92 protein-coding genes, 1 tRNA gene and 1 other RNA gene (2 of these 94 running past the window's edge) are annotated in these 115343 nt (G+C 70.9%); 29 read left to right on the top strand and 65 right to left on the bottom strand.

Annotated features, from left to right (window positions below; all coding sequences use genetic code 11):
* A protein-coding gene (gene rph, locus OG959_RS24615) for a ribonuclease PH (protein ID WP_326661777.1) crosses the window boundary here: on the bottom strand, positions 1 to 598 show its 5' portion. Its footprint begins 140 nt before the window's first position; only the first 598 of its 738 coding nucleotides appear in the window; its start codon is at positions 596 to 598; the stop codon falls past the left edge of the window.
* Between the two features lie 127 nt (positions 599 to 725).
* Between rph and OG959_RS24610 the strand changes: the two genes are divergently transcribed.
* Positions 726 to 2432, top strand: a complete 1707-nt coding sequence (locus tag OG959_RS24610; protein ID WP_326661775.1) for a GAF domain-containing SpoIIE family protein phosphatase — start codon at positions 726 to 728, stop codon at positions 2430 to 2432.
* Positions 2433 to 2534: 102 nt separating this feature from the next.
* On the opposite strand, the gene OG959_RS24605 is transcribed toward OG959_RS24610, so the two are convergent.
* Complete coding sequence (locus OG959_RS24605; protein ID WP_018517946.1) at positions 2535 to 2768, bottom strand: glucose PTS transporter subunit EIIB; 234 nt, start codon at positions 2766 to 2768, stop codon at positions 2535 to 2537.
* 222 nt (positions 2769 to 2990) lie between these two features.
* Between OG959_RS24605 and OG959_RS24600 the strand changes: the two genes are divergently transcribed.
* Both OG959_RS24600 and OG959_RS24595 read left to right on the top strand, forming a co-directional pair.
* On the top strand, positions 2991 to 4301 hold the full coding sequence (locus OG959_RS24600; RefSeq protein ID WP_326661767.1) for a PTS transporter subunit EIIC: 1311 nt from the start codon (positions 2991 to 2993) through the stop codon (positions 4299 to 4301).
* A gap of 266 nt (positions 4302 to 4567) precedes the next feature.
* Positions 4568 to 5818, top strand: a complete 1251-nt coding sequence (locus OG959_RS24595) for a PTS transporter subunit EIIC (RefSeq protein ID WP_326661765.1) — start codon at positions 4568 to 4570, stop codon at positions 5816 to 5818.
* Positions 5819 to 5901: 83 nt separating this feature from the next.
* Here OG959_RS24595 and OG959_RS24590 read toward each other — a convergent pair whose 3' ends face one another.
* From OG959_RS24590 to clpS, 8 genes are all read right to left on the bottom strand, one after another.
* The gene (locus OG959_RS24590) at positions 5902 to 6654 is read right to left on the bottom strand and encodes an MBL fold metallo-hydrolase (RefSeq protein WP_326661763.1); all 753 of its coding nucleotides are present in this window, start codon (positions 6652 to 6654) and stop codon (positions 5902 to 5904) included.
* Positions 6655 to 7097: 443 nt separating this feature from the next.
* Positions 7098 to 8048, bottom strand: coding sequence for a PLP-dependent cysteine synthase family protein (locus OG959_RS24585; RefSeq protein ID WP_326661761.1), 951 nt, complete (start codon positions 8046 to 8048; stop codon positions 7098 to 7100).
* Positions 8048 to 8326 (bottom strand): MoaD/ThiS family protein, encoded by a 279-nt coding sequence (locus OG959_RS24580; RefSeq protein WP_326661759.1) that lies wholly within the window; start codon positions 8324 to 8326, stop codon positions 8048 to 8050. The genes OG959_RS24585 and OG959_RS24580 overlap by 1 nt, the downstream gene beginning before the upstream one ends.
* A 125-nt stretch (positions 8327 to 8451) precedes the next feature.
* Positions 8452 to 8577, bottom strand: coding sequence for a putative leader peptide (locus OG959_RS24575; protein ID WP_261991849.1), 126 nt, complete (start codon positions 8575 to 8577; stop codon positions 8452 to 8454).
* A gap of 133 nt (positions 8578 to 8710) precedes the next feature.
* The gene (locus OG959_RS24570) at positions 8711 to 9142 is read right to left on the bottom strand and encodes a M67 family metallopeptidase (protein WP_326661757.1); all 432 of its coding nucleotides are present in this window, start codon (positions 9140 to 9142) and stop codon (positions 8711 to 8713) included.
* Positions 9143 to 9233: 91 nt separating this feature from the next.
* Positions 9234 to 10670, bottom strand: coding sequence for an amino acid permease (locus OG959_RS24565; protein ID WP_326661755.1), 1437 nt, complete (start codon positions 10668 to 10670; stop codon positions 9234 to 9236).
* 310 nt (positions 10671 to 10980) lie between these two features.
* Positions 10981 to 11565: a DUF2017 domain-containing protein gene (locus OG959_RS24560; protein WP_326661753.1), complete on the bottom strand. Its 585-nt coding sequence runs from the start codon at positions 11563 to 11565 to the stop codon at positions 10981 to 10983.
* Positions 11566 to 11616: 51 nt separating this feature from the next.
* The gene (gene clpS, locus OG959_RS24555) at positions 11617 to 11922 is read right to left on the bottom strand and encodes an ATP-dependent Clp protease adapter ClpS (protein WP_018555894.1); all 306 of its coding nucleotides are present in this window, start codon (positions 11920 to 11922) and stop codon (positions 11617 to 11619) included.
* Positions 11923 to 12033: 111 nt separating this feature from the next.
* On the opposite strand from clpS, the gene OG959_RS24550 reads away from it, so the two are divergent.
* Together OG959_RS24550 and OG959_RS24545 are read left to right on the top strand one after the other, a co-directional pair.
* Positions 12034 to 13362 (top strand): nicotinate phosphoribosyltransferase, encoded by a 1329-nt coding sequence (locus tag OG959_RS24550; protein ID WP_326661752.1) that lies wholly within the window; start codon positions 12034 to 12036, stop codon positions 13360 to 13362.
* Between the two features lie 229 nt (positions 13363 to 13591).
* Positions 13592 to 14179: an isochorismatase family protein gene (locus tag OG959_RS24545; protein WP_326661750.1), complete on the top strand. Its 588-nt coding sequence runs from the start codon at positions 13592 to 13594 to the stop codon at positions 14177 to 14179.
* 13 nt (positions 14180 to 14192) lie between these two features.
* Here OG959_RS24545 and OG959_RS24540 read toward each other — a convergent pair whose 3' ends face one another.
* Together OG959_RS24540 and OG959_RS24535 are read right to left on the bottom strand one after the other, a co-directional pair.
* Positions 14193 to 14525, bottom strand: coding sequence for a hypothetical protein (locus OG959_RS24540; RefSeq protein WP_326661748.1), 333 nt, complete (start codon positions 14523 to 14525; stop codon positions 14193 to 14195).
* Positions 14526 to 14651: 126 nt separating this feature from the next.
* The gene (locus tag OG959_RS24535) at positions 14652 to 17048 is read right to left on the bottom strand and encodes an immune inhibitor A domain-containing protein (protein ID WP_326661746.1); all 2397 of its coding nucleotides are present in this window, start codon (positions 17046 to 17048) and stop codon (positions 14652 to 14654) included.
* A 370-nt stretch (positions 17049 to 17418) separates the two neighbouring features.
* Here OG959_RS24535 and OG959_RS24530 point away from each other — a divergent pair, with 370 nt between their 5' ends.
* The gene (locus OG959_RS24530; protein WP_326661744.1) at positions 17419 to 17760 is read left to right on the top strand and encodes a hypothetical protein; all 342 of its coding nucleotides are present in this window, start codon (positions 17419 to 17421) and stop codon (positions 17758 to 17760) included.
* A gap of 42 nt (positions 17761 to 17802) precedes the next feature.
* Here OG959_RS24530 and OG959_RS24525 read toward each other — a convergent pair whose 3' ends face one another.
* Positions 17803 to 18471 (bottom strand): RDD family protein, encoded by a 669-nt coding sequence (locus tag OG959_RS24525; protein WP_326661742.1) that lies wholly within the window; start codon positions 18469 to 18471, stop codon positions 17803 to 17805.
* Positions 18472 to 18610: 139 nt separating this feature from the next.
* A complete protein-coding gene (locus OG959_RS24520) occupies positions 18611 to 20146 on the bottom strand; it encodes an RDD family protein (RefSeq protein ID WP_326661739.1) in 1536 nt (511 codons plus the stop codon).
* A 245-nt stretch (positions 20147 to 20391) separates the two neighbouring features.
* Between OG959_RS24520 and OG959_RS24515 the strand changes: the two genes are divergently transcribed.
* Positions 20392 to 20868: an SsgA family sporulation/cell division regulator gene (locus tag OG959_RS24515; protein ID WP_326661738.1), complete on the top strand. Its 477-nt coding sequence runs from the start codon at positions 20392 to 20394 to the stop codon at positions 20866 to 20868.
* Between the two features lie 25 nt (positions 20869 to 20893).
* On the opposite strand, the gene OG959_RS24510 is transcribed toward OG959_RS24515, so the two are convergent.
* A complete protein-coding gene (locus OG959_RS24510; RefSeq protein WP_326661736.1) occupies positions 20894 to 22261 on the bottom strand; it encodes an FAD-binding oxidoreductase in 1368 nt (455 codons plus the stop codon).
* A 97-nt stretch (positions 22262 to 22358) separates the two neighbouring features.
* On the opposite strand from OG959_RS24510, the gene OG959_RS24505 reads away from it, so the two are divergent.
* The gene (locus OG959_RS24505) at positions 22359 to 24098 is read left to right on the top strand and encodes a tetratricopeptide repeat protein (protein ID WP_326661734.1); all 1740 of its coding nucleotides are present in this window, start codon (positions 22359 to 22361) and stop codon (positions 24096 to 24098) included.
* A gap of 73 nt (positions 24099 to 24171) precedes the next feature.
* Here OG959_RS24505 and hppD read toward each other — a convergent pair whose 3' ends face one another.
* Positions 24172 to 25317 carry a 4-hydroxyphenylpyruvate dioxygenase gene (gene hppD, locus OG959_RS24500; protein WP_326661732.1) on the bottom strand — a complete coding sequence of 382 codons (1146 nt, stop codon included), beginning with the start codon at positions 25315 to 25317 and terminating at the stop codon, positions 24172 to 24174.
* 133 nt (positions 25318 to 25450) lie between these two features.
* Between hppD and OG959_RS24495 the strand changes: the two genes are divergently transcribed.
* Genes OG959_RS24495 through OG959_RS24475 form a run of 5 tightly spaced genes read left to right on the top strand, consistent with a single transcriptional unit; the run spans position 25451 to position 29700 of the window.
* On the top strand, positions 25451 to 25924 hold the full coding sequence (locus tag OG959_RS24495; RefSeq protein WP_026241547.1) for an Lrp/AsnC family transcriptional regulator: 474 nt from the start codon (positions 25451 to 25453) through the stop codon (positions 25922 to 25924).
* A gap of 15 nt (positions 25925 to 25939) precedes the next feature.
* Complete coding sequence (locus tag OG959_RS24490) at positions 25940 to 26587, top strand: ABC transporter permease (protein ID WP_326661727.1); 648 nt, start codon at positions 25940 to 25942, stop codon at positions 26585 to 26587.
* On the top strand, positions 26580 to 27842 hold the full coding sequence (locus OG959_RS24485; protein ID WP_326661725.1) for an ABC transporter ATP-binding protein: 1263 nt from the start codon (positions 26580 to 26582) through the stop codon (positions 27840 to 27842). Before OG959_RS24490 ends, OG959_RS24485 begins: the two co-directional genes overlap by 8 nt.
* The gene (locus OG959_RS24480) at positions 27839 to 28723 is read left to right on the top strand and encodes an ABC transporter permease (protein WP_326661723.1); all 885 of its coding nucleotides are present in this window, start codon (positions 27839 to 27841) and stop codon (positions 28721 to 28723) included. The genes OG959_RS24485 and OG959_RS24480 overlap by 4 nt, the downstream gene beginning before the upstream one ends.
* A complete protein-coding gene (locus OG959_RS24475; protein WP_326661721.1) occupies positions 28720 to 29700 on the top strand; it encodes a glycine betaine ABC transporter substrate-binding protein in 981 nt (326 codons plus the stop codon). The genes OG959_RS24480 and OG959_RS24475 overlap by 4 nt, the downstream gene beginning before the upstream one ends.
* A gap of 45 nt (positions 29701 to 29745) precedes the next feature.
* Here the strand turns inward: OG959_RS24475 and OG959_RS24470 are convergent, their stop codons facing one another.
* The 4 genes from OG959_RS24470 to OG959_RS24455 form a co-directional block, all read right to left on the bottom strand.
* Positions 29746 to 30534 (bottom strand): YlbL family protein, encoded by a 789-nt coding sequence (locus OG959_RS24470; RefSeq protein ID WP_326661720.1) that lies wholly within the window; start codon positions 30532 to 30534, stop codon positions 29746 to 29748.
* A gap of 446 nt (positions 30535 to 30980) precedes the next feature.
* On the bottom strand, positions 30981 to 31622 hold the full coding sequence (locus OG959_RS24465) for an IclR family transcriptional regulator (protein ID WP_219571262.1): 642 nt from the start codon (positions 31620 to 31622) through the stop codon (positions 30981 to 30983).
* Positions 31623 to 31958: 336 nt separating this feature from the next.
* Complete coding sequence (locus tag OG959_RS24460) at positions 31959 to 33971, bottom strand: hypothetical protein (protein ID WP_326661717.1); 2013 nt, start codon at positions 33969 to 33971, stop codon at positions 31959 to 31961.
* A 117-nt stretch (positions 33972 to 34088) separates the two neighbouring features.
* Positions 34089 to 35720, bottom strand: a complete 1632-nt coding sequence (locus tag OG959_RS24455) for a WxL domain-containing protein (RefSeq protein WP_326661716.1) — start codon at positions 35718 to 35720, stop codon at positions 34089 to 34091.
* 292 nt (positions 35721 to 36012) lie between these two features.
* On the opposite strand from OG959_RS24455, the gene OG959_RS24450 reads away from it, so the two are divergent.
* Entirely contained in the window at positions 36013 to 36564 is a 552-nt protein-coding gene (locus tag OG959_RS24450; RefSeq protein ID WP_326661715.1) for a hypothetical protein, read from the top strand.
* Between the two features lie 81 nt (positions 36565 to 36645).
* Here OG959_RS24450 and OG959_RS24445 read toward each other — a convergent pair whose 3' ends face one another.
* The 4 genes from OG959_RS24445 to OG959_RS24430 form a co-directional block, all read right to left on the bottom strand.
* A complete protein-coding gene (locus OG959_RS24445) occupies positions 36646 to 38427 on the bottom strand; it encodes a DEAD/DEAH box helicase (RefSeq protein WP_326661714.1) in 1782 nt (593 codons plus the stop codon).
* A 151-nt stretch (positions 38428 to 38578) separates the two neighbouring features.
* The gene (locus OG959_RS24440; protein WP_326661711.1) at positions 38579 to 38962 is read right to left on the bottom strand and encodes a type II toxin-antitoxin system death-on-curing family toxin; all 384 of its coding nucleotides are present in this window, start codon (positions 38960 to 38962) and stop codon (positions 38579 to 38581) included.
* Entirely contained in the window at positions 38963 to 39160 is a 198-nt protein-coding gene (locus tag OG959_RS24435; protein WP_371604846.1) for an Arc family DNA-binding protein, read from the bottom strand. It abuts the gene before it with no gap.
* A 41-nt stretch (positions 39161 to 39201) separates the two neighbouring features.
* The gene (locus OG959_RS24430; protein WP_326661707.1) at positions 39202 to 40683 is read right to left on the bottom strand and encodes an MFS transporter; all 1482 of its coding nucleotides are present in this window, start codon (positions 40681 to 40683) and stop codon (positions 39202 to 39204) included.
* 198 nt (positions 40684 to 40881) lie between these two features.
* Between OG959_RS24430 and OG959_RS24425 the strand changes: the two genes are divergently transcribed.
* A tRNA-Cys gene (locus OG959_RS24425) sits at positions 40882 to 40956 on the top strand.
* A 55-nt stretch (positions 40957 to 41011) separates the two neighbouring features.
* Here the strand turns inward: OG959_RS24425 and OG959_RS24420 are convergent.
* The 11 genes from OG959_RS24420 to OG959_RS24370 form a co-directional block, all read right to left on the bottom strand.
* Positions 41012 to 42385, bottom strand: a complete 1374-nt coding sequence (locus tag OG959_RS24420) for a diaminopimelate decarboxylase (RefSeq protein WP_326661705.1) — start codon at positions 42383 to 42385, stop codon at positions 41012 to 41014.
* Positions 42386 to 42593: 208 nt separating this feature from the next.
* Positions 42594 to 44240, bottom strand: a complete 1647-nt coding sequence (locus tag OG959_RS24415) for a PucR family transcriptional regulator (RefSeq protein ID WP_326661703.1) — start codon at positions 44238 to 44240, stop codon at positions 42594 to 42596.
* A gap of 68 nt (positions 44241 to 44308) precedes the next feature.
* Entirely contained in the window at positions 44309 to 46654 is a 2346-nt protein-coding gene (locus OG959_RS24410; RefSeq protein ID WP_326661701.1) for a xanthine dehydrogenase family protein molybdopterin-binding subunit, read from the bottom strand.
* Positions 46651 to 48246 carry a 2Fe-2S iron-sulfur cluster-binding protein gene (locus OG959_RS24405; protein ID WP_326661699.1) on the bottom strand — a complete coding sequence of 532 codons (1596 nt, stop codon included), beginning with the start codon at positions 48244 to 48246 and terminating at the stop codon, positions 46651 to 46653. Before OG959_RS24405 ends, OG959_RS24410 begins: the two co-directional genes overlap by 4 nt.
* Complete coding sequence (locus OG959_RS24400; protein WP_326661697.1) at positions 48243 to 49139, bottom strand: FAD binding domain-containing protein; 897 nt, start codon at positions 49137 to 49139, stop codon at positions 48243 to 48245. The genes OG959_RS24405 and OG959_RS24400 overlap by 4 nt, the downstream gene beginning before the upstream one ends.
* A 322-nt stretch (positions 49140 to 49461) precedes the next feature.
* Positions 49462 to 51093, bottom strand: a complete 1632-nt coding sequence (locus OG959_RS24395; RefSeq protein ID WP_326661695.1) for a beta-N-acetylhexosaminidase — start codon at positions 51091 to 51093, stop codon at positions 49462 to 49464.
* Positions 51094 to 51097: 4 nt separating this feature from the next.
* Entirely contained in the window at positions 51098 to 51946 is an 849-nt protein-coding gene (locus tag OG959_RS24390) for a carbohydrate ABC transporter permease (RefSeq protein ID WP_326661693.1), read from the bottom strand.
* Positions 51943 to 52917 carry a carbohydrate ABC transporter permease gene (locus tag OG959_RS24385; protein WP_326661691.1) on the bottom strand — a complete coding sequence of 325 codons (975 nt, stop codon included), beginning with the start codon at positions 52915 to 52917 and terminating at the stop codon, positions 51943 to 51945. Before OG959_RS24385 ends, OG959_RS24390 begins: the two co-directional genes overlap by 4 nt.
* Before the next feature lie 2 nt (positions 52918 to 52919).
* Positions 52920 to 54227, bottom strand: a complete 1308-nt coding sequence (locus tag OG959_RS24380; protein ID WP_326661689.1) for an extracellular solute-binding protein — start codon at positions 54225 to 54227, stop codon at positions 52920 to 52922.
* Positions 54228 to 54478: 251 nt separating this feature from the next.
* Positions 54479 to 54772 carry a DUF3039 domain-containing protein gene (locus OG959_RS24375; RefSeq protein ID WP_148018922.1) on the bottom strand — a complete coding sequence of 98 codons (294 nt, stop codon included), beginning with the start codon at positions 54770 to 54772 and terminating at the stop codon, positions 54479 to 54481.
* 29 nt (positions 54773 to 54801) lie between these two features.
* Positions 54802 to 55362 carry a YqgE/AlgH family protein gene (locus OG959_RS24370; protein ID WP_148018923.1) on the bottom strand — a complete coding sequence of 187 codons (561 nt, stop codon included), beginning with the start codon at positions 55360 to 55362 and terminating at the stop codon, positions 54802 to 54804.
* A gap of 275 nt (positions 55363 to 55637) precedes the next feature.
* Here OG959_RS24370 and murA point away from each other — a divergent pair, with 275 nt between their 5' ends.
* Entirely contained in the window at positions 55638 to 56978 is a 1341-nt protein-coding gene (gene murA / locus OG959_RS24365) for a UDP-N-acetylglucosamine 1-carboxyvinyltransferase (protein WP_148018924.1), read from the top strand.
* 133 nt (positions 56979 to 57111) lie between these two features.
* Here murA and OG959_RS24360 read toward each other — a convergent pair whose 3' ends face one another.
* From OG959_RS24360 to OG959_RS24335, 6 genes are all read right to left on the bottom strand, one after another.
* Positions 57112 to 57393, bottom strand: a complete 282-nt coding sequence (locus OG959_RS24360; RefSeq protein WP_003968811.1) for an HU family DNA-binding protein — start codon at positions 57391 to 57393, stop codon at positions 57112 to 57114.
* A 341-nt stretch (positions 57394 to 57734) separates the two neighbouring features.
* A complete protein-coding gene (locus OG959_RS24355) occupies positions 57735 to 59168 on the bottom strand; it encodes an NAD-dependent malic enzyme (RefSeq protein ID WP_326661686.1) in 1434 nt (477 codons plus the stop codon).
* Positions 59169 to 59585: 417 nt separating this feature from the next.
* Positions 59586 to 61967 (bottom strand): HelD family protein, encoded by a 2382-nt coding sequence (locus tag OG959_RS24350; protein ID WP_326661685.1) that lies wholly within the window; start codon positions 61965 to 61967, stop codon positions 59586 to 59588.
* Positions 61968 to 62096: 129 nt separating this feature from the next.
* Positions 62097 to 62984, bottom strand: coding sequence for an anti-sigma factor family protein (locus tag OG959_RS24345; protein WP_326661683.1), 888 nt, complete (start codon positions 62982 to 62984; stop codon positions 62097 to 62099).
* Positions 62981 to 63568: a sigma-70 family RNA polymerase sigma factor gene (locus tag OG959_RS24340; protein ID WP_266779397.1), complete on the bottom strand. Its 588-nt coding sequence runs from the start codon at positions 63566 to 63568 to the stop codon at positions 62981 to 62983. The genes OG959_RS24345 and OG959_RS24340 overlap by 4 nt, the downstream gene beginning before the upstream one ends.
* A gap of 99 nt (positions 63569 to 63667) precedes the next feature.
* Positions 63668 to 64291, bottom strand: coding sequence for a CGNR zinc finger domain-containing protein (locus OG959_RS24335; RefSeq protein WP_326666583.1), 624 nt, complete (start codon positions 64289 to 64291; stop codon positions 63668 to 63670).
* Positions 64292 to 64404: 113 nt separating this feature from the next.
* On the opposite strand from OG959_RS24335, the gene OG959_RS24330 reads away from it, so the two are divergent.
* Positions 64405 to 64947, top strand: coding sequence for a GNAT family N-acetyltransferase (locus OG959_RS24330; RefSeq protein ID WP_326661679.1), 543 nt, complete (start codon positions 64405 to 64407; stop codon positions 64945 to 64947).
* Positions 64948 to 64957: 10 nt separating this feature from the next.
* On the opposite strand, the gene OG959_RS24325 is transcribed toward OG959_RS24330, so the two are convergent.
* A complete protein-coding gene (locus OG959_RS24325; RefSeq protein ID WP_326661677.1) occupies positions 64958 to 65545 on the bottom strand; it encodes a GNAT family N-acetyltransferase in 588 nt (195 codons plus the stop codon).
* A gap of 139 nt (positions 65546 to 65684) precedes the next feature.
* On the opposite strand from OG959_RS24325, the gene OG959_RS24320 reads away from it, so the two are divergent.
* Positions 65685 to 66254: an anthrone oxygenase family protein gene (locus OG959_RS24320; RefSeq protein ID WP_326661675.1), complete on the top strand. Its 570-nt coding sequence runs from the start codon at positions 65685 to 65687 to the stop codon at positions 66252 to 66254.
* Here the strand turns inward: OG959_RS24320 and OG959_RS24315 are convergent.
* From OG959_RS24315 to ftsE, 10 genes are all read right to left on the bottom strand, one after another.
* Positions 66203 to 67345 (bottom strand): uroporphyrinogen-III synthase, encoded by a 1143-nt coding sequence (locus tag OG959_RS24315; RefSeq protein ID WP_326661673.1) that lies wholly within the window; start codon positions 67343 to 67345, stop codon positions 66203 to 66205. The two genes, OG959_RS24320 and OG959_RS24315, sit on opposite strands and share 52 nt — an antisense overlap.
* A gap of 140 nt (positions 67346 to 67485) precedes the next feature.
* Entirely contained in the window at positions 67486 to 68817 is a 1332-nt protein-coding gene (locus OG959_RS24310) for a nitrate/nitrite transporter (protein ID WP_326661671.1), read from the bottom strand.
* A 131-nt stretch (positions 68818 to 68948) separates the two neighbouring features.
* Positions 68949 to 70313: an acyltransferase family protein gene (locus tag OG959_RS24305; RefSeq protein WP_326661669.1), complete on the bottom strand. Its 1365-nt coding sequence runs from the start codon at positions 70311 to 70313 to the stop codon at positions 68949 to 68951.
* Positions 70310 to 72436 carry a glycosyltransferase gene (locus tag OG959_RS24300; RefSeq protein ID WP_442805755.1) on the bottom strand — a complete coding sequence of 709 codons (2127 nt, stop codon included), beginning with the start codon at positions 72434 to 72436 and terminating at the stop codon, positions 70310 to 70312. Before OG959_RS24300 ends, OG959_RS24305 begins: the two co-directional genes overlap by 4 nt.
* Positions 72437 to 72502: 66 nt before the next feature.
* Complete coding sequence (locus OG959_RS24295; RefSeq protein ID WP_326661665.1) at positions 72503 to 73201, bottom strand: hypothetical protein; 699 nt, start codon at positions 73199 to 73201, stop codon at positions 72503 to 72505.
* A gap of 357 nt (positions 73202 to 73558) precedes the next feature.
* Positions 73559 to 73946, bottom strand: a transfer-messenger RNA (tmRNA) gene (gene ssrA, locus OG959_RS24290).
* A 120-nt stretch (positions 73947 to 74066) separates the two neighbouring features.
* Entirely contained in the window at positions 74067 to 74555 is a 489-nt protein-coding gene (smpB, locus tag OG959_RS24285; RefSeq protein ID WP_219569826.1) for an SsrA-binding protein SmpB, read from the bottom strand.
* An 18-nt stretch (positions 74556 to 74573) separates the two neighbouring features.
* Positions 74574 to 75761 (bottom strand): S41 family peptidase, encoded by a 1188-nt coding sequence (locus OG959_RS24280; RefSeq protein ID WP_326661663.1) that lies wholly within the window; start codon positions 75759 to 75761, stop codon positions 74574 to 74576.
* 68 nt (positions 75762 to 75829) lie between these two features.
* On the bottom strand, positions 75830 to 76747 hold the full coding sequence (ftsX, locus tag OG959_RS24275) for a permease-like cell division protein FtsX (protein WP_326661661.1): 918 nt from the start codon (positions 76745 to 76747) through the stop codon (positions 75830 to 75832).
* Between the two features lie 23 nt (positions 76748 to 76770).
* A complete protein-coding gene (gene ftsE, locus OG959_RS24270; protein ID WP_024489199.1) occupies positions 76771 to 77460 on the bottom strand; it encodes a cell division ATP-binding protein FtsE in 690 nt (229 codons plus the stop codon).
* Between the two features lie 269 nt (positions 77461 to 77729).
* Here ftsE and OG959_RS24265 point away from each other — a divergent pair, with 269 nt between their 5' ends.
* Positions 77730 to 77933 carry a hypothetical protein gene (locus OG959_RS24265; protein WP_136330037.1) on the top strand — a complete coding sequence of 68 codons (204 nt, stop codon included), beginning with the start codon at positions 77730 to 77732 and terminating at the stop codon, positions 77931 to 77933.
* 151 nt (positions 77934 to 78084) lie between these two features.
* On the opposite strand, the gene OG959_RS24260 is transcribed toward OG959_RS24265, so the two are convergent.
* A complete protein-coding gene (locus OG959_RS24260; RefSeq protein WP_326661659.1) occupies positions 78085 to 78960 on the bottom strand; it encodes an LPXTG cell wall anchor domain-containing protein in 876 nt (291 codons plus the stop codon).
* A gap of 412 nt (positions 78961 to 79372) precedes the next feature.
* On the opposite strand from OG959_RS24260, the gene OG959_RS24255 reads away from it, so the two are divergent.
* The gene (locus OG959_RS24255; protein ID WP_326661658.1) at positions 79373 to 80722 is read left to right on the top strand and encodes a histidine-type phosphatase; all 1350 of its coding nucleotides are present in this window, start codon (positions 79373 to 79375) and stop codon (positions 80720 to 80722) included.
* Positions 80723 to 80801: 79 nt separating this feature from the next.
* On the opposite strand, the gene prfB is transcribed toward OG959_RS24255, so the two are convergent.
* From prfB to OG959_RS24240, 3 genes are all read right to left on the bottom strand, one after another.
* Complete coding sequence (prfB, locus tag OG959_RS24250; RefSeq protein WP_148018941.1) at positions 80802 to 81908, bottom strand: peptide chain release factor 2; 1107 nt, start codon at positions 81906 to 81908, stop codon at positions 80802 to 80804.
* Positions 81909 to 81989: 81 nt separating this feature from the next.
* Complete coding sequence (locus OG959_RS24245; RefSeq protein ID WP_326661656.1) at positions 81990 to 83240, bottom strand: serine/threonine-protein kinase; 1251 nt, start codon at positions 83238 to 83240, stop codon at positions 81990 to 81992.
* A 178-nt stretch (positions 83241 to 83418) separates the two neighbouring features.
* A complete protein-coding gene (locus OG959_RS24240) occupies positions 83419 to 85095 on the bottom strand; it encodes a serine/threonine-protein kinase (RefSeq protein WP_326661654.1) in 1677 nt (558 codons plus the stop codon).
* Positions 85096 to 85699: 604 nt separating this feature from the next.
* On the opposite strand from OG959_RS24240, the gene OG959_RS24235 reads away from it, so the two are divergent.
* The 5 genes from OG959_RS24235 to OG959_RS24215 all read left to right on the top strand — a co-directional run bounded on the left by OG959_RS24235 (position 85700) and on the right by OG959_RS24215 (position 95791).
* Positions 85700 to 89440, top strand: coding sequence for an FtsK/SpoIIIE domain-containing protein (locus tag OG959_RS24235; RefSeq protein ID WP_326661653.1), 3741 nt, complete (start codon positions 85700 to 85702; stop codon positions 89438 to 89440).
* Between the two features lie 228 nt (positions 89441 to 89668).
* Positions 89669 to 91039, top strand: coding sequence for an ABC transporter substrate-binding protein (locus OG959_RS24230; protein ID WP_326661651.1), 1371 nt, complete (start codon positions 89669 to 89671; stop codon positions 91037 to 91039).
* Positions 91040 to 91043: 4 nt separating this feature from the next.
* Positions 91044 to 92483: a carbohydrate ABC transporter permease gene (locus OG959_RS24225; protein WP_326661649.1), complete on the top strand. Its 1440-nt coding sequence runs from the start codon at positions 91044 to 91046 to the stop codon at positions 92481 to 92483.
* Positions 92480 to 93406, top strand: coding sequence for a carbohydrate ABC transporter permease (locus OG959_RS24220; RefSeq protein WP_326661647.1), 927 nt, complete (start codon positions 92480 to 92482; stop codon positions 93404 to 93406). The genes OG959_RS24225 and OG959_RS24220 overlap by 4 nt, the downstream gene beginning before the upstream one ends.
* Before the next feature lie 228 nt (positions 93407 to 93634).
* On the top strand, positions 93635 to 95791 hold the full coding sequence (locus OG959_RS24215) for a bifunctional glycosyltransferase/CDP-glycerol:glycerophosphate glycerophosphotransferase (protein ID WP_326661645.1): 2157 nt from the start codon (positions 93635 to 93637) through the stop codon (positions 95789 to 95791).
* 55 nt (positions 95792 to 95846) lie between these two features.
* Here the strand turns inward: OG959_RS24215 and OG959_RS24210 are convergent, their stop codons facing one another.
* The 5 genes from OG959_RS24210 to OG959_RS24190 form a co-directional block, all read right to left on the bottom strand.
* Positions 95847 to 96221, bottom strand: a complete 375-nt coding sequence (locus OG959_RS24210) for a hypothetical protein (protein ID WP_236064105.1) — start codon at positions 96219 to 96221, stop codon at positions 95847 to 95849.
* Between the two features lie 70 nt (positions 96222 to 96291).
* A complete protein-coding gene (locus tag OG959_RS24205) occupies positions 96292 to 97806 on the bottom strand; it encodes a bifunctional glycosyltransferase/class I SAM-dependent methyltransferase (protein ID WP_326661640.1) in 1515 nt (504 codons plus the stop codon).
* Between the two features lie 78 nt (positions 97807 to 97884).
* Entirely contained in the window at positions 97885 to 99126 is a 1242-nt protein-coding gene (locus OG959_RS24200; RefSeq protein WP_326661638.1) for a glycosyltransferase family 39 protein, read from the bottom strand.
* 232 nt (positions 99127 to 99358) lie between these two features.
* Positions 99359 to 102913 carry a CDP-glycerol glycerophosphotransferase family protein gene (locus tag OG959_RS24195; RefSeq protein ID WP_442805615.1) on the bottom strand — a complete coding sequence of 1185 codons (3555 nt, stop codon included), beginning with the start codon at positions 102911 to 102913 and terminating at the stop codon, positions 99359 to 99361.
* Between the two features lie 139 nt (positions 102914 to 103052).
* Positions 103053 to 103658, bottom strand: a complete 606-nt coding sequence (locus tag OG959_RS24190; protein ID WP_326661634.1) for a TetR/AcrR family transcriptional regulator — start codon at positions 103656 to 103658, stop codon at positions 103053 to 103055.
* A 137-nt stretch (positions 103659 to 103795) separates the two neighbouring features.
* Here OG959_RS24190 and OG959_RS24185 point away from each other — a divergent pair, with 137 nt between their 5' ends.
* Positions 103796 to 104758, top strand: coding sequence for an ABC transporter permease (locus OG959_RS24185; RefSeq protein ID WP_326661632.1), 963 nt, complete (start codon positions 103796 to 103798; stop codon positions 104756 to 104758).
* Complete coding sequence (locus OG959_RS24180; RefSeq protein ID WP_326661630.1) at positions 104751 to 105530, top strand: ABC transporter ATP-binding protein; 780 nt, start codon at positions 104751 to 104753, stop codon at positions 105528 to 105530. The genes OG959_RS24185 and OG959_RS24180 overlap by 8 nt, the downstream gene beginning before the upstream one ends.
* Before the next feature lie 314 nt (positions 105531 to 105844).
* On the opposite strand, the gene OG959_RS24175 is transcribed toward OG959_RS24180, so the two are convergent.
* A complete protein-coding gene (locus OG959_RS24175; RefSeq protein WP_326661628.1) occupies positions 105845 to 110878 on the bottom strand; it encodes an NAD-glutamate dehydrogenase in 5034 nt (1677 codons plus the stop codon).
* Positions 110879 to 111275: 397 nt separating this feature from the next.
* Here OG959_RS24175 and OG959_RS24170 point away from each other — a divergent pair, with 397 nt between their 5' ends.
* Entirely contained in the window at positions 111276 to 111842 is a 567-nt protein-coding gene (locus tag OG959_RS24170) for a DJ-1/PfpI family protein (protein ID WP_326661626.1), read from the top strand.
* 18 nt (positions 111843 to 111860) lie between these two features.
* Here OG959_RS24170 and OG959_RS24165 read toward each other — a convergent pair whose 3' ends face one another.
* Together OG959_RS24165 and OG959_RS24160 are read right to left on the bottom strand one after the other, a co-directional pair.
* Positions 111861 to 112532, bottom strand: coding sequence for an HAD family hydrolase (locus tag OG959_RS24165; RefSeq protein WP_326661624.1), 672 nt, complete (start codon positions 112530 to 112532; stop codon positions 111861 to 111863).
* A gap of 70 nt (positions 112533 to 112602) precedes the next feature.
* The gene (locus tag OG959_RS24160; RefSeq protein WP_326661623.1) at positions 112603 to 113109 is read right to left on the bottom strand and encodes a DUF6912 family protein; all 507 of its coding nucleotides are present in this window, start codon (positions 113107 to 113109) and stop codon (positions 112603 to 112605) included.
* Between the two features lie 290 nt (positions 113110 to 113399).
* Here OG959_RS24160 and OG959_RS24155 point away from each other — a divergent pair, with 290 nt between their 5' ends.
* Positions 113400 to 113819, top strand: coding sequence for an Rv3235 family protein (locus tag OG959_RS24155; RefSeq protein WP_326661621.1), 420 nt, complete (start codon positions 113400 to 113402; stop codon positions 113817 to 113819).
* A gap of 366 nt (positions 113820 to 114185) precedes the next feature.
* On the opposite strand, the gene secA is transcribed toward OG959_RS24155, so the two are convergent.
* Positions 114186 to 115343 carry the 3' portion of a preprotein translocase subunit SecA gene (secA, locus tag OG959_RS24150; protein ID WP_219571505.1) on the bottom strand. Its footprint extends 1656 nt past the window's final position, so 1158 of the gene's 2814 nt are visible here — the last part of the coding sequence; its start codon lies beyond the right edge, outside the window; the stop codon is at positions 114186 to 114188.

Here is a 115343-nt window from a genome sequence, read left to right as displayed (position 1 = left end):
AGCGGCCGTCGCCGGTGCAGACGACGTTCATGTCGGTCTCGGCGCGGACGTCTTCCTCGTAGCAGAGGTCGAGGAGGGGGGTGCCGTCGACGATGCCGACGCTGATCGCGGAGACGGTGCCGGTGAGCGGCTTGCGGCCGTGCTTGATGATCTTCTTGCCCTGGGCCCAGGTGATGGCGTCGGCGAGGGCGACGTAGGCGCCGGTGATGGCGGCGGTGCGGGTGCCGCCGTCGGCCTGGAGGACGTCGCAGTCGAGGACGACGGTGTTCTCGCCGAGGGCCTTGTAGTCGATGACGGCGCGCAGCGAGCGGCCGATGAGGCGGCTGATCTCGTGGGTGCGGCCGCCGATCTTGCCGCGTACGGATTCGCGGTCGCCGCGGGTGTTGGTGGAGCGGGGCAGCATGGAGTATTCGGCGGTGACCCAGCCTTCGCCGCTGCCCTTGCGCCAGCGCGGGACGCCTTCGGTGACGGAGGCGGTGCAGAAGACTTTGGTGTCGCCGAAGGAGATGAGTACGGATCCTTCGGCGTGCTTGCTCCATCCGCGTTCGATGGTGACGGGGCGGAGCTGGTCGGGGGTGCGGCCGTCGATACGAGACATGGCGAAAGCCTATCCGGCGGGTGGCGGGACCTTTGGCCCGCTGTCCGGGGACGTTCAGCCTTTCCGCCTTTACTGTGAGATTGCTTAAGCTTTTAGTATCTAAGTCTCTCCTCACAGGAAGTTCCTGATGCCCCTCCCTTCGAGTCAGACAATCCGGCCGCAGCTTGCGGCACCGCGTCTGCCGCTGGCGGACCACCTCGCGTCCGTCCAGGTTCTGGAGGGTGCGCCGCATGGGATCGTCATCGCTTCCGCCGAGCGGGGAGCGACGACGGTGTTCGCGAACGGGCGGCTGGCGGAGCTGTTCGGGGCGCCGGTGCCCCCGGAGCCGGGCGGGCTGGCCCGGGCCGCGACGTCCTTCAGTGACCGCAACGGCGAGCCGTTGCGGTTCGCCGAGTCGCCGCTCGGGGTGGCGCTGGGTCTGCGTCGTCCGGCGCGGGCCGAGGTGCGGTACATGCCGGAGGGCGCGCGGGCGCTGTGGCTGGACATCAGCGCCGTTCCGCTGGACTCCGGGCCGGGTGAGCTGCCGCTGGCGGTCGCGTTCGTCCATGACGTCTCGCAGCAGCGGCGGTCGGCCGATGACCTGGACGAGGTGAACCGCAGGCTGGCGGAGCAGTTGGAGGACGCGACCTGGGTGCACGGTCTGGCGGAGCGGCTGACGGATCACGACAGTGTGGACGGGACGCTGCATCAGGTGCTGGGTGAGGGTGCGCGGCTGCTGCGGGCGGACATGGGGGTGGCGCGGCTGCGGGACGAGGACGGTGCGCTGATGCGGACGCGTGCGTTGTACGGGATGCCGGCGGATGTGCGGTCGGTGCGTGAGGCGGTGGAGGCGTTGCCGCCGGGGCGGTTCCTGGTCGATGAGGCGGAGGCGGCGGGTGGTGCGCTGATCGTGGAGGACGTGGAGACCGATCCGTCGTGTTCGCCGCGGATGCGTGAGCTGGGGCGTGCGGCGGGGTTCCGCCGGGTGTACGCGCTGGCGCTCAGTACGACGTCGGGCCGGCGGCTGGGTGTGGTGGCGTGGGCGTGGCGGGAGCCGGGGCGGCCGACGCTGCGGCAGCGGCAGTTGGTGGGGACGTACTGCCGGTTCGCGGGGCAGATGGTCGAGAACAATCTGTTGTACGAGCGTGAGCGCCGGATCGCGGGGACGCTTCAGCAGTCGATGCTGGCGCAGGAGCTGCCGGAGATCGCGGGGGTGCAGGTCGCGGCGTGCAGTCTGCCGGGGGCGCGGGGGATGCAGGCCGGGGGTGACTGGTACGACGTGATGGCGCTGCCGGGCGGGAAGGCGGGGCTGGCGCTGGGTGACGTGATGGGCAAGGGGTTGCGGGCGGCGACGGCGATGGGGCAGTTGCGGACGGCGTTGCGCAGTTATGCGTTGGTGGAGGGTGAGGATCCGGTGGCGGTGCTGTCGGATCTGAACGCGTTGAGTCAGGACATGGCGCTGACGGATCTGGCGACGGTGTTGTACATGACGGTGGATCCGCGGGAGCGGCGGGCGGTGGTGGCGTCGGCCGGTCATTGTCCGCCGTTGCTGGTGGACCATTCGGGGGCGCGGTTCCTGCGTGCGGGGCAGGGGGTGCCGCTGGGCGTGGTGGATGAGTGGGATGCGGAGGCGGACGAGTTCGAGCTGCCGGCGGGGGCGTTGCTGGTGCTGTACACGGATGGTCTGGTGGAGCGGCGCGGGGAGGAGTTGGGGGTGGGGCTGGAGCGTCTGCGTGCGGCGGCGCTGGCGGCGCCTTCGGATGTGGGTGATCTGTGCGCGTACCTGGTGGAGGCGTGCCTGGACGACGGTGAGACGTCGGATGATGTGGCGATCCTGGCGGTGCGGGTGCGCTGAGGGCGGGCGCCCGTGGGGTGCCGGGGTACGCCGCAGGCCCCGTCCGGGTGGGCGGGGCCTGCGGTGTGCCGGGTGGTTGGCCCGGTCGGGTTCAGCGGTGGGTCACATCATGTCTTCGATGTCGGCGGCGATGGGGTCGGCGTCGGTGCCGATGACGACCTGGATCGCGGTGCCCATCTTGACGACGCCGTGGGCTCCGGCGGCCTTGAGCGCGGCTTCGTCGACCTTGCTCGGGTCGATGACCTCGGTGCGGAGGCGGGTGATGCAGCCTTCGACCTCTTCGATGTTCTCGATTCCGCCGAGCCCGGCGACGATCTTCTCAGCCTTGCTGGCCATGGCCTTCTCCCTGGTTCTTCACGTACATGCGACGGCCCACCCTGGGTCCGTTTCGTCACGGTAACGCACGGTTGGCCCAACTTCGCGAGCGAGTAGCCGATCCATCACCAAAGATGACGATCACCGGCGCCCTGTCTTCCGGGCGGGCTCCGCACCGTACCGCAACTGGTCTACACCAGTCTGCAACACCCGCCAAACGTGGCCTGTTCCGGGAGGACGCCGATGAGCTCAAGCAGCGCAGCGATCCCACAGAAAAAGTGGTGGAACGGCCTCTTCCAGGGCCTGCAGAAGATGGGGCGCAGCCTGCAGCTCCCGATCGCCGTCCTGCCGGCGGCAGGCATCCTGAACCGGCTCGGCCAGCCGGATGTGTTCGGCGACGAAGGTCTCGGCTGGAACAACATCGCCAAGGTGTTCGCGGCGGCCGGTGGTGCGCTGCTGGACTCGGGACTGGGCCTGCCGTTGCTGTTCTGCGTGGGTGTCGCGATCGGCATGGCGAAGAAGGCCGACGGTTCGACGGCGCTGGCCGCGGTGACGGGTTTCCTCGTCTACTACGCGGTGCTGCACGCGTTCCCGGTGGACTGCCCCGGGGGGGCGACGTTCACGTCGGGCGGCACCTGGTTCGGTACGTGCGTCACGGACGACGCGCAGGTGACGGCGGCCGAGTACCAGAACCCGGGGGTGTTCGGCGGCATCGTGATGGGCCTGATGTCGGCCTGGTTCTGGCAGCGGTACCACCGGGTGAAGCTGGTGGACTGGCTGGGCTTCTTCAACGGCCGCCGGCTCGTCCCGATCATCATGGCGTTCGTGGGGCTGCTCTTCGCGGCGCTGTGCGCCTGGTTGTGGCAGCCGGTGGGTGACGCGCTGACCAGCTTCTCGGAGTGGCTGGTGGATCTGAACTGGCTGGGCTCCGGCATCTTCGGCATCGCGAACCGCGCCCTGCTCGTCTTCGGGCTGCACCAGTTCCTGAACACGTTCGTCTGGTTCCAGTTCGGTGACTTCACGAAGCCGGACGGCACGGTCGTGCACGGTGACATCAACCGGTTCCTGGCCGGTGACCCGACGGCCGGTCAGTTCACGACGGGCTTCTTCCCGATCATGATGTTCGCGCTGCCCGCGGCGGCCCTGGCGATCTACCACTGCGCCAAGCCGCATCGCCGCAAGGCGGTGGGCGGCCTGATGGTCTCGGTCGGGCTGACGTCGTTCGTGACGGGAATCACGGAGCCGATCGAGTACTCGTTCCTGTTCGTCGCGCCGGTGCTGTACGCGATCCACGCGGTGCTCACCGGTGTGTCGATGGCGGTGACCTGGGCGCTCGGGGCGAAGGACGGCTTCAGCTTCTCGGCCGGCCTCATCGACTACGTCATCAACTGGAGTCTGGCGACGAAACCCTGGCTGATCATTCCGATCGGGCTGGCGTTCGCCGTTGTGTACTACGTGATCTTCCGGTTCGCGATCACCAGGTTCAACCTCCAGACGCCGGGCCGCGAGCCCGACGAGGTGGAGGAGGAGATCGAGAAGGACCTCACGAAGTAACCCCTCCGACCAGGGCTTATACCCTGGACGGCGAAGGCCCTCGGACTTCCGGTCCGGGGGCCTTCGGCATGTCACTGTGCGTACGTGATGGCTACTGCGAAGTAGTCGGAAATTGCAGGTTCCTTATCTAACCCTCACCGTGCTACAACTGGTCTACACCACTCAGTGGTCCAGACCACGCGCCGCGCAGCGGCGCGTTTCTCGAGTCGTCGCCCACCCCCAGAACACCCTGTCCCTGGCGGCGCCTTGCCTACTGGAGGAAGTTGATGAGTACGGCCACCGCTACGGCGGCCCCCGCGAAGAAGCGGGGCTCCGGCGTGTTCCAGGGCCTGCAGAAGGTGGGGCGCAGCCTCCAGCTGCCGATCGCCGTGCTGCCGGCCGCGGGCATTCTGCTCCGTCTCGGCCAGCCCGACGTCTTCGGTGACGACGGTCTCGGCTGGCACAAGGTCGCCTCCGTGTTCGCCACCGCGGGCGGCGCGGTCTTCGACAACCTCCCGATGCTGTTCTGCATCGGTGTCGCCATCGGGTTCGCCAAGAAGTCGGACGGCTCCACCGCCCTGGCCGCGCTCGTCGGCTTCCTGGTCTACAGCAACGTGCTCAAGGCCTTCCCGGTCACCGAAGCGGTGATCCAGAAGGGCGCGGACACCGCGGCGACGTACAACAACCCCGGTGTCCTCGGCGGCATCCTGATGGGTCTCGTCTCAGCGGTCCTGTGGCAGAAGTTCCACCGCAAGAAGCTGGTCGACTGGCTCGGCTTCTTCAACGGCCGCCGGCTCGTCCCGATCATCATGGCCTTCGTCGGTGTGATCTTCGGTGTGTTCTTCGGCCTGGTCTGGGAGCCCATCGGTGAGGGCATATCCAACTTCGGCGAGTGGATGACGGGCCTCGGTTCCTTCGGTGCCGGACTCTTCGGCCTGATCAACCGCGCTCTGCTGCCCGTCGGCATGCACCAGTTCGTCAACACGGTCTCGTGGTTCCAGCTGGGTGACTTCACCGACGCCACGGGCGCGGTCGTGCACGGCGACCTGAACCGCTTCTTCGCCGGTGACCCGGCCTCGGGTCAGTTCATGTCGGGCTTCTTCCCGATCATGATGTTCGGCCTCCCGGCCGCCGCCATCGCCATCGCCCACGCCGCTCGCCCCGAGCGCCGCAAGGCCGTGATGGGCATGATGATCTCCCTCGCGCTGACCTCGTTCGTCACCGGTGTGACCGAGCCGATCGAGTTCTCGTTCATGTTCATCGCGCCGGTCCTCTACGCGATCCACGCGGTGCTGACCGCCCTGTCGATGGCCATTACCTGGGCACTGGGCGTGCACGCCGGATTCACCTTCTCCGCGGGCTTCATCGACTACGCGCTGAACTGGAACCTGGCGACCAAGCCGTGGCTGATCATCCCGATCGGCCTGGTCTTCGGAGTGGTCTACTACGTGCTCTTCCGCTTCGCGATCACGAAGTTCAACCTCACCACCCCGGGCCGCGAGCCCGAGGAGGAGGTCGAGGACCTGACCAAGGCGTAAGCCGGGTCCGTCCCACGACAGCTCGAAGCCCTCACCTTCCCGGCGGAAGGTGAGGGCTTCGTCGTGCGTGGGGCGCCTGCGCGCTAGATCTCGTAGACCGCGCCCGGGACCGCGAGCTCCGTCGGGCCGTCGAAGACCTCGCGGGCGTCGGCGAGGTTGCGGTCGGCGTCGGTCCACGGGGGGATGTGGGTGAGGACCAGGCGGCCCACCTGTGCCCGGGCGGCGAGCTCGCCCGCCTCGCGGCCGTTGAGGTGGAGGTCCGGGATGTCCTCCTTGCCGTGCACGAACGACGCCTCGCAGAGGAAGAGGTCGGCGCCCTCCGCGAGCTCGTCCAGGGCCTCGCACGTGCCGGTGTCGCCGGAGTACGTGAGCGAGCTGCCGCCGTGCTCGATGCGGATGCCGAACGTGTCGACGGGGTGGCAGAGCTTCTCCGTACGGACCGAGAAGGGGCCGATGTCGAAGGAGCCGGGCTTCAGCGTGTGGAAGTCGAAGACCTCGCTCATCGCGTGGTCGGACGGGGTGTCGGCGTGCGCGGTGGTGAGCCGCTGCTCCGTGCCGTCGGGGCCGTAGACCGGGATGCGGGCCGGGCGTCCGCCGTCGGGCGGGTAGTACCGGACGACGAAGTACGCGCACATGTCGATGCAGTGGTCGGCATGGAGGTGGCTGAGGAAAATGGCGTCGAGGTCGTAGAGACCGACGTGGCGCTGCAGCTCGCCGAGGGCGCCGTTGCCCATGTCGAGTAGCAGCCTGAAGCCGTCGGCCTCTACGAGGTAGCTCGAGCATGCCGATCCCGCGGACGGGAACGAGCCGGAGCAGCCGACGACGGTGAGCTTCATGGAGCGTGAACCTCCGAGACGTGGGAACGGGGAGGGTTCGTGCGGTTCGTTGAGCGGTTTGTTGAGCGTAAGGCGCGAAAGAGGTGGTCGCTCCTTCGGAGTGTGCCGTTGTGGGGGAACTCACCTGTGCTGTCACCGGTTCGATGGAAGCGGGGCGCCCCCGGGGGCGCGGGTGGGGGGTGTGGTGTGACGGGGGGTGGGGTGCGCCTGCGGCGGGCCTGTTCCCCTCCCCGCCCCTTCCCGTAACCGGGGCTCCGCCCCGGACCCCGCACCTCAAACGCCGGCGGGGCTGGGTTTCACGACGGCGGGAGGCAAATTCAAGCCCCTCCGGCGATTGAGGAGCGGGGGTGCGGGGCGGAGCCCCCGAAACGGCGGACGCCGGGGGCCCGGACCGGTGTGGTCCTGGCCCCCGGCGTCGTCCGGGGTGCGTACAGCGCGTGGGACTACGCCCAGAGCTGGCCCTGCAGCGTTTCGATGGCCGCTTCCGTCGTGGGCGCGGTGTAGACGCCCGTCGACAGGTACTTCCAGCCGCCGTCCGCGACGACGAAGACGATGTCGGCGCTCTCCCCCGCCTTGACCGCCTTGTTGCCGACACCGATCGCGGCGTGGAGCGCGGCGCCGGTGGAGACGCCCGCGAAGATGCCCTCCTGCTGAAGGAGTTCGCGGGTGCGGGTGACCGCGTCGGCGGAGCCGACCGAGAAGCGGGTGGTGAGCACCGAGGCGTCGTAGAGCTCGGGGACGAAGCCCTCGTCGAGGTTGCGCAGGCCGTAGACGAGGTCGTCGTAGCGCGGTTCGGCGGCGACGATCTTGATGCCCTTGACGTGTTCGCGCAGGTAGCGGCCGACGCCCATGAGGGTGCCGGTGGTGCCGAGGCCGGCCACGAAGTGGGTGATGGAGGGGAGGTCCGTGAGGATCTCGGGGCCGGTGGTGGCGTAGTGGGCGCCGGCGTTGTCGGGGTTGCCGTACTGGTACAGCATCACCCAGTCCGGGTGCTCCGCCGACAGTTCCTTGGCGACGCGGACGGCGGTGTTGGAGCCGCCCGCCGCCGGGGAGGAGATGATCTCGGCGCCCCACATGGCCAGCAGGTCGCGCCGCTCCTGGGAGGTGTTCTCCGGCATCACGCAGACGATGCGGTAGCCCTTGAGCTTGGCCGCCATGGCCAGCGAGATGCCGGTGTTGCCGCTGGTGGGTTCGAGGATGGTGCAGCCGGGGGTGAGCCGGCCGTCCTTCTCGGCCTGCTCGACCATGTGGAGCGCGGGGCGGTCCTTGATCGAGCCGGTGGGGTTGCGGTCCTCCAGCTTGGCCCAGATGCGGACGTCGTCCGACGGTGACAGCCGCGGCAGGCGGACGAGCGGGGTGTTGCCCACTGCGGCGAGCGGGCTGTCATAGCGCATCAGTTCATGCCGCCGGCGACGGCCGGGAGGATGGTGATGTTGTCGCCGTCGCTGAGCTTGGTGGAGATGCCGTCCAGGAAGCGGACGTCCTCGTCGTTGAGGTAGACGTTCACGAAGCGGCGGAGCTGCTCGCCGTCGACGATGCGCTCCCGGATGCCGGTGTGGCGGGTCTCCAGGTCCGTGAAGAGGTCGGCGAGGGTGTCCCCGTTGCCTTCGACGGCCTTGGCGCCGTCGGTGTAGGTGCGGAGGATGGTCGGGATGCGGACCTCGATGGCCATGGCGTGGGCTCCTGTCGAAGCTGAGTGGTGGCGGTGGGCGTGGGGCGCGCGGCTCTGCCCCCGCGCAGGGGTCGGTACGTGAAGAGTGGCGTCCGGTGGGGCGGCGCGCCGGGCCTCGGTGCGGCTCAGGCCTCGCGGCCGGCGGTCCGGTGGTTCGTACAGATCGCGCTGGCGAGTCGGCACAGGTCGACGTGCAGGCGCGCCACGAGCAGCGTGCCCGGCGTCTTGTCGCTCACGTCATGGGGAACCATGCGCTCATCGTATCGATTCCCGGTCCGGGATCCGGAATGTGATCTCACCTGGTGGATGGTCGGCGTTCGACAGATGGACAGGGCCGGGCGGGCGGCCCTGTCCGGGCGCTGTGGGCGGGGGCCGGTGTCGAGGTCAGGAGGCGGCGTACGCCTCGACGACCTGCACGTCCTCCTCGGTGATCTCGCCGTCCACGATGCGGTACGAGCGGAACTGGAAGGGCCCGGCCTCGTCGGCGTCGGCGGTGGAGACGAGGACGTAGTGGGCGCCGGGCTCGTTGGCGTACGTGACGTCGGTGCGGGAGGGGTAGGCCTCGGTCGCGGTGTGCGAGTGGTAGACGATCACGGGTTCCTCGTCGCGGTCGTCCATGTCGCGGTAGAGCTTGAGGAGGTCGGCCGAGTCGAATTCGTAGAACGTGGGCGAGCGGGCCGCGTTGAGCATGGGGATGAAGCGTTCGGGGCGGCCGGTTCCGGCGGGCCCGGCGACCACGCCGCACGCCTCGTCGGGGTGGTCGGCGCGGGAGTGCGCGACGATCTGGTCGTACAGCGCCTGGGTGATGGTCAGCATGGCGCCCAGGATAGGACGACGGGCCCCCGCGTACCGAGGAGTGGTACGCGGGGGCCCGCATCGTGGACTCGACCTCTGCGGGGCCTGGGGTTCAGCGGCCGGCGAAGGCCTTGTTCTCGGGGTTGCGGGCCTTGAGGACCAGGTAGGAGACGCCCAGGATCAGGGCCCACAGCGGGGCGCAGTAGAGCGAGATCCTGGTGTCCTTGTCGATGCCCATCATGACGATGACGACGCCGATGAAGGCGAGGGCGAAGACACTGGTGTACGGGGCTCCGGGGGCCCGGAAGGTGGACTGCGGGAGGTCGCCCCGGTCGGCGAGGCGGCGGTAGCGGATCTGGCTGATCAGGATCATGATCCAGGCCCACATGCCGGAGATGGTGGCGAAGGAGACGACGTAGGTGAAGGCGTCACCGGGCCACTGGTAGTTGATCCAGACGCCGACGAGCATCAGGGCGGCGGAGAACGTGGTGCCGACCAGCGGGGTGCCGCTCCTGGTCAGCTTGGTGAAGAACTTCGGTCCCTGCCCGTTGAGCGCGAGGTCGCGCAGCATGCGGCCGGTGGAGTACATCCCGGAGTTGCAGGAGGAGAGCGCGGCGGTCAGGACGACGAAGTTGACGATGCCCGCGCCGACGCCGAGGCCCATCTTCTTGAAGGCTTCGACGAACGGGGAGACGTCCGGCGAGAACTCGGTCCAGGGCACGACCGAGAGGATCATGATGAGGGCGCCGACGTAGAAGACGGCGATGCGCCACGGCACGGTGTTGATCGCCTTGGGCAGGACGGTCTTCGGGTCCTTCGACTCGCCCGCGGTGACGCCGACGAGTTCGACGGCGAGGAAGGCGAACATCACGATCTGCAGCGTCATCAGGGTGCCCTTGATGCCGTGCGGGAAGAATCCGCCGTCGGACCAGAGATGGCTGACGGACGCGGTGTCGCCGGCGTCGGAGAAGCCGAGGGTGAGAATTCCGGCGCAGATGAGGATCATGCCGACGATGGCGGTGACCTTGACCATCGAGAACCAGAATTCGAGTTCACCGAACAGCTTTACGGAGATCAGGTTCACGCCGTACAGGATGATCGTGAAGATCAGCGCGGACACCCATTGAGGAATGTCGAACCAGAACGTCATGTACTGGGCTGCCGCGGTGACTTCGGTGATTCCGGTGACGACCCAGAACAGCCAGTAGGTCCAGCCGGTGACGAATCCCGCGAAGGGGCCGATGAATTCGCGGGCGTACTCCGAGAAGGAGCCCGAGACCGGGCGGTACATGAGGAGTTCGCCCAGGGCCCGCATGATGAAGAAGATCACCAGGCCTGCGATGGCGTACGCCAGGATGAGGCTGGGTCCGGCCTTGGCGATGGCTTTGCCCGCGCCGAGGAAGAGGCCGGTGCCGATGGCCCCGCCGATCGCGATCATCTGGATCTGGCGGGCGCCGAGTGCCCGCTGATAGCCCTCGGCGGACGTGGTGGCATCCGCGGCTGCGGCGTGCGGGCCCTGTCCCTTGTCGTCGACCTGCGCCGATGTCATGTGCTGCGCCTTTCTCCACGCTGATCCGAGCCTTGCGACTGCGGATCAGGTCCTGATCCCCCCGGATATGGATGGAGTGCTGCCGGTGGTTGCCGGACTCGTCGCGCCTACCCGGGAACAGGGGTGGCGTCCCCGAGTGGTCGTGAAGATTTATCACGGGCACATCGGTGATCCACCGGACATTATGTGGCGCACACCACAGGAAAAAGCGGACAACGGTGTCCAGGCGCTGCAAAAAAGACCGATCAGGTGACGCGATCGTTATTTGGATTTGAGCGTCCGTTGAGCGAACATCCGAGAGTCCGGTCCCTTACGGCATCAGCGTTTCGACCAGCGTTTCCTGGAGCGCGCCCAGCCAGAGATAGGCCATGACCATGGGCTTGCGCGGATCGCTGTCCGGCAGCCGGTAGAGGGAGCCGTCCTCGCCGCCGTCCTCGTCGGAGACCTCCAGGCGGGTGCCGATGGTGAGGCGGAGGTCGTTGAGGGAGCCCAGCCAGCTGCGGCACTCGTCGGCGGTGAGCGTGAGTACGGCCGCGCTGTCCCCGGCGGGCGTGAGCGCGTCCAGGGTGCGGACGACGACGAGGGCGTCGTCGCGCTTGCGGGTGCGCAGGTCGTTCTCGGTGAAGCGGCGGAACTCGGCGGACGCGGCGCGCAGTTCGGTGTCGTCGTCGCCGTAGGCCTCGGGGAAGAGGCGGGCCAGGGCCGGGTCGGAGGGCGGTTCGCTGGGGCCCTCGGCGAAGAGGGCGGCGAGCGGGTCCTCGCCCTCGGCGGGTTCGTCGCCGGGTCCGATGAGTTCGAGCAGCTGGACGGCGAGGGAGCGCAGGATCGCGATCTCCACCTCGTCGAGCGCGACGGCCGCGCCGCCGCCGGGGGTGGCCTCGAAGTGGCCGGCCATGGGTTGACTCCGATGGTGGTCGGGCGGGCGGGGCGGGGGTGAATCAGGGGGTCAGTTGCGGTCCTGGGTGAGGGTGGCCCACAGTCCGTAGCCGTGCATGGCCTGGACGTCGCGTTCCATCTCTTCGCGGCTGCCGCTGGAGACGACGGCGCGGCCCTTCTGGTGGACGTCCAGCATCAGTTTGTGGGCCTTGTCCTTGGAGTAGCCGAAGTAGGCCTGGAAGACATAGGTCACGTAGCTCATGAGGTTGACCGGGTCGTTGTGGACCAGCGTCACCCAGGGGACGTCGGGCTCGGGGACAACGAGGTTCTCCTCGGCCGATTCGGGACGTTCGATCTCTACGGGGGCGACGCTCACCTACCCCATGCTGCCACTCGGGAGGGTCCATCGCACAAACGGGGCCGGTGGCGCGGCGGGCGCGACACCCCCATCTCGTCACTTTGACGAAATAGGGGTAGCATCCCCGGCATGAACTCAGCGGACCTTGGGCGACGGGTCGGTGTGCCGTCGACCGCACTCTTCACCGACCAGTACGAGCTCACGATGGTGCAGGCCGCACTGAAGGCCGGCACCGCCGGGCGGCGCTCGGTCTTCGAGGCGTTCACCCGCCGGCTGCCCGAGGGGCGGCGCTACGGCGTCGTCGCGGGCATCGGGCGGGTCCTGGACGCGGTGGAGAACTTCCACTTCGACGACGAGATGCTCGCCTTCCTGCGCGACCAGAACGTGGTCGACGGGCCCACCCTCGACTATCTGTCCGACTACCGCTTCAGCGGCGACATCTGGGGCTACCCGGAGGGCGAGGTGTACTTCCCGGGCTCGCCGGTCCTGCGGGTCGAGGGCTCCTTCGCCGAGTGCGTGCTGCTGGAGACGGTGATCCTGTCGATCCTCAACCACGACTCGGCGATCGCCGCGGCGGCCTCGCGGATGTCGGCGGCGGCGGGCGGGCGCGGGCTCATCGAGATGGGTGCCCGGCGCACGCACGAGCTGTCGGCGGTGGCCTCGGCCCGTGCCGCGTACATCGGCGGCTTCGACACCACGTCCGACCTGGCCGCGGGCTTCCGCTACAACATCCCGACCGTGGGCACGAGCGCCCACGCGTTCACCCTGCTGCACGACTCCGAGCGCGACGCGTTCCGGGCACAGGTCGACTCGCTGGGCCGGGACACGACGCTGCTGGTCGACACGTACGACGTCACCGCGGCGGTCCGTACGGCGGTCGAGGTGGCCGGGACGGAGCTGGGGGCGGTCCGGATCGACTCGGGCGACCTGCTGCTCGTCGCGCACCGGGTGCGCCAGCAGCTGGACGAGCTGGGCGCGACGGGCACGAAGATCGTGGTGACGTCGGACCTGGACGAGTACGCCATCGCCTCGCTGGCCGCGGCACCGGTGGACGCGTACGGGGTGGGCACGCAGCTGGTGACCGGCAGCGGGCACCCCACCTGCTCGATGGTCTACAAGCTGGTCGCCCGCGCCTCCTCGGGGGACCCGGCGGACGAGCTGCGGCCGGTGGCGAAGAAGTCGATGGGCGCGAAGTCCTCGAAGGGCGGTCGCAAGTGGGCGGCCCGCCGGCTGGACGAGGACGGGGTGGCCGAGGCCGAGGTGATCGGCACGGGCCCGGTCCCGGCGGAGCTGGCCGGCCGGCAGCTGCTGGTGGAGCTGGTCAGGGATGGCGAGGTCGTGGCGCGCGAGCCGCTGGAGGCGGCCCGGGAGCGGCACATCGCCGCGCGGGCGGGGTTGCCGATGTCGGCGATGCAGTTGTCGCGGGGGGAGCCGGTACTGCCTACGGAGTACGTGTGAGGGTGCGGCTCGGTTCGGTGCGGGGTGCCGGGGGCGCCCGGCTATCGCTTTGTCCTCAATCTCCCCCATAGCCTGAAAGGCATGGGGGGACCCCCTCGACGGGCTTCATTTTGCCCGGACGGGCTTGATTTGCGCGAGCGCCCCCTCCCTAACGCAAGCCTGATTCCCTAGGCTCGGCACCACCCCCGTAGCCGCCCCCTCCCTCCTCCCCCACCGAAGGACACCCGTCATGCACCGCGCCTTGATCGTCGTGGACGTCCAGAACGACTTCTGCGAAGGCGGGAGCCTCGCGGTCGCCGGGGGCGCCGATGTCGCCGCCGCCATCACCGATCTGATCGGTGAGGCCCAGCCGGGATACCGGCACGTGGTGGCCACCCGTGACCACCACGTCGACCCGGGTGACCACTTCTCCTCCGCGCCCGACTTCGAGCACTCCTGGCCCGCGCACTGCGTCGCCGGTACGGAAGGGGTGGGCTTCCACCCCAATTTCGCCCCCGCGGTCGCCTCCGGGGCGATCGACACCGTCTTCGACAAGGGTGCGTACGCCGCCGCGTACAGCGGCTTCGAGGGTCAGGACGAGAACGGGACGGGGCTGGCCGCGTGGCTGCGGGAGCGCGGGGTCACCGAGGTCGACGTGGTCGGTATCGCGACCGACCACTGCGTCCGGGCCACCGCGCTCGACGCCGTCCGCGAGGGCTTCGCCACGCACGTGCTGCTGGAGCTGACCGCGGGCGTGGCCGAGGCGACGACGGACCGGGCGCTGGCCGAGCTGCGGGACGCCGGTGTGGTGCTCTCCGGCAAGCCGACGGTCGGCTGAGGGCTCAGCGGGCTCAGTTCTGCCGGGCCGGCAGGGCGGGCCTCAGGAGGGCGCGTATCGGGTGCCAGAGCTCCTGGGCCCGCTCGGGTCTCGCGCGCCACAGGAGGCCGTCGGGGTGGTGCAGGACGGCGGTGATCTCGTCCGGCGTGGGCGGCTCCGCGTTGCCGCGGAGGTAGACCGCGCGCAGGCCCAGATTGCGCAGCCGGGTCAGGGCCCGGGCCCGGTTCGCCGCGTGTACCAGGACGCGTACCGGAGTGTCCGGTCCCACGCCCTCCGCCGGGCTCGGCAGCGTGATCGCGACGACCACACTGCCGTTCGGCAATTTGCTGAATCCTCCGCCTGCCATGCTCCGCGCTCCCCCGTGAGACGTCGTGTGTCAATAAGAAACTGAACAAGAGGCACCTAAACACGATCGGCCGTCGCCCGCTAGAGGGCGACGGCCGATCATGCTTTGACCTGCAGTTTTACCGAATTACTTGTGCGAGGGACCCACCTTGACGGTGACCGTCGAGCCGCTGAGCGGCTCGCTGACGATCGAGATCCGGGTGTTGGTGTCAGTTACCTGCACGCTTCCGGTCTTGTTCTCCTTGTACCAGTAGGTGCCCTTGTGGTCGTCGAAGACCGGAACGCCGAGCTGCGGCTTGATCTTCGTGGCCACGTCACCGTTGTGCAGCGTGAAGCCGTCGGTGGGGTACCAGCTGAACGGAGCGTCGAAGGGCTGGATCTTGTTGCGGATGACCGTGCCGTCCGACCACTTCAGCGGCTTGGCGTGCGCGTCGATCGGCAGGATCAGGCCCTGACCCGGGTGGGTCGAGACGTTGTTGTCCTTCTGCGAGCCGTCCCACAGCCAGATGAGCAGGCCGTTCTGGTACGGGTAGTGCTCGACCCAGTCCGGACGGGTGTTGGCGAACCCGAAGTTGTACGGGCCGACCTTGAGGGTCTGGTCGTACGAGACGTACTGGCGGTTCTCCGCGATGTAGCGCTGCGGGTAGTCCTTGGTGAAGGACGAGCCCACCCGCGAGAAGCCCTTGACGGTCCAGCCGTTGTCGTCGCCCTCGGCGTTGTCCGTGAAGAGCGCGGCGCCGTCGGCGTTGACCGCGATGGTGTCGGCCGCGAAACCGACGCCGCCCGCGCCACCGTCGGTGGTGTAGCGGAAGCGGATGTCGATCTTCTTGCCCGCGTAGGCGTCCAGCGAGTACGAGAGCTTCTTGTACGCACCGGAGACGTCGGTCAGCGCCGGCTTGTCACTGGCGTCGCGCGGGATGGCCTTGCCGTCGGCGGTGCCGTCGATCGCGGTCCAGCTGGTGCCACCGTTCTCCGACACCTCGGTGTAGAGGTAGTCGTAGTCGGCCTCGATGTCCCACCAGCCCGAAAGGTCCAGGGACGCCTTGGACTTGCCGGTCAGGTCGACCGGACGGGACAGGGTGTTGTTGAGGTTGTCACCCATGTCGCTCCACCACTGCTTGGCGCCCTCGGCGGGCGTCGTGACAGCGGTGGTGACGGCCTTGTCGGGCAGCTCGACGACGAGTGCCTGCTTGTTGCTGGTGTTGTACTCGGACACACCCAGCTTGTGGGTGGACTTCGTCGCGGCCTTGGCCACGTCGTAGTCCAGCCAGCCGAGCTGGAGCTTGTCCCAGGCGGTCATGTCGCCGGGCAGGTCACCGATGCTGTTCTTGCCGGTGCCGAGCCAGGAACCGGCCGACATCAGCGACCAGAAACCGACCGAGTTCTCGGCGGTGTTGGTCGTGTCGTACAGGTCCGGCAGACCGAGGTCGTGGCCGTACTCGTGGGCGAAGACGCCCAGGCCGCCGTTCTCGGGCTGTGCGGTGTAGTCGCCGACCCAGATGCCGGTGTCACCGATCTGGGTGCCGCCGGCCTTGTTCTCGGCCGGGCCGGTCGCGCCGGCGTTGGTGCCGTAGGCGTACCAGCGGTGCGCCCAGATGGCGTTGGTGCCCTCGACGCCGCCGCCCGCGGACTCGTCCTCGCCGGCGTGCACGATCTGGAAGTGATCGATGTAGCCGTCGGGCTCGTTGAAGTTGCCGTCACCGTCGAAGTCGTAACGGTCCCACTGGTCGTACTGGGCGAGATCCGCCTTGATCTGCTCGGGCGTACGGCCCTTGACCTTCTGGTCGGCGGCCCAGGCGTTGACGCCGTCCTTGATCATGTCCCAGGCGTTGGCGCAGTTGGTCGAACCGCAGTAGTTCGAGCCGTAGCGTGCCTCGTTGTACGGGACCTTGACCCAGTCGGAGACCTCGCCCTCGACCGAGTAGCGTCCGGAGGACGTCTTCTCGTAGTACGTCTTGAGCGAGTTCTTCCCGGCACCCTCACCGAAGTACAGGTCCTGGAAGTGGGCCTGGTTGTAATCGGCCTGCCAGGCGGTGCTGTTGTCCTTCTTGGGGTCCGGCTTGGCTATCTTGTTGTGCGCCGGGCCGGGCGTGCCGCCGTACTTCGGGACGGCGGGCTTGGGGCCGGCACCGTCCGGGTCGAACATGGTCGTGTTGTCGACCTGGTCGCCGAACTCCACCAGAACGGTGAAGATCTTGTCGGTCTTCTCGCGGCCGAGCTCGACGTACTTGTTGTCGTCGAGCTTGACGACCTTCGAACCGCTGCGCTCCGACACCTTCTTGTCGCCGGATATGACCTGTTCGAGAGCGGCCTGACGCTGGGCGTCCTGCTGCTTGCTGAACGGGCCTTCCAGGTCGTGCGCGTTGCCCTTGGCCGACCCCGGGTCCCGGCGGTCTACGGCCGTGGCGCTACTTGACGCCTGGTCATCTGCCTGAGCGGTGGCGAAGGCGGATGCGGTGGCGGCGGTTGCGGCCATGGCCACGACAACCGCCCCGGTGCGAAGCGCCCGTCTTTTAATGATCACGTGATGCAGTCCTCCCCGACGCCCGCGGCAGCGGCCTTGGAGGTGTGAAGGGGCCGCGCGCGGAAACGCGTCACAAGTGACGACATTCGACCGGAGTTACGGAAGAAAAGACAGACCTTGACTTGAACAGGCCAAGTGCACTATGCAGGAGTCCATTTCCGCTATCCGGACGATCGCTCCGCGCCGGACCGGCGCGCGAAAGCCCCCCAGGGGCGTGCGGCATGACTCCATGCGCCCCCCGTGCACCGGTACCGTGGGTTAGGTGACGCTTACTACCCGTTCCGCTCGGGCATTCACCGTCGTAGAGTCACTTGACAGCGAAACCGTGTCGAGAGACTGCCCATCCGACGTCCCGAGGACGGATACCGCCATGCCGCGTCCCACTGCTGCACAGCTCTCCTACGGTTCGGTGACCGTCGTCTTCTCCACCCTCGCCATGCTGCTGCTGTCCCGGACCGAATCGGGCATCGGCATCGCCGTCATCGGCACGGCCGCGCTCGCGCTCGGTCTGCTGGTGGCCGTCACCGTTCCGCTTCCGGCGCGCAGGAACACAGCGAAAGCGGCGAGGACGGGTGCCACGGTGTCCGTACACCGTGGCACCGTCCCCGCCGCTGCCGAACCCGAGGGCCGCACCCCCGACCCCGTACAGAGCAGGATCCCGGCCGCACGCGCCGCATCGGAGCGGGTGGGCGAGCACTCGCTGAGGCGCTGACCGTCACCGCCGGGAGGGTGCCGACGCCCTCCCGGCCGTCCGTCAGTTGGTGACCACCACCACGGTCTTGGCCGCCTTGTCCTGGAGCCCCTGCTTGTACGGCTTGTCCGTGAACATCAGCACGATGTTGATCAGCCACCACAGGCACGGGCAGCACAGCAGCGCCGGCAGCCACAGCACCACGGCCCGCAGGAACGCGCTGCCGGTGTCCGGCACCCTGCCGTCGTTGAGCATCGCGACCCGCAGCTTCAGCAGCCGCTTGCCCAGGGTGCGGCCGTCCTTGTGCGTGAAGTACGTGTCGTACGCGACGTAGACCACCAGGGCGATCAGCGACCAGAGCAGCTGATGGCCGCTGTAGGTCTGGGCGAAGACATCGCTGACGTCGTCGTCGTTGCCGTTGTCCGACATCTCGACCGCGCCGCCCCAGGGCAGCGAGATCAGGTAGAGCGGGATCGAGATGATCAGGAAGTCGATCAGCCGGGCAAGGATGCGCTTGCCGGGTTCGGCGAGGGGCGGCATGCCCGCCAGCGGATCCGCTCCGCCGTACTGACCGCCGCCGTAAGGACCCGGACCGTGTGGGGGCGGGGGCGGGGGCGGCGGCGCGCTGCCGTAGGGCGAGCCCGAGGACGGCGGCGGCTGGGACCCGGGCGGCTTCTTGGAGAACGGGTCGTCCTCGGGCGGCTGACCGGACGTCGGCTGATCGTTGCTCATGCGGGCAGTGCACCCCGCCCCACGGGCGCCCGCAACGGCTCAGGTGCGTTCGGGGGAACGCAATCCGTCCGACGGCCCCTCACCCGAAGGGCCGTCAGCCGTGCGGGTCGCTCCCGCCCCGGGGACGCGGGCCCGCTTCTCAGCCCGCGACGAAGGTGCGGGCCGCCTTGTCGTGCCAGCACTGGCGCCACGGCCGGTCGATCAGGCACCAGAGCACGTTGGCCACGCCGATCACCAGGAGACCCAGCACCCCGTAGACCAGCCAGCGGCGCAGGGCGGCGCCGAAGCCGGGGGCGTCGTGGGACTCGATGTCGCGCACGTCGAGACCGCAGAGCTTCTTGCCGAGCGTACGGCCCCACTTCGCGGTCGGCAGCGCCTCCAGGAGGATGCCCAGCACCAGGAAGGCGCCGAGGACCGCGCCGGCCAGGGAGGCCGTGGTGGAGTCCACCAGCCAGACGGTGACCGTCTCGCCCGACAGCCTGGCCGCGTCGATCTTCTCGTTGACGTGGTCCGCGGCCCGGGACACGAGCGGTACGGCGACGGCGCCGACGAGGGCGCCGAGGACCACCGTGTCGATGAGCCGGGCGGCGAACCGCTTGCCGAGCGCCGCCGGGCGGGCCGCCGTCCGGGCCGCGGCGAGCTGCTGGAAGTGGTCGTCAACCGGGGGCTTCCACGGCACGACGGGCTGGTCGGGCTGCGGTGCCTGCGGGGACTGCTGCGGGAACGCGGCCCGTTGCTGCGGTGCGGGCGCCTGCGGCTGCGGCCGGGGGGCGGGTTCGGGCCGGGCCAGTTGGTGGACCTGCTGCGCCCAGGAGGCGGAGCCTCCCCCGGGGCCGGGCGTGAGTGGGCTGTTGAGCTCCGCGGGGGCCGGGGCGGGCTCGGCGGGCCGCGGGGCGGGCGCGGGGGGCTGTACGGCGGGTGTGGAGGGCTGGACGGCGGACTGCGGGGCGGAGGGTGCGGTGCCGGGGGTGACCGCACGGATCGTCATCGTGCCGTCGGCGGGCGGCTGCTGTGCGTCGCGCGGGGCGGGCGGCCTGCCGCCGGATCCCAGGGCGCGCATCGTGACGGTGCCGTCGGAGGGCGCTTCCGGCGTGTCGCCGCTCGTGGCGCCGGGCCGGCCCGGGCGGCCGATCCGGATGGCGACGGTGTGCTCGGGGGTCCGGCCGCCGCCGTCCCGCATGCCCGGCAGCGCGCCGCCGGTGGGGTCCGCGGGTGCGGGGCTGCGGGGGTCGGCGGGGGCCCGGTCCGCCGGAGCGGTCTCCGGGGAACCGGCCGCGGGCGTCCGCGGACCGGCTTCGGCCCTGCCGCCCTGCGGCTCGGGCTGTCCGCCCCAGGAGACCCGCCGGTCGCGCTCGCCGCCGAAGCCGGTCTGCCGGGAGGCGTCGGCCTGCCAGGCGGTGGCGGGTTCGGGGCGGTTCCCCTCGTACGACTCCTCGTCGAAGAAGACCGGGCCGGTCTCGTCCACCGCGGCGGGTCCGGGGGCGGGGGTGTGCGGTGCGCCCTCCTCCCCGGCGGGTGCGGCGGGCATGGGTTCGCCCTGCTGGGGGGCGGGCCGGCTGGTGCCGGGCACCCAGGAAGCGCCGTTCCAGTACCGGACGTATCCGGGAATGGACGGGTCGGGGTAGTACCCCTCGCGGGGTCGGTCGTCACCGGGTGCCGGGGTTGGGGCGCTCATCACCGTGGTCCCGTATCTCTTCGAGGCCTGGGACCGGCCGGCGATGGGGGAACGACCGGTCCTCATACAAGGGTCCACATCTATCAGACAGCCGCCTGTCACCGGGCCGGTCCCGGTGTTTGGACCACTTTCCGGTCTCTCCGAAATATTTTTCCCGAAGTCGCGTAATGAATGGCGGGGAGGGCGCTCTCTCCCTGTGCGGGCGGTCGTGCGACCGGCCCACAGGCATCGAAAGGACGCACCTCATGAACACCACCGTGGAACGAGAGCTGGAGCTCAAGCTCGTCCTGTCGCCCGAGCGCAGCATCCCCGTGCCCGCCCGGCTGACGTATCTCACCGAGGACCCCTACGCCGTGCACATCACCTTCCACGTCGGCTCCGACGCCCCCGTGCACTGGACGTTCGCCCGCGATCTGCTGGTCGAGGGGGTGTTCCGGCCGTGCGGGCACGGGGACGTGCGGATCTGGCCCACCAAGGTCGACGGGCGCAGCGTCATCTGTGTGGCGCTGACCTCGCCGGACGGCAACGCGCTGCTGGAGGTGCCGTCGGCCGCGGTGGCCACCTGGGTGGAGCGGACGCTGCACGCCGTCGCGCCGGGTACGGAGTCCGAGCGGCTCGGCATCGACGAGGCGCTGGCCGAGCTGCTCGCGCCGCTGCCGGCCGACGACCTGTGGATGAGTGACCCGTGGCCGTCGGACGAGTCGCAGGACGGGGAGAGTTGAGAGGGCGGTGGTCTGCCCGGGGGCGTCAGAAGACCTTGCCCGGGTTGAGGAGGCCCAGCGGGTCGAAAGCCTGCTTGATGCCCCGGTGCAGTTCCACGCTCACCTCGCCGAGTTCCCGGGCGAGCCACTCCTTCTTGAGTACGCCCACGCCGTGTTCGCCGGTGATCGTGCCGCCGAGGGCGAGGCCGAGCGCCATGATCTCGTCGAAGGACTCGCGGGCCCGCCGGGACTCGTCGGCGTCGGTGTGGTCGAAGCAGACGACGGGGTGGGTGTTGCCGTCGCCCGCGTGCGCGCAGACGCCGATGGTGAGGTCGTACTTCTCGGCGACGGCCGCGGTGCCTTCGAGCATGGCGCCGAGCTGGGAGCGCGGTACGCACACGTCGTCGATCATGGTCGCCGACTTGACGGTCTCCAGCGCGGTGAGCGACATGCGCCGGGCCTGGAGCAGCATTTCGGACTCGGCGGCGTCCTCGGCCGGGACGACTTCGGTGGCTCCGGCGGCGGTGCACAGCGCGGCGACGGCGGCGAGGTCGGCGGAGGGGTCCGGGGTGTCGAAGGCGGCGAGCAGGAGGGCCTCGGTGGAGTCGGGGAGGCCCATGTTCGCCATCTTGTTGACCGCCCGGACTGTTGTACGGTCCATCAGTTCGAGGAGTGACGGTGTGTGACCGCGTTCCATGATGCGGCAGATGGCGTCGCAGGCGCTCGCCGCACTGGGGAACTCGGCGGCCAGGACGAGCTGCTGGGGCGGTTGCGGTTTGAGCGCGAGCACGGCCTTGACAACGATGCCGAGGCTGCCTTCGGAGCCGACGAAGAGCCGGGTGAGGTCGTATCCGGCGACGCCCTTGGCGGTGCGTCGGCCGGTGGTGAGCAGGCGTCCGTCGGCGAGGACGACGTCGAGGCCCAGGACGTATTCGGCGGTGACCCCGTACTTCACGCAGCACAGGCCGCCGGAGGCGGTGCCGATGTTGCCGCCGATGGTGCACATCTCCCAGCTGGAGGGGTCCGGCGGGTAGTACAGCCCGTGCTCGTTGACCGCGCGGGACAGGACGGCGTTGATGACGCCCGGCTCCACCACCGCGATGCGGTCGACGGGGCTGATCTCCAGGATCCGGTCCATCTTCACCAGGGAGAGCACGATGCAGCCGTCCGAGGCGTTGGCCGCGCCGGACAGGCCCGTGCGGGCCCCCTGGGGGACGACCGGGACGCGCAGCGCGGTGGCGGTGCGCATGATGTGCTGGACCTGCTCGACGGTACGGGGGAGCGTGACGACGGCCGGTGTGCCCGCCTCGCAGAAGCTCGCCATGTCGTTGGCGTAGGAGGCGGTGATGTCCGGGTCGGTGATCAGGGCCTCGGCCGGAAGGCCCGCGCGCAGTAGTTCGAGAAGATCGTCCATGATCCAAGACTGACACCCGGGCCCATTGGTGTGAACCCGTCGGCGGCAGCGTTCGCAAGGCATGGTGTGATCTTCGTACTGACGCAGAGTGATCGGCATGGACGACACGTCACGGCAGACCCCGACGGCCCCCGGGCCGGACCATGACCTTGGGACTCCCCCCATCGCGCCCTACGCGTCCCCGCCGGACCCCGCGTCCCTGGCCGAGCCGCCGCCCGCCTCGTTGCGCACGACGCTGCGCAGGGCCGCGTTCGGTGCGGTGGCGGGGGCGGTACTGGTGACGGGTGCGGTGGTAGCGGTGCCCGATGACGACCAGGACGCGGCGCCGCCGCTGCCGGGCCCGGTCTCGCGGGCGATGAGCGCGACGGCCGCGGGCTCCCCGGCCTCGCTCTCCGATCTGACGGCGCTCATCGTGGACCGGCAGAAGTGGGTCGGCACGCATCCCTCGGACGCGCGGTCGTGGTCGGTGCTCGGGTCGGCGTACGTGGACCGGGGGCGGCGGGCCTCGGACGCGGCGTACTACACCCGGGCCGAGCAGGCGCTGAAACGGTCGCTGAACGTGCAGCCGGGTGAGCGCGGCAACGAGGCTGCCTGGGTCGGTCTCGCCTCGCTCGCCAACGCCCGGCACGACTACGTGACGGCGAAGAAGTGGGGCGAGACCGTACGGGCACGGCAGCCCAAGCAGTGGGCCGTGTACCCGGAGCTGATCGACGCGTACAACGGCCTCGGCGACTACACGTCGGCGACGAAGGCGGTGGAGAAGTACGCGGCGCTGCGGTCCGGTGTCCCGTCGCTGGGTCTGACGGCGGAGATGTACCGGGACCGGGGCTGGCGCGAGGACGCGCTGGCCACCGCGCAGGACGCCGCGAACCGGGCGAGGACACCGGCGGAGAAGGCGGCCTGTCTGGCCCGGCTGGGCGAGCTGGCGTGGGAACGGGGTGAGCCGGAGGAGGCGGTGGCCCAGTACGGGGCCGCGCTGCGCACCGATCCCGCCCATCACGCGTCCCTCGCCGGCCGGGCCCGTGCGCTGGCGGCCCTGGGCCGCACGGACGAGGCGCAGCGCGACTACCAGGCCGCGCTGAAGAAGTCGCCGCGGCCGGCCTATCTGCTGGAGCTGGGCGAGCTGTACGAGTCGCTCGGCCTGGACGGCGACTCGGCCGACCAGTACACGAAGCTGCGCGCGGCCCTGGCCCGCGGCACGGCGCGGGGCGTGGACGAGTCGCTGCTCCTGGGCCGCTTCGAGGCCGCCCACGGGGACGCGGCCGCGGCGGTGGAGCTGCTGCGGGCGGAGTGGGACCGCGGCCACCACAGCGCGGCGGTAGCCGATGCGCTGGGCTGGGCGCTGCACCGCTCGGGCGATCCGGACGCGGCGCTGGAGTACGCGGAGCAGGCGGTCGACTCGGGCGGTCAGAACGCGTCGTACGCGTACCACCTGGGCATGGTCCAGCGGGCGTTGCGGGACTTCGGTCCGGCCCGCCGCCATCTGGAGGAGGCGCTGCGCACCAACCCGCAGTTCTCGCCGCTGGACGCGCCCCGGGCGCAGGAGGCGCTGGACACGCTGGGGCTGCCTCCGGCGGGCGGTCCGCAGGACATGCAGCCGGCCGCGCCGCCGGCGCCCGAGCCGGCGCCCGAGCCGTCACCGGCCACGGATCCGGAGCCCGCTCCGGCGGCGCCCGAGGCACCGGCCGGGGAGGCCGCGCAGGGTCCGGATGAGGCTCCGGCTCCGGCGGCCGGCCCGCCCGGGAAGAAGGCCGCGCCGAGCACGCCCAAGGCCGGGGGCGGCGGTGCGCGCACCCCGGCGAAGCCGTCGGCCCCGCAGTCGCCTGCGGCCCGCTGACGCCCCGTACCGGCAGAGCGGGACGGGGGCGGGCCGGTGATCCGGCCCGCCCCCGTCCCGTGTCCCCCGTGGCTCAGAGGTTGCCGCGCTTCTCCTGCTCGCGCTCGATCGCCTCGAACAGGGCCTTGAAGTTGCCCTTGCCGAAGCCCATCGAGCCGTGGCGCTCGATCATCTCGAAGAAGACGGTCGGCCGGTCCTGGACCGGCTTGGTGAAGATCTGCAGCAGATAGCCGTCCTCGTCGCGGTCGACGAGGATCTTCAGCTCGCGCAGGGTCTCCACGGGCACCCGGGTCTCGCCCGCCCACTCGCCGAGGGTGTCGTAGTACGAGTCCGGGGTGTCGAGGAACTGGACGCCGGCCGCGCGCATCGCCTTCACGGAGGCGACGATGTCGTTCGTGGCGAGCGCGATGTGCTGGACGCCGGCGCCGCCGTAGAACTCCAGGTACTCGTCGATCTGGGACTTCTTCTTGGCGACGGCCGGCTCGTTGATCGGGAACTTGACCTTGAGCGTGCCGTCGGCGACGACCTTGGACATGAGCGCGGAGTACTCGGTGGCGATGTCGTCGCCCACGAACTCCTTCATGTTGGTGAAGCCCATAACCTGGTTGTAGAAGCCGACCCACTCGTTCATCCGGCCGAGCTCGACGTTTCCGACGCAGTGGTCGACGGCCTGGAAGAAGCGCTTGGCCGGGGGCTCGACGATCGGGTCGGCGGCGGCGAAGCCCGGGAGGTAGGGGCCTTCGTAGCCGGTGCGCTCGACGAGGGTGTGGCGGGTCTTGCCGTACGTGGCGATGGCGGCCAGGACGACCGTGCCGTGCTCGTCCTTCACCTCGTGCGGCTCGGTGAGGCCGAGGGCGCCGTGCTCGACCGCGTAGGCGTACGCGGCGCGGGCGTCGGGGACCTCGATGGCCAGGTCGACGACGCCGTCGCCGTGCTCGGCCACGTGGTCGGCGAGGAAGCGGCCGTGGTCCGTGGACGCCTTGATGACGGAGGTGAAGACGAAGCGGGCGGAGCCGTTGGTCAGGACGTAACTGGCGGTCTCGCGGCTGCCGTTCTCCGGTCCGGAGTAGGCGACCAGCTTCATGCCGAAAGCCGTCGAGTAGTAGTGCGCGGCCTGCTTGGCGTTGCCGACGGCGAAGACGACCGCGTCCATTCCCTTGACCGGGAAGGGATCGGCCTGCCGGGCAGTGTCCGGGGTGCTGTGCATCGTCTCAGTCATGTCCGAAGGTTCTCGCCGCTTCGCAAGGTGCGCAACAGTTCGTGAATTCGCTGGGCAATCTGTCCACCACCTGGCCATGATGGGCGGGCGATCTGTACATGATGACCATCACAGGACCCCTCGGAGGCCGGCTGTGGCAATCGATCATCTGGACGGGCGGCTGATCGTGCTGCTGGCCCGCGAACCCCGGATAGGCGTCCTGGAGGCGTCGCGCCGGCTCGGCGTGGCGCGCGGCACGGTGCAGGCGCGGCTGGACCGCCTTCAGTCGAATGGCGTCATCCGCGGCTTCGGCCCGGACGTCGACCCGGCGGCGCTCGGCTATCCGGTGACGGCGTTCGCGACGCTGGAGATCAAGCAGGGCCAAGGCGCCGACGTCCGGGCTCACTTGGGCGGAGTACCGGAGGTTCTGGAGCTGCACACCACCACCGGGCACGGTGACATGTTCTGCCGGCTCGTGGCCCGTTCCAACGCCGATCTCCAGCGGGTGATCGACCGGGTTGTCGGATTTGATGGCATTGTCCGGGCCTCCACGGCCATCGTCATGGAGAACCCCGTACCCCTGCGCATCATCCCGCTCGTCGAACAGGCGGCGCAGGACACCGACTGAGCCGAGGAGTGACGTGTGAGCTTCTGGGAGTACCTCGGAAACCGGCACCAGCAGTTGCTCACCGACGCGTTCCAGCACGCCAGTGCCGTCTTCCAGTGCATGGTCATCGCCACCGTCCTCGGCGTCCTGATCGGAGTGGTCAGCTATCGCAGCGGCTGGGGCTCCTCGGTGGCGATCACCTCGACGGCGACCGTCCTGACCATTCCGTCCCTCGCCGCGATCGGTCTGCTGATCCCCCTGGTCGGACTCGGGGTGGCGCCGACGGTGATCACCCTGACGCTGTACGGGCTGCTGCCCATCGTCCGTAACTCCATCGTCGGACTGCGCGGCGTCGACCCTTCGCTCGTTGACGCGGCGAAGGGCATCGGGATGTCGCGGATCGCCCGGCTCCGCAAGGTGGAACTTCCGCTCGCCTGGCCGCCGATCCTCACCGGCATCCGGGTCTCCACCCAGATGCTGATGGGGATCGCCGCCATCGCCGCGTACGCCTCCGGGCCCGGCCTCGGCAACGAGATCTTCCGCGGAATCGCCTCGCTGGGCAGTGCCAACGCCATCAACTCGGTGCTCGCGGGCACGCTCGGCATCGTCGTCCTCGCCCTGCTCTTCGACGCCGCGTACGTGCTGCTGGGGCGGCTCACCATCCCGAGGGGGATCCGTGTCTGAGACCGTCGAGGCGACCGAGCCGGAGCCGGCCGTCAACGCCACCTCCGGCGCGACCATCCAGCTGGAGGACCTGAGCAAGATCTATCCGGGCAACCCCAGTCCGGCCGTGGACAACGTGTCGATGGACATCAAGGCGGGCGAGACCGTCATCTTCGTGGGCCCGTCCGGCTGCGGGAAGTCGACCACCCTGAAGATGATCAACCGGCTGATCGAGCCGACCTCCGGCCGGATCAGGATCGGCGACGAGGACGTCACCGACATCGATCCGGTGAAGCTGCGCCGGAAGATCGGGTACGCGATCCAGTCGTCCGGGCTCTTCCCGCACATGACGGTCGCCGAGAACATCGCCCTCGTACCGAAGATGGTGGGCTGGTCGAAGTCGAAGGTGAAGGACCGGGTCGAGGAGATGCTCGACCTGGTCGGGCTCGACCCGCGCGAGTTCCACGGCCGCTATCCACGCGCGCTCTCCGGTGGTCAGCAGCAACGCGTGGGCGTGGCAAGGGCGCTGGCCGCCGACCCGCCGGTGCTGCTGATGGACGAACCGTTCGGCGCGGTGGACCCGATCACCCGCGACCACCTCCAGGACGAGCTGATCCGGCTCCAGCACGAACTCCACAAGACGATCGTCTTCGTCACGCACGACTTCGACGAGGCGATCAAGCTGGGCGACCGGATCGCCGTGCTGCGCGAGCACTCGCACATCGCTCAGTTCGACACCCCGGAGGCCATCCTCACCAACCCGACGGACGACTTCGTCTCCGGATTCGTCGGGGCGGGCGCGGCGCTGAAGCGGCTCAACCTCACGCGCGTGCGGGATGTGGAGATCGCCGAGTTCCCGACGGTGACGGTCGACGACCCGCTCCAGTCGATCTTCAACAAGCTGCGCAGCGGCCCGCACAACGAGCTGCTGATGCTGGACCGCAGGAACCGCCCGTACAAGTGGCTGCGGCGCGGCGACCTGATGCGGGCCCGCGGTTCGCTGGCGCGCGCCGGGCAGCTGGTGCACGACACGGTGACCAGGGACGCGACGCTGCACGACGCGCTGGAGGCGGTGCTGACCGACAGCGGCGGGCGGGTCGCGGTGACGGGGCGGCGCGGTGAGTTCATCGGCGTCGTCGACATGCACACCCTGATGAACTCCGTGCACGAGCTCCTGGAGGCCGACCGGCTGACCGCCATCGAGCACCAGCACGACCTGGAGGAGCTGCGTACTCACCAGACCGTCCAGGAGCTGGAGGGCGGTGCGGGCGCATGACTCCCTCCTCCAGGTCCGGCCCCGGCTCCTCGCGGAAGGCCCCCGCGGCCGACCGCGACCGCCCGCCGGGCGAACACGACGTCAACGGTGTCGCCTTCCACGACGAGGAGGAGGAACCGTCCCCGCCACCGGCCGGACCGCCGCGCCGCCTCACCTGGCGCAAGCTGGTGGTCGTGCCGGCCGCGCTCGCGGTGGTGCTGGTCATCACGTACGTGTGGATCACGAACGTGGAGCTCGACTCGATCGCGGAGAACTCCCTGGCCGGTGACACGGTCCAGCTGCGGTGGTGGCAGCACGTCAGGCTGACGGCCATCTCGACGTTCTGGGTGCTGATCATCGCCATTCCGCTGGGCATCGCGCTGACCCGGCGCGGTCTGAGCAAGGCCGCACCGCTGGTCACCGCGCTCGCCAACATCGGGCAGGCGACCCCGGCGATCGGTCTGCTGGCACTGCTGGTGATCTGGCTGGGCATCGGCCCGTCGACCGCCATCACCGGCATGGTGATCTACGCGGTCCTGCCGGTGCTCTCCAACACGGTGGCCGGCCTGAAGGCGATCGAACCGACGCTGGTGGAGGCCTCGCGCGGCATCGGCATGTCCGCGATGGGCACGCTCAGGAAGGTCGAACTCCCTCTCGCCGTCCCGCTGATCCTGGCCGGTGTACGGACCGCGCTGGTGCTGAACGTGGGCACGGCGACCCTGGCGACGTTCGGCGGCGGCGGCGGGCTCGGTGACCTGATCACGTCCGGCATCCAGACCCAGCGCATGCCGGTGCTGGTGCTCGGCTCCGTACTGACGGTGGTGCTGGCCCTGCTGGTGGACTGGCTGGCGTCCCTGGTCGAGGTGGCGCTGACGCCGCGCGGACTCGAGGTGGAGCGATGAGGACGCGACGCGTGCGTACGGCCCTGGCGGGCGCGGCCGCCCTGGCCCTGGTGATGGCGGGCTGCGGGCTGAAGAGCGGCTCCCCGATGGTGGACGACGTGGTGCCCGGGTCGGCCGGGCTGGGGCAGCCGCTGGACGGCGCCTCGCTGACCGTCACCTCGAAGAACTTCAGCGAGAACATCATCCTGGGCCAGATGATCGGGCTGATCTTCAAGGCCGCGGGGGCGGAGGTCCTGGACCGGACGAACCTGCCGGGCTCCATCAGCGCCCGCGAGGCGATCGTGCAGGGCGACGCCGACGCGATGTACGAGTACACGGGCACCGGCTGGATCACGTACCTGGGCCACGCCAAGCCGATCACCGACCCGCTGGAGCAGTGGAAGGCGGTACGCGCCGAGGACCGGAGGAACGGGGTGACGTGGCTGCCGCAGTCCACCCTGAACAACACCTACGCACTCGCCATCAGCAAGAAGAACAACGCGAAGTACCACCTGAAGACGCTCTCCGACGTCGCCGCGCTGGCGAAGAAGAACCCCTCGGCGGTGACGATCTGCGTGGAGAACGAGTTCGCCTCCCGCAATGACGGACTGCCCGGGATGGAGAAGGCGTACGGGATGTCGATCCCGGCCGCCAACATCAAGAAGATGGACGCGGGCATCGTCTACACCCAGGTGTCGAAGTCCAACTCCTGCCTGCTGGGAGAGGTGTTCACCACGGACGGGCGCATCAAGGCGATGAACCTGGACGTGCTGACGGACAACAAGCACTTCTTCCCGAACTACAACGCGGCGCCCGTCATCCACACCGCGACCTTCGACAAGTACCCGGTGATCGCGGCCCTGTTGGACCCGCTCAGCGCCCGGCTGACGACGGAGGTCGCACAGGTGCTGAACGCCAAGGTGGACGTGGAGGGCGAGGACCCGCACGAGGTGGCGAAGGAATGGCTGATCGAGGAGGGGTTCATCAAGGCGGGGTGACGGGCCGGGATCCGGGAAGGACCGTCCCGGGGCCGGCGGCGGAGGTCAGCAGCTCGGGATCTTCCCTCCGTGATCCAGCGCCCGCAGCGAGTCCACCGCGCCCTTGAGGGTCGTGACCGGGATGAGCCGGAGCCCCTTCGGCAGTTCGGACTTCGCCTCCTTGCACTCGGCCTTCGGTACGAGGAAGACGGTCGCCCCGTCCCGTCGGGCCGCCTGCGTCTTGAGCGAGACACCGCCGACCGCGCCGACGTCGCCGTCCGCCTCGATGGTGCCCGTACCGGCGATGTTGCGGCCGCCGGTGAGATCGCCGCCGGAGCCGTCGCCGTCGAGCTTGTCGACGATGCCGAGCGCGAAGAACAGTCCGGCGCTGGGGCCGCCCACGTCGGCCAGGTGCAGGGTCACGTCGACCGAGCCGGGCTTCTTGCCGAGATAGTTCAGGGCGGCGTCGACCGCGGAGTCCTGCGACTGGACCATGTCGTCGAGGTTGTGCTTCTCGATCTCCTTCTCGGAGCCGCCCGACGGGTAGACGGAGTCGCGCGGCATGACCGCCCGGTCCGTGCGGAACCAGCTGTCGATCACGTCACCGACCCCGACATCGGCTTCGGGCCCGGTCGCCACGATCGTCGTCATCCGCAGCTGGCCCTCGGTGGGCCGGGTCGGGGTGCCCTCGATACTGATCACGGGCGTGCCGTGGTCGTCGCCGAGCACGTTCGCCGTCGTCCCCGGCTGCGCCAGCGTGAACGGCAGCGGCGCGAAGGCGGCGACGCCGAAGAGGGCGAGGACCGGGAGGGCGCACAGGGCGAGGGTGCGGGGGCGCGAGTGGCGTGTGAACACCCACCCAATCTAACGGGCCGCGCCGTGCGCCCGGCCGCGGGCACATCGGGACCGGGCTGCCGCACAGGAGCCGGTCTCCCGCACCGGGCCCGCCCGGCCAGGCCAGCCCGCCCGGCGCTTGAGGGCACCTTCCAGCCCGCCGGGCTCTTGAGGCACCTTCCAGCCCGCCCGGCCAACCCAGCCCGCCCGGCGATTGAGGGCGGAACCGTCGCGCCGGGGGCCGGGCACTCCCGGGGAGCAGGGCCCCACCCTCTGACCGGTTCCGTCCTCAAGCGCCGGACGGGCTGGGTATGCCCGCCCGCTGAGGGCGGAACCCGTACACCGAGAGCCCGGCACTCGCAGGAAGCAACGCCCCACCCCGACCGGTTCCGGCCCCCAACGCCGGACGGGCCGGGTCCGCCCGCCCGGCCCATCGAGCCAGGGAACGGGCGCACCGCAGCCCCGCGCTAGCGAAGCGCGTCCGCGACCTCGCGCGCCGCGTCCACCACCCGCGGCCCCACCCGTTCCGGAACCGCGTCCGCGAGCATCACCACGCCGACGCTGCCCTCGACCCCCGTCACCCCCATCAGCGCGGCCGCGGCCCCGCTCGCCCCCGCTTCGAGCTCTCCCTGGGTGAGCGTGAACGCCGTCTCGCCCACCGGCTTCGCCCGGGCGGCGAGGATCGCCCGGCCCGCGGCACCCCGGTCGAGCGGGTGGCGGAAGCCGGCCCGGTAGGCCACGTGGTAGTCCGTCCAGGTCGGTTCGACGACCGCGACGGCGAGCGCGTCCGTGCCGTCGACCAGTGTGAGGTGCGCGGTGGCCCCGATGTCCTCCGCCAGCGAGCGCAGCGCGGGCAGCGCGGCCTCCCGGACGAGCGGATGGACCTGGCGGCCCAGGCGCAGCACGCCCAGCCCGACGCGCGCCCGGCCGCCCAGGTCCCTGCGTATCAGCGTGTGCTGTTCCAGTGTGGCGAGCAGACGGTAGACCACGGTGCGGTTCACGCCGAGTTTGTTGGACAACTCGGTGACCGTCAGGCCGTGGTCGGTGTCGGCGAGCAGTTTGAGGACACGCAGTCCTCGGTCGAGCGTCTGGGAGGTCTCCGCGGTCACGACGCCCTCTCCTCTTTGGTGAGCGGCGGCGGCTGTTCCCACGGGTTGTGCGCCACCGGTCCCAGCGGCGACGCACGGAGAGGCCGCCGGCCTGGCCAAGGCACCGGCTGCGCTCCGCGGCGGCACTGCCACGGGGCGTTCACATTTTTGGGACAGTAGCGAGCCAGTCCGCTCAGCGGAAGACCTCGTCCAGAATCCGGGCGTTCAAGAAGACGTGCTTGTGCCGGAAACACATAAGTGCCGGTCAGCGGGGCGTCGGCCGAACGGCGCGCATCTACGCGCGTCCAGGTCGACCGACTCCCTCGCGACGCTCCGTACACCGGACGTGAACCGGCGTTAACTCACCGTGAACAATTGCTGGACAGTTTTTCCGTTCACGAGCACCTCGCAGGCCCTGATCGCCTTCGTCGCCGGGTCCCGGACGGTGAAGTTGAGCGCGAACGTGCCGTCGAGTCCGATGACCCGGGTGACGTAGGAGTCGGCGGTCTGCCTGCCGTCCGCGGTGCGTCCGGTGACGGAGACCGTGGCGACGGGCGCGAAGCCACGGCCGGTCACCTGGACCACCGTGCCGGGCGGCCCCTCGGGCGGCGAGAGCGCGAAGGAGGCGCCGCCCGGGACCGTGCCGTCCTGGACGGTGAAGGCGGCGGTTTCCGTACGCGGGTTGACGAGGACCTCGCGGACGCGGAGGGCGACGGTGTCGGCCGCGTTGACGGTGAAGGTCTGCGAGAACGCGCCGTCGAGGCCGACCACCTTGGTGCGCACGGCGTCGGAGGTCTTCGAACCGTCCGCCCGCAGCCCGGTGATGGACACGGTCGCCACCTTCGCGAAGCCCTGGCCGAGGACGGTGACCGCGGTGCCCCTGGGGCCGGACGCCGGGGTGAGGACGACGAAGGTCGGGGCGACGGTCAGCTGGGTGAGGGCCTGTTGTCCGCCTGCGGTGACCTGGAGTGCGTAGACGCCCCGGGCGGTGGATCCGGCGGCCGTGACCGTACCGGCGAGGGTGCCGTCCGCGGCGATCCGCAGGGTGGAGCCGCTGATGCCGGCGGCGTTGCAGCCGGTGCCGTCGGCGGCGCACAGGGCGGCGGCGGGGGTGACGCCGGAGGGCCAGCCGTCACCGGAGACGGCGATCGAACCGCCCGGTTTGACCTTGGCGGTGCCCGCGGAGAGTGTCGCGGTGGCCTCGGTGACGGTGAACGGCGTGGTCAGTACGGTCGCCGGGTCGTTGGCCTCGTCCACCTGAATCGAGGCGATCGCCGGGTCCGAGACGGTGAAGTCGACGGAGAACGTGCCGTCGGGCCGGCTCTTCACGTAGACGGCCGTGTCGTCGAGCGTCGCGCCGCTCGCGTCGAGGCCGACGGTGTTGATCCACCGGTCCTGGTAGTAGTCGCTGCCGGTGACGGCGATGACGCTGCCGACGGGTCCGCTGCCGCGGGACAGGGCGATCGCCCGGGGTCCGTCGGGGACGAAGGCCCGGACGGTCAGGGGCGCGGTCGCCTCCTTCGCACCGTCGCCGACCTTCACGAGATACGAGCCGTCCGGCACCGTGCCGGCCGCGGCGAGCACGGCGCCTCCGGTCAGCTGCCCGGAGGCGTTGATCGCGAGGGAGCTGCTCGCGAACTTCCCGGCGTCGCAGCCGCCGCCGTCCGTCGCGCAGAGCGAGGCCACGGGGGTGGCGCCCGCGGTCCAGCGGCTGCCCGACAGGGCGACGGAGGTGGACGGCCTGACCGCTGTGGTGGGGGCGATGAGGGTGGCCGCCTGGCCGGCGCTGCCCTCGGCCGTCACCGTGCCGATGGAGCCGCCGCCCGCGGTGATCTCACAGGTGGTCGTGTAGTTGGAGCCGAGCACCTTCGTGCGGGTGATGTTGCGCAGCGGGGTGAAGGTGATCGGGCCGCTCGCGTTGGCGGGGATGAGGAAGTCCCCTTCGTACGGCGGGATCTCGATCGGCTGCCCGGACGGGACGTCGAGGCTGACCTCGGGTCCGGTGACGGTGACCGTGCCGGTGGCGCCGCCGGACATGGCGAGGTCGACGCTCGGGGTGGTGGGCACGTCGTTGAGACCGATTCCGCTGGTGGCGGGGGACGGGCCGAGCGTCACCTTGGCGTGCACCTTGCCGCCCGGGTCGACGACGTCGGGGGTCAGTTCGATGCCGAACTGCTGCGGCCCGGTCGCCTCGCCCTGGCCGGCCGGCAGGGTGCAGTGGACGGTCGGGGTGATCGTGCCGGCGTGGGCGAGGGGTGCGAGCGCGACGGTTCCGCCGGTCCAGGCGAGTACGGCTCCGGCGCCGAGGGCGACGGCGCGGCGCCATGCCGAGCTGCCCGGTCTTCCGGTGGGTCTGCGATGCGCGAACATGCGGCTCCTCCAAAGGAAACGGAATGCGACTGATCCGAATGCGGAATGGACGACGCCCGCCTGCTCCATTTCCGTACGGAACAGACGGGCGTCCTCGGTGCTTTCTCTCGTGCCTCTTTACAGCAGGGTCAGCGTGAGAGTGGCGCTGTAATCTCCGGGCCGGGTGAATTCGGGAACCGTGAGGGCGAGCCCCGCCTCGGCGTCGAACTTCCCGCCGGTGAACGGACGTGATCCGTCCGGATTCATCCGGCAGAGGCTCGCCGCCTCGCTCCCGAGCACGGTGGGCGATCCGGCGACCGGCGCCCCCGCGCTCCCGTCCTGTGCCGTACAGGCCGGCGCCCACCGCACCGCTCCGGCCGGGATGGTGCTCCCGTCGGCGCTCGTGAAGCCGGTGAGGGTGGCGGTCAGGGACCAGCCGCTGTTGACGCCGCGGGCGTCCTGCACCTCCACCCGGTTGAGGTGGGCCCGCTGCACACCGCTGTCCGCGCCCAGGACCGTCTCACCGAAGTCGACGGTGTCACCGTCCTGGGTCATGGACAGCGTCCCCGCCCTGACCTGGGTGGACAGCTGCTGCTCGGCCGTGCTGCCGCCCCCGCCGCCACCGGTGGTGACGGTGAACGGGGCGGTGCGTACGGTCGCCGGGTCGTTGCCCTCGTCGGCCTGGACGGCGGCGACGGCGTCGGAGATGACGGTGAACTCGACGGCGAAGGTGCCGTCCGTGCCGCTCTTGACGTAGACCGCGCTGTCGTCGAGCGTGCTGCCCGCGGCGTCGAGGCCGATGACGTTGATCCAGCGGTCCGGGTTGTAGTTCCGGCCGCTGACGGTGATCACGCTGCCGACCGGGCCGCTGTCCGCCGACAGGCCTATCTCCCGGTTGCCGGCGGCGACGGCCTGGACGGTGAGGGGGGCGGTGGCCTCCTTCGTCCCGTCGTTGACCTTCACCTCGTAGCTGCCGTCGGGTACCGCTCCGGCCTCGCCGAGGGTCGCGGTGCCGGTGAGCGTGCCGTAGGAGTCGATCCTGAGGGCGTGGGAGACGAACTTCAGCGGGTCGCAGCCCCCACCGCCCACCGCGCACAGCGACGGTACGGGGGAGGCGTCCGGGGTCCATCCCGAACCGCCCAGCTTCACGGCGGTGTGCGGGCGCACCGGGTCGGCGGGCGCGGTCAGGGTGGCGGGCTCCACCGCGGAGCCCTCCGCGGTGACCGTACCGATGGAACCGCCGCCGTCGACGATGTCGCAGGGTGTCTCGAAGACCGATCCGAACACCTTCGTCTGCGTCAGCGTGCGGATCGGAGCCAGCGAGATCTCGCCCGACGCGTCCGCCGGAACCAGGAAGTCACCTTCGAACGGGGGGAACTCCATGGGCGTGTCGACCGGGACGTTCATGCTGAACTCGGCGCCCCGCACCGTGACGGTGCCCGTGGCCCCGCCGGACATCGCCAGGTCGAGGCTGATGGTGGTCGGCACGTCCTCCAGGGCGATTTGGCTGGTGGCCGGGGACGGGCCCAGTGTCACCTTCGCGTGCACCTTGCCGCCCGGTTCGACGACGGCCGGCGACAGCTCGACGGTCATCGCCTGCGGCCCGGTCGCCTCACCCTGCCCCGCGGGCAGGACGCAGTGCACGTTCGGGGTCACGGTTCCGGCCGCGGCTGCGGCCGCTGCCGCCGGAACGTCCGGCGGGGACGGTGCGGCCGTCGCCCCGACGCAGCCCAGTGACAGTACGAAGCAGGCCGCGAGCAGACCGGTCACACCGGGTCTTCGTCGTCGGATCACCTGACACCCTTTCATGGACCATTGATTGCGCACATTGAGGAGGTCACGTGCAGAGAAGTCAAGAGAGAGCCAATTGATCCTTTCAGAAATGCCCTAAAGGGATTTTGGAAGACGTTCCTCACATACCTGTTGACTTCTTCGAAGATCACCGTTTCACTGCTGCCGACATGCCGGGCCCGGCACGCAGATCCGCACGTTCAGCGAAATGCACCGAGTGCAGCGAGACGGCGGATCCACGGAATTCAAACCGGAAGGAGTTCCACCCGTCATGTCGATCTCTTCCACCCGCACGTCGCACCGAAGACGCCTGCCGCTGGTCCTGGCTGCGGCGTGTTCGGCCGGCGCCCTGCTCGCCCTGTCGTCCCCGACCGCGTCCGCGGTGGCCCCGCTCACCGCGACGGCCACCTTCAACTGCGGGTCGTGGGGCAACGGTCTCGCCACCCTGACCGCCGCCGACAACGGCACGACCAAGTCCATCAAGCTCACGTCCTCGGCGATCACGATGCCGGCCGGCTCGAGCGCCGACCCGAACAGCATCACGACGACGCTCAAGGTCTCCAAGACCTCGGGCGGAGTCACCAGCCAGGTCCAGTTCTCCGCCAAGGCCAACCCGGGCATGAGCTATCCGAACCCGATCACCCTGGGGCCGCTGAAACTCAGCTCCGGCACCCTGGCGGCCGGTGACAGCACCAATTCCGTGGTGCTGTCGGCTCCCGCGACCGCCACCAACTGGTCACTGCAGATCGTGACCTCGTCCCCGACGTCCGCCACCGTGTACTGCGTGGCGACGTCCGTACAGTCCGCTCCCTTCGTCTGGTAGCGGCCCCGGCATGACGCCGGCCCGGGGCGGGGAACCGCTGTTCCCCGCCCCGGGCCGGTGCGTCGGCGTGCCGCCGCGGACTCACGTCATGCGGGTGGCCCACTCCTGGACCTTCTTGATCCGCTGCTCGATCTGCCCGGCCGTGGCCTCCGCGCTCGGCGGCCCGCCGCACACCCGGCGCAGCTCGGTGTGGATGACCCCGTGCGGCTTGCCGCTCTGGTGCGTGTAGGCCGACACCATGGTGTTCAGCTGCTTGCGCAGCCCCAGCAGCTGCTTGTGCGTGACCACCGGCCGGTCCTCGGCCGGCTTCTCCAGCAGGTCGGCCTCCGAGGCCGGCTTCTGCCGGCTGTGCGCGATCTGCCGGGTCTGCCGCTTCTGGAGCAGCAGCTGCACCTGGTCGGGTTCGAGCAGCCCGGGGATGCCGAGGTAGTCCTGCTCCTCCTCGCTGCCCGGGTGCGCCTGCATGCCGAACTCGGCACCGTCGTAAAGCACCCGGTCGAAGACCGCGTCGGACTCCAGCGCCTCGAAGGGCAGCTGCTCCTCGGTCTCCTCGTCCTCCAGCTTCTCGGCGTCGGAGAGGAGCTTGTCCTCCTCGGCGAACGGGTTCTCCTCGTCACTGCCCTTCTTGGGCTTGTCGAGGACGTGGTCCCGTTCGACCTCCATCTCGTTGGCGAAGTCGAGGAGCATCGGGATCGTCGGCACGAAGACGGATGCGGTCTCGCCGCGCCTGCGGGAGCGCACGAAACGGCCGACGGCCTGGGCGAAGAAGAGGGGCGTCGAGATGGTGGTGGCGTACACGCCGACGGCCAGGCGCGGCACGTCGACGCCCTCCGACACCATGCGGACGGCGACCATCCAGCGCGATCCGTCCTCGGTGAACGCGTCGATCTTCTTCGACGCGGCCTTCTCGTCGGAGAGGACGACGGTGGGCTTCTCGCCGGTCACCTTCTTGAGGATCTTGGCGTACTCGCGCGCCGACTCCTGGTCGGTCGCGATGACGAGCCCGCCCGCGTCCGGGATGCCCTTGCGGACCTCGGTGAGCCGCTTGTCGGCGGCGCTGAGGACGTTGGGGATCCAGTCGCCGGTGGGCGAGAGCGCGGTGCGCCAGGCCTGCCCGATGGCGTCCTTGGTCATCGGCTCGCCGAGCCGGGCGGCGATCTCGTCACCGGCCTTGGTGCGCCAGCGCATGTTGCCGCTGTAGCTGAGGAAGATGACGGGGCGGACGACGCCGTCGGCGAGCGCGTTGCCGTAGCCGTAGGTGTAGTCGGCCGAGGAACGCCGGATCCCGTCGTTGCCCTCCTCGTACGCGACGAAGGGGATCGGGTTGGTGTCCGAGCGGAACGGCGTGCCGGTGAGGGCGAGCCGGCGGGTCGCCGGGTCGAACGCCTCCTGGCAGGCCTCACCCCAGGACTTCGAGTCACCGGCGTGGTGGATCTCGTCGAGGATCACCAGGGTCTTGCGCTGCTCGCACCGGTTGCGGTGCAGCATCGGGCGGACTCCGACGCCCGCGTACGTGACCGCGACCCCGTGGTACTCCTTGCTCACGGGGCCGGCGCTGTACTCGGGGTCGAGCTTGATCCCTATCCGGGCGGCCGCTTCCGCCCACTGCTTCTTCAGGTGCTCGGTGGGCGCGACGACGGTGATCTGCTGCACGACGTGGTGGTGGAGCAGCCATGAGGCGAGGGTCAGCGCGAAGGTGGTCTTTCCGGCGCCGGGGGTCGCGACGGCGAGGAAGTCGCGCGGCTGCTCCTGGATGTACCTCTCGAGGGCGCCCTGCTGCCAGGCTCGCAGCTTGCCGGCCGTGCCCCAGGGGGCGCGGCCGGGAAAGGCGGGTGAGAGGTGGTGGGAGGCGGTAGTAGTCACGGTCTCCGGTTCGGGTCTCTCGGGTACGTGTGGTGCTGTCCGCACGGACCGGGACGGGCCCGTACGCGATACGACAACCGGGCCACCTTACCGGTGACCCGGCCGTGCCCACGTATGAACGACACCCGCGCGCGACCCCGCGAGACCGGGGTCACATGGCGTCGCGCAGTGCCCGCAAGCGGTCGGCGATCCGGTCCACGTCTTCGAGACTGCCCATCGCCACCTCGATGACGAGCTTGTACGCCTCGTCCTGGTCGACGTCGAGCATTTCGGTCCCGTTGAAGTCGAGAAACACGACTGTGGACATCCAGGCCATGCGCTTGTTGCCGTCCACAAGAGGGTGATTCACCGCGAGCGACTGCAACAGCGCCGCAGCCTTCTGGAAGAGATCCGTGTAGGCCTCGACGCCGAACATGGCCGACTGGGGGCGGTGCGCCGCCGAGCTTAGGAGGCCCAGGTCGCGCACGGCGACCTGCTGCCCTTCGCAGGCCAGTTCCGCCAGGTCCAGAACTTCCTGGACTGTCAGATACTTCACCTACTCCCCCAGCCGCCGCAGCAGGTCGGCGTGACCCCTCGCATACTTGGCCCCGAGTCGCTTCACCGACTCCCGATCCGCTTCAACCTCCAGATACCGGTCGATCGCCTGAAGCACTATGGCGTGCATGCTCCGGCCCTCTTCCTCGGCCCGGAGCTTCAGCGCCTCCTGCTGGTCTTCGCGCATACGCAGATTCATCGCCATACCGAAACGGTACCACTAGTGGGGTCATCTCGGTACTACTTCGCGCTCCGCACCCGCGTAGCCACCCAAGCCCCCACCAGCGCCACCCCCGCCATCGGCAGGAACACCACCGCGAACGCCCCCGGGTGCGAGCCGGACGCGCCCGCGTCCACCGCCTCGTGCACCGCGCCCACCGCTCCCCCGCCGAGGGCCGCGAACGCCGCGCCGCCCGCGGCCAGCAGCAGGACGTTGGAGAGGCCGTCGGAAATCTGGAGCGCCGCGGAGTTCGCCCCCGCCTCCTCCGGCGCCGACAGCTTCAGCAGCAGCACGCTCGTCGATGCGATCACCATGCCCATGCCGAAGCAGCCGAAGGCCCAGGCCACGGCGACCGTCCAGACCGGCACCCCGTCGATCAGCACGGCGGGCGCCGCCGCTATCGCCGCCGCGACGAGCACCATGCTGCCCACCATCAGCCGGTCGCGGTGCGGTTCCATGCGGGGCCGGGACTGTACGTAGGAGCCGAGCGCCCACGTACCGCCGCCGGCGGCGAGGGAGAGTCCGGCCATCGTCGGGGACATCCCGCGCTGGGTGACAAGCATCAGCGGGACGAACGACTCGGCGGCGATGAACGACCCGGCCGCCACCCCGCGCAGCAGCACCACCGCGGGCAGTCCGCGTGCGGCGCGGGCGGTGCCCGGGGGCAGCAGGCCGCGGATCGCCGGGACGAGCAGGGCGGCACCGGCGGCGGCCGGCAGCAGGGAGAACCAGTTCCGCTCCTGCCCGGCGTACTGGAGCAGACCGGCGCCCAGCGAGATGCCCAGCGCGAGCGCGATGCGCCGGCGGTCGTACGGCTCCACGGGCGCCGCCGGGTCCGCCGGACCGGACGCCGTCCGCCGGATCGCGGGCAGCGCGAGCGCCAGCGGGAAGACGACCAGGACCGGGATGCCGACGAAGACCCAGCGCCAGCCCAGGTGCTCGGTCACGCTTCCGGAGGCCAGCGGCCCGACGACGGACGGGATCACCCAGCTCGCGGCGAACGCGGCCAGGATCGACGGCCGCAGGTGCTCCGGGTAGGCCCGGCTGATCACCACGTACAGCGCGACGATCACCAGCCCGCCGCCGAGACCCTGCACGGCCCGGCCCGCGATGAACATCCACATGGTGCCCGCGGTCCCGGACAGCAGGAGCCCCGCCCCGAAGGCGCTGATCCCGGCGGCGAGCGGTGCGAGCGGCCCGCGCCGGTCGGCCCACTGGCCGGACAGCACCATGGCGAAGAGGCTGGTGGTGAAGTACGCCGAGAACGCGAACGCGTACAGCGGGATGCCGTGCAGCTCACGGGCCGCGACCGGCATCGCGGTCCCGACCGCCGTCGCCTCGAACGCGATCAGGAAGACGACGGAGACGATGCCGATGCTGAGTGCCCGGTAGGTCCGTCCGAGGACGCCTTCGGGCGCCGTGGCGACCGCTGTCCCCGGTATGTCGTCGGTGTCTTCGATGCGGGGCGAGACATCGGCGTCACGCGGTTCCAGGGCGGTCATGAGCCCAAGAGTAAGGGGCGAAATCCGGCATGGGACCTGTCGTGGGTCGCTCACGTTCTCGGCCGTTGGTCGTAGGACCGGGACAGGCCGGACCGCCGGCCATCGTGAACGCCGTATGGCGGTCGCGTTGCACGGCGGCACGCGCCCTTGTACGCCACACGGGCCGGGGCCTACGGTCGGGATGTCGCAACAACGCACGACCGTGTGCCCGAGAGGCTCAGGGGCTCGACTGCAACTCGAGTTACACCGGTTCGAATCCGGTCACGGTCTCCACACCGGTCCGCCCGCCCCCACTGCACGGGGGCGGGCGGTCCGTCGTTCAGCCGGGTCAGCGGCCGGACACCGCGTTCGGCTCCCGGTCTCCCTCGTACAGCGCCACGAGGGCGTCCGCGTGGGAGAGGCCGCTCTCCTCGACGACTTCGCGGATGCTCTGGGCCTCGCGGACCACGGCGAGGCGGATCCGCCCGGACCGGTCCGTGCGGTATCCGTACACGGCCGGTCTGGGCAGGGAGTTGTACGAGAAGTGCGAGGAGAAGTAGTACGCGCCGGTGTCGTACAGCGCCACCACGTCACCGGGCTCGATGGCCGGGAGTTCGCGGGCGGTCGCGGTCAGGTCCCCGGCGAAGCAGCACGGTCCCGCGATGTCCACGACCTGGAGCGGGCCGTCCTTGGGGCGGCCTGCGGCGTCGAACACGCCGACGCGCAGGGGCCAGGCGTCCGGCATGAACACGGTGCGGGTGGCCACCTGGGCGCCGGCGTGGGTGACGGCGATCCGCCGGCCGCCGGCGGACTTGGTGTACTCGACGAGTGAGCCGATGGTGCCGCTCTTCGCCAGCAGCGAGCGGCCGAACTCGGTGACCAGGGTGTAGCGGCCGTCGAAGAGCCCGGGAGCCGCGTTGCGCAGTTCGGCGACGTAGTCGGAGTAGGTGGGGCGGTCGTCCTCGGTGTCGAAGTTGACGGGCAGGCCGCCGCCGATGTCCAGGCCGGTGATCCGGGCGTGCCCCAGCTGGTCGTTGATCCGCTCCGCGAGGTCGTACGCGGCGCTGACGCCCTGGGCGATGAGCGGCAGCGGGCAGCCCTGGGAGCCGACGTGTGCGTGCAGGCGGTTGAGCCAGGGGCGCCGGGTGAAGGCGTCGATCACGGCGTCCACGGCGCCCGGGTCGCGCAGCGCGACGCCGAACTTGGAGGTCGCGGTGGCGGTGCTCATCGCCCCGATGGCGCCGGCGCCGACCTGGGGGTTCACCCGCAGTCCGATGGGTCCGGCGGGCTCGCGGCCGGCCAGCAGCCGGTCGACGCGCTCCAGCTCCTGGAAGTTGTCCAGGTTGACAGCGATGCCGTGCTCCAGCGCGAACTCCAGCTCCTCGACCGTCTTCGCGGGGCTGTCGAAGACCAGCCGGTCGGGGGTGAAGCCGGCGGCGAGGGCCTGCTCCAGCTCGCCGGGCGAGGCGACCTCGCAGCCCATGCCGGCATCGGCGAGCAGCCGGAGTACCGGTACCAGTCCGCACGCCTTGGCCGCGAAGGTGTGCTGGACCGTGGCCGGTCCCTCGAACGCCTCGTTCAGTGCGTCCACCGCGGCCAGCACCCCGTCGACGTCGAGGAGGCCGACCAGGGGCGCGCCGGGGCCGAGCAGGCCGTCCTCGATGGCACGGGCCAGCGCCGCCTCGCGGGCGGTCTTGCGCCGATGGGCCGAACCGGATGTCACCTGAACCAACTCCTACGTGATGGCGTGATGGCGTGATGCCGTGACGGGTCGCTCGTGCGCCGCGCCCGTCCGGCCGCGTGCCGTTGTGCCCAGCTTCGGTGCGCGGAGCCCGGCATGTCTTCGTCGGGCACGACCATGCCTGACCGGTCGGCATGTCGCGTATGACAACCAAACGATCATGGGTGCGGGAGCTGTCCCCGAAACCGCCTCAGCCGGTACGCCTGTCCAGGCGCAGTCCCACGTCCGCCAGGAGCCGCACGGCCGGATCGGCCAGGTCGACGCCGAACAGGTCCCTGGCCCGGCGCAGCCGGTACCGCAGCGTGTTGGGGTGCACGTTGAGGCGCCGTGCCGCGGCCGCCGTGTCGCCGAAGGCGTCGAGGTGCGCGGCGACCGATTCGCCGTACCGCGAGCCGTGCGCCCGGTCGTGCGCGGTCATCGCGTGCACCGGTCCCTCCATCGCCCCCCACAGCGGCTCCACCCGGTCCAGCAGCCGCAGCACCGCCGCCTCCGCCGCCACCTCCGCGTACGACGCCACCGCCGACCCGGTCCCGCCTGCGGGCAGGCGTGCGGCCCGCTCCCTCAGCACCCGTACGACCAGCTCCGCCGCGTCACGGGAGCCGGGCAGGTCCGACAGGTCCGCCACCACGGGTCCTGCACCGGCGAAGACCACGCCGCGCGGCACGCCGCGGGCCGTCGCCAGCAGGGTGCGCGCGGGATCCGTCTCGCCGTCCACGGCGGGCACCAGGGCGTAGAGCCGCTGCCCCGACCGCGCGGTCACACACCCGGGGCGGTAGGCGGCGGCCTGCAACGCGAGCACGTCGAGGACCCGCTGCCCCACGTCGCCCGGCGCGGGCTCCGGGCCGTCGTACGCCTCCGCCACCATCACGGCGTACGGCCGGCCCCGTACGATCCCGATGTCGTGCGCCGCCTGCGCGCTGCCCGCCAGGAGTGCGTGCACCGCGCCCTCGCGCGCCCAGGCCGCGGCCCGGCCCCAGGTCCGGTGGTGCGACAGGTGCGGGACGGCGGCGCGGCCCGCCGTCCGCAGCGCGGCGACCGCGTCCTCGGCCAGCGGCCGCCCGTCCGTGGCGGCCCAGATCGAGCCGAGGACCTCGGATCCGTGCCGCACCGCGACGGCCAGCCGCTCGGCGTAGCGGTCGTCGGCGGGGAGCCGCACCACGTCGTCGGTGTTCCACAGGGCCTGGAAGAAGCCGCTCTCCCGCAGTTCGACGACCCGCCAGCGGGGCACTTCCTGGCCCAGGATCGTGAGCCTGCGCATCGGGTCGGGCTCGTGGTCCATGCGTGAGTACGCCAGCACCCGGGACTGCGGGTCCTCGATCGTGATCGCGCCGCCGACGAGGTCCGCCACGGTGTTGGCCAGGCCCGACAGGTCTCCCAGCCGCAGACCGTCCACCCCGGCCGTGCCCGCGGACCGGTCGGGGACGCTGTGCACCAGTGCCGTCCGCAACCGGCCGAGCACCTCGGTCCAGCCCTGTTCCGGCCGCCGGGCCAGCAAGGCCGTACGCCCCCGCTCCGCCGTCTCCAGCAGAGCCGTCCCGGGCCCCCGGGTGCCGCGCCGCATCACCACGGCCGCGGCCCCGGCGCGGTCCGCGGCGCGCAGCACGTCGGCGGCCTCGGGCGAGGCGACCTCCACGCCGACGGCCAGCAGGACCATGCCGGTGGCCGCCCACGTCTCCTCGTCCCGCTCCTCGCCCGGGTCGTGCAGCACCACGTCGCAGACGCGCACACCGGTGCCGTGCGGTGCCACGACGACATCGAGCGTCCCGGCGTCGATCAGTGCGAGGAGCTGCGCCAGAGTGGGGCCGCTTTCGGACCGGTCGGCTTCAAGGGGGTGCATCCGCACATAGTGACCCGGACCGGCCCGGCGCGGCCATGCCCTGGGTCACTGCCGCGCCGGGGCCGGGATCAGGACTTGGGGGCGGCCACAGCCGCCTGCGGTCTGATCGGGAGGCGGTTGACGGGGCGGCCGGTGGCCGAGCGGACCGCCGCGGCCACCGCGGCCGGCGAGGTCACGACCGGGACCGCCGATGCGGGCTTGGCGCCGAAGGGGGCCACCACGTCGCGCTCCTCGACGAGCTTGACGATGCGGATGTCCGGAGCGTCCAGGGCCGTCGGCAGGGCGTAGCCCGTCAGGTCGGGGTGGCGGACGAGACCGCGGGCGCTGCGGAGGTTCTCCGTCAGAGCGGCCCCTATGCCCTGCGTGACGCCCGCCTCGATCCGGGTCGCCAGCTGGGACGGGTTGAGGACCCGGCCGACGTCCTGGGCGACCGCCATCTCCACGACACGGACCGAACCGAGCTCGATGTCGACGTCCACGACCGCGCGGATCGCGCAGAACGCGAGGCCGACGAAGGCGTCGCCCTGGCCGGACTCGTCGAGCGGTTCGGTGGGGTGGGGACGGCACTGGGCGGTGGCCCAGAGCTCCTTGCCGTCCATCGCCTCCGTGACGGTCGTGGAGAGCACGCCGTCGTACGAGGTGATCTTGCCGTCGGCGATCTGGAGCAGCTCGGTGGACATGCCGAACTTGTGGGCCAGCGGCTGGAGCAGCTGGGTGCGGACCATCTTCGCCGCACGTTCGACCGCCCCGGCGGAGACCCAGGTGTGGCGGCCGTGCGTCGCCGGACCGGCCGGGGGCTGGTCGGTGTCGACGGACGCGACGTGCACCTCTTCGATGCCGAGCGTCTCCTGTACGACCTGACGGGCCAGCGTGGTGAAGCCCTGCCCGGTCTCGACGGCGGCGCAGATGACGGTGGCGACGCCGTCGTGGACCCGGACGGTGGCCGTGGAGACCTCGTCGGTGCCCTCGGCGCCGAGCATGTGGACCATGCCCAGCGCGTATCCGACCCCGCGCCGCACGGCTCCGGGTTCGCCCGCGCCCTCGGGGCCGCCGGGCAGCAGCCAGTCGTCCTCCGGGGAGTCCTTGGGCAGCGAGGGCAGCGGGAAGTCCCGTACGGAACGCAGGAGCTCCGCGACCGGGGCGGGGCAGGTGACCGTCTGCCCGGTGGGCAGGATGTCGCCGGTGGACAGCACGTTGCGCATCCGCAGCTCGGCCGGTTCGATGCCGAGCTTGGCCGCGAGCTTGTCCATCTGGCCCTCGTACGCGGCACAGACCTGCATCGCGCCCTCGCCGCGGACATGGCCGGAGGGCGGGTTGTTCGTCCGGACGGCCCAGCCCTCGATGAAGGCGTGCGGCACGACGTACGGACCGCAGGCGAAGGCGACCGCGGCGGCCAGGGACTCCGACGAGGCGTCCGCGTAGGCGCCTGCGTCCAGGAGGATCTGGGCCTCGACCTTGACCAGGCGGCCCTCGGCGTCCGCGTGGTGGCGGTAGCGGAGCAGCGTGGGGTGGCGGTGGGCGTGGCCGAGGAAGGACTCCTCGCGGGTGGCGGCCAGCTTGACCGGGCAGCCGGTGCGCAGGGCGAGGAGGCCGAGGGGGAGCTGGAAGCCGGGGTCCTCGCGGTCGCCGGTGGCGCCGGGCACTCCGGTGACGACGACCTTCACCCGGTCGGGTTCCAGGCCGAAGCAGGCTGCGGCGAGGTCCCGGTCGGTGTGTGGGTCGGTGGAGGCGGTGTAGATCTCCACACCGCCGTCGGGGCGGGGCACGGCGAGTCCGGCCTCGGCGCCGATGGGTGCGGGGTCCTGCCGGCCGATGCGGTACAGGCCCTCGACGACGACCTCGCCGGTGATCTCGGGGTCGCCGTAGCGCAGCGGGATGTGGCGGATCAGGTTGCCGTCGGGGTGCAGCGGCTCGGCGGCGAAGGCCTTCTCCGGGTCGGTGACCGGTTCCAGCACCTCGTACTCGACGGTGATCGCGGCGGCGGCCAGCCGGGCGGTGTCCGGGTGGTCGGCGGCGACGGCGGCGATCGGTTCGCCGTGGTGGCGGACCAGGTCGGACGCGAAGACGGGGCGGTCGACGACGCGGCGGCCGTAGGCGCCGTCGCCGGGGACGTCCTCGTGGGTGACGACCGCGCGCACACCGGGCATCTCGGAGGCGGCCGAGGTGTCGATGGACAGGATGCGGGCGTGCGGGTGCGGGGAGCGGAGCACGGCCGCCCAGAGCAGTCCCTCGGCCCACAGGTCGGCGGCGTACGGGAACGTGCCCTCGGTCTTGGCGCGGGCGTCGGCGGGCGGCAGGGAGGCGCCGAGGCCGAGCAGCGGCTGCTCGGTTCCGGGGCCGCCCGGGCCGTCCAGTGACGGGATGCTGATCGCCGTGTGGGTGGCGCCCGCCGCGGTGGCCGCGTCGTTGCTCACGCCATGCCTCCGTCCTGCAGATGGGCCTGCACACTACCCGCGCCCGGCGCCGCCTGGTGCGGGATGCGGGCCTCGTCCGCCTCGGCGGATTCCCGCGCGGGCGCCGCGGCCGCCTCGGAGGCGGCCTCCCGGCCCGCGATGACCTCGTTCACGGCGTCGAGCACGCCGCGGTAGCCGGAGCAGCGGCAGAGGTTGCCGCAGAGCGCCTGGCGGGTTTCCAGCTCGCTGGGGGCGTGGTTGCCCTCCAGCAGGTCGTGGACGGTCATGGCCATGCCGGGGATGCAGAAGCCGCACTGGACGGCGCCGCACTCGGCCAGGGCGCGCTGGACGTCGGACGGCTCACCGTCGACGGCCAGGCCCTCGACCGTACGGACCTCGCTGCCCGCGGCCGTGGCCGCGGGGACCAGGCAGGAGGCGACGAGCCGGCCGTCCACCTGGACGTTGCAGGCACCGCACTCGCCCTGCGAGCAGCCGTCCTTGGCACCGGCGAGGCCGAGGCGCTCGCGCAGCACGTAGAGCAGCGACTCGCCGATCCAGGCGTCGGTGACGGGCCGGTCGGCACCGTTCACATGCAGCACGTAGGAGGTGGCGGGGTGCTCGCTGGGCAGGTCGAGCGCGGGGGCGGGCGGGGCATCCACGACCGCGTCGTCCGGAGCCGCGTCGTCGGGCAGGGCCTCGTCCGGGGCCGCCGCTCCGGGCTGCTCCGGGCCGGCCGCCTGTCGCGCGTCCTCGGGCCCGGCCGCCGCGTCCGGCGCGTCCGCGTCCGGCGCGTCCGGGGAACCGGCCTCGGCGCCGTCGGCGGCCGGGTCCGTGCCGGTCTCGTCCGCCGGGTCGTCGGCCGGCGCTTCGGCGGCGGGCTCCGGCGGCGGGCCGAGGTCCGTCCCCAGCGCCGGGGTGTCCCCGGCACCGGGGTGCGGCTCCTGCGTCGCCCACGGCGCGGACGCACCGCCCGGCAGCGTGGCCGGCGGGGTGCGGTCCGCGTACCAGCCGGCGGCCAGCGCAGAGGCCGAGAACTCGCCGGACTCCTCCGGGAGCTCACCGTCGGCGACCGGGATCGTCCACTGTCCGGTGTGACCGGCGGCCTCGGCGGGGCCGCCGGACTCGGTGAAGTTCCACTGGCCGGTGGCGGCCGCGGTCCCGGGGTACTGGTCCGGGTACGCCTGGTCCGGGTACTCCTGAGCCCCCTGCGGGCCGGGCTGCGGGTATCCGTACGGCGTCTGCTGCTGGTTCGGGTCCGGCCAGTGCACCGCGGCGGGCGCGGGCTCCGCACCGGGCTCCTGACCGTCCGGCAGGCCGTGCCGGTCGTGCTGGTCCTGCGGGTCCGGCCCCTGCTGGTTCTGCTGGTCCTGCTGGTCCTGCTGGTTCGGTGTCTGGACGACCCAGCTGCCGGTGGCCGCCGGGTCGAGGCCGGCCGCGGGGGTCAGCGGCAGGATCATCGGCGGTACGTACCCCTGACCGGGCGCGGCCAGCGGCACGTTCGCCAGGTCCTCGGGCGGCAGATGGACGAAGGCGGTCGCCTCTGCGTCGTACTCACCGCCCTGCGGGGTCGGTTCCCAGCCCCCGCGCCGGTCGTCGTGGTCCTCGTTGCTCATGACAGTGCCCTCCCCAGCGCTCGTCGGGCCAGCGCGGCGACGGTGCGCCGCAGGTGCAGTACGGCGGGGGGCAGCGGTGGCGCCTCTCCCCCATCGGCAGGTGGTGCCTGGTCCGGGATGCAGGCCGCGGCGACGTACTCGCCGAAGGCGGCCAGCGCGTCGGGGGCCAGGCCGCGTTCGGCGTCCCAGTCGATCAGTGAGGCGATCCAGCGCTCGGCCTCCAGCGGCCGCAGCGGCATCGGGGCGATGGCGCCGACCGCGCAGCGCACTCCCCGCCGGGCCGGGTCGAGCACGATCGCGACGGAGGCGGTGGCACGGCCGGGGCCGGTCCGTCCGGTCGCCTTGAGGAAGACCTGCGGGGCGTGCAGCAGCGGGACGCGGACGAAGCCGATCAGCTCGGCGGGCTCCAGCATCTCGCGGCCCGCCAGCAGGTGCGAGACCGGGATCTCACGGCGTGCGCCGCCGGGGCCGGCGATGACGAGCTCGGCCTCCAGGGCGGCGAGCACCGGCAGGGCGTCGCCGGTCGGCGCGGCGGTCGCGATGTTGCCGCCCAGCGTTCCAGCGTTGCGGATCTGCGGCGGGCCGGCCGCGCGCGCGGACGCGGCGAGCGCGGGGATGAGGGCGGCGAAGTCGGGCCGTCCCATGCGTGCGTGGGTGAGACCGGCGCCCAGCAGGGCGTGGCCGTCCTGGTAGTGCCAGCCGCGGAGCTCGCTGATCCTGCCGAGGCCGACCAGCGCGGAGGGGCGCAGGAGCCCCTTGTTGACGGCCGCCATCAGGTCCGTGCCGCCTGCGACGGGGACTGCGGCGGGCATGGCGCCGAGTGCCGCCACGGCCTCGTCCAGCGAGGCAGGCAGCGTGACGGACTGCGTCGCCTGCGGTGCGTGCGTGGTCAACCCAGCTGCCCCTTCCCGGTGTCCCGGCGTCCGGCCTGTTTCGCCGTACGGTACGTGCTCAGAGCCCGGACGTGGCAACTCTGGCACATCTTCGGACCGGTCCGACGCGAGGGTCCACGAAGGGCATATCCGTCCCCCGTCAAGGGAATGGTCCCTTTTCGTACCTCTTCGACCCAGAGCCTGAATTGCCACTGTTCCACGCGCTTGTACGACTTGTCCGCTCCGGCGGGCGACGGCTCCACCGAGGAGATCTCCCGCCGCGAACGGCGCCGCCATCACGGTCCCAGGGACCGTGATGGCGGCAACCGGACAGCGTCCGGACTCACACGTTCGGGGGTGTTCCCTCGATCGGGCGTCCGAGGATCCCGGGGCGCCGCTGCCACGGCAACGGGCCTTCCTGCGGCCGGTAGTCGACACCGAGCGCGTCAAGTCGCGCGTAGTGCGTGGCCATACGGCGCTCGAAGTCCGCGAAGTCCCGGTCCGCGGGGGCGGGCAGGGCCGACCAGGCGACCTCGGCGAAGGCCGCGAGGCGGGGGAAGACCTGGTAGTCGACACGGGCCCGGTTCTGCATGACCTCGGTCCACACGTTGGCCTGGGTGCCGAGCACGTGCCGGGCCGCCTCCTCGGAGAGGGCCGGCGGTACGGGTTCGAAGCGGTAGACGTCCTCCAGCGTGCGGACGTACCCGATCGGCATCGGCTCGTCGGGGCCGCCGTGCTGACGGTGGTCCAGGTACACCTGCTGCTCCGGGCACATCACCACGTCGTGCCCGGCCTCGGCGGCCGCGATACCGCCCGCGTACCCGCGCCACGAGGAGACGGCCGCGCCTTCGGCGAGACCGCCCTCCAGGATCTCGTCCCAGCCGATGAGCCGCCGGCCGCGCGCGGTGAGCCAGCCGTCGAAGTGCCGGATGAACCAGGACTGCAACTCGTCCTCGTCGGCCAGCCCGAGTTCCCTGATGCGGGCCTGGGCGGCCGGCGACTGCCTCCACTGGTCCTTCGGGCACTCGTCGCCGCCGACGTGGACGAACGGCGAGATGTCCGCCGGGAAGAGCTCCAGCAGTTCCTCGAAGACGCCCTCGAAGAAGCGCAGGGTGTGGTCGGAGGGCGCGAGCACGTTCGGGTTGACGCCCCAGTTGTCCCATACGGTCAGGGCTGCGGTGTCGACGACGTCGGTGTTGCCCAGCTCCGGATAGGCGCTGATGGCGGCCTGCGAGTGGCCCGGGATGTCGATCTCGGGGACGACCCGGATATGCCGCTCGGCGGCGTACGCCACGATCTCGCGGATGTCGTCCTGGGTGTAGTAACCACCGTGCGGGGTCTCGTCCCAGAGCTCGGACGCCCGGTGGCCGTACTTCGTACGCGCACGCCACGCGCCCACCTCGGTCAGGCGCGGGTAGCGCTTGATCTCGACGCGCCAGCCCTGGTCGTCGGTGAGGTGGAAGTGGAAGACGTTCAGCTTGTGGGCGGCGAGGAGGTCGAGGTAGCGCAGGACGTCGTCCTTCGGCAGGAAGTGCCGTGCCACGTCGAGCATCAGGCCGCGCCAGCCGAAGCGGGGCCGGTCCTCGACGTCCGTGAACCCGAACGCGGCCGTGCCGCCGCCGGCGGGCGCCCGGCGGAAGGCCTCGGGACCCAGCAGCTGACGCAGCGTCTGGGCACCCCAGAAGACCCCGGCGGGACCGCCGCCCGTGATCTCGACGCTCTCGTCGGGCGTGGTCGTCAGCCGGTAGCCCTCGGCCGCCAACGACGGGTCGACGCGCAACCGGATGGCGCGCGCCGCCCCCTCGCCGCCCGGCGCGAGCGGCAGGCCGAAGGCCGCGCCGAGCGTGGTGCGCAGCCAGCGCTCGGTGGATTCGGTGCCGGGAGCCGCCGTGACGGTGGTGGACGCATCCAGCACGAATCCGCACCGGCCCTGGTCACCGGCGCGCACGGGGGCCGGGATCAGATCCATGTTCATGACGTCAGTCCTTAACCGCTCCGCCCAGTCCCGAGACCAGGCGTCGCTGTACGAGTACGAAGAAGACCAGCACGGGGACGGTCATCACCGTCGAGGCTGCCATGATCCCGCCCCAGTCGTTCTCATCGGGTTTGAAGAAGACCAGCAGCGCCATCGGGAGCGTCGACTGGGAGGTGTCGCTGATGAGGAAGGACTTCGCGAAGAGGAAGTCGTTCCAGGTGGAGATGAACGAGAAGACGCTGGTCGCCACGAGCCCGGGGAAGACCAGCGGGAAGAGGATCTGCCACAGGAAGCGGGTACGGCTCGCCCCGTCGAGGTACGCGGCCTCCTCCAGGGCCTCGGGGACGGCCTTGACGAAGCCGCGCAGCATCCAGATCGCGAACGGCAGCGAGAAGGCGAGGTGGGGCAGGATCAGCGAGCCGAGCGTGTTCAGCTGGCCGAAGTCCCGCATCAGGAAGAACAACGGGATCGTCAGCGCCTCGACCGGCACCATCTGCGCGACCAGGAACATGATCAGCAGCGTGGTGCGGAAGCGGAATCTGAACCGGGTCACCGCCGTCGCCGCCAGGAAGGCGACCAGCGCGGAGACGACGACGACCGTCCCGGCGACGAGCAGGCTGTTGAGGAAGTAACGCCCGAAGTCCTGCTGCTGGAAGACCCGGCGGAAGGAGTCCAGGGACGGTGACAGGGTCCACGGCCGCGGATGCGCGGACTGGATCTCGCCCGCCGGCTTGAGGGCGGAGAGCACCATCCAGTACAGCGGGAAGGCGACGGCGGCGGCGATCAGCAGGGCCGCGGCCTCGGCGGCGAGCCGGCCCGGCCGGCGGACGCGCAACAGGGACGGCAGGCTCACAGTTCCTCCCCCTGGCGCCGCATCAGGCGCAGATACACGAGCGTGACGGCCAGCAGGATCACCAGCATCACGACGCCGATCGCCGAGCCGAGGCTGTACTGCGAGGACGCGAACGCCTTCTGGTACGCGTACACGTTGAGCACCAGGTTCTGGCCGGCGATGCCGCCGCCGCCCGTCATGACGTAGATCTGGGTGAAGACCTTGAAGTCCCAGATGACCGACTGGATGGTGACGACGACCAGGATCGGCCGCAGCATCGGCGCCATGACCGACCGCCAGATCCGCCACTGCGAGGCACCGTCCAGCGCGGCCGCCTCCAGCACCTCGGTGGGGATCGCCCTGATGCCCGCGTACACGGTCACCATCACGAACGGGAACGAGCACCACAGGACTTCGAGGAGCACCAGCGCGAAGGCGCTGTAGCGCCCGTACGTCCAGGAGAAGTCGCCGAGCCCGAGCACCCGGTTGACCGGTCCGAAGTCGGCGTCGAAGAGGAAGACCCAGACGGTCGATCCGGTGATCGCGGGGGTCGCCCAGGCGCCGAGCGCGGCCATCATCAGCGCGAGCCTGGGCACGGCCCGCACCCGGGTCAGCAGGACGGCCAGCGCGCATCCGGTGAACAGGGTGGCCAGCACGCAGGCCGCGGCGAAGACGACGGTGGCCAGGAGCACCTGCCAGAACTGGCTGTCCCGGAACAGCGCGGCGTAGTTGCCGAAGCCCTGGAAGGTGGCGGGTTCGCCACCGCTGACCTGGGCCTGGGTGTACTCCAGGAAGGAGATCAGGCCCAGTTGGTAGATCGGGTAGACCAGCAGCCCGCCGAGCAGGACGAGTGCGGGCAGCAGATAGAGCCAGGGGGCCCAGCCCGGCCGCCCGGCGGGTGAGGCCGGGCGGCGGCGCCGGGGCGGGCGGAGAGGGGGACCGTCCGTGCCGGGTGCGGTGGGCGCTTCGTACGCCGTGCTGTTCGCCGTCATCGTCAGCCCGCGTCGGCGAACGCCGCGTCCATCTTCTTCGCCGCGTCGTCCGAGGCCTTCGCCACGTCCTTACGACCGCTGACGATCTCCTGGAACATCGTCGGCAGGATCAACGAGGAGTCGATCTGCCCCCAGGCCGGGGAGGCGGGGACGAACTTGGTGCCCGCGCCCAGCGTGGTGACGAACGGTTCGACGAACGGCTCCCGCTTCGCCGCGTCGGCCCGCACGTCCGTGTACGTCGGCAGGAAGCCCATCGCGTCGAACATCTTGGCCTGGGTCTCCTTGCCGGTGAGCGCCTTCATCAGGTCGACGGCCAGGGTGCGGTGCCCGGTGCTCTTCAGCACACCGATGTTGTTCCCGCCCGCGAACGCCGGGGCGACGGAGCCCTCGGCCAAGCCCGGCAGCGGGACGACGGCGTACTTGCCCTTGACCGTGCCGGCCTCGACGGCGGTGTGGCTGAAGTCGCCGCCGACGGCCATGGCGGCCTTGCCGGCGGCGAAGGCGGTGACGGTCGCGTTGCCGCCCATCGCGGCGCACTTGGCGGCCGGGCAGTTGGTTTCGCCGAAGAGCGAGGTGTAGGCCTCGATGCCCTTGCGGGCCTTGTCGCTGTTGATGGCCGCCTTGTACGCCGACCCGCTCCCGTCGGCCAGTTCGCCGCCGTTGGCCCAGATGAACGGCATCGCGCCGTAGGTGTAGGCGCCGCCGACGGCGAGCCCGTACAGGTCCGGCTTCTTCCGGTGGATCTTCTTCGCCGTGGATATCAGCTCGGCCTGGGACTTGGGGGCCTTGATCCCCAGCTCCGCGAAGACGTCGGTGCGGTAGTACAGCGCCCGTACGCCGACGAAGAGCGGGGCTCCGTAGACCTTGCCGTCGACCGTCACGGACTCCTTGGCCGTCGGGTCGGTGTCCGCGGCGTCGTCCCAGGCGGCGAACTCCGCGCTCACATCGGCCAGTCCGCCGTCCTTGACGTAGCCGGCGGTGTCCGTGTTGCCGTACTCGATGAGGTCGGGGGCGCTCTTCGGGTCGTTGAACGCGGCCTTGACGCGCTGGGCGCGGGTCTCGACCGGGATGTACTCGATCTCGACCTTCGCGTCCTTGTGTGTCTTCCCGAAGGCGGCGACGGCGGCGTCGACGACCTTCTCCTTGGGCTTGTTGCCGACCTCCTGGAACAGCCAGACGCGCAGCGTGCCGGTCCTCTCGTCCTTCTTGGCGCCGGTGTCCGAGGTCTGCGGCGCGCCGCAGGCGGTGGCGGTCAGGCCGGCCAGCACGAGGGCCGCGGCCGGGGCGGCAATGCGGGCAGAAAGCTTCATCCGGGAACCCCTACCGGTAGGCGTTGCACCATGCGCAACGCACGTTTCGTTCTGCACAACTGGCAGGAGAGTAGGTCCGGACCAGGGCGCCGACAAGTGGTCTCCACCACTCTGTGACCCGTGGACGCAGCCCGTGCAACGCCGGCGGTCCCGTACGAGGAGGAGCCGCGGCCTCACACGAAGAAGAGCCCCCGGGGCACGCGACTGCGTGCCCCGGGGGCTCCTCCGGGCTGTTCGTGGTGGCGCCGGGACTACTTCTTGTCCTTGCCGCCCTTGCCCTTGTCCTTGTCGCCGCCGGCGCCCATGGACTCGTAGATCTCCTTGCACATGGGGCAGACCGGGTACTTCTTGGGGTCGCGCCCCGGTACCCAGACCTTGCCGCACAGTGCGACCACGGGGGTGCCCTCCAGGGCACTCGCCATGATCTTGTCCTTCTGAACGTAATGGGCGTAGCGCTCGTGGTCGCCGTCGCCGTTCGACACCTGTGGTGTCGGCTCCACGAGGGTTCCGGTGCCTGACCCGCGCTCGGGCTCAAGAGTGCTCATAACCGCCAAGCGTACTGAAAGCCCGGGCATCAGTTCAGCGAAGGGTCGTCCGGATACGTGGCGATCATGGCCAGTTCGCTGCGCTGACGGCGCAGGACCGCCCGCCAGAGACTTTCCGGACGGGGTGAGGAGACGTCGCCGGGTTCCGACTCGACGACGTACCAGGCACCCTCGGACAGCTCCGCCTCCAGCTGGCCGGGGCCCCAGCCCGCGTAACCGGCGAAGATCCGCAGCGAGCCGAGGGCCGCGGCCAGCAGCTCCGGAGGCGTCTCCAGGTCCACCAGGCCGATCGCCCCGTACACCCGGCGCCAGCCCAGAGGGCCCTCGTCGCCCGGGATCACCGCCACACCGAGCGCCGAGTCCAGCGAGACGGGGCCGCCCTGGAAGACGACATCGGGTTCTCCGGTCAGCTCCGCCCAGGACGCGAGGATGTCACCGACGCCGACCGGGGTCGGGCGGTTCAGGACCACGCCGAGCGAGCCCTCCTCGTCGTGGTCGAGGAGCAGCACCACCGCGCGGTCGAAATTCGGGTCCGCCAGGGCGGGTGTGGCCACGAGCAGCCGCCCTGTGAGCGAGGACACCTCGGTCATGGCAGAAATGATCCCGCATCTTCGTCGTTCGCGGGGGCCAAGTGACCCGGTCGTCGCCCTGGGTGCCCGAGCGCAGCTCAGGGCGCACGGATGCACGAGGAGCGCACGGCGGGAGAGGCGATCCGGACGGTAACCCTCCGCAAGATCGGGGGAGCACAGCGTGTTGTGGCGGATTCATGACGTTCGTACACCGCCCGTTCTCTTACGGAAGGGGGGTGCCTGGCCATTACCCTTTCGATTGGCCCCCTGCCCGACCACTCCGGAACGCGAGATTCATGACCGGCACAGACGATGTCCTGCTTGTCCACGGCGGAACCCCGCTGGAGGGCGAGATCCGCGTCCGAGGCGCCAAGAACCTGGTGCCGAAGGCAATGGTCGCCGCGCTGCTCGGCAGCGGGCCCAGCCGGCTGCGCAACGTGCCCGACATCCGCGATGTGCGGGTGGTGCGCGGGCTGCTGCAGCTGCACGGTGTGACGGTCCGTCCGGGTGACGAACCGGGCGAGCTGATCCTCGACCCCACTCATGTCGAGAGTGCGAACGTCGCCGACATCGACGCCCACGCGGGCTCGTCGCGCATTCCGATCCTCTTCTGCGGCCCGCTGCTGCACCGGCTGGGCCACGCGTTCATCCCGGGGCTCGGCGGCTGCGACATCGGCGGCCGGCCGATCGACTTCCACTTCGACGTGCTGCGCCAGTTCGGCGCGACGATCGAGAAGCGGGCGGACGGCCAGTACCTGGAGGCCCCGCAGCGGCTGCGCGGCACCAAGATCCGGCTGCCGTACCCGTCGGTCGGCTCCACCGAGCAGGTGCTGCTGACCGCGGTGCTCGCCGAGGGCGTCACCGAGCTGTCCAACGCGGCCGTGGAGCCGGAGATCGAGGACCTCATCTGCGTACTGCAGAAGATGGGCGCGATCATCTCCATGGACACCGACCGGACCATCCGGATCACCGGTGTCGACCGCCTCGACGGCTACACGCACCGTGCGCTCCCGGACCGTCTGGAGGCCGCCTCCTGGGCGTCCGCCGCGCTGGCGACCGAGGGCAACATCTACGTCCGCGGCGCCCAGCAGCGCTCGATGATGACGTTCCTGAACACCTTCCGCCGGGTCGGCGGGGCCTTCGAGATCGACGACGAGGGCATCCGCTTCTGGCACCCGGGCGGCGCGCTGAACGCCATCGCGCTGGAGACGGACGTGCACCCCGGCTTCCAGACCGACTGGCAGCAGCCGCTGGTCGTGGCGCTGACGCAGGCCGCGGGCCTGTCGATCGTCCACGAGACGGTGTACGAGTCCCGGCTCGGCTTCACCTCGGCGCTGAACCAGATGGGCGCGCACATCCAGCTCTACCGCGAGTGCCTGGGCGGCTCCGACTGCCGCTTCGGCCAGCGCAACTTCCTGCACTCCGCGGTCGTGTCCGGGCCGACGAAGCTGCAGGGCGCGGATCTGGTCATCCCGGACCTGCGCGGCGGTTTCTCGTACCTGATCGCCGCCCTGGCGGCCCAGGGGACGTCCCGGGTGCACGGGATCGACCTGATCAACCGCGGCTACGAGAACTTCATGGACAAGCTGGAGAAGCTCGGCGCGAAGGTGGAGCTGCCGGGCGGCTCGCTGGTCTGACGTGAGGGGTTTCCCGGGGGGCCGACGGCCCCCCGGGAAACCCCTGCGGGCCCCGTAACGGCGTTCTGAGGCCCGTACGCCGAAGGGCGGCCACCCTGGTCGGGGTGACCGCCCTTCGGCGTGCTCAGGGGTGTTACTTACCCTTGGCGGCTTCCTTGAGCTTCGAGCCCGCGGAGACCTTCACGCTGTAGCCGGCCGGGATGTTGATCGGGTCGCCGGTCTGCGGGTTACGAGCGGTGCGAGCGGCACGGTGGGTGCGCTCGAAGGTCAGGAAACCGGGGATGGTGACCTTCTCGTCGCCCTTGGCGACGATCTCACCGACGGTCTCGGCGAGCGCGGCCAGCACGGCGTCGGCGTCCTTGCGAGTCACCTCGGCGCGGTCGGCCAGGGCGGCCACCAGCTCACTGCGGTTCATGTTGTTACTCCCGTGTTCTTCTTGCCTGTGAGGCGTGAGATCGAAGCCGATGCTGCCAGGGCCCTCGGACAGTCCCCGGACCCGGGTCCGTTTTTAGACGTTCGCGCCCCGTGGGGTCTCCCCCGGACGAAGTCCTTGGGAAAGCATCCTGCCCCCACCTGCGGCGGGAAAGCCAATCCGGCACCCTCCGGAGTCACACGAAAAGCACCACTGCCTCGTCGTGGTGACGTTCCGTCGACTCCCCAAAAGCGGTCCGCACCTGATGCGGGGCTCCGCGGGACGCGTCGCCCGCCCACCCTAAAGGGGCGTTTGGGGCGCCGCGACCCGCGACGCGCCGGACATCAGACGGACGTGGGGCCCGTCACAGCCGAGCCGGCGGCCTTCGCGGCGTCCCGGACCGCTCCCGCGACCGCTCCGGCGACCTTGTCGTTGAAGACCGACGGGATGATGTAGTTCGCGTTCACCTCGTCCTCGGCGACGACATCGGCGAGGGCGCGCGCGGCGGCGAGCATCATCTCCGTGTTGACGGTGCGGGACTGAGCGTCCAGCAGGCCGCGGAAGACGCCCGGGAAGACCAGGACGTTGTTGATCTGGTTGGGGAAGTCGGAGCGGCCGGTGGCCACGACGGCCGCCGTCCGGCGCGCGATCGCCGGGTCGACCTCGGGGTCCGGGTTCGCAAGCGCGAACACGATCGCACCCTCGGCCATGGCCGCGACGTCGTCGCCGTCCAGGACGTTCGGGGCGGAGACCCCGATGAAGACGTCGGCGCCCACGACGGCCTGCTTGAGGGTGCCGGTGACGGACTCCGGGTTGGTGTTGTCGGCGATCCAGCGCAGCGGCGAGTCGGCGTGGGCGGAGACCAGGTCCTCGCGGCCGGCGTGCACCACACCGTGGATGTCGGCGACGACGGCGTGCTTGACGCCCGCGGCGATGAGCAGCTTCAGAATGGCCGTACCGGCCGCTCCGGCACCGGACATGACGACCCGTACGTCCCCGATCGCCTTGCCCACCACGCGCAGGGCGTTGGTCAGGGAGGCCAGGACGACGATGGCGGTGCCGTGCTGGTCGTCGTGGAAGACGGGGATGTCGAGCGCCTCCCGCAGCCGGGCCTCGATCTCGAAGCAGCGCGGGGCGGAGATGTCCTCCAGGTTGATGCCCGCGAAGCCGGGGGCGATCGCCTTGACGATCTCGACGATGGCATCGGTGTCCTGGGTGTCCAGGCAGATCGGCCAGGCGTCGATGCCGGCGAAGCGCTTGAAGAGGGCCGCCTTGCCCTCCATGACGGGGAGGGCGGCCATCGGGCCGATGTTGCCGAGACCGAGCACCGCGGAGCCGTCCGTCACGACTGCGACGGAGTTGCGCTTGATGGTGAGGCGCCGGGCGTCCTCGGGGTTCTCGGCGATCGCCATGCAGACCCGGGCCACACCGGGGGTGTAGATCATCGAGAGGTCGTCACGGTTGCGGATGGGATGCTTCGAGGCCATCTCGATCTTGCCGCCGAGGTGCATCAGGAACGTACGGTCGGAGACCTTGCCGAGGATGACGCCCTCGATGTCCCGCAGACCTTCGACGATCTCGTCCGCGTGCGACGTGGAGGAAGCGGCGATCGTGACGTCGATCCGCAGCTTGTCGTGGCCGGAAGCGGTCACGTCGAGGCCGGTGACCGAACCGCCGGAGGACTCCACGGCCGTGGTGAGCTGGGAGACCGCTGTGCCGCTCGCGGGCACCTCCAGCCTGACCGTCATCGAGTACGAGACGCTGGGCGCCGTTGCCATGGCCGAGTCCTTCGCTTTCCTTAGCTTCATTGCTATGCGTGGCCGGAACCACCTCTCTCCGGACACGCCTTCCGATATTCGCACCTACCGACGGGTAGCCGGTAATGACTGCCGCACTTCGGAAAGTGTTTTCCACCATACGAGATATGAGGGGGTCAACGGAACCCCCGTCGGACCTGAATCCGGGCCGTAAACAGAAACAGACCCGCGCCACCGGAGGGTGGCGCGGGTCTGTCTTCTTCAGTTGAGCGGCACCGACCCGCCATGCTCGCCTCGCGGCAAGTGGTCGCTCGTAGCGACGAAGGTTGGGCCCGGGGGCTTGGATCGAGCCGGTGCCGACTCCAGGCTAACAAAGACCCCGGAGAAGTGATTCCCCCAGCGCGGGTTGACCGAAAAAAGGCTCCCGCGCCGGGTCCGTCAGTCCCTGAGCAGGTCCGGCACCCCGTCCTCGTCCGGCAGGTCCCGCTCCCCCGAGACGACCGTGAGCTGCTGGGTCGCCCGTGTCAGCGCCACGTACAGCACCCGCAGCCCCGCCGGGGACTCGTCCGCGATCTCCGCTGGCGAGACGACCACCGTGGCGTCGTACTCCAGGCCCTTCGCCTCCAGGCTGCCGAGCGCCACGACGCGCTCGCCCAGCTCCGCGAGCCAGCCACGGGCCTGCGCCCGCCGGTTCATCGCGACGACGACACCCACCGTGCCGTCCACCTCGCCGAGCAGCCGCCGCGCCTCCTCGCGCACGGTCCCGGCAAGATCGCCGTCCCGTACGGTCTCGAAGCGCGGCTTCACGCCCGTGGAGCGGACCGCCGCCGGGGACTCCATGCCCGGCATGGCGAGCGCCAGGACCTTGGCGGCGAGCTCGGCGATCTCCGCCGGGTTGCGGTAGTTGACGGTCAGCGTGAAGTTCCGGCGCGGGCGGCTGCCCAGCGCCTCGTCACGGGCCGCCGCCGCCTCGTCCGGATCGGACCAGGAGGACTGCGCCGGGTCGCCGACGATCGTCCAGGTGGCGTGCCGGCCGCGGCGGCCGACCATCCGCCACTGCATCGGCGTGAGGTCCTGCGCCTCGTCGACGATGACGTGCGCGTACTCCGTGCGCTCCGCCGCGAGCCGCTCGGCCCGCTCCCACTGGGTCTCCTCGCGCTGCGGCATCAGCTCCTCGAGACCGGTGAGCTGGTCCAGCGGATCGAACTCGCGCTTGCGCTTGGGCCGGTGCGGCGCCCCGAGCAGCGTCTGCAACTCGTCGAGGATCGCCACGTCGTGGACCGAGAGCGGACCGCGGCCCTCCGCGTCCAGCCGCTTCAGGGAGCGCGCGAGCCGGCGCACCTCGCCCTGGTTGAGGGTGCGGCGCGCCCACCGGGCGAGCCTCTTCTCGTCGGCCATGGACGCGAGCACCCCGCGCGGGGTGAGCTCGGGCCACCAGGCGTTCAGGAACTCGATGAACGGCGTCTCGGTGGAGACGTCCTCGTCGAACGACGAACGCAGTTCGGCCGCCAGTTCCTGATCGGTGTAGCGGCCCCGGCCCGACGACCTGTTCCACAGCGCGTCGAGCAGCAGCTTGCGGGCGCGCGGGCGCAGCAGGTTGACCGGCGCGGTGCCGCTGAGCACGTTGTTGCGGATCCGCCGGAGCTCGTCCTCGTGCAGTTCGACCCGGGCGCCGAAGGCGACCACCCTGAGCCGGGTGGGGGTGGCGGCCTCCTGGGGAGCCTCCTCCGCCTCGCCGAAGGTCAGCTGGCCGTCCTGCGACGGGGCAGGGCGTGACACGGGCTGTTCCAGTGCCCCGCGGGCCGCCTTGCGCAGCACGTGGAGCATCCGGGAGGAGCCCTTGATGCGCGCCACGGCCGGTTCGTCGTAGGTGGTGGCGCCCTCGGTGCCGGCCGCCTCGTCGGAGAGCGAGCCGACCGCGCGGATCGCGACCTGGCCCTCCTCGCCGAGCGAGGGCAGCACGCCCTCGGTGTACGCGACGAGCAGCGGCGTCGGCGAGACGACGAGGATGCCGCCCGCGTAGCGCCGCCGGTCCTGGTAGAGCAGGTACGCGGCCCGGTGCAGGGCGACCGCGGTCTTGCCGGTACCGGGGCCTCCGGAGACCTCGGTGACCGAGGCGGCGGGCGCCCTGATCACCAGGTCCTGCTCGGCCTGGATGGAGGAGACGATGTCCCGCATGGTGTGGCTGCGGGCCTGCCCGAGCGCCGCCATCAGCGCGCCGTCCCCGATGACGGGCAGCGTGTCGCCGCCCAGGTACGCGGTCAGCTCGGGCCGCATCAGGTCGTCCTCGACCCCGAGGACCCGGCGGCCCTTGGAGCGGATCACCCGGCGGCGTACGACCCGGCCCGGTTCCTTCGGCGTCGAGCGGTAGAACGGTGCGGCCGCCGGGGCGCGCCAGTCGATGACCAGCGGCGCGTAGTCGGAGTCGAGGACCCCGATCCGGCCGATGTGCAGCGTCTCGGCGATGTCGGCGGTGCTGTCCTCCCGTACGGCGTCGTCGGCCGGTTCGACGGAGGTGAACGCGCCGTCCGGGCCGCGCTCGCCGTCCTTGCCGAGCAGCAGGTCGATCCTTCCGAAGAGGAAGTCCTCGAACTCGCTGTTCAGCCGGTTGAGATGGATTCCGGCACGGAACACCTGGGCGTCACGTTCGGCGAGCGCTCCCGGTGTACCCACCTGGCCGCGCTTGACGGCGTCATTCATGAGAAATTCCGCCTCGTGGATCTTCTCCTCGAGGCGGTGGTAAACACGGTCGAGATGTTCCTGCTCGACACCGATTTCCCGGTCCCGCAACGAATCGACAGCGGCATCCTGCGCGGCCACCGAGGCCCCCTTCTGACGTGCATTGGGCAGCCGTCAACCCTATGCGAAGGGGGGCCGTCGCGCACCTGCCGAAGGCATCGATCTCGCGCGCCGGGATATCGATTGCGTGTCGGTGGCCCCGTGGACCTGTCAGACGCCGACGCTCACCAGCCGTTCGCCGTCGAACGTACGGACGTCGAAGTGGTCGATGTCGGCCCGGTCCATGGCCGCCCCGCCGTGCACGTAGAGCGGATATCTGGCGGTGGGGTGGCTGGAGTCCGTGATGCCGTATCCCCACTTCGGTACGGACCAGGAGGTGACGACCTCCTCCTCGCCGGTCTTCGAGACGGCGACCAGCCGGCACTTCTGCGGGCCCTTCACGTTCTTCAGCTCCAGCACGGTGTGGGTGCCCCAGGCCTTCGGCTCCATGCCGACCGTGGCGTCGACCGCGGTGACGGGGTCGGTGGCCTGTGCCTTCTCCTTCATGTGGTGGAAGAAGGCGTCCTCGGCGGGGCTGGTGGGGTGCGGGTCGGCCGCCTCCACGCTGCTGGTGCCGCCGCCGGTGGCCGTCACCGCGACCACCGGGCCGCCGATGATCAGCGCCGCTGCCGCAGCCACCAGGTACCTTCCGCGCCGCGTGCGCCGGGCGCGCCGGACGGCGACCTCGTCGACCAGGGTGTCGAGGACCCGGGGCGCGGGCGGGGTGGGGACGTGCGGGACCGGGCGCGCGCCGGGCACGGGGGCCGGGGACTCCGCGAGCAGCGCGAGCATGGGCTCCAGGCCGGCGAACTCGTCGAGGTGGGCGGCACAGCGGGCGCAACGGGCCAGATGCGCCTCGAAGGCGGCGGACTCGGCGTCGTCGAGGATGCCGAGGACGTAGGCGCCCGCCGCGTCGTGTCCTGCCTCGTCCACGGGGCCGCCGGCGGGGGCGAAGGGCCCGGCGGGCCGGGAGGGGCCGGAAGGGTCCGCGAGGGGCCCTGTGGGGCCGGAGGGACCGGCCGGCCGGGGCCCGAAGGGCTCCCATTCCTGGTCGCTCATGCCGTGATCCCCCTCTCTTCGAGTGCGAGCTTCATCGAGCGCAGTGCGTAGAAGACCCGGGACCGCACCGTGCCACTGGGGATGCCGAGCACCTCGGCCGCCTCGTTGACCGTGCGGCCCTTGAAGTAGGTCTCGACCAATGCTTCCCGGTGGGCCGGGGTCAAATCGTCGAGCGCGTCGGAGAGCGTCATCAGCCACAGCGCCTTGTCGATCTCGTCCTCCGCGGGAATGACCTCCAGTGGTGACGGGTCGACCTCGTGCGGCCGGGCCTGCCGGCTGCGGTGGCCATCGATGACGATGCGCCGGGCGACCGTCACCAGCCAGGGCCGGACGGAACCGGTGGCCCTGTTGAGCGAACCGGCGTTCTTCCAGGCACGGATGAGCGTTTCCTGCACCACGTCCTCGGCGCGCTGGCGGTCGCCGGCGACGAGGCGGAGTACGTACGCGAGCAGCGGTCCGGCATGTTCGCGGTAGAGCGCCCGCATCAGCTCCTCGTCGGGGACGGCGGAGGGTGACGGGGGCGGCCCACTGCGATGCCGGGCCCTGTGCGGACGGTCATCGGCCACGGCCGCATCCTTGCGCACCCGAACCTCCCGGTCGAGACCCTGTCGAGCTCCTTGGCCATCGATACGGGGATGCGGGGCGAACCATTCAACGCGCGTCCAAGATTCTTTCGGCCGGCCTTAAGGACCCGTGGCTTCCCGGTCCGCGGAGAGAGCGGCCGGCCCGGTGTGGCGCCTGCGGTGCCGGGCGACCCGTTCGCGGTTGCCGCAGACCTCGCTGGAGCACCAGCGGCGGCGCCGGCCGCGGGAGGTGTCCAGGTAGACGCGGCGGCAGTGGTCGCCCTCGCAGCGGCGCAGTCCGGCCAGGGCGGCCGGATCGGTGAGGAGTTCCACCGCGTCCCGCGCCACGGCGGCCAGCAGCGCTTCGCAGCCGGGGGCTGCGCTCAGGCCGCGTACCAGGGCGCCGTTCCCGGCGCGCACGGCGCACAGGCCGGGCGGTGCGCCGGCTGCGAGCGCGTTGACGCGCTCCAGCGCGCCGTCGGCTCCCCGCCCGCCGAGCTGCGCGGTCAGCAGCCGGTCGACGGCGCTCCTCAGCTGCCGGAACCGCACGAGCCAGTGGCCGTCCACGCCGTCGAGCCGGGTGCCCGGGGGTACGGCCCCGGCGGCCACCAGCCAGTCGGCGAGCCCCTCGGTCCGGTCCAGCGGGTCGGCGGTGCCCGGGCTCGCGGCGCCCGTAGCGACCAGGTCGAGGCAGAGCCGTCCGGAGTCGAACCGCCAGTCGTACGAGCCCTTGCGCGTCGCCATGCGCATGCCCCCGCCTCGGGTCCGGTCGCCGTCCCCACCAGAGTGCCCCGCTCGGCTCCCGCCCGTAACCCCTGGCGCGTCGGCCGCGACAACTCCCCTCATACGATGGGCCGATGAGCGACCAGCTGCGCAGCGCCCGTCTCCGGTCCGGTTCCCTGGTGCTCCGCCCGTGGCTGCCGGGCGACCTCCCGGCGCTGCTCGACGCGTACCGCGACCCGGCGATACAGGCGGGGTCGCGCGCCCCGGTGGAGGACGAGGCTGCGGCGGAGCGCTGGCTGCGGGCCCAGGAGGAGGGCCGGGAGTCCGGGCTGCGCCACAGCTTCGCCGTGGTGGACACGGCGCTCGGGACCGGTCCGGTCGGCAACGTCGTCCTCGTGTGCCCCGCGCAGGGCTCGGGCCGGGCCGAGGTCGGCTACTGGACGGCGGCGCCCGCCCGCGGCCGCGGCATCGCCCCGCAGGCCCTCGAAGCGCTGACGGACTGGGCGTTCACGGTGTTCGCCGCCGACGGACTCGTCACGCTGGAACTGCTGCACCAGGTGGACAACGGGGCGTCGTGCCGGGTGGCGGAGAAGGCCGGGTACGGCTTCGCGGAGACGCTGCCCGCACATCTGCGGTGGCCGCGGGAGGGCCACCGCCACGAGCGGCGGGCGGCCTGACCCGGCAGCCTCAGCAGGCTCCGGACCCCGCCGGCACCCCGGTCACCGGGCCGTCGTGCAGGACGCGCTGGAAGAGCCGGTGCTCGCGCCACTCGCCGTCGATGTGGAGATAGCCCGGGGCCAGGCCGATCTGCTCGAAGCCGCACTTGGCGAGCACGCGCTGCGACGCCTCGTTGTACGGCAGCGTGGCGGCCTCGATCCGGTGCAACCGCAGCTCGTCCCGGGCCAGTTCGCAGATCAGCCGCACCGCGGCGGTGGCCAGCCCGCGCCCCGCGAAGTCCACGTCCACCCAGTAGCCGAGGGCGGCGCTGCGGAACGGCCCGAGCACCACGCCGTTGAGCGTGAACGTGCCGATCGCCCGGTCCTGCGCGTCGCAGAGCACCCAGGGCATCGCGCGCCCCGCGGCACGGTCCGCCAGCGCACCGGCCAGCCGCTCGCGCTGCCCCTGCTCGGTGTAGAAGGCGTCGGGACGCACGGGCTCCCAGGGCCGCATGTACGTGCGGCTGCGGCTCAGCGATTCGGCGAGAGGGCCCGCGTCGGCAAGGACCACGGGCCGGAGCCCCGCCTCGGCGTCGATCCTGTGTGCTTCCTCGGTCATCCCCGCACCGTATCCCGGCACTTCGCGGCGCCCGCGCGGAGCCCGGACCCCGTCGGCGGTCCGCCCCGCTGGACGCCCGCGAAGGCAACTGCGCGTCTGAACCATGGAGCGGGCCGGACCGCGCCACTTGACTGGATTCATGACAACCAGCGGGCCCGACCGGCCGACCACCGCCCTCCACCACCTCGTCCTCGGTGCCGCCGCCGTCGCCACCGGCCTGATGGCGGGCACCTTCTACGTCTTCTCGTGCGCGGTCATGCCCGCGCTCGGCCGCAGCGACGACCGGACCTTCGTCGAGGTGATGCAGAACATCAACGACGTCATCGAGAACCCGGTCTTCTTCGCCGGCTTCCTCGGCGCGCTGTTCCTCACCGCGGCCGCCGCCTGGCAGCAGCGCCGTTCCCCCGTTCCGCGCCGGTGGATCCTCGCCGCGCTCGTGGTGTACGCCGTCGCCTTCCTGCTCACCTCGGGCGTCAACGTCCCGCTCAACAACGAGCTCGCGCGGGCCGGGAACCCGGCGCGCATGGCCGACCCGGCCGCCGTGCGCGACCGGTTCGAGGACACGTGGGTCGCCTGGAACGCCGTACGGGCGGTCCTGTGCACCGCCGCCCTCGCGCTCCTGCTGCGGGCCTCGTACCTGATGGCGCGCCGACGCCCTCAGGAGTCCGCGTACTTGGCGTCGGACGCCGGGTCCAGGGCCAGCCGGTAGCCGCGCTTGACGACCGTCTGGATCAGCCGGGGCACCCCGAGCGCGGTGCGCAGCCGGGCCATCGCCGTCTCCACCGCGTGCTCGTCCGTCCCGCTTCCGGGCAGGGCGCGCAGCAGGTCGGCGCGGGCAACCACCCAGCCGGGCCTGCGGGCCAGGGTGTGCAGCAGGGCCATCCCGGCGGGCGGTACCGCGCGCAGCTCGTCGTCGACCAGGACGGCGTGGCCGCGGATCTCGACCCGGTGGCCGGCGACCGGCAGGGTCCGCGCCCGGGAGGGGAGTTCGCGGCAGATGAGCTGGACGAGCGGGCCGAGCCGGAAGCGCTCCGGCTGGGCGGTGTCGATCCCGCGGTCCTGCAACGGGAGAGCGGTGACCGGTCCGACGCAGGCCGGGAGGACGTCGCTCTGCAGGACGGCCGTCAGCTCGTCGATCAGGCCGCGCTCCCCGGCCCTGCGCAACAGGGAGACCGCTGCCGGGGCGCTGGTGAAGGTGAGCGCGTCCAGACCGCCCGCCACGGTGATGTCGATGAGCCGGTCGAGGGGGGCGATGTCCTCGGGCGGCATCCAGCGGTAGACGGGCACGCCGACGACCTCGCCGCCGGCCGCGCGCAGCGACTCGACGAAGCCGGGGAGCGGTTCGCCGTGCAGCTGGAGGGCGATGCGGCGGCCCTCGACGCCCTCCTCCAGGAGCCGCTCCAGCACCTCCGCCATGGATTCGGACGCCGGTGACCAGGTCTCGGTCAGCCCGGCGGCGCGGACCGCGCCCTTGACCTTGGGGCCGCGGGCCAGGAGTTCGACGCCGCGCAGGGTGTCCAGCAGCTGTTCGCCGATGCCCCAGCCGTCGGCGGCCTCGATCCAGCCGCGGAAACCGATCGCCGTCGTCGCGAGGACCACGTCGGGAACGGTGTCGATGAGTTGCTTGGTGGCGGCGAGCAGTTCGCTGTCGTCGGCGAGCGGCACGATCCGCAGGGCGGGCGCGTGCACCACGGTGGCACCCCGCCGCCGCAGCAGGGTGCCGAGCTCGTCCGCCCGGCGCGCGGCGGTGACACCGACCGTGAAGCCCGCGAGGGGCCCGTGCTGTTCGTCGTCGTGCATATGGTCTACCCGGCTCTCGTCCCGCTGCTGCTCAATGGTGCGGAGGTCCGAGCCTGCCAACGAAGCGTGACAGGCTCGGTTCACCCGTATTTCCCGCCCGTTACGTCACCCGACATGTCAGGGCCGGCCCAAGGTCATCATCACACTTCGGCGTAGCTGAGCTGGGGCTTCGCCGGGACCGCCGCCGTGCGGCGAAGGTATACCGCCCAGGTGAGCGCGAAACACACTCCGTAGAAGGCGAGGAAGGACCAGAAGGCCGCCGTTCCGGTGCCCGAGGTCTGGAACGACTGCCGGAAGGCGAGGTTGATGGCGAGGCCGCCGAGCGCCCCGACCGCGCCGATGAGTCCCATCGCCGCCCCGGACAGCCGCCGCCCCTGGGCCGCCGCCTCCTCGCCGCGCAGCCCCTGGGCGATCGCCTTGGCGTGGAAGATGCCCGGGATCATCTTGAACGTCGATCCGTTGCCGAGCCCCGTGAGGACGAACAGCGCGGTGAAGCCGATCAGGAACACGGTGAGCGATTCGATGCCGGAGGCGTATACGACGACACCGGTCGCCACGGCCATCGCGGCGTAGTTCGCCAGGGTGATCCGGGCGCCGCCGTACCGGTCGGCCAGCCAGCCGCCTACGGGCCTGATGAGCGAGCCGAGCAGCGGGCCGACGAAGGTGAGGGAGGCGGCCTGCAGCGGGGTCCGGCCGAACTGGGTCTGCAGGACGAGCCCGAAGGCGAAGCTGTAGCCGATGAAGGAGCCGAAGGTGCCGATGTAGAGCACCGCCATGATCCAGGTGTGCGGGTCGCGCGCGGCGTCCTTCGCGGCCCCGGTGTCGTTCTGCACGGGCGCCAGATTGTCCATGAACCTCGCGGCGCACAGCCCGGCGACGACGATCAGCGGGATGTACACACCGAGCACGATCCGCGGGTGCGTGGCGCCCGCGGTCCCGATCACGAGCAGTCCGATGAGCTGTACGACGGGCACGCCGATGTTGCCGCCGCCCGCGTTCAGCCCGAGCGCCCAGCCCTTCTTGCGCAGCGGGAAGAAGGCGTTGATGTTCGTCATCGAGGAGGCGAAGTTGCCGCCGCCGATGCCGGTCAGCGCGGCCACGGCCACGAAGGTGGTGTACGAGGTCCCCGGCTCCATCACCATGAAGGCGGCGACCGTCGGCACCAGCAGGGTGAACGCGCTGAACACGGTCCAGTTCCGGCCTCCGAACCTGGCCACGGCGAAGGTGTACGGAATCCGCACGAGGGCCCCGACCAGCGTCGCGGTGGAGATCAGGAAGAACTTCCCGGCCGGGTCCACCCCGTACTCCGGCCCCATGAACAGGACCATCACCGACCACAGGGTCCAGATGGAGAACCCGATGTGCTCGGAGAGTACGGAGAACCAGAGGTTCCGGCGGGCGATCCGCTCGCCCTTCTCCTTCCAGAACGTCTCGTCCTCGGGTTCCCAGTGCTCGATCCAACGGCCAGCCATCACGCGCCTCCACGGGTGGTCGGGGTGTTGTCCCCGACGCTAGAGAGCGCGCGTTTCGGTGTGGTGCCGCGAGGTGACCGGTGCGCAACCTTGCTCTCACCGGGCCGGGGGCGGCCCGGTGAGACGGTGGCTCAGCGCCGGCGCGTACCACCGGGCACGGCCGCCGCGCGGCTCCCGGCACCAGCCTTGTGCGACTGCCCGTTGGGCCAGAGCCTCGGACGGCGCTTGGCGGCGACGTCCTCGACCCAGCCGACGGAGAGGATCATCAGCCCGATCAGCGGCCAGATGACGATCAGCTCCAGCGCGTTGCCCGAGGCGTCGATGTAGGTGCCGAGGTGGTCGCCGACCCAGGGCACGTTCCACAGCTGGTCGATGAGCAGGAATCCGGCCATCAGCAGCAGGTTGTGCCAGAGGTAGATGGTCACGGCCCGGTTGTTGGCGAGGGTGACCAGGCTGTCCCAGCCGGCCAGCCGGCCCGGCAGCTGCCGCCAGGAGGGCGCGTACTGCAGGAGGATGACGCAGAAGCCGAGCGACCAGGTGGCCTGGGCGAGAGGGATCTCGTCGAGGTTCCAGCCTTCCTCGGTGAGGTGTCCGGAGGCCCACCAGAGCGCGAAGGCCATGAGGAACGTCGCCATCGAGACGGTGAGGTAGCGCGGGACGGTCCGCAGCAGCCCGTCGTTGTGCGCGAAGCCGAGGATCCAGCAGGAGCCGAACACGGCGAAGTCGACCAGCCCCTCGCCCGCGGTGCCCGGCACGGTGACCAGTCCGGTGCCGATCACGGCGGTGAGACCGATGGGGGCGAGCAACGTCACCCAGGGAAGCCTGCGGAAGGCCTTCAGCAGCAGCGGTGAGGCCAGTACGAACCAAAGATAGGCGCGGATGTACCAGAGCGGTCCCATGGCCTGCTCGGCCCAGGAGGTCTCCAGGAAGCCGCCCTCGGAGCCGCTCTCCCACGGGAAGGGGGGCGTGCCGACCGGGAGCAGGTAGCAGCCCAGTTTGAGGAACCACCAGATGCCCTCCTCGCGAACCGGCTTCCAGCCGAGCAGGAAGACCATGGGGACGACGACCGCGAGGAACGCCCACATCGGCGGGAGCAGCCGCCGCAGCCGGCTGCGGACGACACTCCACGCGGGCCTCGCCAGCGACCGGGCCATCAGCGAGCCGGCCAGGGCGAACATGACGCCCATGGAGGGGAAGAGGATGGTCAGCCAGGCCCAGCCAAAGAGGTGGAAGACGACGACGCGGACGAGCGCCACCGCGCGCAGCAGGTCGAGATAGCGGTCCCGGCCCGGTGCCGCCGCCGCGGCGGGCGCGGCTTCGGGCTCCGGTGCGGGCGGCACGGGTACGGGGGCCTGCGTCCAGGGCGCGGGTCCGGCCGGCCGGGCCCACTCCCCCTGGCCGGGAAGCTGCGTCCCGGCCTGCGGCAGGACCGGGAACGGCACCGTGTGCGGCTCCGGCGGCGGCTGCTGCGGGTACGCGGAGGGCTGATGGGTCATGCGACGGGCCTCCGGTCGGTGCTGTGCCGGCCCTGGCTCGGCATCGAACCGGGCGCCTCCACGACTCCCGTGCGGCGGAGTTTCTGCCAGCGCAGCCGGCCGCCGGTGAGAGCGGTGATCCAGGACTGGAGCAGCACCACGTACATGAGCTGCCGGTAGAGGACCTGCTGGAGGGGCAGCGAGAGCAGATGGGTCATGCGCTCCCGGTCGAGCCGGAAGGCGTACGCGGCGCAGACGGCCTGCACCGCGAGGACGCCGAGCCAGGCGACCACCGTCTGCCCGGTCGGGCCGAAGACGAGCCCGTACAGCAGGAAGACGTCGATGAGCGGGGCGAGCAGCGGGGCGACGACCATGAACAGGGCGACGAACGGCAGCCCGACGCGCCCGAAGCGGCCGGACGGGCCGCGCTCGATCACCGCGCGGCGGTGCTTCCAGATGGCCTGCATCGTGCCGTACGACCACCGGTAGCGCTGCGACCAGAGCTGCTGCACGGACTCCGGAGCCTCGGTCCAGGCACGGGCGTTCTCCGCGTACACGACGCGCCAGCCGTCCCGGTGCAGGGCCATCGTGACGTCGGTGTCCTCGGCGAGGGTGTCCTCGCTCATGCCGCCGATCCGGTTCAGCGCCTCACGGCGGAACGCCCCGACCGCGCCGGGGATCGTGGGCATGCAGCCCAGCATGTCGTACATCCGGCGGTCGAGGTTGAAGCCCATCACGTACTCGATGTGCTGCCAGGCGCCGATCAGTGAGTCGCGGTTGCCGACCTTGGCGTTGCCCGCGACGGCCCCGACCCGGGGGTCGGCGAAGGGCTGCACCAGCTCGCGGACGGTGGACGGTTCGAAGACCGTGTCGCCGTCCATCATCACGATGATGTCGTAGCGGGCGTGCGCGATGCCGTTGTTCAGGGCGGCGGGCTTTCCGGCGTTGCGCTGGCGCACCACGCGGACGCCGGGCAGCCGCATCCGGTCGACGAGGTCCGCGGTGCCGTCCGTGGAGCCGTCGTCGATGACGATGACCTCCAGCGGGTAGTCGCTCGCCACCAGGGAACGGACCGTGTTGGCGATGCACTTGCTCTCGTTGTACGCGGGCACCAGGACGGACACCGGGCGGGTGAGCGGTTCGCCCCAGCTGAAGTCCTTCTTGCGGACCCGGCGGGCGTGTGCGAAGGACAGGAGCAGCATCAGGCCGAAGCGGGCCAGGACCAGCACCCCGATGACGGCGAGACCGACGACCAGGACGTCGGTGATGTGCTCCGACACCTCGACGGCGGAGACGAACGCCTTGCCCTTCCAGAGCGCGTACCCGGTGACGGGGGTGTGCGCGCTGGGGGCGCCCAGGGCGTCGGTGAGGTTGTCGAACTCGTAGCCGCGCGCCTGCATCTTCGGCAGGAACCTGCCGAGGGCGGTGACGGTCTGGGACCGGTCGCCTCCGGAGTCGTGCATGAGGATGACGGCGCCCTTGCCGCCCTTGGGGGTGGCCCGGTCGATGATCGCCCGGACACCGGGCCGCTTCCAGTCCTCGCTGTCGGTGTTGTTGACGACGGTGAGGTAGCCGCGGCTGCCGACGTACTGGGTGACCGGCCAGGACTTGTCGTCCATGGCGTCGGCGAACGAGGAGTAGGGCGGCCGGAACAGGGAGGTGCGGATGCCGGCCGCGCCCGCGAGCGCCAACTGGTTCTGCGACAGCTCCCAGTCGATGCGGCCGGTGGACTGGTAGGAGAGGTCGGGGTGGTTGAACGTGTGCAGCCCGACCTCGTGGCCTTCCTCGACCATGCGCTCCACCAGATCGGGGTAGCGGGAGGCCATGGTGCCGGTGACGAAGAAGACGCCGTGTGCGTGGTGCTTCTTCAGCTCGTCCAGTACCCGGGGGGTCCACACCGGGTCGGGGCCGTCGTCGAAGGTCAGCACGATCCGGTGGTCGGGGATCCGCAGCGTCTTCGCGGGTTCGGTGGCGCTGCGCGCGTCGATGACCGGGCCGCCGTCCAGCACCTGCTCGGGCACCCGGTCGGTGGCCGCCGGTGGCTGGATCCGGTGGTCGGCGAGGATTTCGCTGTGCACGTAGCCGCGCAGCATCAACATGGCGAGCAGGGCAACGAGGAACAGGAACGGCAGCATGTAGCGCATGGGAAGTCTGCGCCGCCGGCTCTGCTTCTTACGGTTGTGCCTGACCCGCGGGGCGGGGGTGGTCATCTAGCTGGCGCCTTCTTGCTCTTGCACAGGAGGATCAGGTGTGGTGGCGGGCGGAGTGACCGGGTCAGGGGACGTGACCGGCGGGTCGGCGCTCGGCGTCCCGGACGCGGCGGTCGTCGCGGACGCGGACGTCTCACCGGCCGGCGCACCGCCGGCGGTGCTCGCTCCCGTGGCGGTGCTCCGCGCGGACGGTTCGGTACGGGCCGAGGCGGAGGATCCGGTGCCGGGCGTCGAGGAACCGCCGGCCCCGACGGCGCCGCCCGGGGCGGCCGCGCTCTCTCCGGTCTGCGGGAGGGCGGACGGCGAGACGTCGGGCGTCACGCCGGGTGTGACCTCGGCTCCCGGGGTCACACCCTCGGTGGCCGGCGTCCGTACCTCTTCCGCCTTGCGGTGTTCCTCCTGGCCGGACAGCGGCAGGAAGGGGGCGGTGGAGTTGCCTCCGAGCAGGGCGACGACGAGCGTCACCGCGTAGCCGACACAGATCGCGGCCAGGACCCAGCCGAGCCGTCGGAGCGTCTTGCTGCGCCGGCCGCTCTCGTCGACGAAGACCGGGCCGTCGGAGCCCTCCGGAACGCTGGGTTCCGGGAGCAGCTCGGAGAGCTGCCGTCCCAGTCCGTCGAGCTGAATGGTGACTTCGTTGGGCTCGTGGGTGTGTCCCGCACGGGCACCTTCACGCCAAGTTTCCACTGATGTACGCACTTCCCCCACTCAGGATCGGGTGCGCGCAACTGACCGTCTGTGCGTCGCCGGACCGGGCCCCCACCCTGTCCCACGCGCCCCCTACCACAGTGCACCCGGGCCATGAATGTAGCGCACCCCGACGACACTCCGGCCCCACGGACGGGTGTTGTTCATCATGAGAGATACATCTGTTTTCGAACCGTGGTGCGGGCCCTGCCCCGGACGGGCCGACCCCTCCCACGCGTGGGAGCGCGGTGCATGACGCACGCCGGGGGCGCACGCCCCCCGGGTGCCTGCCGCGGCCCGCGCGGCGTCGGACAGCAAAAAACGAGGACCCCGCTGCCGGTGGCAGCGGGGTCCTCGTTCACATGGGAATTGTGGAGATGGCGGGAATCGAACCCGCGTCCAACGGTGCGGAACCAGGGCTTCTCCGAGTGCAGTTCGCTACGCTTTTCTCGGCCCCGGAGGTCACACGAACAAGCCTCCGACAGGCCCAGCCACTGTTTGATTTCCTTCTAGGCCCCGTGACCGGGCTTAGAAGTTTAGATCCCTTAGTGATGCCAGGATCCGGGTCGGGATCACCCCCGGGCTGACACTCCGCAGAGTCTTCGCTTAGCTGCTAATTAGGCAGCGAGGGCGAAGGCGGAGGAATCGCGCTTGGAATTGGCGATTATTGTTTGCGACATATGGTTTACGAGATCATTGCCGCTTCCTCGACTCGCTTCCCCTGCTTCGACATCCGCTGTCGAAACCGATCATCCCCATGTTGATTTTTCAAAGGTGGTGCACACCCCGTGGGGTGCAGTGCCATCGTACGTGACCAACGCACGACGATGCCAGCGTATTCCTGCCGCACCGGCCGGCAGCCACTGGCGCGGTGCGTTCAGGCGCTCCGCTGACGGCGGCGGGCCGCCGAGATCGCCCGGTTCGTCTCCCTCGTGTCCTGCTTCTCGCGCAGCGTCTGCCGCTTGTCGTACTCCTTCTTGCCCTTCGCCAGCGCGATCTCGACCTTGACCCGGCCGTTGGTGAAGTACAGGGCGAGCGGCACGATCGTGTGCCCGGTCTCCTGCGACTTCGACTCCAGCTTGTCGATCTCGGCCCGGTGCATCAGCAGCTTGCGCTTGCGCTTGGCGGAGTGGTTGGTCCAGGTCCCCTGGACGTACTCCGGGACGTGGATGTTGTGCAGCCACGCCTCGCCGCCGTCGATCTGCACGAAGCCGTCCACCAGGGAGGCCCGGCCCATGCGCAGCGATTTGACCTCGGTCCCCATCAGGACGAGGCCGCACTCGTAGGTGTCGAGGATGGTGTAGTCGTGGCGCGCCTTCTTGTTCTGCGCGACCATCTTGCGCCCGGTGTCTTTTTCCTTAGCCATAGTGCGGCCATTTTCGCACTACGACCCACCCCCGAGGCCACTCAATACTGTCTCGGCCCGCTCCTGGGCCCGCGCGCTCACCGCGAGGTCGGGCGTGATGCCGCGGCCGTCGACGCTACGGCCCGCCGGAGTGCGGTAGTGCCCCACGGTCAGCTCCGCCACGGAGCCGCCCGCGAGCTTGCTCGGCATCTGGACGGATCCCTTGCCGAAGGTCCGCGAACCGACCGTGACGGCCCGCCCTCGGTCCTGCAGGGCGCCGGTCAGGAGCTCGGCCGCGCTCATGGTCCCGCCGTCGACGAGGACGACGACGGGGCGCTCGGTGTCGCCCCCGGCCTCCGCGTACAGCGCACGCTGCTCTCCGTGCACGTCGTACGTGGCGACCAGACCGCCGTCCAGGAAGGCGGAGGCGGCGGTGACGGCCTCGGTGACGAGCCCACCGGAGTTGCCGCGCAGGTCCAGCAGCACACCGGCGCCCGCCGGCGCCTTCCGGATCGCGTCACGGACCGCGGTACCGGATCCCTTGGTGAACGAGTCCACCTCGATCAGCACAGCTGCGGAGGAATCGGAACGGTACGGTCCGAGCCGCCGCACCGAGACGGCCTCGGTGGTGAGCCGGGCCCTACGCAGCGTCTCGGTCCGGGTGACGGACCCCCGCTGGACGCCCAGCACCACGGTGCTCCCGACGGCGGCGCCGGTACGGTCGCCCCGCAGCAGGGCCACGACGTCGGAGACCGCGCGCTTGTCGACCCGGTGGCCGTCGACCGTGCGCAGCAGGTCTCCGGCCCGGATTCCGGCCCGCGCGGCGGGGCCGCCCCGCTGGACCCGGGTGACCGTGACCAGCCCGTCCGCGGAACGCCGGGCGGCGAGCCCGACGCCCGTGTACGAACCGTCGAGGGCCTGCTCGAACTCCTGGTACTCCCGCTCGTCGTAGACCGCGCCCCAGCGGTCCCCGCTGCGGCTGACGGCCTCCTCGGCCGCCTCCGTACCGGACTTGCCGTCGGCCACGGCCTCGGCTGCCGCGTCGGCCACCGCGTCGCGGTCGGCGGAACTGGCCACGGACCGGGTCTCTATCTCGGTGCTCCGCCCGTCCCCGCGCGGCAGTGAACCGGTGGCGGCGGCGGTGGCGAGCACACTCGCGAAGACCAATGTCAGGGCCGCCCCGCGGCGGACGCCGCGGGACCCGAAACGGTTCTCAGGGCCCGGCATGGCGCCGAGTCTAGGACAACGCCCCGTCGGCGCACGGCTCGTTGGCCGCGCGCCCCACGGGGCGCATGTCACACCTTGAGGTACTTGCGCAGCGCGAAGAGCGCGGCAACTGCGGGCATCAGCAGGCCGATCGCCAGGACCAGCGGGAGCTTGGTGAGGACGGCCTCCCAGCCGATGAAGTCGATCAGGTTCAGCTTGTCCTGGAGGGCGAGTCCGCCGTCGATCAGGAAGTAGCGCCCGGCCAGCAGCATCACGCAGGCCAGTACGCCACCGATCAGGCCGGCGAACGCGGCCTCCATGATGAACGGCATCTGGATGTAGAAGCCGGAGGCTCCGACGAGCCGCATGATTCCCGTCTCGCGCCGTCGGCTGAACGCGGACACCCTGACCGTGTTGACGATCAGCATCAGGGCAATGACGAGCATCAGCGCCATCACGAAGAGCGCGGCGACGTTCATGCCGTTCATCAGGCCGAAGAGGTTGTCCAGGATGCTTCTCTGGTCCTGGACGGACTGGACCCCGTCCCGCCCGGCGAAGGCGGTGGCGACGACCTTGTACTTCGTGGGGTCGTCGAGCTTGACGCGGAACGACTCCGGCATCTGGTCGGGCGTGATGTTGCCCGCCATCGGGGAGTCGCCGAACTCCTCCTGGTAGTGCTTGTATGCCTGGTCGGACGACTCGTAGATGACCGTGTCGACGACGTCCATCTTCTTGAGATCGCCCTCGATCTCCTTCTTCTGCTGCGCGGTCACCGCACCCTTGGCGCACTGGACCACCGTCTCCGCGTCCCCCTTGCCGCAGAGGTAGATGGAGACGTTGACCTTGTCGTACCAGTAGTCCTTCATCGTGCTGACCTGCTCGCGCATGAGCAGCGCGCCGCCGAACAGGGCAAGCGAGAGGGCGACGGAGACGATGACGGCGAAGGTCATCGTGAGGTTGCGACGGAGGCCGACGCCGATCTCCGACAGGACGAACTGGGCGCGCATGGCGTCCTTTCAGTGCTGGGTGCTCAGTGCTGGTAGCCGTAGACGCCGCGCGCCTGGTCGCGTACGAGACGGCCCTGCTCGAGCTCGATGACGCGTTTGCGCATCTGGTCGACGATGTTCTGGTCGTGGGTCGCCATGATCACGGTGGTGCCGGTCCGGTTGATCCGGTCCAGCAGCTTCATGATCCCGACCGAGGTCTGCGGGTCGAGGTTTCCGGTCGGCTCGTCCGCGATCAGCAGCATGGGCCGGTTGACGAAGGCCCGCGCGATCGCCACGCGCTGCTGCTCACCACCGGACAGCTCGCCGGGCATCCGGTCCTCCTTGCCGCCGAGACCGACGAGGTCGAGGACCTGCGGGACCGCCTTGCGGATCTCGCCGCGCGGCTTGCCGATCACTTCCTGGGCGAACGCCACGTTCTCCGCGACGGTCTTGTTGGGAAGGAGGCGGAAGTCCTGGAACACCGTGCCCAGCTGGCGGCGCATGTGCGGCACCTTCCAGTTGGACATGCGCGCGAGGTCCTTGCCGAGGACGTGGACCATGCCCTGGCTGGCGCGCTCCTCGCGGAGGATGAGACGCATGAAGGTGGACTTGCCGGAGCCGGAGGAGCCCACCAGGAAGACGAACTCGCCCTTCTCGATATCGAGAGACACATCCCGTAGAGCGGGACGGCTCTGCTTCGGGTAGGTCTTGGAGACGTTGTCGAATCGGATCACGGATGCACCACGGTCGGCCGGGAGTAGGTGTGCGTGACCATACGCGAACCCGGCTCACGCGTGCAGGCGCGCGTACCGGGATGGGTGATTTACGGTAAAACGGCATCGGTCCCGGCTCCGCCGCGAGCGGAACGGACCGGGAGGTATCCGGTGGGCCGAGCCGAAACCCGTGCGAGCTGGCACAGTGGTAGGGGGAACGGTTGCGTTTCCGTGAGCGTTGTGCGGAGAGAAGGCTTGTGCGGCTCCGCCGCGCGGGAGGAGGAATGCGCATGACCTATGACCGACTGGTGTGCGCGAACTGCGCGGCGCCCGTGAACGAGGGGCGCTGCCCCGTATGCCGGGCCAGCCGCGCGCGACTGGAGCAGCAGGAACAGGAGCAGGGTCCGTTCGCCGGGCTCAGCCCGGCGATGCTGGTGGCCCTGATGGTGGTGTTGCTGGCCGCGCTGGCGCTGCTGGCGCACCAGACCGTGTAGCGCACCCCCGCCTGACCGCTCGCTCTCCTCGCCCGCCCTTCGCCGGGCCGGCAGAAACGTTCGTCCTCGTACGCGCAGGCGCATGCACAGGGGCCCCGGATGCCGATCGGCGTCCGGGGCCCCTGTGTGTGACGTGCTCCGCTGCTGCCCGTCAGGCGGCGGTGCGGCCGTTCACCAGGCGCGGCAGGATCCGGAAGCCGATGCCTCCGGCGATCATGGTCGCGGCGCCGATCAGCAGGAACGTGGTCTCGGCCGCACCGGTCTCGGCGAGCTCGTCCTTGCCCTTGCCCTGCTCGGCCGGCTGGTTGCCGACCGAGTCGGTGTCGGTGTTGTCGGCGCACTCGGCACCGTCGAGGTCGACGGTGCAGGTGCCGGTTCCGCCGTCGTTGGAACCGGTGGAACCGGTGGCCTCGCCGGTGGTCTCACCCGTGGTGGTCTCGCCGGTGGTCTCACCCGTGGTGGTGGTCTCACCGGTCGTCTGACCGGTGGTGGTCTCGCCGGTGGTCTCACCGGTGGTGGTGGTCTCGCCGGTGGTCTCACCCGTCGTGGTGGTCTCACCGGTGGTGGTGGTCTCGCCGGTGGTCTCACCCGTGGTGGTGGTCTCGCCGGTCGTCTCACCCGTCGTGGTGGTCTCACCCGTGGTGGTGGTCTCGCCGGTCGTCTCACCCGTCGTGGTGGTCTCACCGGTCGTGGTGGTCTCACCGGTGGTGGTGGTCTCGCCGGTGGTCTCACCCGTGGTGGTGGTCTCGCCGGTGGTCTCACCCGTGCTGGTCTGTCCCTGGTCGACAGCCCCGCCCGCGTCCGTACCACCATCGGTCGTCGTGCCGCCGTCGGCCTCACCCTGCGGGCCGAGGCCCGCCTTGATGCCGAGGCCGTTCTCGTCCGCCTGGGCGTTGACGGACAGTCCGCCGACGCCGACGTCGATACCCACGGCCTGCGCCGCACCCGCGGCGGTGAGCGAGGCACCCGCGGCGATGACCGCGCCCGCGGCTATCCGCGCGACGCGGACTCGCGTCTTCTTCGTCATGTGCTGCTACCCCCAGTAGCTGTTCTCGTCAATGGAGCAGCCATATGCGGGGCACGGCCCAGCGGGGTTTGCTCCGAGCGCCGGCCCACGTCGTGCCGTGGCCATGCCGCCCGCCCCCGATCACACCCGTCCCAGACATACGCATGCTGCTCCAGCACCCTGTCCAGAGTTAAGGACTACGTCAAGGCCGTTCTGTGCAATGCGCACCGGTTTGAAATGAGTTGACCCTCATTCAGCACCATGACTGTGACGCACTCACCACGCCATCTACGCAACTCACCGAGCCAACTCCCTTTTCCCCCACGCCCGTTTCGGACGCCTGGCGGTCGCGCTGCGGCCATATCCGGTTCATCCGGAACGATCACGATGCGGAGGTCCGGCCCACCCGACTCGTCCCGAACCCGGTGAACCCATGCAGAAGAGAACCGCCGCACTCTCCCTCACGCTCGCCGTCTCCGCCCTGCTGCCGGCGGCCCTGCCGGCGCAGGCGACGGCGGGCTCCTCCGGCTCCTACGCCACCAAGACCCCGTACGCGCCGCAGCAGAACATGCGGTCGTACCAGCACGCCCCCAGGGGCTTCGTGCCGGTGTTCACCGAGAACGTCTCGCGTCACGGATCCCGGGCGGCGTCCGACAGCGAGGACGGTGACCTGATCCTGGCCCTGTGGGAGAAGGCGAGGAGCGAGGGGCAGCTGACCCACGACGGCGAGCGGTTCGGCGGCGAGACGAAGTCGCTGCTCGCCGCCATGGACGCGATCGGATACGGACAGCTCACCGGGCGTGGTGTGCGCGAGATCCAGGACACCGCCGCGCGGCTGGAGAAGCGGCTTCCCGGGCTCTTCGAGCAGATCGCGGAGAACTCCGAGCCGATCAACGTCGTCAACTCCGGCAAGGACCGTGCGGTCGACAGCGGCAATCTGTTCGCCGAGGCCCTCGCCGAGAACGACCCGGCCCTGGCGCCCCTCATCACACCGGCCAGGACCGATGCCGACCTGCTCTACTTCCACAAGTCGGCCGGAGGCGCGGAGTACCGGGACTACGTCGAGAACGACGAGCGCCTCGCCACCACCCTCGACACGATCACCGGCCGGCCGGCCTCGCACACGGCGGCCCGCAACGTACTGAAGAAGATCTTCAAGCCGGCCTTCGTCGAGCGGATCGCGGCCGGCGAGTTCGACTCGATCGCCACCGACGTCGAAGCCGCGCAGGCGGTCTACGCCCTCTACAGCATCGCTCCGGCCATGGCCGACGAGGGCGACTGGAACATGGAGCGCTACATCGCACCCCGTGACGCGCGGTGGTTCGCCTACCTCAGCGACGCCGAGGACTTCTACGAGAAGGGCCCCGGCTTCGAGGACAGCGACATCACGTACAGGATGGCGAACGTCCTGCTCGACGACTTCTTCACGAAGATCGACGCCAAGCGGAACGGAACCAGCGACGCGGGCGCGGAGCTGCGCTTCACCCACGCGGAGGAGATCATCCCGCTGGCCGCCCTCATGGGCCTGCCCGGCAGCACGAAGGCCGTGTCGGAGGCCGAGCCGTACACGTACGCCGACAACCCGTGGCGCGGCGAGTCGGTGGCGTCCATGGCCACGAACATCCAGTGGGACCTGTTCCGGAAGGGGAACAAGTACCTGGTGCGGATGCTCTACAACGAGAAGCAGACCGCGTTCAGGAAGGGCTGCGTGCCCGTCGCGAAGGGCAGCTACTTCTACGATGTCGACGAACTGAAGCAGTGCCTGGGCCGCACCGCGTCCTGACCGCACGGCGGATACGCGAGGAGGGGTGCGGGAGCCGTGGCTCCCGCACCCCTCCTCGCGTACGTCCCGACCGGCGGGACTACTTCTCGCTCTGCTTGCGCCAGCGGATGCCGGCCTCGATGAAGCCGTCGATCTCGCCGTTGAAGACCGCTTCCGGGTTGCCCATCTCGAACTCCGTACGCAGGTCCTTGACCATCTGGTACGGGTGCAGGACGTACGAACGCATCTGGTTGCCCCAGGAGTTGCCGCCGTCGCCCTTGAGCGCGTTCATCTTCGCCTGCTCCTCCTGGCGGCGGCGCTCAAGGAGCTTCGCCTGGAGGACGTTCATCGCGGACGCCTTGTTCTGGATCTGCGAGCGCTCGTTCTGACAGGAGACGACGATGCCGGTGGGCAGGTGGGTCAGGCGCACCGCGGAGTCCGTGGTGTTGACGCCCTGGCCGCCGGGGCCCGACGAGCGGTACACGTCGACGCGGAGCTCGGACTCGTCGATCTCGACGTGGTCCGTCTGCTCGACGACGGGCAGCACCTCGACGCCCGCGAAGGACGTCTGCCGACGGCCCTGGTTGTCGAACGGGGAGATCCGGACGAGCCGGTGGGTGCCCTGCTCGACGGAGAGCGTGCCGTAGGCGTACGGCACCTCGACGGCGAAGGTGGTCGACTTGATGCCGGCCTCTTCGGCGTACGCCGTCTCGTAGACCTCGGTCTTGTAGTTGTGCCGCTCGGCCCAGCGGAGGTACATGCGCTGGAGCTTCTCGGCGAAGTCCGCGGCGTCGACGCCGCCGGCCTCGGCGCGGATGGTGACCAGGGCCTCGCGCGCGTCGTACTCGCCGGAGAGGAGCGTGCGGACCTCCATCTCGTCCAGGGCCTTGCGGACGGACTCCAGCTCGGACTCGGCCTCGGCGAGCGCGTCGGCGTCGCCCTCGTCCTCGGCGAGCTCGAAGAGGACTTCGAGGTCGTCGATCCGGCCGCGCAGGGTCTCGGTCTTGCGGACCTCGGCCTGGAGGTGCGAAAGCTTGCTGGTGATCTTCTGCGCCGCCTCCGGGTCGTCCCACAGGGACGGAGCGGCAGCCTGCTCCTCGAGCACGGCAATGTCACCCCTCAGCGCATCCAGGTCCAGGACGGCCTCGATCGACCCCATGGTCGAGGAGAGGGACTTCAGCTCTTCGGAAATATCGACGACTGCCACGGGTCCAGCGTAACGGCTGTCGGCGCGGGCATTCCTCGGACCGCATGATCACGGCTCCACGGCCGCCGCGACCGGGGCGGGTCAGGGGGCGGCCGGGGCCGAGTTCTTCGTGTCCTGCGGGGTCGCTCCCGCGTCGTCGCCGCCCAGTGCCAGCCAGCCGCCCACCCCGGCCCCCACGACCAGTACCAGGGCCGCGGCCCCCAGGGTGAGGCGCCGCTTGCGGATGGCCGCCGACTTGTTGCGGGCCGAGCCGGGCCGGGGCCTGCCCGGGGCGCGCGGGGCGCGGGCGGTGCCCCGGGGGCCGCCGGACAGTTCGTCGGGGGCCGGGACGCGCATGCTCGTGTGGGTGTCCCGGTTGGAGTCGGGCGACGAACCGGGGACCAGCGGCACGGCACCGCGGCGGCGCGGCTCCTCGGCCGCCGGGGTGTACTGCTGCTCGTCGTAAGCCTGGCCGTGCGGCTCCGGCTCGGCCTCGTCGTCCGGTTCGTCCACGTCCAGCGGCGGGATGCCGGCCAGGTGCGGGAGCTGCTCGCGCAGCCGGGCCGCCAGTTCGGAGGCGCGCAGCCGGGAGGCCGGGGCCTTGGCCAGGCACTGGAGCAGCAGCTGCCAGAGCTCCTCGGGGATCCCGGGCAGCGGCACGACGGTCTCGGTGACGTGGCGGCGCAGGACGGCGCCGGGGTGGCCGCCGCCGAAGGGGGTGAAGCCCGCGAGGAGCTCGTACAGCACGGTCGCGAGGGCGTAGATGTCGACGGCGGCGCGCGGCGGCAGGCCCTCCACGATCTCGGGCGCCAGATAGTCCGGCGTACCGATGATCTTGGTGGCCTTCGTGCGGCGCGGGGTGTCGATCAGCTTGGCCACACCGAAGTCGGTGAGCAGCGCGGGGTGGGAGTTGCCGGGGCCGAGCGGGCCCTCCATGTCCAGCAGGATGTTCTCCGGCTTGACGTCGCGGTGGACCACTCCGGCGGCGTGTGCCGCGGCGAGGCCGTCGGCGACGTCGGCGACGATCGCGACGGCGGCCTCGGGGGCCAGCCGGCGCTCGCGGTCGAGCCGGGTCCGCAGGTCCGTGCCGCGGACCAGGTTCATCACCAGGGCCAGGTCGTTGCCGTCCACCACGAGGTCGCGGACGGCGACGACGTGCGGATGGTCGAGCCCGAGCAGGGCGGTGCGCTCCTGGACGAAGCGGCCCACGAGTTCCTGGTCGGACGCGAGGTCCTCGCGGAGCAGCTTGATGGCGACGGGCCCCTCGGGGCCGTCGCCGAGCCACACCGTGCCGGCGCTGCCGCGCCCCAGAATCTGGTGGGCGGTGTACCGGCTGCCGATATTCCGTGCCAAGACTGCTCCCTCAGCGGCTGGCGATGGACCGTCGCACAACAACCCCCGGCCGACAAAGCTACGCGGCGATCGGGGGGTTGCGTGCCCCGGATGGCGCCAACCTTCACTTCTGCGGGCGAATTGCCGCGGAATTGGTCCGCAGAAGTCGATATGGCTACAGAGTCACGTCACCGTCGCGTCAGGTTCCGCTGCCGCCACTGCCGCCGCTGTCGCCGCCCAGCTTCGAGATCCAGTCGGTGACGGTGGAGACGGCGTCGGTGATCGCGTCCCAGTAGCCCTGCCCCTGGCCGATCCAGTCCTTGAGCGGGGTGAGCTCCCAGATCAGCCAGCTCGCGACGACGAGCAGCACCAGCGTGAACAGGCAGCCCTTCAGGCAGCCGAGGCCGGGGATCTTCATCGGGTTGGCGCTGCGCTGCCTCGGCTCGCGGGGCGGGCGCTGGGCCGGCTGCTGGGGTTGTTGCGGCTGCTGCGGCTGCTGCGGCGCGTACTGCTGCCGCTGTGGCTGGTACTGCTGCTGCTGCTGTTGGGGCTGTGGCTGGTACTGCTGCTGCTGGCGGTACTGCTGCGGCTGCTGTTGCTGCTGGGGGTACTGCTGCTGGCGGCGCGGCTGCTGCTGCGGCTGCTGGCGCTGGGGGCGGCGGCGCAGCGGGTCCTGGCTCGGGTCGAGGTACTGGACCTGCGTCTGCTCGTTGCGGTCGCGGGCGGCCTGGAGCTGGGACTGCCAGGGGTGCGGCCCGTCGGGCTGCGGCGCTCCCTCGGGGCGCGGCGGGACGGGCGGCATGACCGCGGTCGGGTCGGCGTGGCCGCCGCCCGGCCCGGCGTTCTGCTGCATGACGCTGGTGGCCGCGTTGGGGTCGTAGCCGTTCGGGTCGTACGAGCCCGCGTTGCTCGGGAGCACCTGCGTGGGGTCGGCCGCCCCCGGCGTCTCCGGGACCGCGGTGGGCGCCGGGTCGGGCGCGAGCAGGGCACCCACGCCGTCGGCTGCCGCGATCTGCGCGGAGTTCGCGTGCACGCCGATGCCGGCGGCGACGGTACGCAGCGCACGGGCGAGGTTCTCGGCGCTGGGCCGGCGGTCCGGGTCCTTGCTCAGGCAGCGCTCTATCACCGTCCACAGCGGGGCGGGGACGGTGCTGGGGCGTCGGGGCTCCTCGCTGAGGTGCCGGTGCAGGACCTCCAGCGCGGTGCCGCCGGCGAACGGCGGGCGGCCGGTGAGCAGCTCGTACAGCAGGATCCCGGCGCCGTAGATGTCGACGGCGGAGGTCTGCGGGCGGCCCTCGGCCGACTCGGGCGCCACGTAGGCCGGTGTCCCGACGAACTCATGGGTCCGGGTCAGGCCCGGGGAGTCGGCGAGACGGGCGATGCCGAAGTCGGTGAGCATCGGGTGCATCTGGCCGTCGCGCTCGTCGAGCAGCACGTTGGCGGGCTTCAGGTCGCGGTGGACGACGCCGTCGGCATGGCTGGCGGCGAGCGCGTCCGCGATCTGCGCGGTGAGCAGCGAGGCGGCGACCGGCGTGAGCGGGCCGTTGTCACGGAGGTAGCGGTGCAGGTCCGGGCCGTCGATCAGGTCCATGACGAGGGCGAGGAGATCGCCCTCCACGACCAGGTCGCGGGTGCGCACGATGTTCTCGTGCCTCAGCCGAAGCAGGACGGAGCGCTCGCGCAGGAACCGCATCACGACATCCGCGTCGTTGGCGAGCTCCTCCTTGAGGACCTTGATCGCCACGGTCTCGCCGGGCTGACCGGCGACGGCCGCCTCGGCGCCCGCGGTCTCACGCTGGCGGGCGCGCCAGACGGTGCCCGTGGCGCCGCGTCCCAGCGGCTCCTCGAGCAGGTACTTGCTGCCTACCGGCCGCACGTCATGCGCTCCCTGCTGATCGTGGTGCTTGCGGTCCCCCGGATCCGTCCCGAGTTCCGGCCCACTCTAGGGCCTCTCGTTTGGAGCACGCCGGGCTCGCGGGATCCGGCCCGGTCCAAACGAAAGACCCCAGTGGGGCGGGCGGAGTGGACGTCCGAGTCGGGCACGTTACCTTTTTGTCTGCATTCCAGGTAATTCCCCGTAATTTCCCGGAGGCGTGCGGTCTGACCGCCGCCCGGTGGCACCATCCATGGAGGAAGACGCCCGTCCCGCTCCGATGGTTGCCGCCGCGGAGTCCGGACGGAACGGCTCCGGGGGCCGGTCCGGATCACACGGAGCGCCGCCCGGACCTGTTGTGAGCGCTGCGGGGAACCGGCCAAGCAGGCACTTTTGGGCGCACAGCAGACCTTTCAAGATCACTTAGCGGTGACCCCCGGGCGTGTTGTCAGTGGCAGGTGCGAGGATGCCTCCAGCACGGAACTGTGGGCGCGGGAGCCCCGCGTTGCGTGACGAACCTGTACCGGACGACGCGTCCGTGCCGGGTGGGGGGAATCACAGGGCGTCTCCCCTGCCGGACAGCGCGCAGAAGGGACCGCTGACGGCGATGCAGATCCGGCTGACCGTCCTCGCGCCGCGCAGCGGCCAGACCCCGGCGCGCGCCTGCGACGTGCTGGTGACCGCCCCCGCGGGGACGGCGCTGGCCGCCGTGGCGTCCCATCTGGCCGCCTCCGTCTCCGGGCCCGACGGCTCCCTCGGCAGCGGTGCGGTGGTGCTGTTCGCCGGACGGGAACGGCTCGACGCCCAGCGGTGCGCGCTCGGTGAGCCGCCCCTGGTCGACGGGGCGGTGCTCTCGCTCCAGGTCCCGGGCGGGGACGAGACACCGGACGACACCGTCCCGGCCCAGCTGCACGTGATCGCGGGGCCGGACGCGGGCGGGGTCCATCTGCTGCACGGCGGGCAGATCCGGATCGGCCGCTCGGCCGACGCCGACGTCCCGCTCGACGACCCCGATGTGTCCCGGCTGCACTGCGCGGTGACGGTCTCCGCGGAGGGCCGGGTCTCCGTCGCCGATCTCGGCTCCACCAACGGCACCTCGCTGGACGGCACGGACGTCCGAGACCACCCGGTCCGGCTGAACCCCGGCGCACTGCTCCGCCTCGGCGAATCGACGCTCCGGCTCACCTCCGGAGCGCGCACCCCGGCCCTGGGGACGGCACCGGACGGCGAGGGCCACCTCCGCGTGGCCAGGGCGCCGTCCGCAGCACCGGCGGCCCCGGACCACGGCTACGGACCCGCGTACGGCGGACCGGAGGAACACGACGGGGCGGACGCCGCCCACGAACACGAGCGCTCCCCGGGCCCCGACGGCTCCGCCCCGGCGCGGCCCCACTCCGGTTCCGGGCGTACCGGCCGGATGCCGGACGACGGGGCACCCCGGCGCGGCATAGGCGCCTGGGCCCGCCGGCTCGCGGGCGGCAGGACCGACCCGGTGCACGAGAGCGTGCCCGACGAGGCCGGTGCCCCGCCCCCCGCCGCGACGTTCACCGCGCGGCCCACCGCCCCCGAGGGCACCTGGCCGGATCCGGCCTCCGTCCTGCTGACCGCGCTGGGCCCCGGCCCCCGGCTGTGGGAGCGCGACATCGCGCACCCGGAGGCGCTGGTGGTCCGCCTCGGCACGACCGACCGGGCCGACCTGCCCGCCGTGCCCGTCACGGTGGGACTGCGGGAGGCCGGTTCCCTCGGGCTCGCCGGGCCGCGGGAACGGCTGGCGGGGCTCGCCCGCTCCACCGTGGCCCAGCTGGCCGCGCTGCACTCCCCCGCGGATCTGGAGATCGTGCTCATCAGCGCGGACCGGGCCCGCGGCGCGGACGAGCGGCGGCGCGAGTGGGCCTGGCTCGGCTGGCTCCCGCATCTGCGGCCGATGCACGGCCAGGACTGCCGGCTGCTGCTCGCGTACGACCGTGAGCAGGCGATCGCCCGGACGACGGAGCTGGTGCGGCGGCTGGACGAGGGCCCGCTCGGCCCCGGCTGGGCGAGCCTCGATCCCGGCACGGTCGCCGAGGCCGCCCGTCACTACGAGGGCCCGTTCACCGTGGTGGTCGTCGACGGCGACCCCGGTTCCGCCGTGCTGCGCGAGAACACCGCCCGGCTGGCCGCGGCGGGTGCGGCGGCGGGCATCCATCTGGTCTGTCTGGCGGAGACCCCGGCCGCCACCCCCACGTCACCGGTCGCCGCGACGTACGAGGCGGCCTGCCAGGCCTCGATCGCCTTCCGCGAGTGCGGGGCCGTGGCCATGCTCAGCGGTGATGTGGCGACGGCCCTGCGGCTGCTGCGCACCTCGGGCGGGCAGGCCGCGGGCCACGGCACGGTGGCCACGGTGGACGCGGTCTCGGCGCACTGGGCGGAGCGGTTCGCACGGGCGCTGGCCCCGCTGCGGGCCGAGGGTTCGACCGCGTTGCCGGGCCACCGCGCGGCCGTGGCGCTCCCGCCGTCCGCCCGGCTCCTGGACGAGCTGGGCCTGGCCCGCGCCACCCCGGCCTCCCTGATGGCCCGCTGGGCTTCGGCGGCGGACGAGCAGCCGGGAGCGACGGTCCGCGGCGCGGGCAGCTGGACGGGCGCCGGGGGAGCCGTGTCCGACGACGGCCGCGGTTCGGCCCGCACCGCACACCCGGGCAGCCCCGGCCCCCGCGTGGGCGCCCAGCGCACCCCCGCCGACCCACCGCGCACCGGTGCCCCCCGGGGCGCGGACGACGACGGCCGCACGCCGTATCCCGAACCCACCGGCTCGGGCCGCACCCCGTACCCCGGCGCCTCGGACGACCGCGCGTCGGGCCGCACCCCGTACCCGGAAGCCACCGGCTCGGGCCGCACCCCGTACCCCGGCGGTAACGACACCCACGCGGGTGTCCCGCGCCGCGCCCCGGGCCGTGGCGACGCGTACGACAGCACCGGCTCCGGCCGCACGCCGTACCCCGACACTTCCGACTCCGGCCGCACCCCGTATCCCGACAGCACCGGCTCCGGATCCGGCCGCACCCCGTACCCCCGCGTCGGGGCGCAGCGCTACGACGGGGGTCCCGGGGACACGCCGAGCTCCCGCACCCTGCCGGGCTCCGACACCCGGTCCTGGGGCGGGGCCGGAGACGTCCAGGGCGCCGACAGCCTGCGGAGCGCGGAGTCGGGGCGCTCCTCGAACCGGGTCAGCGGGCCGCGCCAGGGTGACGCGCCCCAGGTCGCCGCGCGCGGTACCGAAGCCGGGCAGCGGACGCCCGCTGCCCGGCCCCCCTCCGCCGGTGCTCCCACCGGGGCGGCCGGGCGGCCCGTGGTGGTCCTCGGGGCCGGGCCCCGGGGCCCGGTGAGCGTGGATCTCTCCGAGGAGGGGCCGCACCTGCTCGTCGAGGGGCCGGGCGGCAGCGGCCGTACGGAACTGCTGAGGGCGGTCGCCGCGTCGCTGGCCGCCGCCGACCGGCCCGACCGGCTCGGGATCCTCCTGATCGACGGGGCGGGTGGCGAGCGCGGGGAGAGCCTGCGCCCCTGCACCGAACTCCCGCACGCGTTCACGCACTTGGTGGCGTCCGATCCGGTCCGGATGAGGGAGTTCGCCCAGGCGCTGGGCGGTGAGGTGAAGCGGCGGTCCGAGCTCCTCGGCGGGCTCGACTTCACCGACTGGCACAGCCGGCGCGAAGTGGCGCAGCGGATGGTGGGACAGCGTCCCCCCGGCCCGTCCGAGCAGCGCGGTGACGTGGAGTCCGCGGTGAGCGGCACCCTGCGGCTGCGGCCCGCCTCGGCCCGGCCCTCGGACCCGGGGCCCTCGCCGCTGCCCAGGCTCGTCGTGCTGGTCGACGACTTCGACGCGCTGATAGCCCCGGCGCTGGGCAGTCCGGGCCGGCCCGCCGCGGGTTCGGTCGTCCGGGCGCTGGAGGCCGTGGCCAGGGAAGGCGGCAGGCTCGGCATCCATCTGGTCGCGGCGTCCGCCCGCCCGGACCGCACGGAGGACACCGAACTGGCCCGCGGGGCGCGGCTGCGCGTCGTTCTGGATCCGCCCGTCATACCGCCGTCCCCGGACGAACCGGCGCCGGGCCGCGGGCGGCTGGGCCATCCCGACGGGCGGGTCACACCGTTCCAGGGCGGCCGGGTGACCGGCCGCATCCCGCGTACGGCGACGCTGCGGCCCACGGTCGTCCCACTGGAGTGGGAGCGGATGGGCGATCCGCCGACCCGTCGCCCGGTCCGCGAGCTGGGCAACGGGCCGACGGATCTCGCCCTGCTGGCCAGCGCGCTGGAACGGGCGGCCCGTTCGGTGAACGCCGAACCGCTGCCGCCCCTGGCGCCCACGCACCCCTGACGAGCGGCGGGTCCCCCCGGATGGGCCCGCCGTCCTCAATCGCCCCATACCTGCACTGACCTCACGTCACGAGCCCATCACGATCAACGAGTTGGGCCCGATGGCGGTATTGCGGCGCCCCGGTGCCGGGCGTAGGACTGTCCGCACAGGACGACGTGATAAGTGGGCGGCACGACTGGGGACCCGGCCGGTGCCGCCGTGCACGCGCACAGGAGAGACGGGGCAGGAATGCGCACAACGGTTCGGATTCGCAGGGCCGCCTTGGTGTTCACCGCCATCGGCGCGCTGGCCCTCACCGGCTGCGGCGACGACGGTGACGGCGGGAAGGACACGAAGGACGGGGGTGGCTCGGCCAAGGAGACCGGGAGCACGCCGAGCGTCGTATTACCGAAGCTGGACGGCGAGAAGATCTCGGTCGCCGCGGTCTGGACCGGGCCCGAGCAGGCCAACTTCGTCAAGGTCCTCAAGGAGTTCGAGAAGCGCACGGGCGCGACGGTGACGTTCGTCCCGGCGCAGGACCCGATCGTGAACTTCCTCGGTACGAAGATCGCGGGCGGCCAGCCGCCGGACGTCGCGATGATCCCGCAGGTCGGCGCCATCAAGCAGGCCGCCGAGAAGAAGTGGGCCAAGCCGGTCGGCGCCGAGGCGAAGGCCCAGCTCGCCAAGAACTACTCGCAGGTCTGGCAGGACCTGGGCGCGGTCGACGGCACCCAGTACGGCGTGTACTTCAAGGCCGCCAACAAGTCCCTGATCTGGTACAACGCCAAGGTGTTCGAGAACGCGGGCGCATCGGAGCCGAAGACCTGGAAGGACTTCCTGGCGACCGCCGAGACGGTGTCCACCTCGGGGATCACCCCGGTCTCGGTCGGCGGCGCGGACGGCTGGACGCTCACCGACTGGTTCGAGAACATCTACCTCTCCCAGGCGGGCCCGGAGAAGTACGACCAGCTGGCCCAGCACAAGATCAAGTGGACGGATCCGTCCGTCAAGGACGCGCTGACCTCGCTGGGGCAGCTGTTCGGCAAGCCCTCCCTGATCGCGGGCGGTGCCGACGGCGCGCTGCAGACGGAGTTCCCGGCCTCGGTCACCCAGACCTTCACCGGCGGTGACCAGCCCAAGGGGGCCATGGTCTTCGAGGGAGACTTCGTCGGCATCAACATCGCCCAGACGGAGGCCAAGATCGGTACGGACGCCAAGGTGTTCCCGTTCCCCGCGGTCGGTGCCGAGTCGCCCGTGGTGACCGGTGGCGACGCGGCGGTGGCCCTGAAGGACAGCAAGGGCGCCCAGGCCCTGCTGACCTGGCTGGCCTCCACCGACGCCGCGAAGATCTGGGCCGAGCAGGGCGGGTTCATCTCGCCGAACAAGGCCCTGGACGCCGCCTCGTACCCCAACAAGGTGCAGCGCACGATGGCTGAGGCGCTGATCGCGGCCGGTGACGCCGTCCGGTTCGACATGTCCGACCAGGCCCCGCAGTCGTTCGGCGGGACGCCCGGGAAGGGCGAGTGGAAGACCCTCCAGGACTTCCTGAAGAACCCGAAGGACATCGCGGGGACCCAGGCGAAACTGGAGTCCGACGCGGCCAAGGCGTACAAGAGCTGACGCGATGACGACAGCCGCAGCGGGGGGCGCCGACGAGGCGCTCCCCGCCGACAAGCAACCGTCCGGCGGGACTTCGGTGCCCGCCCCCAGGACGTCCGTCCCCGGGCAGCCCGCGCCCGGGGAGCCGCCCCTGCGCAAGGTGCCCAGCCGCAGGAGCGTGACCGGCACCCGCAGGATCATCGCGGCGCTCTTCCTGCTGCCCGCGCTGGTCCTGCTCGGCGCGCTCGTGGTGTATCCGATCGTGTACTCCGTCTACCGGTCGTTCTTCGACCAGGCGGGCACCGGATTCGCCGGCTTCGACAACTACAAGGCGCTGTTCACGGACGACACCATCCGTACGGCGGTCAAGAACAACGCGATCTGGGTGGTCTTCGCACCGACCGTCGCCACCGCGCTCGGACTCATCTTCGCGGTGCTGACCGAGCGGATCCGCTGGGGCACGGCGTTCAAGCTGATCGTCTTCATGCCGATGGCGATCTCGATGCTCGCCGCGGGCATCATCTTCCGGCTGGTGTACGACGCGGCACCGGAGCGCGGGGTCGCCAACGCCGTCTGGGTGGGCGTGCACGACACGTTCGCCGAGTCGGCCGGCTTCCCCAAGGCGCATCCGCTGCCCGTCCATCCACTGAAGGCGGCGGACGGCGGCTCCTTCGTGACGAAGGTGCCCGTGAAGGCCGGGGAGCCTGTCCAGCTGCCGCTGGTCGGGGTGCTGCCCGCGAAGATGCCCACCGACGCGAAGCCGGCCCGCGCCCCGCGGGCGGGCGGGGACGGGAAGATCACGGGCACCGCGTGGCTCGACTTCACCAAGGGCGGCGGCGGCAAGCCCAACGTCATCGACACCAAGGAGCTCGGGCTCAAGGGCATCAAGGTGGAGGCCGTCAAGGACGGCCGGGTGGTCGCCTCCGCCACGGCGGGCGCCGACGGCGTCTTCACCCTGCCCGCCTCAGCGGACGGGGCCGAACTCCGACTCCCGGCCTCGAACTTCAAGGAGCCGTACAACGGGGTCGACTGGCTCGGTCCGTCGTTCGTGACGCCCGGCATCATCGGGAGTTACGTCTGGATGTGGGCGGGCTTCGCCATGGTGCTGATCGCGGCCGGCCTGGCGGGTCTGCCGCGTGAACTCCTGGAAGCGGCCCGGGTGGACGGGGCCAACGAGTGGCAGGTGTTCCGCCGGATCACCGTGCCGATGCTCGCGCCGGTCCTCGCGGTGGTGCTGGTGACGCTGATGATCAACGTCCTGAAGGTCTTCGACCTCGTCTTCATCATCGCGCCGGGCTCCTCGCAGGACGACGCGAACGTCCTGGCGCTCCAGCTCTACCGGTCCTCGTTCGGCACGGACGCGGACCTGGGGATCGGCAGCGCCATCGCCGTACTCCTCCTGCTGCTGGTGGTCCCGGTGATGCTCTTCAACATCAGGCGGATACGGAAGGAGGGGCGCCGATGACGACACCCTCGACCACGGCCCCGCCCGCCGGAGCGGGCGACGATGCCCCGGGCACCTCCGCGGCGAAGACCGGACGGTCCCTCGGGTCACGGATCGCGGCCCTGGCCGGCGGCGGTGTGATGCGGGTCGTGCTGGTCCTGGTGGCCCTGTTCTGGCTGATGCCGACCGTCGGACTGTTCCTGTCCTCGCTGCGCAGCGCGGACCGGATCGCGGCGACCGGCTGGTGGAAGATCTTCACCGTCCCGTCCGAGCTGACCTTCGACAACTACTCTCGGCTGCTCGACAATTCGACGATCACCGACTCGCTGTTCAGCACGGTCATGATCACCGTCCCGTCGACGGTCCTCGTCGTGGTGATCGGCTCGCTCGCCGGATACGCCTTCGCCTGGATGGAGTTCCCGGGCCGTGACTGGTGGTTCCTGGTGGTCGTGGGGCTGCTGGTGGTCCCGGTGCAGGTCGCCCTGATCCCGGTCTCCAAGCTCTTCGGCGCGGTGGGCATCTTCGAGACGACCTTCGGCGTGGTCATCTTCCACACGGCCTTCGGCCTGCCCTTCGCGATCTTCCTGCTGCGCAACTTCTTCGCGGAGATCCCGCGCGAACTGCTGGAGGCGGCGCGGCTCGACGGGGCGGGCGAGATCCGGCTGTTCACCCGGGTCGTGATGCCGCTGGGCGGGCCGGCGATCGCCTCACTCGGGATCTTCCAGTTCCTCTGGGTGTGGAACGACATGCTGGTCGCGCTGATCTTCGCGGGCTCCGACTCCCCGCCGATCACGGTGGCGCTCCAGCAGCAGGTACGGCAGTTCGGCAACAACATCGACGTCCTGGCGCCCGGCGCCTTCGTGTCGATGGTGATCCCGCTCGCGGTGTTCTTCGCCTTCCAGCGCCAGTTCGTCTCCGGCGTGATGGCGGGCGCGGTCAAGTAGCCGCGCCGTACGGAACATCGCACACCGGTACGTCAACCGGGGGCATCCCTGTGTACGCCAACAGGGGTGCCCCCACCTGGCGTTTCGCGTGGCCGGCGGGTTGCGGCGTAACCCTGTCACTCCATCGGGCGTTTATGGAGTACCCGCCTCCGCTGTCGGCGCGCGTACGTCCGTGCGCCGCGCCCCGGCCCTGCCGCTCCGCACGCCCGTGTCCGAGAAAGAGTCCGTATGCCCCGCCTGAGTGTCATCATCCCGGTCCGCCGCGCCCGGGGAAGTCTGCGCGAATGCCTGGAGTCGGTGCTCTCGCAGCCGTTCACGGACATCGAGGTGATCGGTGTCGCCGACGGGGCGCCGGACGGTTCGGGGCTGCTGCTCGACGAGTTCGCCGCCCGGGACGACCGGGTGCAGGCCATCCACCTGCCGGACGGCGCGGGTCCGGAAGGGTGCCGCAACGCCGGGGCGGAGCGGGCCGTCGGGGACTATCTGCTCTTCCTGGACGCGCACTTCGTCCTCCTGCCGGGCGCGCTGGGTGCCGTCGCCGGGCGGCTCGTGGACGCCGGGGAGCCCGATCTGCTGCTGTTCGGCCATCACAAGCGGCCGTTCCGCGGGCGGTCCCGGCCCAGCAGGTCGCTGGAGCGGCTGGGCGAACTCTCCGACGGCCCGCTGGCCGCCCCCGGCCAGTCCGCGCTCCTCGACATCGCCCCGGTGTCCTGGAACCGGGCCGTGCGCCGCACCCTGCACGAGGGCGAGAAGCTGGCCTTCGGGCCCGGGCGGCACGGGGAGCGGGTCTACGCCCTCCAGTCCGTCGCCGCCGCCGAGTCCGTGGCCGTCCTGCCCACCGCCTGTGTCGAACACCGCCAGCAGCGCTATCTGCCGGGCCTCGGCGACGAGACACCGGAAGCGGCGCCCGCCGAACTCGTCGACGCGTACGCCGGGCTGATGGAGTTCCTCCGCGAGCGCCCCCGGCTGCTCGCCGTGCAGCCGCTGCTCTTCGAACGGGCCGTCCAGGAGCTGCTGGCCGGCTATCCGGCCGTGACCCGCCGGCGCAGGAGGTACGTACGCTCCGTCGCCGCGTTCCACCGCACCTACCGGCCCGCCGGCCACCGCCTCCCCGGCGGTGCGCGCGGGCTGCGTCCCCGGCTGATCGGCGGTGGCCGGTACGCCCTGCTCGGCGCCCTCGACACGGCGCTGGCCCTGCGCCGCGGGCTGCGGGCCGCCCCGGACGCGGTGCGGGACCGGGCCAAGCGCAGCCTGAGCAGGCGCTACTACTGGTGCTGGCGCAAGCTCCCGCTGGACCGCGGGCTCGCGGTCTACGCCGCGTACTGGAACCGCGGGGTCAGCTGCAATCCGGAGGCCGTCTTCCGTAAGGCCCAGGAGCTGGCGCCGGGGGTGCGCGGGGTCTGGGTGGTCTCGAAGAACCAGGTGGACTCGGTGCCGGAAGGCATCGACCACGTGGTGCCCGGCACCCGTCGCTACTGGGCGACGATGGCCCGGGCCACGTACTTCTTCAACAACGTCAACTTCCCCGACCACGTGGTCAAGCGGCCCGGCCAGGTGCACGTGATGACGCACCACGGCACCCCGCTGAAGATCATGGGCCTGGACCAGCAGGACTATCCGGCGGCGGCGCAGGGCCTGAACTTCGACCGGCTGCTCAAGCGGGTCGACCGGTGGGACTGGAGCGTCTCCGCCAATCCGCACTCCACCGAGGTCTGGGCCCGCGCCTACCCGGGCGCCGCGCGGAGCCTGGAGACGGGGTACCCGCGCAACGACGTCCTCGCGTCGGCGACCGACGAACAGGTCCGGGCGGCCCGCGAGGGCCTGGGCATCCGGCCCGGGCAGCGTGCCCTGCTGTACGCACCCACCCACCGGGACTACGAGGCGGCCTTCACCAGCCGCCTGGACCTGGAACGGTTCTGCGCGTCCGTCGGCCCGGACACCGTGGTCATGGTGCGCGCGCACTACTTCTACGGAGGCGCGAAGCTGCCCGGGAGCCCGTCGGTCATCGACGTCAGCGAGCACCCGCGGATCGAGGACCTCTGTCTGGCGGCCGACGCGCTGATCACGGACTACTCGTCGGTGATGTTCGACTACGCGCACCTGAACCGCCCGATCGTGGTGCACGCCCCGGACTGGGAGACGTACCGCACGGTCCGCGGCGTCGTGTTCGACCTGCTCTCCGGCCGGCCGGGCGAGACCCCCGGGGCCGTGGCGACGACCACGGAGGAGCTGGCGCGCGTCTTCAACGACGGCGGTTGGGACAGCCCGGCGAACCGGGACCTCCTGGCTGCCTTCCGGGCCCGCTTCTGCCCGTACGACGACGGCCGCGCCGCCGAGCGCGTGGTGCGGCGGGTCCTGCTGGGCGAGGAGCCTGCCACGGTCTGATTCCGCCGTGCATGCCGAAGGGCCCGCCGCGGCGGGCCCTTCGGCATGCACGGGCTCAGCGTTGCTGGCCCGCCATGACCGTGGCGAGGCCGATCACCACGAGCAGCGAACCGCCCCAGGTCCACATCGAGGTCCGCTCGTGCAGCACCGTCGCCCCGGCCCCGACGATCAGCAGATAGCCGAGGGCGTTGAACGGATAGGCGATGGAGAGCGGCACCTTGGCCAGCGTCGACATCCAGGCGAGTGCGGACACCGCGAAGACCACCAGGCCGAGGACGACCCACGGGCTGGTGGCGGCACGCAGCGCGACCGAGCCACCGTCCCGCCCGGCGGTCGCGACGGCGCCCTTCATCCCGTGCTTGAGCATGATCTGGCCACCGGCCGACGAGAACACGGCGAACAGCAGCAGGATCAGACTGGGGAGGGTCAAGGCCTTGCTCCTGACTGCGGCGGCCCGGGACTCGGACGCCGGGGCGGGGGTGGGTTCGGGGATCGTCGCCTCAGACGCCGACCCGGTCGGCGGGGACGTACTGTCGGTTGAGGATGTCCTGTACATCGACGTGCTCTCCAGCGATGATCGTCTCGGCCGCATGCGGGGTGAGCAGTGCGACGTGCTGATAGCCGAACAGCGTCGGCCGGATCCGGGTCAGCAGCCTCGACATCCCGCCGAGTACGGCGGCGAGCGGCCCGCGGCCCAGGAGCGACCAGAACGGCGCCCCGGTCGAGGCGATGTCCAGGACGTCGTAGCCCGCGGCGCGCACGGTGCGGCGCAGGCTGGCCCGGGTGAAGAAGCGCAGATGCGTTTCGTCGAGGATGCCGCGGCGGTCGTAATCGAAGGCCCCGAGCGCGACCCGCAGCCGTGAGTACCAGTGGCTGAAGTTCGGCACGGAGAGCAGCACCTCGCCCCCGGGCCGCAACACGGTGGCGACCTCCGCGAGCACCCGCTCGGGACGGGAGAGGTGTTCGATGACGTCCCCGGCCACGACGTAGTCGAAGCCGGTGCCGATCTCCGCCGGCAGCCCCTCCTCCAGGTTGGCGAGGTGGAAGTGGGTGCACTTCTCGCGCACACCGGGCACCTCGACGTAGTCCACGCCGGTCACCTCGTGGCCGAGGGATTCGAGACGCTGCGCGAACAGCCCGCCGGAACAGCCGAGGTCCAGGACCCGGCCGGGGGGCATCTTCCGCATCTTCTCCAGGATGACCGCGTGCGAGGAGCCGTCGCCCTCCTTGAAGGCGTACTCCACGGGCTTGGGGATCCAGGCGCAGGTGCCGAACCCCTTGACCGCCAGCCGGTATTCGAGGACGTCCTTGACGACGTCCTTCGCGTACTTCATGCCGTTGACGTAGCAGATCTCGTCGCCGTAGTACGTGGGGACCGGGATCTCCTTGATCCGCATTCCCGCGTTCAGCAGCTGGACGATGATCTGGGTGTCGAAGTCGAAGGCGTCCGTGTTCCGGTCGACGGGAAGCTTCTTCAGCGCCTCGACGCTGTAGGCGCGGTAACCGGAGTGGAATTCGGTGAGCTTCGATCCGAGCAGCCCGTTCTCCAGCCGGGTGAGAATACGGTTGCCCAGCCACTTGTACATCGGCATTCCGCCCTTGAGGGCGCCACCGGATTTCATCATCCGCGATCCGAAAACCGCTTCGCATTCGCCGCGTTCGATCGGGGCGACCATTTCGGGGAGCAATTCCGGGGCGTACTGACCGTCACCGTGCAGCAGCACGATGATGTCGAGTCCATGCGCGGCGGCCAGGGCGTACCCGGCTTTCTGGTTGCCGCCGTATCCGAGGTTCTTGGTGTGCCGCATGACCACGGTCCGCGGCATTCCCTCGGCCTGCGACCACCGGCAGCCGGCGGTGAAGGTCGCGTCATGACTCGCGTCGTCGAGAATGAGGATCTCGTCGACCCGGGACCGGAAATCCTCCGGAATCCGGTCGAGGGTCTTCTCCAGCGTGGTCTCCGCGTTGTACGCGACCACCAGGATGCCGATCCTGGGGCTCGGGCTTTCCTTCACGGGGCGTTCTCCAGTTGCGCTCGGTGCACGTGGCGGGGGTCGGGGAGGGGCGAGGACGGTGCCGTTCCGGGGGCGCGGTCAGGTGACGGCGGACCCGGAGGGCTGGGAGGTACGGGGAACGGAGAGCTGCGCCCGCCCGGTGCGGCCGGACGGGTCCTCGCCGGGCCACGTGGCGAGAAGGCGGTGGACACCGGTGGCCAGCCCGGCCGCGAGGACGATCCAGCCGGCGGCGCCCAGGTACAGCACGGGTTCGCTCCAGCGCACGGCGGAGCGTCCGCTGTAGCCGAGGACGGCGGTCAGTCCGAGCACGGCGTTGTACGCGAACCCCTCCCACGCGCCGAGGACGAACATTCCGGCCGCCGCCCAGGTCAGGTACTGCAGACCGGAGGCGGTGGACAGCAGGAGCAGCAGGCCCAGCGTGGCGGCGACGACGCCCGGCAGCTGGGCGGGCCGCAGCCACGCGAGCCGGGCCCCGGCGGCCACGCACAGCAGGACGAAGAGGAAGTGACCGCCGCCCTGCACGAAGGTGATGACGGACTCCGGCAGGCCGGACACGTCGGCGAAGCGGACCAGCCCCCAGAAGCGGTAGCTGCCGCCCGCGTACTCCAGCACGTTCCGCTGGAGGTCCTGCGGAACGGTTGCCAGGACCGGCCCCCACACGAGCGCGAACACGGCGGTGAACCCGGCGGCGAAACGGACCAGCACCGGACGGCCGCCCCGCAGCGCGGCGACCAGCAGCGCCGGGACCACCACGACCGGGATGAACTTGACGCTGATGGAGAGCGCCGCGGCCACTCCCGCGGCGAGCGGGGACTTGCGGTCGGCCAGCAGATGGGCGGCGGCCAGGGCGAACATGACGGCGACCGCGTCGGTGTTGCCGTGGTAGCCGGACGTGGCGATCAGCACCGGGCTGACGGCCACGCCGGTCCCGCACAGCACCGCGGTGCGCAGCGTGGCACGTCTGCGGACGATTTCGAACACGACCAGGGCGCAGAGGAAATCGGCGAGCGAAGCGGGCCATCTGATCAGCGTGGCGAACGAAATTCCGAATTCCGAAATACCGTTCAGTCCGAGCAGCATCCAGCCGGCCAGCGGCGGGTGGTTGTAGACGGGCAGTCCGGGCAGCTGCTGCTCATAGATTCGAATGGGGCCGTGGGCGGCGACGGCCTGGGCGAATCCCTGGAAGAAGCGCACATCGGCGGGTCCCGGCACATTCGCCGCGATGAGCGTGCGAGTGAGAAGACCGATCGCCGCGGCAACAAGTACAGCGGCTCTGGCCCGTCGCACACCCCAGGTTTCGCACCACATTCGGATACCCATGAAAACAGAACGTAGCAACCCGAGGTCGCGATGCAACGCACCGATGAACATACTTATCCGGCCCGCGGCTCGGATTCCCTGCGCATCCGTGCAAACGCCACTTTCCCTGAATCACTCGAACGGTTCACGCAGTTCGGACAGCCCGTGCGTCAATTCGCGTTCACCACCACGTCACCTCGCACTTCACCGCGCGTCCGCGCCCGCCCGGGGCGTCGTCGCGCAGGGGCGCGGACTACAGCAACCGGTCGGCCACCCGCGCCGCCGCCCGGCCGTCGTCGAGGTCGCAGAAGTCCCGCCGGAAGGCCTCGTACGCCCCCGCGTGTCCCGCGGTCGCCCGGACCGGGTCGCGCAGGGCCTCGATGAGATCGGCGGACTCCGGGATCAGCGGGCCGGGTGCCCGCGATTCGAAGTCGAAGGCGAATCCGCGCAGCGTGTCGCGGTAGTGCTCCAGGTCGTAGGTGTGGAAGAGCATCGGGCGCCCGGTGTGCGCGAAGTCGAACATCATCGAGGAGTAGTCGGTCACCAGCGCGTCGCTGATCAGCATCAGCTCGCCGGCCTCCGGGTAGCGCGAGACATCGCGGACGAATCCCGTGCCGCTGTCCGGGAGCCGGTCGGTGACCAGGTAGTGACGGCGCACCAGCAGGACGGTGTCCGCGCCCAGTTCCCGCTCGGCGGCGGCGAGGTCGAGCCGCAGGTCCATGGTGTAGCGGCCGTTGTTCCTCGGCCGGTCCTCGCGCCAGGTCGGCGCGTAGAGCACGACCCGTTTGCCGTCGGGGATCTGGAGGGTCTCCCGCACCGCGGCGGCGACCTTGGTGCGGTCCGGGGCGTGGAAGAGGTCGTTGCGCGGGTAGCCGCACTCCAGGACCTCGCCCTCGAAGCCGAACGAGCGGCGCAGCACCGGGGTCGAGTACGTGTTGGGCGAGACCAGGAGGCTCCACTGCCGGGCGCGCTGTTCGAGGGTGGCGATGTAGGCACGGTTCGCCTGGGCGGTTCCGGCGAGCTCCAGGCCGATGCGCTTGAGCGGGGTTCCGTGCCAGGTCTGGACGACGGTCTGGCCCTCGCGCCGTTCGAACCACTCGGGCAGCTGGGTGTTGGTGACGATGTGGCGGCTGCGGGCCAGCGCCTCGTGCCAGGCGGCCGATCCGTGCTCCACGGCGGTGGCCCCGGCCGGGATGCGTGCCTGGCTGTCGCGTACGACCCACAGATGCTCCGCACCGGTCCCCCGTCGGATCAGCTCCTCGTGAACGGCTCGCGGTGAGTCCGAGTACTGCCGGCCGTCGAAGCTGCTGAACAGCACCGCGTCGCGCAGCGCCGCGGTGCGCTGTGCCGTGTAGGCCACGCCGAGCAGCCGGCGGGCACGGGGGCCGCGCTCCGCGGCGCCGAGCGGAGGCGCGCAGCTCAGCAGCAGCTGGTCGTGGAAGCGCCGCTCGATGACGTACGCACGGCCTGCCAGGGTGCGGGCGGCGGGCAGCGTGTGGTGGACGGCGGCCGGGAGGCGCAGGGCCGTGTCACGGGTCTCGTCGGCGGCGCCCTTCTCACGGAGGAAGAAGTACCAGTTGCCCTCCCCGAGCGGCAGTTCGCCGCCCCCGCACGTCGCGACGGCGTCCGGCCGCAGCTCGGCCGTGAACCGCCGCTCGTCCTGCGGACCGGTGAACGTGACGGGGAAGACCGCCTCCTCGTGATGGCCGCTGTGCCGGGCCACCAGCTCGACCGGGCGCCCGGGATCGTCCGGGAAGGTGCCCTCCAGGAGCAGCTTCCCTTCCTGCGTCCAGGCGGCCAGTTCCACTGCGGGCTGGACGGGGCGGTCGCTGATCAGCAGATTGCCGCGCGCGCTCACGGTGAGGCCCAGTTCGCGGGGCTCGTCACCGGCCGGTGCGAGGGGGTAGCGGCCCGGCGGGACGGGACCCGGCACGTCGATGGGGGTGCGGCTGCCGCCGGGGCCGACGAGATGGACGCTGTACGGGATGCCCGACCGTCCCTGTGCGGACGCCGGCCGGGCGCCCAGGAGCTCGGTGAGCGGGATCGCGGCCGTGAAGCGACGCCATCCCGTCGCCGAGGGCGTGGTGTCCTCCTGCACCGTCACGGGGCACTCGAAGGCGGTGCCGGAGGAGCGGTGGGTGAGGCTCAGCCGCAGGTCCCGTCCGCCGAGCCGGTTGCGGAGCATGCCGTCGACGACGACGGCCGCGGTGCCGTCGGCCTGCTCGCCCGCGCGGTGGGTCTCGAAGCGTGCGTCGATCCGTTCGGCATGCACGACCAGCCGGTCGCCGTCGAAGACCGGCACGATCCGGTGGTCCCCGTCCGGCCGGTACACGGGCGGCGCCACGGGTGCCTCGGCGGTGCTGGGGGCGGAACGGCGCAGCACCCCGTTCCGGGCGACGCCAAGCTCCAGGCGCCAGGCGACGTGGGCGGCCGGGCCGTCCACGGGGATACGGAGTCTGGCGGGGTCGAGCACCGTCTCGAAGCCCGACCGGTCGTAGTCGTGCAGGCTCTGCCGGGAGCGCGCGGTGGCCTCCGGCTCGGCGGTCCTGCGCAGCCGGAGCGGGATCACCTGCCGCCCGCCCGCCCGGAGCCACCCGGCCCGGAATTCGGAGGCGCCCGAGGCGGCGGGCAGATTGCGGATGTACGCGTACCCCTTCAGTCGCAGCTTGCCGTCCTGCCAGCCGGCCTCCCGGAGCCGGGCGACCAGCGGCAGATCACGCTCGCCGACGCGCAGTACCCGGCCCGGAACCGGCCGGGTCAGCGGTGGGTAGACGGCCCTCCGGCGGCGCAGCCCGCGCACGGCGAACGCGCCGGGTTCGCGCTTGTCGAAGGCGAGCACGGCCAGCAGTTCCTCCGTGCGGCGCTCGCGCACCAGGTGCCACATCAGCCGCAGCCGCAGCGGGAGCCCGTCGAGCACCGCCGGTTCGAGCTGGTCGATGAAGGCGTTGGTGTGCGTCAGGAAGGCTTCGCGGTACGCGTCGTCGCCGTCGGGCAGGACCTCCATGAAGTACCAGAGGTCGTTGGCCAGCGCGTGCGCCTCGTAGTGGCTCTTGTCCGCGGCCGTGCGGTTCTCCTCCAGGAAGGCGCAGACACCCTGCACGTGCGCGACCCGGTCGCGGATGCCGCGGACGACGGCCCGGCCTGCGGTGATCGAGCCGGGGCGGTCACGCCAGTGGTAGACGGGGTCCTTCACGATGTCGACGGAGCCGGCCAGGAAGTGCGCGGGCAGCACGACCGGAATGTCCTCGTACAGCGCGCCGACGGGGAAGGCGAACCCGTGCTCGTCCCAGAAGGAGCGGCGGAAGACCTTGTTGCAGGCGATCCGGTCGCCGGTGAGTTCCCGGTCGCGGGAGATGTGGGTGCGCAGCCGCGTGGTCGCCATGGGCACCCGGAACATGGGCGACTGCTGGAGCCTGCCGTCGGTCCGCAGCCGCAGCACGTTGCCGGACGCGAGATCCGAGCCCGTCTCCTCCAGGGCGCCGACCAGCAGTTCGTACGCCCGCGGCGGGACGATGTCGTCGCTGTCGACGAACGCGAGGTAGCGGCTCTCCGGGTCGCAGTGGCGGACGCCGGTGTTGCGGGCGTGCCCCAGCCCGCCGTTCTCCTGGCTGACCAGCCGGAAGCGGTCGTCCTGCTCGGCGAACCCGGCGGCCAGGGCCGCGCTGCCGTCGGTGGACCCGTCGTCGACCATCACCACTTCGAGGTCGGTGACGGTCTGCTCGGCGAGCGACTTCAGGCAGTCCGTGAGGAAGGGTTCCACGTTGTAGACGGGGACAACGACACTGAGCCGTGGCGGCATGGCGAGCACGTCCGTTCATCGGGGGCCTGGCTATCCGTATGGCTCAACCCCGTGAACGGCCGGGGGTCACCGGTTACGGTCCCCAACGAGTGATGGCGCGGTCATGCGTGCTGACGCCGGCCGCCGCCGCGCGCCCGCCCCGCCCCGGTCAGCGGGTGAGGGCGGCCACGGCCGAGGCCGCCAGGTCGTCCAGGTAGCCCGAGGGAAGCTCGCCCCTGACGACCGCGAGCCGCCAGTAGAGGGGCCCGACGATCAGGTCCAGGGCGCGGTCCGGGTCGCTGTCCTGCGGCAGTTCCCCGCGTGCGACGGCGTCCCGTACGACCACGGCGGCGATGCCCTGCTGCGGGTCGAGCAGGGCGGCCTTGATGGTGTCGGAGATCTCCGGGTTGCGGGCCGCCTCGACCAGCAGGTCCGGGATGACCTGGGAGGCGAGCGGATGGCGCAGGGCGTAGGCGGCCAGTTCGAGCACGGCACGGACGTCTCCGTACAGCGAGCCGGTGGCCGGGGCGGGCATGCCCTGCACGGCGACGGCGGACACCAGGTCCAGGACCAGGTGCAGCTTGGACTTCCAGCGGCGGTAGACCGCGGTCTTGCCGACACCCGCCCTCCGGGCGATGCCCTCGATGGACATCCGGGCGAAGCCGACCGCGGCCAGTTCCTCGAAGACCGCGGTACGGATCGCATCGGTCACGTCCTCGCGCAGCACGGCGGCTCCGGCGGGGGCACGGCGGCGGCTTCCCGGGTCGGTGGTCATGGCCGAATCATAGTCCGCGACGACGAAACGGTTGCGTAGCGACGTCTCGGCGTCCTACCCTCGGCGTTGCGACGATACGGTCCCGTTCCGTCGCGGCCGTACAGTTCCGCCCTGCCCGCCTTCCCTCGAAAGCGATCGTGGTGAGCCAGACAACAGCCCCGGCCCCGGCGGACACCCCGCCGCCCGCCTCCCCGCCCGTCTCCCCGGCCGCCCACGCGCCCGTCCACGCGCCGGGCGAACTCGCCGCTCTCGCCGCCCGCCACGGACTGACCGTGAGCGGAGCCCGTCCGACGCTGCCGTCGTACGTACGGCAGCTGTGGGGGCGGCGGCACTTCATCACGGCGTTCGCCACGGCCAAGCTCACCGCCCAGTACAGCCAGGCGAAGCTCGGCCAGATCTGGCAGATCATGACGCCGCTGCTGAACGCGGCGGTCTACTACTTCATCTTCGGCGTCCTGATGAAGACGAAGCAGGGCGTCAGCGACTTCGTCCCGTTCCTGGTCACCGGCGTCTTCATCTGGACCTTCACCAGTAGCTCGATCACCGCCGGCACCCGTGCGATCAGCGGCAACATCGGCCTCGTACGGGCCCTGCACTTCCCCCGGGCCTCGCTGCCGATCGCGATGGCCCTGCAACAGCTCCAGCAGCTGCTGTTCTCACTGGCCGCGCTGGTGCTGATCCTGCTGGCCGTCGGCCAGTACCCGCAGCCGTCCTGGCTGCTGGCGGTACCGGCCCTGGCCCTGCAGGCGGTGTTCAACACCGGTGTCTCGATGGTCTTCGCCCGACTGGCCGCCCGGACCCCGGACATCTCCCAGCTGATGCCCTTCATCCTGCGCACCTGGATGTACGCCTCGGGCGTCATGTGGAGCCTCGACACGAGCCTGGCGGGCGACCGGGTCCCGTACCTGGCGAAGCTGGCGCTGGAGATCAATCCGGCCGCCGTCTACATCGACCTGATGCGATTCGCCCTCATCGACAGCTTCCACGGCTCGCAGCTTCCCCCACACGTGTGGGCCGTCGCCACCGGCTGGGCGCTGGTGTGCGGCGTGGGCGGGTTCGTCTACTTCTGGCAGGCCGAGGAGAGTTACGGACGTGGCTGAGAGCACGGATTCAGCGGTACCGACGGTCGTCGTCGACGACGTCCACATCACGTACAAGGTCAACGGCGCCCGTACGGGCAAGGGCAGCGCCACCTCGGCCCTCAGCCGGATCGTCTCGCGCCGGCAGGCCCCCGGAGTGCGCGAGGTGCACGCGGTGAAGGGGGTGAGCTTCGCCGCGTACAAGGGAGAGGCGATCGGACTGATCGGCTCCAACGGCTCGGGGAAGTCGACCCTGCTCAAGGCGATCGCCGGACTGCTGCCCGCCACGAAGGGACGCGTCCACACCCGGGGCCAGCCCTCGCTGCTCGGGGTGAACGCGGCGCTGATGAGCGATCTGACCGGCGAACGCAACGTCGTGCTCGGCGGGCTCGCGATGGGCATGAGCCGCGAGGAGATCCGCGCACGCTACGCCGGCATCGTCGACTTCTCCGGCATCAACGAGAAGGGCGACTTCATCACGCTGCCGATGCGCACGTACTCCTCCGGCATGGGCGCCCGGCTGCGCTTCTCCATCGCGGCCGCCAAGGACCACGACGTCCTCCTGATCGACGAGGCGCTCTCCACGGGCGACGCCCGCTTCCAGCGGCGCAGCAAGGACCGGATCATCGAACTGCGCGAGCAGGCGGGCACGGTCTTCCTGGTCAGCCACCACAACAAGTCGATCACCGAAACCTGCGACCGGGCGATCTGGCTGGAGGCGGGGACCTTGCGGATGGACGGCCCGGCGAAGGAGGTCGTCGCAGCGTACGAGCGGTTCACCGGCAAGAAATAGCCGTTCCACGTTCGCCCGCCACTTCGACCTCAGCCGGCGCATAAAGCCCGTCCATCACACTGGCCTCAGCGGGCATCTCAAGCCCGTCCATCACACCGGCCTCAGCGGGCATCTCAAGCCCGTCCGGCGATTGAGGACAAGCCCGAGCCCCGGCCGAAGCCGCACATCCCGCCCGCCCGGCGCACCGAGCCCGTCCGGCGACTGAGGACAAACCCTCAGCCCCGGACGGGCCGCACCTTCTCCGGCCCGCCCGGCCCGAGGACAAGGCGGCCACCGAAACCGGAACGCACCGGCAGCCACCTCACCCCCGCACGCTAGGCGTGCGTCCGCAGCAGCGTCCGCATCGTCCGCATCGCCACCGACAGGTTCGCCAGGTCGAACGCGTCCGACCCCTGGATCTCTTCCAGCGTGGAGCGCGAGCGCGACAGGATCGCCGCGTTCTGCTCCTCCCACGCCTTGAACCGCTCCTCGGGCGAGGAGGACCCGTTGCCCACGCTCAGCACGTCACCCGTGAGCGCCGCGTGTGCCGCGTACAGGTCCTCGCGGATGGAGGCACGGGCCATCGACTGCCAGCGGTCCGCCCTCGGCAACTCGATGATCCGGTCCATCAGCTGCGTGATGCCCAGCCGGTCCGCGAGGTCGTAGTACACCTCGGCGACGGACAGCGGGTCCTTGCCCGTGCGGTCGGCGATCGCCACGATGTCGAGCGCCGGGAACGCCGACGAGAATCCGGCGACGCGCTGCGCGAGCACGTCCGGGACACCCGCCTCGGTGAGCTCGTCCAGGATTCCCTGGTACCACTCCTGGTCCGCGCCCATCAGCATCTTGGGCAGCTCGGCCCAGACCTGCTCGACCCCGTCACGGAAGAAGTCGATCGTTCCGGCGATCTCCAGCGGCTGCGGCCGGTTGCCGAGCAGCCAGCGCGAGCCGCGCTCGACGAGACGTCGCGAGTGCAGCCGGATCCGGGTCTGCACATCGGCCGCGACCTCGTTGTCGAGCGCCTCGACGGCGTCCCACACCTCACCGAGGCCGAAGATCTCCCGGGCCGCGAACTGGGCCCGCACGATCTCCCCGATCGAGGCACCGGTCTCTTCCCGCAACCGGTGCAGGAACGTCGAACCACCGGTGTTCACCGTGTCGTTCACCAGGACCGTGGTGATGATCTCGCGCCGCAGCGCGTGCCCGTCGACCGCGTCCGGGTAGCGCTCGCGCAGTTGCTGCGGGAAGTAGGCGTGCAGCAGCTTCTGCAGATGCGGGTCGTCCGGCAGGTTCGTCCCGATCAGCTCCTGCGCCGCCGTGATCTTCGTGTAGGCGAGCAGGACGGCCAGCTCGGGCTGGCTGAGCCCCTTGCCCGCGTTCAGCAGTTCACGGATCTGCCGGTCGGTGGGCAGGAACTCCAGGGCCCGGTCGAGGTACCCGTCGCGGCCGAGACGGCGCATGAAGCGCTGCTGGGCGTGGAGCAGGGAGGGCGCCTGGGCGACCGAGTTGGCGAGTGCGGTGTTCTGCGCGTAGTTGTTGCGCAGCACCAGGTGGCCGATCTCGTCGGTCATCTCGGCGAGCAGCTTGTTGCGCTGCTTGACCGTCATGTCGCCGTCCCGCACCAGGCCGTTGAGCAGGATCTTGATGTTCACCTCGTGGTCGGAGGTGTCCACACCGGCGCTGTTGTCGATCGCGTCGGTGTTGATCCGGCCGCCGGTACGGGCGAACTCGATGCGGCCGAGCTGGGTGGCCCCGAGGTTGCCGCCCTCGCCGACGACCTTGGCGCGCAGGTCCTCGCCGTTGACGCGGATCGCGTCGTTGGCCTTGTCCCCGACGTCCGCGTTCGACTCGGCGGAGGACTTGATGTACGTACCGATGCCGCCGTTCCACGCGAGGTCGACGGGGGCCTTGAGGATGGTCTGCATCAGGTCGGCGGGCGTCATCTTGGTGACCCCGGCCTCGATGCCGAGCGCCTCACGCATATGGGCGTTGACCGGGATCGACTTGGCACTGCGCGGGTGGATGCCGCCACCCGCGGAGATCAGCCCCTTGTCGTAGTCGGCCCAGGAGCTGCGCGGCAGGTCGAAGAGGCGGCGGCGCTCGGCGTACGAGGTCGCTGCGTCCGGCTTCGGGTCGATGAAGATGTGCCGGTGGTCGAAGGCCGCGACGAGGCGGATGTGCTCGGAGAGCAGCATCCCGTTACCGAAGACGTCGCCGGACATGTCGCCGACGCCGACGACGGTGAAGTCCTCGGTCTGCGTGTCGTGGCCGAGCTCCCGGAAGTGCCGCTTGACGGACTCCCAGGCGCCGCGGGCGGTAATGCCCATGCCCTTGTGGTCGTAACCGGCCGAACCACCGGAGGCGAACGCGTCACCGAGCCAGAAGCCGTACGCGACGGCGACCTCGTTGGCGATGTCGGAGAACTTCGCGGTGCCCTTGTCGGCGGCGACGACGAGGTAGGTGTCGTCCTCGTCGTGCCGGACGACCTCCTTGGGCGGCACGACCTCGCCGGCGACCATGTTGTCGGTGATGTCGAGCAGCGCCGAGATGAAGGTGCGGTACGAGGCGATGCCCTCGGCCATCCAGGCGTCACGGTCGACGGCCGGGTCCGGCAGCTGCTTGGCGACGAAGCCGCCCTTGGCGCCGACCGGGACGATGACGGTGTTCTTCACCATCTGCGCCTTGACCAGGCCGAGGATCTCCGTACGGAAGTCCTCGCGCCGGTCCGACCAGCGCAGACCACCGCGGGCGACCTTTCCGAAGCGCAGGTGGACGCCCTCGACGCGCGGCGAGTAGACCCAGATCTCGAACGCCGGGCGGGGCGCGGGCAGGTCCGGGATCGACTGCGGGTCGAACTTCATCGACACGTAGTTGTGCGGCTTGCCGCTCTCCGCGCGCTGGAAGAAATTGGTGCGCAGGGTGGCCTTGATGACGGTGAGGAAGGACCTCAGGATCCGGTCCTCGTCGAGCGAGGCGACCTGGTCCAGGGCGCCGTCGAGTTCTTCGAGGAGCCCGTCGGTCAGTTCGGTACCGGCGCTCTGCCGCTCCGGCGACATCCGGGCCTCGAACAGCGAGACCAGCAGCCGGGTGGTGTGGACGTTGTTCTGGAGGGTGCTCTCCATGTAGTCCTGGCTGAAGGTCGATCCGGCCTGGCGCAGGTACTTGGCGTAGGCGCGCAGCACCATGGCCTGCCGCCAGTTCAGACCGGCGCTCAGCACCAGCGCGTTGAAGCCGTCGTTCTCCGCCTCGCCGGTCCACACGGCGGCGAACGCCTCCTGGAACCGTTCCCGGGCGTCGTCGGCCAGGTAGCCGCCGTTGGCCGTGGCCTGCGGCATCCGCAGCCCGAAGTCGTAGATCCAGGCGTGCGTACGGTCCGCGCAGCGCAGCTCGTACGGACGCTCGTCGACGACCTCGACACCGAGCCGCTGGAGCGCCGGCAGGACGGCGGACAGCGAGACCTGCTCACCGGTCCGGTAGATCTTGAACCGGCGCTCGCCGGGTGCGGCGCCGACCGGTTCGTACAGGCTGAGGGCGAAGTCCTTCTCGTCCTCCTTGAGGGCTTCGAGGTGGACCAGGTCGGCCACGGCGGAGCGCGGCGAGTGGTCGGCCTTGTAGCCCTCGGGGAACGAGTGCCCGTAGTGACGGAGCAGCTCGGCGGCGCGCTCCTCACCGCATTCGGCGCCCAGCGCCTCCTGGAATCCGTCGGCCCAGGACCGGGCTGCCTCGACGAGCCGGGCCTCGATGCGGTCGGCCTCGGCGTCGGTGAGGCTGGGCAGCTCGCTGCCGGGGGCGACCCGGACGACAAAGTGGAGCCTGGACAGGATCGACTCGGTGTTCCAGGCGGTGAAGTCGACGCTGGTGCCGTTCAGCTCCTCCTTGAGGATGTCGATCAGCCGCAGGCGCACACCGGTGGTGTAGCGGTCGCGCGGCAGGTAGACGATCGCGGAGTAGTAGCGCCCGTACTCGTCCTGGCGCAGGTAGAGCCGGAGCCGGCGCCGCTCCTGGAGGTAGAGCACCGAGGTGACGATGGAGCGCAGCTGGTCGGGCGGCGTCTGGAAGAGCTCGTCGCGCGGGTACGTCTCCAGGATCTGCAGCAGGTCGCGGCCGTCGTGGCTGTTGTACGAGAAGCCCGCGCCCTCCAGCACCTCGGCGACCTTGCGGCGGATGACGGGCACCCGGCGCACGGACTCGGTGTAGGCGGCGGACGAGAACAGTCCGAGGAAGCGGCGCTCGCCGATGACGTTGCCCTCGGCGTCGAACTTCTTCACGCCGACGTAGTCGAGGTAGCTGGGACGGTGCACGGTCGCCCGGCTGTTGGCCTTGGTCAGGACGAGGAGCTTGTGCTCACGGGCCTTGGCGCGGACATCGGCGGGCAGCCGGTCGAAGGAGGGACTGACCGGGTGCGCCTCGTCCTCGCTGTGCTGCGGGTCGGCGCGCAGGATACCGAGGCCGGTGCCGGGCACGGCGGCCAGCGCGTCGCTGTCCTTCAGCTCGTACTCGCGGTAGCCGAGGAAGGTGAAGTGGTCGGCGGCGAGCCAGCGCAGCAGCTCCCGCGCCTCGTTCACCTCGTCGTCGGCGAGGTCGTCGAGCGGTTCGCCGGGTAGGTCGTCGGCGATGCGCAGCGCGGCGTCCCGCATCTTCTCCCAGTCCTCGACGGTCTCCCGTACGTCGGACAGGACCCGCAGGAGGTCGAGCTGGATCTGCTTGAGGTCGGCGCGGTCGGTCTCGCGGTCGATCTCGACGTGGATCCAGGACTCGACGAGCGCGTCGTGCGGCAGCTCGGCCTTGGCGTCCTTCGCCCCCTTGGCGTTCTTCCGGCCGGCCTGGGGGTCCGTCGAGATGCCTACGCCCTCGGTGAGGACCTCGATCAGCTTGCCGGTCACGTCGCGGCGGACGATGACCTGCGGGTGGATCACGACGTGGATGCCGCGGCCCTGGCGGGACAGCTCGTTGGTGACGGAGTCGACCAGGAACGGCATGTCGTCGGTCACGACCTCGACGACGGAGTGGCTGCAGGTCCAGCCGTTCTCCTCGACGGTCGGGGTGTGGACCCGGACGTTGGCCGTGCCCTGCGGGCGGTCCTCGGCGAGCCGGTAGTGGGAGGAGGCGGCGCCGAAGACGTCGACCGGGTCCCGGCCGGCGATGTCCTCCGGAGCGGTGTGGAGGTAGTAGCGCTGGAGATAGGCGAGCAGTACGTCCTGACGCGAACGCTCCTGCCCGGCCCCGGTGCTGTCGTCGGCGCCGGTCGCCGCGACCTTCACCCGGGGGCTACCGCCCGGGCCACCGACACCACCGCCCGGGCTGTTGTCAGCTACCTCGGCAGCCCGTGCGAGCAGCTCGGCCTTGGCTTCGTCCAGCTTGGTCTGCATGTCCTCTGGCTCCTGTCGCGCGCCGTTGCGTGACGTAGGTGAAAAAGACGACGTACCGCCACGACACGGGGTTTCCGGTCTGAGTCGACGCTATGCCGCTATGAGAGACGCCCGGGACCTTATTGGCCATTTTCGGCGGTCGGGTCGGGCTGAGGGGATCAGTGATGGCCCGGGTGCTGTGGCACTCCGGGCGCAGGCCGGGGGCTTCGCTGCCCCCGAGGCGTATCGCGCTGATCACGGGGTCCAGGCTATCTCGCCCGCCCCCGTCACCGTCACGAGCCGTATGTGTACAAAAGAAGGCCCCGAACTTTGACACTCTGGACAGCGCGCAAGCCCTGACTGCCGCACTCTGGTACCGGTAAACAGAACAGGCCGACGCACCGTGGGGAGCCCCGCCATGGCACCGAAGATCCTGATCGTCACCGGCGACGCCGCCGAGTCCCTCGAAGTCCTCTATCCGTACCAGCGGCTGCGCGAGGAGGGTTACGAGGTCCACATCGCCGCCCCCTCCCGCAAGACGCTCCGCTTCGTGGTCCATGACTTCGAGCCCGGCTTCGACACCTACACCGAGAAGCCCGGCTACACCTGGCCCGCCGACCTGGCCTTCTCCGAGGTCGACCCGGACGACTACGTGGCCCTGGTCGTCCCGGGCGGGCGCGCTCCCGAATACCTGCGCAACGACGCCGGTCTCCGCACGATCCTCTCGGCGTTCTTCGACACGGACCGCCCGGTGGCCCAGATCTGCCACGGCCCGCTGATGACGGCCGCGGCCGGCGCGCTGAAGAACCGCCGGGTCACGGCCTATCCCGCGCTGGAGCCGGACATGGAAACGGCCGGGGCCGCCTTCGAGGACACCGAGGTCGTGGTGGACGGCACCCTGGTCTCGTCCCGCGCCTGGCCGGACCACTCGGCCTGGATGCGTGAGTTCCTGACCGTGCTCCGCACAAAGGCACCGGTGACCTGAGCCCTGTGGGGTGGGCGGCTACTCGCTCAGCTGCTGGGCGAGGGCCGCGGCCTCGGCCAGGGTGTCCACGACGGGCACCCCCGCCGCCTCCAGACTGGTCCGGCTGTGCGAACCGCCGGTGAAGAGCACCGCCTTCGCTCCGACATGGGCCGCGGCCACCGCGTCGTCCACGGCGTCACCGATGACCACCGTGTACGCGGGCGATATCCCGTCCAGTGCCGCGAAATGCCGCTCCATGTGCTGCGCCTTGCTGCCGCCGGACGGTCCGGTGCGCCCGTCGACGCGCACGAAGTGCCGCTCGATGCCGTATCCCCGCACGACGGGGACCAGGTGTTCATGCCCGTACATGCTCAGCAGGGACTGGCTCCGGCCGGCCAGCTGCCACTGCGCGAGCAGTTCCGCGGCCCCCTGGGTCAGCCCGCAGGCCTCGCGCTGCTCGGTGTAGTGACGGTGGAAGACCCCGTCCATCCGCTCCCACTCGACGTCCGTGGGCAGCCGGCCCATCAGGCGCTCGTAGAAGCGGGGTATCGGGATGCAGTACATCTCGCGGTACTGCTCCAGGGTGATCGGCGCCAGGCCGATCTCGGCGAACGCGGCGTTCGTCGCGCCGACGACCGCGATGTTGTCGTCGAGCAGAGTGCCGTTCCAGTCCCAGACCAGATGCGTGCGGTGCTTCCCGTTCGTCCCCATGCGAGAAAAATACCCGCTGCCACCGACAACCGGACGAACAGCCCTTCGCACGGCCCTCCGCGGGCCCCGCTCAGCCGATCAGATTCGGGATCTCCTGGATGCCGAACCACAGGAGCTCGTGGTCCTCGGCGCCGTCGACGGTGAACTGGGCGTCGTCGTCCCCGAGGTCCGCCGCTCCCAGGGCGGCCGCGGCGGCGGTGACGTCCTTGTCGGCCTCGTCCGAGTCGACGTGCACGGCGGCGGCCTCGGCCAGCGCGACCGCGGCGGCGATGGTGACCTCACCGAGTGAGGAGGCGTCCAGGATGTGGTCCGGGTCGGCGACCGCGGCCCCGTCCGGCACGTCGACGGCGACGACGACACGTCGCCGGACGGCTCCCGGGTCCCCCGCGATCAACCGCAGCGACGCGGACGCGGCCCGGTTGAGCGCCGCGTACTCCAGCTCCTCGATGTCGTCGGAGACGTACCACTCGCGCAGCGCGGGGGTCACCGCGTAGGCGGTCAACGGGCCTGGGCCGACCTCGCCGGCCCGGTGCGCCGCTGCGAGCCCGGAGAGGGTCAGGGGGACGTACACGCGCATCACTGGGGTCGCTTTCGTAGTCGGAACGCCCTCAGGATACGTGGGGCGTCCCCCTTTGGGGTTACGTGTCCGGCCCCCGCCCCGTCCACCCGGCAACCGCCCCTCACCCTGCCCGGCCCGCCCCGGGCCCCCTCACCGGACCGGCCCCGCCACCCGGATAGGTGAATCCCGGAACCTCCTCCCTCGGCCTACCGACGCTTGCGGCCGCCTCCGCCGTCCCCGTAGAAGATCCACAGCAGAAGTTACCGCCCGGTACTCGGCCGGGCCTCTGAAGCACGGGGGCGACAGCGATGAGCACGAACAGGACCCGGCCCGCCGGACGGCACGACGCACGCAGGCCCGAAGCCGTACCCGCACAACACCGCCGGACCGACCGGCGGATCCGGCCCCACCACTGGTTCGCGGAACGCCTCCTGGCGGTCCTCAGCGGCCAGCGCCCCGTCCACTGGATGCTCGGCCACACGATCGGCGAGGCCTACGACCAGCTCGCCGAACTGGCCCCCGCCACCCCGCTCAGGAGCCGCGGCGCCCGCCCGGTCATCCGCATGTGCCGAGGCGCCCAGCCGGCTCCCGGCGTCGTGGAGGCCTGCGCGAGCATCGCGGCGGGCGAACAGGTCCGCGCGATGGCCTTCCGCCTGGAACAGGGCCCCGACCTCCGCTGGCGCTGCGCCGCGGTGGAACTGGGCAACACCCCGGTACGCCACCCCTGAAGCCCCACAGCCCCCTCTCCCTTCCCTCTGCCCCCTCCCCACTCCCTTCCCCTGCCCCCTCCTCCCCCTTCCGCTCCCTCCTCTCCCTTCCGTCCCCTCCACTCCCCCTCCGCCCCCTCCGTCCTCCCTCCCCCGTCCCTCCGCCCTCCCTTCCCTCTCCAACCCACCCGGCCCTTCCAGCCCCTCCGGCGTTTGAGGAGCGGGGTCCGGGGCGGAGCCCCGGTTACGGGAAGGGGCGGGGAGGGGAACAGGCCCGCCGCAGGCGCACCACCCGCTCACCCACACACCACAACGCACACGCACAACGGCCGGGGCCGGACACCCAACGGTGCCCGGCCCCGGCCGCAGAACAACAATCAGCGCACGCTACTTCTTGCGGCGACGCCCACCGCCACCACTCTTCTGCGCCTTGCGCCGCTCCGCCCGGGTGAGCCCGTCCGAATCCCCGGAGGCCCCACCGTCACCGTTGGAGAAGTCGCCCTCGACGACACCGCCCTCCCCGTCCACCGTGGGAGCGGAGAAGTGCAGCCGGTCCGGACGCTGCGGAGCGTCGAGCCCCTTGGCCCGGATCTCCGGACGCGCCGCCGGAACGGCGTCCTCCTTGGACAGCGACGTCGCCGCGTCCTGGACGGGAACCTCCTCGACCTGCTGCTCGACCTGGACCTCCAGGTTGAACAGGTAGCCGACGGACTCCTCCTTGATGCCCTCCATCATGGCGTTGAACATGTCGAAGCCCTCACGCTGGTACTCGACCAGCGGGTCCTTCTGCGCCATGGCACGGAGGCCGATGCCCTCCTGGAGATAGTCCATCTCGTAGAGGTGCTCACGCCACTTGCGGTCCAGGACGGACAGGACCACGCGCCGCTCCAGCTCACGCATGATGTCGGAGCCGAGCGTCTTCTCCCGCTCGTCGTACTGCTCGTGGATGTCGTCCTTGACGGACTCGGCGATGAACTCGGCGGTGACACCGGCGAGATCCCCGGCGGCCTCCTCCAGCTCGGCAACCGTGACCTTCACCGGGTAGAGCTGCTTGAACGCGCCCCACAGCCGGTCCAGGTCCCACTCCTCGGCGAACCCCTCCGCCGTCTCCTGGCGGATGTAGTCGTCGATCGTGTCGTCCATGAAGTGACGGATCTGGTCCTGCAGATCCTCGCCCTCCAGGACCCGGCGCCGCTCGCCGTAGATGACCTCACGCTGCCGGTTGAGCACCTCGTCGTACTTCAGGACGTTCTTACGCGTCTCGAAGTTCTGCTGCTCGACCTGCGACTGCGCCGACGCGATGGCCCGCGTCACCATCTTGTTCTCGATCGGCACATCGTCGGGCACATTGGCCATCGACATGACGCGCTCGACCATCTGCGCCTTGAACAGACGCATCAGGTCGTCGCCGAGCGAGAGGTAGAAGCGGGACTCGCCCGGGTCGCCCTGACGGCCGGAACGACCACGGAGCTGGTTGTCGATACGGCGCGACTCGTGCCGCTCGGTGCCCAGGACGTACAGCCCGCCGAGGTCCTTGACCTCGTC

Origin of the sequence: Streptomyces sp. NBC_00385 (genome assembly GCF_035917155.1) — a bacterium.
Lineage (GTDB): Bacteria > Actinomycetota > Actinomycetes > Streptomycetales > Streptomycetaceae > Streptomyces > Streptomyces poriferorum.
The sequence above is the reverse complement of the archived record's forward strand: the minus strand, read 5'-3'. Positions and strand labels throughout refer to the sequence as shown.

Coding starts and splice junctions, on each gene's coding strand:
- OG959_RS24610 (WP_326661775.1), top strand. CDS start 726: ATGCCCCTCCCTTCGAGTCAGACAATCCGGCCGCAGCTTGCGGCACCG.
- OG959_RS24605 (WP_018517946.1), bottom strand. CDS start 2,768: ATGGCCAGCAAGGCTGAGAAGATCGTCGCCGGGCTCGGCGGAATCGAG.
- OG959_RS24600 (WP_326661767.1), top strand. CDS start 2,991: ATGAGCTCAAGCAGCGCAGCGATCCCACAGAAAAAGTGGTGGAACGGC.
- OG959_RS24595 (WP_326661765.1), top strand. CDS start 4,568: ATGAGTACGGCCACCGCTACGGCGGCCCCCGCGAAGAAGCGGGGCTCC.
- OG959_RS24590 (WP_326661763.1), bottom strand. CDS start 6,654: ATGAAGCTCACCGTCGTCGGCTGCTCCGGCTCGTTCCCGTCCGCGGGA.
- OG959_RS24585 (WP_326661761.1), bottom strand. CDS start 8,048: ATGCGCTATGACAGCCCGCTCGCCGCAGTGGGCAACACCCCGCTCGTC.
- OG959_RS24580 (WP_326661759.1), bottom strand. CDS start 8,326: ATGGCCATCGAGGTCCGCATCCCGACCATCCTCCGCACCTACACCGAC.
- OG959_RS24575 (WP_261991849.1), bottom strand. CDS start 8,577: ATGGTTCCCCATGACGTGAGCGACAAGACGCCGGGCACGCTGCTCGTG.
- OG959_RS24570 (WP_326661757.1), bottom strand. CDS start 9,142: ATGCTGACCATCACCCAGGCGCTGTACGACCAGATCGTCGCGCACTCC.
- OG959_RS24565 (WP_326661755.1), bottom strand. CDS start 10,670: ATGACATCGGCGCAGGTCGACGACAAGGGACAGGGCCCGCACGCCGCA.
- OG959_RS24560 (WP_326661753.1), bottom strand. CDS start 11,565: ATGGCCGGCCACTTCGAGGCCACCCCCGGCGGCGGCGCGGCCGTCGCG.
- OG959_RS24550 (WP_326661752.1), top strand. CDS start 12,034: ATGAACTCAGCGGACCTTGGGCGACGGGTCGGTGTGCCGTCGACCGCA.
- OG959_RS24545 (WP_326661750.1), top strand. CDS start 13,592: ATGCACCGCGCCTTGATCGTCGTGGACGTCCAGAACGACTTCTGCGAA.
- OG959_RS24540 (WP_326661748.1), bottom strand. CDS start 14,525: ATGGCAGGCGGAGGATTCAGCAAATTGCCGAACGGCAGTGTGGTCGTC.
- OG959_RS24530 (WP_326661744.1), top strand. CDS start 17,419: ATGCCGCGTCCCACTGCTGCACAGCTCTCCTACGGTTCGGTGACCGTC.
- OG959_RS24525 (WP_326661742.1), bottom strand. CDS start 18,471: ATGAGCAACGATCAGCCGACGTCCGGTCAGCCGCCCGAGGACGACCCG.
- OG959_RS24520 (WP_326661739.1), bottom strand. CDS start 20,146: ATGAGCGCCCCAACCCCGGCACCCGGTGACGACCGACCCCGCGAGGGG.
- OG959_RS24515 (WP_326661738.1), top strand. CDS start 20,392: ATGAACACCACCGTGGAACGAGAGCTGGAGCTCAAGCTCGTCCTGTCG.
- OG959_RS24510 (WP_326661736.1), bottom strand. CDS start 22,261: ATGGACGATCTTCTCGAACTACTGCGCGCGGGCCTTCCGGCCGAGGCC.
- OG959_RS24505 (WP_326661734.1), top strand. CDS start 22,359: ATGGACGACACGTCACGGCAGACCCCGACGGCCCCCGGGCCGGACCAT.
- hppD (WP_326661732.1), bottom strand. CDS start 25,317: ATGACTGAGACGATGCACAGCACCCCGGACACTGCCCGGCAGGCCGAT.
- OG959_RS24480 (WP_326661723.1), top strand. CDS start 27,839: ATGACTCCCTCCTCCAGGTCCGGCCCCGGCTCCTCGCGGAAGGCCCCC.
- OG959_RS24475 (WP_326661721.1), top strand. CDS start 28,720: ATGAGGACGCGACGCGTGCGTACGGCCCTGGCGGGCGCGGCCGCCCTG.
- OG959_RS24460 (WP_326661717.1), bottom strand. CDS start 33,971: ATGTTCGCGCATCGCAGACCCACCGGAAGACCGGGCAGCTCGGCATGG.
- OG959_RS24450 (WP_326661715.1), top strand. CDS start 36,013: ATGTCGATCTCTTCCACCCGCACGTCGCACCGAAGACGCCTGCCGCTG.
- OG959_RS24435 (WP_371604846.1), bottom strand. CDS start 39,160: ATGAATCTGCGTATGCGCGAAGACCAGCAGGAGGCGCTGAAGCTCCGG.
- OG959_RS24430 (WP_326661707.1), bottom strand. CDS start 40,683: ATGACCGCCCTGGAACCGCGTGACGCCGATGTCTCGCCCCGCATCGAA.
- OG959_RS24415 (WP_326661703.1), bottom strand. CDS start 44,240: ATGCACCCCCTTGAAGCCGACCGGTCCGAAAGCGGCCCCACTCTGGCG.
- OG959_RS24405 (WP_326661699.1), bottom strand. CDS start 48,246: ATGAGCAACGAGGACCACGACGACCGGCGCGGGGGCTGGGAACCGACC.
- OG959_RS24395 (WP_326661695.1), bottom strand. CDS start 51,093: ATGAACATGGATCTGATCCCGGCCCCCGTGCGCGCCGGTGACCAGGGC.
- OG959_RS24385 (WP_326661691.1), bottom strand. CDS start 52,917: ATGACGGCGAACAGCACGGCGTACGAAGCGCCCACCGCACCCGGCACG.
- OG959_RS24380 (WP_326661689.1), bottom strand. CDS start 54,227: ATGAAGCTTTCTGCCCGCATTGCCGCCCCGGCCGCGGCCCTCGTGCTG.
- OG959_RS24375 (WP_148018922.1), bottom strand. CDS start 54,772: ATGAGCACTCTTGAGCCCGAGCGCGGGTCAGGCACCGGAACCCTCGTG.
- OG959_RS24370 (WP_148018923.1), bottom strand. CDS start 55,362: ATGACCGAGGTGTCCTCGCTCACAGGGCGGCTGCTCGTGGCCACACCC.
- murA (WP_148018924.1), top strand. CDS start 55,638: ATGACCGGCACAGACGATGTCCTGCTTGTCCACGGCGGAACCCCGCTG.
- OG959_RS24360 (WP_003968811.1), bottom strand. CDS start 57,393: ATGAACCGCAGTGAGCTGGTGGCCGCCCTGGCCGACCGCGCCGAGGTG.
- OG959_RS24355 (WP_326661686.1), bottom strand. CDS start 59,168: ATGGCAACGGCGCCCAGCGTCTCGTACTCGATGACGGTCAGGCTGGAG.
- OG959_RS24345 (WP_326661683.1), bottom strand. CDS start 62,984: ATGAGCGACCAGGAATGGGAGCCCTTCGGGCCCCGGCCGGCCGGTCCC.
- OG959_RS24335 (WP_326666583.1), bottom strand. CDS start 64,291: ATGGCGACGCGCAAGGGCTCGTACGACTGGCGGTTCGACTCCGGACGG.
- OG959_RS24330 (WP_326661679.1), top strand. CDS start 64,405: ATGAGCGACCAGCTGCGCAGCGCCCGTCTCCGGTCCGGTTCCCTGGTG.
- OG959_RS24325 (WP_326661677.1), bottom strand. CDS start 65,545: ATGACCGAGGAAGCACACAGGATCGACGCCGAGGCGGGGCTCCGGCCC.
- OG959_RS24320 (WP_326661675.1), top strand. CDS start 65,685: ATGACAACCAGCGGGCCCGACCGGCCGACCACCGCCCTCCACCACCTC.
- OG959_RS24315 (WP_326661673.1), bottom strand. CDS start 67,345: ATGCACGACGACGAACAGCACGGGCCCCTCGCGGGCTTCACGGTCGGT.
- OG959_RS24310 (WP_326661671.1), bottom strand. CDS start 68,817: ATGGCTGGCCGTTGGATCGAGCACTGGGAACCCGAGGACGAGACGTTC.
- OG959_RS24305 (WP_326661669.1), bottom strand. CDS start 70,313: ATGACCCATCAGCCCTCCGCGTACCCGCAGCAGCCGCCGCCGGAGCCG.
- OG959_RS24300 (WP_442805755.1), bottom strand. CDS start 72,436: ATGCGCTACATGCTGCCGTTCCTGTTCCTCGTTGCCCTGCTCGCCATG.
- smpB (WP_219569826.1), bottom strand. CDS start 74,555: ATGGCTAAGGAAAAAGACACCGGGCGCAAGATGGTCGCGCAGAACAAG.
- OG959_RS24280 (WP_326661663.1), bottom strand. CDS start 75,761: ATGCCGGGCCCTGAGAACCGTTTCGGGTCCCGCGGCGTCCGCCGCGGG.
- ftsX (WP_326661661.1), bottom strand. CDS start 76,747: ATGCGCGCCCAGTTCGTCCTGTCGGAGATCGGCGTCGGCCTCCGTCGC.
- OG959_RS24265 (WP_136330037.1), top strand. CDS start 77,730: ATGACCTATGACCGACTGGTGTGCGCGAACTGCGCGGCGCCCGTGAAC.
- OG959_RS24260 (WP_326661659.1), bottom strand. CDS start 78,960: ATGACGAAGAAGACGCGAGTCCGCGTCGCGCGGATAGCCGCGGGCGCG.
- OG959_RS24255 (WP_326661658.1), top strand. CDS start 79,373: ATGCAGAAGAGAACCGCCGCACTCTCCCTCACGCTCGCCGTCTCCGCC.
- OG959_RS24235 (WP_326661653.1), top strand. CDS start 85,700: ATGCAGATCCGGCTGACCGTCCTCGCGCCGCGCAGCGGCCAGACCCCG.
- OG959_RS24230 (WP_326661651.1), top strand. CDS start 89,669: ATGCGCACAACGGTTCGGATTCGCAGGGCCGCCTTGGTGTTCACCGCC.
- OG959_RS24225 (WP_326661649.1), top strand. CDS start 91,044: ATGACGACAGCCGCAGCGGGGGGCGCCGACGAGGCGCTCCCCGCCGAC.
- OG959_RS24220 (WP_326661647.1), top strand. CDS start 92,480: ATGACGACACCCTCGACCACGGCCCCGCCCGCCGGAGCGGGCGACGAT.
- OG959_RS24215 (WP_326661645.1), top strand. CDS start 93,635: ATGCCCCGCCTGAGTGTCATCATCCCGGTCCGCCGCGCCCGGGGAAGT.
- OG959_RS24200 (WP_326661638.1), bottom strand. CDS start 99,126: ATGGGTATCCGAATGTGGTGCGAAACCTGGGGTGTGCGACGGGCCAGA.
- OG959_RS24190 (WP_326661634.1), bottom strand. CDS start 103,658: ATGACCACCGACCCGGGAAGCCGCCGCCGTGCCCCCGCCGGAGCCGCC.
- OG959_RS24175 (WP_326661628.1), bottom strand. CDS start 110,878: ATGCAGACCAAGCTGGACGAAGCCAAGGCCGAGCTGCTCGCACGGGCT.
- OG959_RS24170 (WP_326661626.1), top strand. CDS start 111,276: ATGGCACCGAAGATCCTGATCGTCACCGGCGACGCCGCCGAGTCCCTC.
- OG959_RS24165 (WP_326661624.1), bottom strand. CDS start 112,532: ATGGGGACGAACGGGAAGCACCGCACGCATCTGGTCTGGGACTGGAAC.
- OG959_RS24160 (WP_326661623.1), bottom strand. CDS start 113,109: ATGCGCGTGTACGTCCCCCTGACCCTCTCCGGGCTCGCAGCGGCGCAC.
- OG959_RS24155 (WP_326661621.1), top strand. CDS start 113,400: ATGAGCACGAACAGGACCCGGCCCGCCGGACGGCACGACGCACGCAGG.